Below are 114365 nucleotides of genomic sequence, written 5' to 3'. Positions count from 1 at the left end.
CCTGAGGCACCGGCCGGCCGAAGACCGGCCCCGTCCGCAGGCGCTTTCCCTGATACCAGTTGACAGCTGTCAACTGGGTGAGTCGCCGGGCGCCTCGACCTCCCCGGATCGACATTCAATCGTCGCGACCGTGTCGACGTTGCGCTCAGCGGTCTCCACGCGACGTGCGACCCTCTACCCGGTCCAGTCCTCGACCCGCAGGCCGGGGACGCGGGTGGAGTCGCGGCGGTTGTTGGTGACGAGGGTCAGGCCGCGCGACCGGGCGTGGCCGGCGATCAGCTGGTCGTAGGGGCCGATCGGCGTCCCCGCCCGGGAGAGTTCAGCGCGCAATTGTCCGGTGTGGCCGGCCGCCAGTTCATCGTAAGGCAGCACGTCGAGCCGCGCGGCAAAGCCCTCGACCACCTGCAGATTGGCCGCCGGGCTTACCGATTTCTCGGCCCCGTAGAGCAGTTCCATCAGGCTGACCGCGCTGATGCACAGTTGACCGGAGTGGCGGTTGAACGCATCGCGCACGGCAGGCGGCCGGTTCTTGATGGTATAGATGCAGATATTCGTGTCCAGCATGTAGCGGAGCATCAGAAGGCTTCGCGCGCCTGGCCGGCCGGCTGGTTCCGCTCGTCCATAAAATCCCCGCTCGCCTCCGGTCCGTCGAACCAGCTGTCCCAGACCTCGCCCGCCGGCGCGATGATCCGCGTGCGCCCGACCGCGACGATATCGACGCGCTTGACATCGTCCGGCAGCGCCACCGCCTTCGGCAGGCGGATGGCCTGGCTTCGATTGCTCCGGAAGACGACGCCCTGTTCCATGATCGAAGTCCTCTGATCCCTGCCGCCTTAGACGGCTGGCATATCCCATCTCAGCCTGCAGAACGGGAGATGTCGATGGGATATGCCGGTCTTGAGAGCGTGCGGCGTCTACCCCACCGTCTCCGACAGGAAGGCGAGTGTGCGCTCCAGCGCCTTGGCGGCGCTCGGCGCATCGAAGGACGCGCGCGCGTCGCAATTGAAACCGTGACCGGCATCATAGGTGTAGATCGGCACATCCGGCAGGGCGGCGCGGATCGCGTCCACGTCGCGCAGGGGGATATGATCGTCATGCTCGCCGAAATGCAGGATCAGCGGCACCTTCGGCGTACGGTCGAGCGATTTGGCGATGTTGCCGCCGTAATAGCCGACGGCAGCCGTCACGCCCGCGGCCGAACAGGCCGCGTCATAGGCGAGCGACCCGCCCCAGCAATAGCCGACGACCGCCACCTTGCCGCCCTCCGACGCCGCCGTCACCGCCGCGGCGACATCGAGCGGCTTCTTGGCGTGATCGACCCGCTGGACGAGCGCGACGGCCGACGGGAAGGCCTCGGCATCGTAGCCGAGTTCGACATCGGGCTCGACGCGATCGAACAGAGCAGGGGCGACGACGAGATAGCCGTCGCCCGCAAACCGGTCGGCGACCCGCCGGATATGGGCGTTCACCCCGAAAATCTCCTGCAGCAGGACGATCGCCCCGCGCGGCGCGCCGTCAGGCTCGGCTTTGTAGGCACCGATCGTCACGCCATCGGCGGCCGTCAGCTTGATCATCTGGCCCATGTCAGACCCTTCTTTCATGTTGCGTGGCCGCGCGGCGGAACGCTGCGCGTGTCGAGCATGTGGGGCGGTCGGGCGGAAGCGCAAGGCCTCGATGTCCGGGACCGGGGTTCCCGGCGGCGCGAGATCCGCCGAAAACCCGACGCCCGCGATCATCCGTCCCAATAGGGCGGATCGCCGAAGGTCTTGCGCAGGTGATCGGCCACCGCGCGCAGCTTGGCCGAGGGGTTTCGCCCCTCCGGATGGGCCATATAGATGAATTCCACCTCCGGCTCGTGGTCGATGACGATCTCGCTGAGCAACCCCTCGCGCACCGACGGCCCGACGATGAAGACCGGCAGGAGGGCGATGCCGAGCCCGGCAATGGCCGCGTCGCGCATCATGTCGCCATTGTTCATGCCCACGGCCTGCCGGGCGCGCACCACGGCCGGCCCCTCCGGGGTGGCAAACCGCCAGTCGGCCACGCCCCGGTTGGTATAGAAGATCGCCTTGTGCCGATCGAGATCGGCGAGCGTCTTCGGCACGCCGTTGCGCAGCAGATAATCCGGGGAGGCGACCAGCAATCGGCGGCTGCGGCTGAGCGTCCACACGACGAGACGCGAGTCTGCGATCGGCCCATGGCGGATGATCGCGTCATAGCCGTCCGAGGCGACATCGACGCGCCGGTCGTTCAGGTCGAGCACCAGCTCGATGCCGGGATGCGCCGCCAGAAACGGATAGAGCGCCGGCCCGAGATGCATGCGCCCGAAGGTGACGGGTGCGGCGAGCCGCACGGGGCCTGAGAGCGTGCCGCGCCGCTCGCTCATCTCGGCCGCTGCCTGTTCGATCTCCTCCAGGATGCGGGTGGCGCGACCGAGAAAGGCAAGGCCGTCCTCCGTCAGGGTCAGCTTGCGCGTCGTGCGGTGCAGCAGCATGCCGCCGAGCGACCGTTCGAGCTCGGCCAGCCTTTCGCTGACCACCGATTTCGACAGGCGCAGCCGGCGTGCCGCCTCGCTCACGGAACCGGATTCCACCACCGCCACAAACGCCGTTATGCCTTCGACCCTGATCACGTTCGGCATTTCCGAATTCGAGTTCCGCCGATCGGAGGCTAATCCGAACGCGGCGGAAATGCCATCTTCCGCTTACGCTTTGGACGCCAACTTCGGCCCAACGCCATCCTGGAGATCAAAAATGCCCCGTCTGGAAGAAAAAGTCGCCATCGTCACCGGTGCGAGCGCCGGCATCGGCCGCGCAACGGCCAAGCTCTTTGCCGCCGAGGGTGCGAAGGTCGTCGTCGGCGCCCGCCGCCCGGCCGAACTCGACCGGCTGGTCGCGGAGATCGCCGCCGACGGCGGAACCGCCATCGCGCTTGCCGGCGATGTCCGCTCGGAAGACTATCACCGGGCGCTCGTCGCCACCGCCGTCGAGCATTATGGCCGGCTCGACATCGCCTTCAACAATGCCGGCATCATGGGCGAAGCGGGGCCGAGCACCGGCGTTTCGGAAGCGGGCTTTGCCGAGGCGCTGACGATCAACCTGACCGCCTCCTTCCTTGCGGCCAAGCACCAGATCGCGCAGATGGAGCGCAACGGCGGCGGCTCGGTGATCTTCACATCGACCTTCGTCGGATACAGCTTCGCCTTTCCCGGCGTTGCCGCCTATGCCGCCAGCAAGTCGGGCCTGATCGGCCTCACCCAGGTGCTGGCTGCGGAATTCGGACCGAAGAACGTCCGTGTCAACGCCGTGCTGCCGGGCGCGGTCGATACCGACATGTACCGCGAAATGAACAACACGCCCGAGAAAGTGGCCTTCGTGACCCAGCTTCACGCCCTGAAGCGCGTGGCGACGCCCGAGGAACTGGCCCGATCCGTCCTCTACCTCGCCTCAGACGATTCGAGCTTCGTCAGCGGCACCGCCATGCTGGTCGATGGCGGCGTCTCGATCACGCGGACCTGAGCCGCGCGTTGACGCGAAACCCCGCATCCCCTCACGGGCGCCATTCGCCGACGTGGATGGCGCCCGTCCCGTCCACCTCGGTCGAGACGAAGTGCGACAGGGCGTCGTCGCGGATCACGGCGGCGGTCAGGCGGCCGGTGCGGTAGGCACCGGTGTCGAGCGCGATGCGGTTGGCGTGAATTTCCGGCCGCAGCGAGGCTGTGATCGTGTGGCCGTGCAGCACCACATGGTCGAAGACGTCGGTGTGATCGAGGAAGCCGGCGCGGATCCAGCGCAGGTCGTATTCGGTCTGCAGCAGAAGCGCGACCCCCGGCCGGATGCCGGCATGGACGAAGCAGAAGCGGCCGATCTCCTTGTAGGTCAGCGCCGTTTCCAGAAGCGTGACATGATGCGGATGGGCGGCGCGGATCTCGGCCGCGATATTGTCGAGATCCGGCACCGGCCGGTTCGAATAGGCGCTGAGCGTGGCAACACCGCCCCAATCCAGCCAGTTGACCGCATCCTCCGGTGCCAGCGTGCCGCGCAGAAGCTCGCGCAGATAATAATCGTGATTGCCGAGGATCAGCCGCGAGCCCGGATAGAAATCGAGCGCCGCCGAGACCTGATCGAGCACCCGCGGACTTTCCGGCCCGCGGTCGATGAGATCGCCGAGGAAGACGAGGACGGGGCTCGATCCTTGCCGGGCGGCATCCTGCGCGATGAAGCCGAGCAGCGCGTCGAGCAGATCGGCGCGTCCGTGAATGTCGGCGATCGCATAGATCTCGCGCGGTCGGTTCTCTGTCGTCATCGCTGTCGTTCCCTGCGGACATGTTTCGGGCGCCGCCCCGCGCCGTCCGGATGCCCGCTCTATAAGCCATCCCTCCCCCGCCGCGCCACCGAAACCCGAACGCCGGACCGCGATATTTCGCGAACGCGATGCGGTTGCGGGTCTTCTCGGGCGGAAGCATTCCGGCCGGTCTGGAGGGATATCGCGCAGCGACGCGCCAGAGTCACGTGATCAGGACGATACTGCCAACGGCAATTCGAAACTCCGCTTGATCGTTTCCATCGGAACATCCGTTTTGACGTTCAGGACGCTTGCAATACGCGTCAGGTGATCCGCCTGGAAACGCCAATAGCTGTGGAGGTCGGCGGTCACGATGCGCAGGATAGCGTCGCACTCTCCGGTGGTCAGGTAGCATTCCATGACTTCCGGTAGGCGTCTGATGGCTTCCGCAAATTGAAGCGTAACCTGTGCATCCTGCGTTTTGAACCAGACGCGGGCAAACACCGTCAGGCCGGCGCCCACTTTCGTCGGATCGAGAACCGCGACGTAGCGATCAATGATCCCCGCTTCTTCCAAAAGCCGGACACGGCGCAAGCATGGCGAAGGCGAGAGGCCCACTTCCCTCGCCAGGTCGATATTGGACATGCGGCCGTCCCGCTGGAGTACCTTCAGAATACGGCGGTCGATCTCGTCGAATCGAAATGACACGATATGGCTCCATCAGAAACATTATTAGCATAATATGCCAAATTTCTTCAAATCGGTGAATTCTTTGCGATCTCATTGCGCGGGCTTTGATCTATCGTTTTGCACGTTCAACATGGAGGCGAAGATGATAACGAGAACGATAGGGAAGATCGTGCTGTCCTACTCGGGAGGGCTGGACACCTCCATCATTCTGAAGTGGCTGCAGGAGACGTATCGTTGCGACGTGGTCACGTTCACGGCGGATCTGGGCCAAGGCGAGGAGCTGGAGCCCGTCCGCGAAAAGGCCGAGCGGCTTGGCGTCAAGGACATTCGGATTATCGATGTTCGCGAGGAGTTCGTTCGTGACTTCGTTTTTCCGATGTTTCGCGCCAATACGCTCTACGAGGGTCGCTATCTCCTGGGTTCCTCCATTGCACGGCCGCTGATCGCCAAACATCTTGTCCGCATTGCAAGCGAGGTTGGCGCCGACGCCATCGCTCATGGCGCCACCGGCAAGGGCAATGATCAGGTGCGCTTCGAATTGGCGGCCAATGCGCTCGATCCGTCGATCGAAATCATCGCCCCCTGGCGGCAGTGGACTATTCAATCCCGCACGCAGTTGATCGCGTATGCCGAACAGCACGGAATTGCGATTCCGAAGGACAAGCGCGGAGAAGCGCCCTTCTCGATCGATGCGAACCTCCTGCATACCTCGACGGAAGGAAAAATCCTGGAGGATCCCTCAGCGATTGCACCTGACGATGTCTATCAGCGAACAGTCGATCCCCTGAATGCGCCGGACGAACCAGAGACCGTCGTCATCGGTTTTGAGAAAGGGGATGCCGTTTCGGTGAATGGCATCGCCCTGACGCCGGCTGCACTTCTGACAGAACTCAACAGGTTGGGCGGCAAGCACGGGATCGGCAGGGTCGATCTGGTTGAAAACCGGTTCGTCGGCATGAAATCCCGTGGCGTCTACGAGACACCCGGCGGCACGATCTTGCTCGATGCACATCGCGGGATCGAGTCGATCACGCTCGATCGCGCTGCCGCTCATTTGAAGGACGACATCATGCCGCGTTATGCCGCGCTGATCTATAATGGCTTCTGGTTTTCTCCGGAGCGGGAGATGCTGCAGGCTTTGATCGATCAGAGCCAGATCCATGTCAGCGGCGAGGTCACGCTCAGGCTTTACAAAGGTTCAGCAAATTTGATCGCTCGCAACTCGGCAAACTCGCTTTATTCGATGGATCTCGTTACCTTCGAAGAGGGTTCGGGCACCTACGATCATCATGATGCGGAAGGCTTCATCAAGCTCAACGGGCTACGCCTGAAGAGCTGGGCTGCCCGCAACGGTAAAGCGCGGCCGGCCGGATGCCACGTTCCCTAGGCCATTCCTCCCCCCACCGCGCCGTCGGGCGGGAGAGATCTTCCCCCCACCCCCGTTCTACCGCACGCGCCTCTCCTGAAATTTCCGTTCGCCCAGCGTCCATTCTTCGAAAAAATTACTCTATAAAGTCTGTAGATGAACTTTGATAATTGCCCCGTTGCGGCCGGGTGCGGCGCGGCATTGGAACCTGAAGGGGCATGTCATGGCACGGCAGATCAAACTTGGAGCCTTTCTTCCCGGCGGCGGGCAGCATATCGCGGCCTGGCGGCATCCCGATCAGCCGCTCGACGGCGCGACCAATCTGAAATTCCATATCGAGCTGGCGCAGACGGCCGAGCGCGGCCTGTTCGATGCCTATTTTCTGGCCGACGGTCTGGCGGTCGCCTTCGGCGGCGGGGTCGAGGGCGGAAATGCGCGGGTCGTCGGCTTCGAACCGGTGACGCTGTTTTCGGCGATCGCCCCGTTCACCACGCATATCGGCTTCATCGCCACGGCCTCCACCACCTATGAGGAGCCCTATGCGCTGGCCCGCAAGTTCGCCTCGCTCGACCTGATTTCGGGCGGCCGTGCCGGCTGGAACGTGGTGACCACGGCAACGGAAGCGGCGGCGCGCAACTTCAACCGCGACCGGCAGCTGCCGCACGCGGCGCGCTATCGCCGCGCGGCCGAGCATGTGGCGGTGGTCAAGGCGCTGTGGGAAAGCTTCGAGGACGACGCCTTCGTCCGCGATCGCGACCGCGGCGTCTATTTCGATGTCGACAAGGTTCACCGGATCGATCACCAGGGCGAGCATTTCAAGGTCGAAGGCCCGCTCAACGTGCTGCGCTCGGCGCAGGGCCATCCGGTCATCGTGCAGGCCGGCCAGTCCGAAGACGGGCGCGATCTCGCCGCCTCCACCGCGGAGGTGATCTTCACCGCCCACCAGAAGCTCGAAACCGCGCAGGACTTCTACCGCGATATCAAGACGCGGGCGACAGGCCTCGGCCGCGATCCGGCGCATGTCCTGGTCATGCCGGGCGTCTCGCCCTTCATCGGCCGCACGCGGGCCGAGGCGCAGGAGAAATACGAAAAGCTCACCGGCCTGATCGTCGAGGAGGACGGGCTCGCCCTTATCAAGGCGCTGACCGGCGGCGAACTCGACCTCCGCGGCCTCGATCTCGACGGCCCCCTGCCGCCCGTCGCCCCGACCGAGGGCATGAAGAGCCGGCAGGCGCTGATCCGCCAGATCGCCGACGAGAACGGTTTCTCCATCCGCCAGCTCTATCAGTGGATCGCCTCGGCCCGCGGCCATTTCACTTTGGTCGGCTCGGCCGTCGAGATCGCCGATACGCTGCAGGACTGGTTCGAGAACGAGGGGGCCGACGGCTTCAACATCCTGCCGCCCTGGCTGCCGACCGGGCTGAACGATTTCGTCGATCTCGTCATTCCCGAGCTGCAGCGCCGCGGCCTGTTCCGCACGGCCTATGAAGGCCGCACGCTGCGCGACAATCTCGGCCTGCCCTATCCGCACACGCGCTGGCGCCAACCCTACGCTGCGGCCGCCGAATAGACCCGGTGACGCTGACCTTTAACTTTTGCCTGGACGTTCGTCTGGCTTTTGCCTCGGCCCTTCGATCGCTCGCTCTCCCTCTTTGCAACAGGATGCCCCCATGACGCTCGAGACCCCGCAGCCCGTGATCCTGCCGCGCCATGCCGGCGTCGGCCTGTGGCACCGTCCGCACGCCCGGCAAAGGCCAGCACCCGTATCAGGGCCCATATCAGGATCAGGGCAAGGGGCGTTGCTGCGCGCGCCCGGCGTGGCGGAGGCCGGAAAGACGGAGCCTTCCCAGCCGTCATCAGGGTCGTCGCCGGATCGCGCGGCCATCGCGCGGCTGGCAATCGCCCGGCTGGCAGGGGCCGGCGCGCTGGCCCGGCGGCTCTTTGCACGGTTCGGCCTGCTGGCGGCCTTTGCCGTCCTCTGGCAGGTGGCGCCGGCGCTTGGCTGGTCCAACCCGGCCGTGCTGCCGCCGCTCGACGCGATCGTGCGGGCGCTCTGGACGGGGGTGACGGTCGGCACCTTTGCCAACGACATCGCCATCAGCCTGCAGCGCTCCGGCATCGCCTTCGGGGCGGCCGTCGGGCTCGGCATTCCGCTCGGCCTGTTCATGGGCCAGATCCGCATCGTCGAGCACAGCCTCGGCCCGATCCTCCAGCTCTTCCGCCAGACCTCGGCGCTGGCGCTCTACCCGGTCTTCATCCTCATGCTCGGGCTCGGCGAGACCTCGAAGATCTTCGTCATCTTCTGGGCGACGCTGTTTCCGATCCTTCTCGCCACCATCGGCGGGGTCAAGCAGGTGGATGCGAAGCTGGTGGAAATGGCCCGCGTCTATGGCGCCGGCCGGCTCACCGTGTTTCGCCGCGTCGTACTGCCGGCCTCCCTGCCGCAGATCTTCGTCGGCCTGCGCCTCAGCGCCACGACGGCGCTTCTCCTGCTGATCGCGGCCGAGATGATCGGCGCCAATTCCGGCATCGGTTTCCAGGTGATGAACGCGCAGTACAATTTCCAGATCCCGCTGATGTTCGCCGCCATCCTCTTGCTGGCGCTGCTCGGGCTGCTTGCCAATCTCCTGCTGGAGACGCTGCAGGCCCGGCTCTGCCGCTGGTCGCGCCTCCCGGCGTGATCGCCATCCTCTCGTCGTACCCCCTCCCCTCGTCGCCCCATCTCTCCCCTCCCCCGATCTTCCGGAGCCCCCCATGCAGATGTCCCGCCGCCTCTTCGGCCAGCTTGCCGCCCTCGCCACCGGTCTGGCGCTCTCAGCACCCGCCAGCACCGCGCTTGCCGCCTCCGAGCCGGTCACGATCCGCTATCTCGCGAGCCAGGGCAGCCTGTCCGCCCATGAGCTGGCCGATGCGCTCGGCTATTTCAAGGATACCGGCATCACGTTCCAGAATGTCGGCTATGCCCAGGGCGGCCCGGCCTCGCTGTTCGCGCTCGCCTCGGGCGATGTCGAGCTTGGCAGCGCCGCGACGGCGGCCGTGCTGAACTCGATTGCCGGCGGCAATGATTTCGTCGCCGCCTATGCCTCGAACGGCATCAACAAGGGCACGGAAAGCATCTTCTACACGCTGGAAGGCAGCCCGATCACCTCGATCAAGGATCTCCAGGGCAAGACCATCGCCGTCAACACGCTCGGCGCCCATCTCGACTACACCGTGCGCGAGGCCCTGCACTCCGTCGGCCTGCCGGAAAATGCGGCCAAGCTCGTCGTCGTGCCGGGCCCGCAACTCGAACAGGTGCTGCGCTCGAAACAGGTCGATGTCTCCGCCTTCGGCTACTGGCAGAAGACCTTCGAGGGGGCTGCGCTGAAGAACGGCCCGCTGCAGAAGGTGTTCGGCGATACCGACGTGCTCGGCGAGATCGCCGGCGGCTTCGTCGTGCTGCGCCGCGACTGGATCAAGGCGCATCCCGATGCCGCCCGGATCTTCGTCGAGAAATCCCAGGCCGCGCTCGAATATGCCCGCCTGCATCCGGACGAAACCCGCGCCCTCCTGAAGACGGCGCTGACCGCGCGCAACGAAAACCCCGAGATCGCCCAGTACTTTACCGGCTACGGCGTGCGCGAGGGCGGCAAGGCCATTCCCCGCGACCTGCAGTTCTGGATCGACATCCTCACCCGCGGCGGCTCGCTGCGCGAAGGCCAGCTGAAGGCCGAGGACATTCTCTACGATCCCGCCACCTTTGCCGCCGCCAACTGAGGAACGACATCATGGCCCTCGCAGAACCGGAAACGGCAGACCGACCCTCGACCCAAAGCCACGCAACCGAGCGGCACGGTGGCAAGACGCCCGCGGGTGGCGCGGTGACGATCCGCGACCTGTCCAAGTCCTACACCATCAACGGCCGGCCCTTTCCCGTGCTCGATCGCGTCAGCCACCATGTCGAGGCCGGCGAGGTGCTGTCCATCGTCGGCGCGTCCGGCTCTGGCAAGACCACGCTTCTCCGGGTCATCGCCGGGCTGGAAACGGCGGATCAGGGCGCGGTGCTGATCGACGGCACGCGCGTGGCGGGCGTCGGAACGGATCGGGCCGTGGTCTTCCAGGAGCCGCGCCTCCTGCCCTGGCTGACCGTGCTCGACAATATCGCCTTCCCGCTCGAAAACCGCGGCGCGACGAAAGCCGAAGCCCGGCAGCGCGCCCGCCATTACGTCGATCTCGTCGGCCTGGCCGATTTCGCCGATGCCCTGCCGGCCCAGCTCTCCGGCGGCATGGCCCAGCGCGTCGGCATCGCCCGGGCGCTGGCGGTGAAGCCCGAGATCCTGCTCCTCGACGAGCCCTTCGGCGCGCTTGACGCGATGACCAAGATCACGCTGCAGGAGGAGCTCTCCCGCATCTGGCGCGAGGAAAACGTGACGATGATCCTCGTCACCCACGATCTCGAAGAGGCCGTCTTCCTCGCCGATCGCGTGCTGATCCTGCCGCGCGAGAAGGGCGAGAGCACCCGCGAGATCGTCGTCGATCTGCCCCGCCCCCGCAGCCGCAGCGAACCCCGCTTCGTCAAACTGCGCGAGCAGCTGTTGAACGCCTTCGGCCTGCACTGAGACGCTGTTTTCCGCCCACTCCCCACCGCCGGACGCCGCCGCATCGCCTGCCGCCGCGAAATCCTCAAGGCCCCGTGACAGTGACCCCACGGGGCTTTTCGCTGTCTTCAGCAGCCGACGCCGTTCCTGATCCGCCCGCATTGTCCTCTCGCCTTTTGCAGCCGCCACGGCCGTCACGTGGCTGAGCGATGGTCCTATCGTTATCCGGCTCACCGTTTGCATGTCCCGCTTTGCCCCGCCCGCCGTCATCCGAGCGCTTTCAGCATCGGCCCGATCGAGAACCGGCCGTCTTCGGCGCGTGCGGTGAGGTCGCGCAGATAGCCGCCGGGCGAACGGATCGCGGCGCTTCGCTGCAGAATCCCGGCCATCACGATGGCTGCCCCGATCTCGCCCATGGCTTTTTGTGCGGCAAACCAGGCACTTGGGCTGATGCCGAGCATGGTGCGCACGACCGATGCCGCGCCGATCACATCTGACCAGCCGGAGACGCCGCCCCGAGCGTAATCGACGATATCAGGGCAGAGTTTCAGGAAATCGTTGAGCGCGATGCCGGCCGATTTGCGTTCCGGTGCGATGGCGTTTTCGGTTTCGGCTGCTGTTTCGGCTGCTGTTTCGATTCTGTCCCGGCCTCTATCAAAAGAGTTTTCTGAGTCTGAACTCTGAATGTGGGGCTCAGATTGGGTGTCATTGGCGCTCATTTTCTCGTGCGAAACTGCGGCGAGGTAGCCGGCTTCCACCTCGGCGCGCAAGGCGACGAGGGCGGCGCGGCGAGCGGAGAGATGCGCCTCGGTGCCGTTGCGCAGGACCCGGCCGGACAGCCCGCGCAGGCGCTCGAGACCATCCTGCCAGAGGGTGGCGTCCAGCGTCGCAAAACCCTCCGTGGCGGCGGCATCGATGATCTTGGCGATATCGCGCAGATGCAGGGAGATCTCGGTGCGCAGCCGTGCGATGCGGCGGGCGGTGTCGCGCACCAGAGCGGCGCTTGAGAGGATCTCCTCGGCCCTGAGCGCGAGCGGCGCCAGATCGAAGCCGAAGGCGCTCTCCACCGTGCCGCGGTCGTCGCGGCGGCAGTAGCGCTTGCCGTTGGCGCTGTCACGCCGCAGGATCAGCCCGGCCTCGACCAGGCTGGCGAGATGCCGGCGGAGCGTCGCCGGCGACATGCCGCGGGCCCGCAGCGACAGTTCCGCATTGGAGGGAAAGACGATGATCGGCGCGCGGCCGTCGAGATGACGATCCTGGTGGAAGCTTGCGAGCGCCTCCAGCACCGCGATCGTGCGGTCCGACAGGCCCCAGACCGGCCGGGCTTCGCTGAGCGCCCGGATGATGCGGTATTTCTCCGCCTGCGCTGCTTGAGGGCCGTCGTCACCTGCGGGAAGGCGCGCGCGTCGCCGTTCGAGATCGGCGCGCAGTGCCACATTGCGCGCAGTCAGCCGTGCGCCGCCGAACGGCGTCGTTGCAAAAATCTCCATCTCTCCATCTCCGTTGGGAGGCAAGCCTCCCCCGGCACGGCACACGTCTCCCTTCGCTGAAAGCCTTGTTATCAAGGCGTTCAGGCACAGGTGTCCTCGAGGTCAGAAGGTTTTGCCGCGAAACCGGGTCTATCCGGTCATGGCTCCGCCGATCGGCATTTCTGCCGCTGACTCTTGACTTTGCTGGTCGGAAGTGATTCTCTTGAACTGCTTAGATTGAAGAGGGCTTCCATGACGGTGACGTTTTGGGGGCCTTTTTTCTTGCTCTCTTGGTCGTCCTTTTCTGGTTCAGATCCGCTCAAGCCCGGGTCGATGTACTGGGCCTTGCCGCCGCCCGGTCCTTTTCGAGGACAAGGGCGGCAATGGGTGTCTGCGCGCCGGGCTCAGCTCTCGCCGGTCTCGTCGCGCTGGAATGGCTCGTCGCGCTGGAACGTCTCGTGCGCCTCGACGAGAAGGGCTGTCGCCGCCTCGATGAAGGCTGTGGGCGTGCCGTCCGCAAACTCGATCCGGGTCGCGCCGCCCTCCACCTTGAGCCGGGCAAAGATCCGGCCGCGCGCATCCGTCAGCGTGCGGTCGGCATCCGCCTGGATCTGCCGTGCGCCCCCTGCCCCGTGCTTGACCTTTTCGGGCCGGCTCAGCGAATCCAGGTGGGAAAACAGGATCTGGAAGCGCCGGTCGCTGTCGGCCGCCTTGAATTTCGGGGAATAGACCACGTCCATGCCCTGCACCTGCCGGGCTTCCTTCGACAGGATCTCGCCGAGCTTCATCCAGCGTTCGCGGCCGACCTTCGGCGCCGGGCCGATGAAACGGACGAAATTGTTGGGCACGCTCTCGATCACCTGCATCAGGCGCGACAGCTCGCTCTTCTGCACCGCCAGCGCATCGCCGATCATCCGGCGGTCGAAGCCGCGTTCGGCGAGGTTCCTCGCAAACAGCGCCCGCTCGATGAAGGAGAGGTTGCGGCGCTCGGCATTCTCCTTGCCCTGCGCCAGAACCAGTTCGTCATCGGTGAGCGTGCGAATGATCGCCTTGACCGGACGGCGCAGACGGGTGGCGGCGCGAATGCGGCGGTGGCCGTAGGCGGTCTGGTAGAAACCCGGCTTGTCGGGATGCGGCCGCAGCAGCACCGGCACCTGCTGCCCGGTCTCGCGCATGCTCTGGACCAGCGCTTCGAAATCGGGGTCGATCACGCCTTCGATCATCAGCCGGTCCTCGACGAAGGAGGCCTCGATGCGGGTGGCGTCGACGGTGACGACGCGCTCGCCCTCCGACAGCGCCTGGCGCAGCACGCGCGCCTCCTCCGCCTCGCGGGTGATCGCGTTCAGCGACAGCCCCATGGCCTTGACGGCGCCCGATGCGCTGCGCGTCTGCGGCAGGGCCGGTGCGCCCTCGCCCCGTGCGCTCTCGCTCTGTGTGGCCGGGGGCAGACCGTCGCCGGTCGGATCGGCCGATTTCCGCTCGGGCGCCGCACCTTCGGGAGACGCCTTCTGCGCCTCCGCCGCCCGTGCCGCATCGGACGGGCCGAGCCCGCCGCCAAACAAGGCCTTCAGTTCGCTCTTGCGGTTCGCCGCCATCCGTCCCGTCCTTTCCAAGCCCCGGCCCGCCGTCCCGACCGCAGTGCCGGTCGTCCCTGTGGGCTCGATCGCATTATCCGTTGCCATCAGCGGTTCCACACCGCGTGCACCAGCGTTTCGATCTCGCTGTTGACGGCATTCATCGATTCCACCGCGCGGTCGTAGGTCGCGCGGGTAAAATTCTCGCGCCCCACTTCGTAGAGCGTCTGTTTGGTGAGGCCCGCATCCGAGACGGCGGTGGATTTCACCATCGGCGCCGTCAGCACGCGCTCGCCGAACAAAGAGCGCATGAAGCCGACGATCTGCGCCTGCGGCCCGTCATTCGGCTCGAAGCGGGTGACGAGATAGCGCAGGAAATCGAAATTCAGCGTGCCGCCGGCATCGCGCACCACCGAGAGAAGATCGGCGGTCATGAACAGGAACTGGTTCATCGAGGCGATGTCCAGCATCTGCGGGTGCACGGTGACGATGACGGAGGTGGAGGCGCAGAGCGCGGAAAGCGTGAGATAGCCGAGCTGCGGCGGGCAATCGATGACGACGACGTCGTAATCCGCCTCCACCGTGCCGAGCACCGCCTGGATGCGGGCAAAGAACAGAGGTCCGGTGTCCGTGCCCCCGTCCCGGCCCGACTGCCGGTCGGCCAGCGCCTGCGGCGTCACATGTTCGAATTCCTGAAGCTCGATATTGCCGGGCACGAGATCGAGCCCGGGGAAATAGGACTGGCGGATGACATCGGACAAGGACCGCTGTTCCGCGTCGTAGCGGATCGCGCCATAGAGCGTGTCGTTGCCGGTGAGATCGAGCTCCGGCTGGTAGCCGAACAGCGCCGAGAGCGAGGCCTGCGGATCGAGATCGATGGCGAGCACCCGGTGGCCGGTGAGCGCCAGATATTGCGCGAGATGCACGGCCGAGGTCGTCTTGCCGGAGCCGCCCTTGAAATTGGTGACCGAGATGACCTGCAGCCGCTCGCCGGCCTCGGCATCTCGCCGCGGGAGATAGGCGCGCGCCTTGGCGACATTGCCCTTGGCCATGGCCTGATCGGAGAGATGCACCCGCAGCGCATTGATATCGGCCAGAGAGTAGAAGCGGCGCCCGCCCGCCCCGGTTTCGGGCTGCGGCCCCTCGCCGGCCAGCGACAGCTGGCGCAGATAGCCGTCGGACACGCCGATGAGCTTGGCCGCCTCGCCGGAGGAGAACGATCGCAGCGTCTTCGTCGAGGTCGGGGGGAACAGCCGTTCGCGCATGGCTTTGAGCTGTTCCGACAGCGCGCTCGCATCTGCCGCGATCGTCAGATCCGCCGAGGGCGAGGGCGCCTCGTCTTTCGGGCCGCTGCGGGTCGTGGGGGCCGGTTGGGCCATGTCGTGTCTTTCCTCGCTGTCGGCCGTCTTGCAGGTTGGGCAGGACCGGCGGATGATCGATGATCTGCGTTCGATAAGGATCGAGAATCGCGGCAAAGCGATTCTCGATCCTCACTGTATACGTCGGGCCGCCTTATATACAGAGGAGGAAGCCCGTTACGCCGACGGCCTCGATATCCGCCCTCAGGCGTTAGAAGCTGAGGCCGCGTCCGAGTCGCGTCAAGCGATTTTTGATGGGGAGTCTTTTGATCACCGTCCCTTCCCAATGCGCTGTTGTCCGTCGACCGGGATGTTCGGCACGCTCAGCATGGCGCAGGGTGCGACAGCGGGGAAAAACGGGCATGCCGTTCCTTGAAAAGACACGCGGTTTTCGGTGTTTTTCTCCCCGCTTCGTGCGGGCCTTGGACGGCAAGGGAGATGAAAGTTGACAGCTGTCAACTTTCATCGGGAGGGTCGGCGCGGTCGATCGAAAAGTTGACAGCTGTCAACTTTCTCGCCGGGCAGCGTGCCGGCGCCCTGCCCTAACTCCCCACTGTCCCACAGCATAGCCGCGGGCCCGCTTCTGCCGGAGCAGCGCCAGCATCGCGCGGATCGCGGTCGTCTCGTCCGCATAGACGTCGAGGCGCGAGCGGCCGGACGCGCCGATCCGTCCCCAGCGGCGCACCAGCACGATCTCTCCGAACAGCGACGGTTCGAGCGAGAGCGCATAGAAGCGGGCCATGTTGCGCGCGGGGTCGCAGCGCTCAAGATGCAGGTGGTAACGGGAGGTTTTCATGGGGCCCATGCTCGCGCGCCACAGTGGCCCGGTCCAACGAGACTTTTGAATCGATCCCGCGCGTTCGATTCACGGCGGTGATCGAACAGGCGCAACGCGCGTCGCCTGCCGTCGGGCCTGTGTCGAGCCCGTGCGCCGCACGGGAGCCGAGGTCCGGGCGATCCGCCGTCGCCGCCCCCGTCGGCAAGGCAGGGCTTTACCCGCCGTTAAGGTCGATCGGTTGCGTCATATTAATGCAATACGGGCATCATCGGCCGGCGGGGGTGATGTCGGTCTTCGTGACGGGGGACATGAGGTTCCAAAAAGCGCATTTGGACATGGTATGGCGTTACGCGCACTCTTTTCGATATTCGGGGTTCAGGGCGACGATCCGGACCTGGTAAAGGCGCAATATGCGGCCTTCTCCAAGCAGATCCCGCTCATGTATTTCATCCTGCTCGTCAACAGCTGGGGCCTCGCCGCGACCCATATCGCGATCGCGCCGGCCTTTCTGACGATCTATATCCCGGCCTTCCTCACCCTGGTCTGTGCGGTGCGCATCCTCTACTGGTGGATCGAGGGCCTGCGGCCGACGGCCAACCTCGATGCGCTCCGGGCTTTGCGCAAGGCCAATGCGCTCTCCTGGGTGCTCGCCGCCGCCTTTGCCGCCTGGGGGCTCTGTCTCGCGCCCTATGGCGAGATGTTGCATCGCAGCCATGTCGCCTTCTATATGGGCATCACGGTCATCGGCTGCATCTTCTGCCTGTCGCATCTTCTGTCGGCCGCCCTTGCGGTCACGGTCATCGTCAGCCTCGCTTTCGCCGCCTATTTTGGCATGACCGGAAACCTGGTGTTCATCGCCATGGCGGTCGATCTCGTCCTCGTGTCCGCCGCGATGATCGCCGTTCTCTCGGTCCAGTACCGGGATTTTCTGGCGCTGATCTCCTCCAAGCGCACGCTTCTGGCGCTGAACGAGGAAAACAAGCTGCTGGCGAACCAGGACAGCCTGACATCCATGCCCAACCGGCGCCGTTTCTTTGCCGAGCTGGAATCCGACCATCAGGCGGATCATCAGGCCGGGCACGACCATAACAGCCTCGACCGGCACGCGATCTGCGTCGGCCTGATCGATCTCGACGGGTTCAAGCCGGTCAACGACATTTTCGGGCACGGAACGGGCGACGATCTGCTCATCCAGGTCGCGGACCGCCTGCTGCGGCTGGGCGGCTCGGGACCGCAGGGCGCGGACCGGCCCGCGCATCAGACCTTCTTTGCCCGCCTCGGCGGCGACGAGTTCGGCTATATCACGCGGCAGGGCGGGCTCGCGGCGGCGGTCGATATCGGCGCCGCGGTCTGCGCGGCGCTGGCGGAGCCGTTTCTGATCGCCGACGCGCGCATCGAACTCTCGGCCTCGATCGGCATTGCCGCGCTGTCTCCGACCGACGCCACGGTCGCCAGCGTCTATGAGCGCGCTGATCACGCGCTGTACGAAAGCAAGCGCCAGGGGCGCGGCGAGGTCGTGGTGTTCTCGAAAGAACATGGCGAGGCCTTCGCCCGCCTCCTGACCATCGAGCGCGCCTTCGGCAAGCACAATTACGAGGACGAGGTCTCGCTCGTCTATCAGCCGATCGTGGACATGGCCTCCGGCCGGCTCGTCGCCTTCGAGGCCCTGGCCCGCTGGTACAGCCCGACGCTCGGTCATGTCTCGCCCGCCGAGTTCATTCCGGCGGCCGAACGGTCCGGCTTCATCAATCCGCTGACCCGGCTGCTGCTGCGCCGGGCGCTCGAAGACGCGCTGACCTGGCCGTCCGGGATCCGCCTGTCCTTCAATCTGTCGGCTCGGGACGTCTCCTCCGGCGAGCAGGCACTGAGGCTGCTCAATATCGTGCTGGCCAGCGGCGTCGCGCCGCAGCGCGTCGAATTCGAGATCACCGAGACAGCGATTCTCGCCGATATGGGCCAGGCGCGCACCGTCGCCCTGATGTTCAAGGCGGCCGGCGTCGGCATTGCGCTCGACGATTTCGGCACCGGCTATTCCAGCCTCACCCATCTCCACGAAATGCCGCTCGACAAGCTGAAGATCGACCGCAGCTTCGTCAACGGCATCGACAGCAATTCGACCGGCAAGAAGATCGTCAAGTCGATGCTGCGGATGTGCGCGGATCTCGACATCGGCTGCGTGATCGAAGGCATCGAGACGCGGGCGGAATACGAGACCGTCAAGGCGCTGGGCGGCCCCCTGGCGCAGGGCTATTTCCTGTCGCGGCCGCTGTCCGCCGACAAGGCGCTCGCGCTTGCCGCCGCCGACGCGCCGCTTGCCGCCGCGCCCGAGGTGATGCTCGCCTCCTGAGACGGGGAGGGGAGACCTACAGCTCCAGCAGCCGCTGCGCCGTGAACTTGTCGGTGACGAGGATGTCGATGATGCCGACCTTGAGGGCGCCGGCGATTGCCACCGCTTTCTTGGCGCCGCCGGCCAGCGCGATCACCCGGTCGACCTTGGCGAGATCCTCGAGCGGCAGGCCGATGACCCGATCGTCGAGCGGCGTCTTGACCGCCTTGCCGTCGATGTCGAAAAACCGCAGCGAGATATCGCCGACTGCGCCCGCTTCGGCGAGATCGGCCAGTTCGCGCGCCGAAAAGATGTTGCCGGAGCGCGCCAGAAGCTCGGACGGTTCGACCGCGCCGATGCCGACGATGGCGAGCGTGATGCTGCCGAACAGATCAACCGTCTCGCGCACGAACGGGTCCGCCATCATCAGAAGCTTCGCCTCGCGCGAGGAGGTCACGCCCTGCACCGGCAGAAGCTTGGGTTCGGCGCCGGTCAGGCCCGCAAGCCGCGTCGTCAGCTGCGTCGCATGGGTCTGCACCGATGGATCGCCCATGCCGCCCAGCGTCTGCACGACGAATTTGGCGCGCGCGCTCTTCAGCGGATGGATGTTCTCGACCATACGGAAGATGGTCTGGCTCCAGCTGGAAACGCCGATCGTTTCGCCCGGCGCGAGCGTGATTTCAAGGAGATGGGCGGCGGCCTCGCCGATCCGGGCCATGATGGCGCCGTCGCGATCCTCGGTGCATTCGACCACCACGGCTTCCGGCAGGTCGTAGCGCTCGCGCAGGGCGGCTTCCAGATCGCCATAGGTGCCGACCGGGGGAATGACGCTGGTGCGCACGATGCCCTCGGTCTCCGCCCGCTTCAGCATGCGCGACACGGTCGCCTGCGACAGCCGCAGATGGTCCGCGATCTCCGCCTGCCGGCGCCGCTCGATGTGATACATCTGGGCGACCCGAGAGATCAGACGGAGTTCGTTGAGGCGTCCCATGGGCGTTCCCGTCGTGAATTTTTATTCACTCTTAGCGGCTGCCGGGTCAAGCGTCGAGCGGGCGAGTGCGTCATTCCATGTTTTCAGCCGCTCGGCTGTCTCATCGGCACCCGGCGCGATCGTCGTGGTCTGCCGGGGGAGGGCGGAAATGGCGTCGAGATCGGCGAAGATGCCGAGCGAAAGCCCGGCGAGATAGGCCGCACCCAGTGCCGAGGCCTCCGGCGCTTCGCACTGGATGACCGTATGGCGCAGCGTATCGGCGACGCATTGCATGAGAAACCGGTTCTGGCTCGGGCCGCCATCGACCGAGAGCGCGCCGATCTCGCCGCCGCTCTGCGCCTTCATGGCGGAGACGACGTCATGCACCTGAAAGGCGATGGAATCGGTGACCGCGCGGGCCATCTGCGCCCGGCTGGTGTTGAAGTTGATCTGCGAAAACAGGGCCCGCGCCGTGGAATCCCAATAGGGCGCGCCCAATCCGACAAAAGCCGGCACGAAGCCGGGACCGCCGGGTGCTGCGGTGGCCGCGAGATCGACCAGGGCCGCGACGTCGGGCAGGCCGAGAATCTCGGTCATCCAGGGCAGGCTGGCGGCGGAGACGAGGATATTGCCCTCGAAGGCGAAGGTCGGCCGGCCCGCGATCCGCCAGGCGACCGTGGTGGTGATGCCGTTGCGCGGCGCGATGTAATGGGCGAGCGTCGTCATGATGGACGAACCCGTGCCGAAGGTGACCTTTCCGTCGCCCGGCCGGAAGGCGCGATGGCTGAAGAGAGCGGCGTGGCTGTCGCCGATGGCCGCGCGGATCGGCGTGCCGTCGGCAATGCCGGGGACGCCGGAGGTGATGCCGAAATCGGCGGCACTGTCGCGCACCTCCGGCAGGACGGCGGGATCGACGCCGAAAATGCCGCAGAGTTCGGTGCTCCAGACCTGCGCCTTCAGATCGAACAGCTGGCTGCGGGCCGCGTTCGACGCATCGCAGGCGTGTTCGCGCCCGCCGGTCAGGCAATGGATCAGCCAGCTGTCGATGGTGCCGGCCCGCACGCGGCGGCCTTTGGGCACGCGGTCCAGCAGCCAGCGGAATTTCGCGCCGGGAAACATCGGGTCGAGCGGCAGGCCGGTGATCTCCTGAACGCGGTCGAGATGGCCCTCGCGGGTCAGTCTCTCGCAATCGGGCGCGGTGCGGCGGCACTGCCAGCTGAGAACGGGGCCGAGCGGCTCGCCCGTTGCCGCGTCCCAGACGGTGACCGATTCGCGCTGGTTGGAAATGGCGATGGCCTCGACCGTCGTGTCGGGTGCGGCCTTCAGGCAGGCGGCGATCGCCTCGCAGACCGACGCCCAGAGACGGGCCGGATCCTGCTCGACCCAGCCGGGCGTGGGGTAGCTGATGCCGACGGGGGCGGAACCCCGGGCCAGAACCGCGCCGGTCAGCGACACGAGCACGGCCTTGGAATTGGTGGTGCCCTGGTCGATCGCCAGTATCGCCTGCATGTCGTCTCTCCTTGCCCCCTGTCGAACAGGGGGATATTCCACGAAAAAGCCGGGGGCGGCGATGAAACCGCGCCCGGCCCGAAGGGTTCGTTATCTTACTTGCGCTTGATGACGGCTTCCGCCGCATCGGCAATTGCTTCCGGCGCCATGCCGAACTCGTTCAGCAGGAACTCGGCCGAGCCGGTGGGCGCGAAGATGCCGGGAACGCCGAGCCGCTTCATCGGCACCGGGGCGAGATCGACGACCACTTCGGCCACGGCCGAACCGAGGCCGCCGAAGGTGGAATGCTCCTCGGCCGTGACGATCGCGCCGGTTTCGCGCGCGGCGGCGACGATGGCGTCCTCGTCCATCGGGCGCACGGTCGCAAGGTTGAGAACCCGGGCGCTGATGCCGCGCGCGGCGAGGATCTCGGCGGCCTTCACCATGCGATGCGTCAGCGTGCCATTGGCGATCAGCGTCACGTCGGTGCCGTCGCGCAGCAGATTGGCCTTGCCCACCTCGAAGACATGGCCTTCGGGCAGCAGATCGGGAACGCCGACGCGCGACAGGCGCAGGAAGCAGGGCCCCTGATAGTGCGCGGCCCATTCGACGGCGGCAGCGGTCTCGATATGGTCGCAGGGCGCGATGACGGGCAGATTGGGGAGAACGCGCGTCCAGGCGAAATCCTCGATCGAATGATGCGTCGGCCCGAGATCGCCATAGGCCATGCCGGAGGAGATGCCGACGAGCTTCACATTGGCATTGGAATAGGCGATGTCGGCCTTGATCTGCTCCAGCGCGCGACCGGTGAGGAAGGGGGCGGCGGCGCAGACATAGGGCAGGCGCCCGCCATTGGCGAGACCGGCGGCAACGCCGATCATGTTCTGCTCGGCGATGCCGACATTGATCAGCCGCTCGGGAAACTTCGCCTTGAAGCCGCCGAGCTTGGAGGAGCCGACGGAATCGTTGCAGACGACCACGATCGTCTCGTCTTCCGCCGCGAGGCGCTCCAGCGTCGCCGCAAAGGCGTCGCGGCAGTCATGGAGCTTCTGGGATGGGACGTGCGCGTTCATTAGAGGGCCTCCGACAGTTCTTTTACGGCGATCTCGTACTGTTCCTTGCTCGGAACCTTGTGGTGCCAGTCGACGGTATCCTGCATGAACGAGATGCCGTGGCCCTTGTTGGTGTGGGCGACGATGCAGTGCGGACGCGTGCCGCGATGTTCGAGCGCGGCCACGACCTCGCCCATCGCATTGCCGTTGATCTCGGTGACCTCCCAGCCGAAGGCTTCCACCTTCGGGCGCAGCGGCGCAAGGCCGTTGGTATCGGCGATCGAGGCGCCCTGCTGGAAGCGGTTATGGTCGATGAGCAGCGTCAGATTGTCGAGGCCGAAATGGGCGGCGGCCATGATGGCCTCCCAGTTGGAGCCTTCCTGCATCTCGCCATCGCCGGTGACGACGTAGGTGTGATAGGATGCGCCCGAAAGCTTGGCGGCCTTCGCCATGCCGACCGCGACCGGCAGGCCGTGGCCGAGCGGGCCGGTATTGGTCTCGACGCCCGGCACCTTGTTGCAGTTGGGATGGCCGTTCAGCCGCGAATAGGGCTTGAGGAAGGTCGAAACCTCCTCCTCGGGGATGAAGCCGCGCTTGGCGAGCGTCACATAAAGCGCGCAGGCCGTATGCCCCTTGGACAGGACGAACCGGTCGCGATCCGGATGCTTCGGCTGGTCCGGCCAGATCTTCAGGACACGGAAATACAGCGCGGTCAGCGTGTCGATCACCGACATTTCGCCGCCGATATGGCCGGCACCGGCTTCGAACACGGCCTGCAGGTCCCGCAGCCGGATTTGGCGCGCGACGCGCTCTAGCTCTTCAATCTCCATCATTCCCTCGCGTGAATAAATATGCATGTGGTGATATTCTTGCATAGTTGCCCGAATAGTCAACCCCTGTTGGCACTCTGCCGGCGTGCCTCCTATGTTGCAGCGCAATGACAAATCCGGTTGACACCTTTCCTCTCCCTTGCTAGTGAATTTTCCAGCAGGAGTGAATATTTATTCTAGCTGGCTGCGGACCTCGGTCCGCGCCGCTTGCGAGGAGGATTAATGGTGGCGCTCGACATCAACGGACAGGCCAAGCCGTCCGGCACGTGGCGGAAGAAACTCAGTGGCGCGACGGGACCTCTCGTCGGACTGCTCGCGCTCTGCATCTTCCTCGGCTTCAGCACCGATGCCTTCTTCTCGCTGCGCAACGGCCTCAACATTCTCGACCAGATCACCGTCATCGGCATCATGGCCGTCGGCATGACCTTCGTCATTCTGATCGGCGGCATCGATCTCTCGGTCGGCTCGGTTCTGGCCCTCTCCATGATGGTCATGGGCTGGACCGCCAACATCGCCGGCCTGCCTTTGGGCCTTGCCATCGCGGTCGCGCTTCTCGCCTCCGCCGTCAGCGGCCTCATCGTAGGGCTTCTGGTGACCGTCTTCCGGGTTCCCGCCTTCATCGCCACGCTGGCGATGATGTCGGCCGCCCGCGGCGTCGCCAACATGATCACCGACGGCCAGCAGATCGTCGGCTTTCCCGACTGGTTCATGATGCTCGCGATCGACCGCCATTTCGGCGTTCTCACGGCCACCGTGTTCCTGATGCTCTTCGTGGTGCTGATCGCCTGGCTGTTCCTGCATTACCGCGCCGAAGGCCGCATGCTCTACGCCGTCGGCGGCAATCCGGAGGTCGCGCGTCTCGCCGGCATTAACGTCCAGTTCGTCACCATCGCGGTCTATGTCGTCAGCGCCGTGCTGGCCGGCCTGGCCGGCATCGTGCTCGCCGCGCGCCTCGACTCGGTGCAGCCGTCGAGCGGCTTCGGCTACGAGCTCGACACGATCGCCGCGGTCGTCATCGGCGGCACCTCCCTTTCGGGCGGGGCAGGGGGCATCGGCGGCACGCTGATCGGCGTTCTCATCATCGGCGTGCTGCGCAACGGTCTCAACCTGCTCAACGTCTCGCCCTTCCTGCAGCAGGTCATCATCGGCGTCGTCATCGTGCTGGCGGTGGGTGCCGAGACCATGCGCCGACGTCGCGCCTAGAGGCGCCGCGCGGCACGACACGGATCCAGACCGGCCCATGGGGCTTGGCCCACGGGGCTCTGGATGCCCACAGAATTCCCCTCCGAGAGGTTTGGAGCGGAGCATATGCCCCAGGGGGTGGAGGATATCCCCGGGTTCAATCACAACGGAGGAACGACCATGACTTTTGCACGCACCCTTCTGACATCGGCGGCCATTCTCGGCCTCACGCTCGGCTCCGCCCATGCGGCCGAAGTCAAGAAGATCGGCCTTGCCGTCGCCAACCTGCAGGCGAACTTCTTCAACCAGATCAAGCAGTCCGTCGAAGCCGAAGCCAAGAAGCGCGGCATCGAGGTCGTCACCGTCGACGCCAAGGGCGACGGCCCGACCCAGATCAACCAGATCCAGGACCTGCTGACGCAGAACATCGACGCGCTCATCTACATTCCCGCAGGCGCGGCCGCGGCCACCGTTCCGGTGAAGCTTGCCAAGGCGGCCGGCGTGCCGGTCATCAACGTCGACCGCAATGCCGACGGCGCACCGGGCGACACGTTCCTTGCCACCGACTCCGTCTCCTCGGCCAAGGCCGTCTGCGACCACATCCTGAAGGAAGCCGGCGGCAAGGGCGACATGGTCATCATCCACGGCCAGAAGGGCACGACGCCGGAAGTCGACCGCTCCAAGGGCTGCGCCGAAGCGCTGAAGGCCTATCCGGACGTCAAGATCGTCGCCGAGCAGTTTTCCAACATGTGGGCCCAGGACGAGGGCTTCCAGATCATGCAGAACATGCTGCAGGCCAACCCGAACGTCTCGATCGTCTTTGCCCAGGCCGATGGCCTTGCGCTCGGCGCGGCCCAGGCGATCAAGGTCGCCAACCCGTCGCAGAAGGTCGTGGTCGGCGGCTTCGACGGTGACACGGCGGCTCTCGAAGCGCTCGGCAAGGGCGTCTTCAACGTGACGGCGACGCAGCAGACCCAGAAGATGGGCCGCGAAGCCGTCGAGAACGCGGTGAAGATCGTTGCCGGCGAAAAGGTGCCGCCGGTGCAGCTGCTCGACGCGACGCTGACCACCAAGGACAATGTTGCCGAGTTTATCGCCAACCATCCCTGATCGAACAGCGACGCGAGGAGGACGTTTGCCATGACCCAGCCGGTTCTGACGCTCAGAGGTATCTCGAAACACTACGGACCGCTCCAGGTGCTCAAATCCGTGAGCCTGGACGTGCATCCGGGGGAAGTCGTGGCGCTTCTCGGCGAGAACGGAGCCGGTAAGTCGACGCTGTCGGGCATCATCGCCGGATCGCGGGCACCGTCCGAGGGAACGATGACGTGGCTGGGGCAGCCTTATGCCCCGGCCACGCCACGCGAGGCGATCGACAAGGGCGTCGTCCTCATCCACCAGGAGCTGAAACTCCTGCCGCAGCTGTCCATCGCCGAAAACGTCTTCATCGGACGCTGGCCGACCCGCAACGGCGTGGTCGACCGGGCCGAGATGGAGCGCCGGGCGCAGGAACAGCTGTCGCGCCTCAACCTGCATATCCCGGCCTCCCGCAAGGTGGCCGGGCTTTCAACCGCCAACCAGCAGCTGATCGAGATCGCCAAGGCGCTGGCGCTGGACGCGAAACTTCTGATCCTCGACGAGCCGACGGCGGCACTCGGGGGTGCGGAAACCGAAGCCCTGTTCGAGCAGGTTCGCAAGCTGCGCGCCGAGGGCGTCGGCATCATCTATATTTCCCACCGCATGGAAGAGATCAAGAAGATCACCGACCGCATCGTCGTGCTGCGCGACGGCGAGCGGGTGCAGGAATTCGCCGACAGCGCGACGCCGGTGCGCACCGTGGTCGAAAGCATGGTCGGCCGGTCGCTCGACCGCCTGTTCCCGCCGGTGCCGGTACCGACCGAGCGCCCCGTGCTGCAGGTGTCGAACCTGACCTCGGCCATGAACGCCTTCCGCGATGTCAGCTTCGAGGTGCATGCCGGCGAAATCCTCGGCATTGCCGGCCTCGTCGGCGCCGGCCGGACCGAGCTCGTGCGGGCGATCGCCGGTGCGGACCCGGTCAAGGCCGGCACGATCCGGCTGAATGGCGACGTGCTCAAACTGCGCGACCCCGCCGATGCGATCGCCAAGGGCATCGTGCTGGTGCCGGAGGACCGCAAGGACCAGGGCCTCGTCGTCGCCCACAAGATCAGCGAAAACCTGATTTACGCCAATCTCGACAAGCTCGGCTCCCGCTGGATCACGGCCGGGCTGAAGAAGGCCTTCGCCGAGAAGGCGATCGCGACCTTCAACGTCAAGGGACGGGCCGAGCAGCATGCCTCGGACCTGTCGGGCGGCAACCAGCAGAAGATCGTCATCGCCAAATGGCTGATGCGCGATCCGAAGGTGGTGGTGCTGGACGAGCCGACGCGCGGCATCGACGTCGGCGCGCGCGCCGGCATCTACGATATCATCGTCAACCTGGCCCGGCAGGGCGTCGCGGTCATCGTGGTCAGCTCCGACCTCGAGGAGGTGCTCGGCGTCTCCAACCGCATTCTCGTGCTGGCACAGGGCAACCAGGCCGGCATTCTCAACCGCGAGCAGGCCAATGACGTCTCCGTCATGGAACTCGCAACGATCTGAAGAACCAGAGAAAGGAAGAGCGGTGTCCGACATCACTCTGAACGCCCCCAAGCTGTTCGACCTCACGGGCCACGTCGCCCTCGTCACCGGTGCGGGCAGCGGCATCGGCCAGCGCATCGCCATCGGCCTTGCCCAGTGCGGCGCCGATGTCGCCCTGCTGGACCGGCGCACCGATGACGGCCTGGCCATGACCGCGCATCACATCAAGGCGGCCGGCCGCCGTGCGATCGAGATCGCCGCCGACGTGACCAGCAAGGGCTCGCTCGCCGATGCCGTCGCGCGCACGGAAGCCGACCTCGGCAACCTGTCGCTCGCCGTCAACGCGGCCGGCATCGCCAATGCCAACCCGGCCGAGGAGATGGAGGAGGACCAGTACCAGACCCTGATGGACATCAACCTGAAGGGCGTCTTCCTTTCCTCGCAGGCCGAAGCGCGCGCGATGCTGAAGCATGGCCGCGGCGCGATCGTCAACATCGCCTCGATGTCCGGCGTCATCGTCAATCGCGGCCTGAGCCAGGCGCATTACAACGCCTCCAAGGCCGGCGTGATCCACATGTCGAAGTCGATGGCGATGGAATGGGTCGATCGCGGCATCCGCGTCAACACGATCTCGCCCGGCTATACCGCGACGCCGATGAACACCCGGCCCGAAATGGTGCACCAGACCAAGCTGTTCGAAGAGCAGACGCCGATGCAGCGCATGGCCAAGGTCGATGAAATGGTCGGCCCGGCCGTCTTCCTCCTGTCGGATGCGGCAAGCTTCGTCACCGGCGTCGACCTGCTCGTCGATGGCGGCTTCTGCTGCTGGTAGAGACCGGCCGGTAAAACAGCGGTTTCGGCACCTCCCTGACGAAACCGCGGGCGGATCGTGCGTCAAGCGACGTTGCCGTGCGATCCGCTTCTTCATGCCGGGCTCTGCCCAAGGCAGGCGTGGAGGCGGGGAGGAGACGCGCGCCAGGGCCAATCCGGGCGCGCCTGCAGATGGAGGAGATATCCCATGAAGCGTTTCGACAACAAGACGGTCGTCATCACCGGCGCAAGCCGCGGGATCGGCGCGGCGATAGCCGCCCGTTTTGCCCGCGAGGGCGCCAATCTCGTCGTCTCGGCCAATGAGGACCGGGTGCACGGCGTGGCCGAGAAGATCGTCGCGGACGGCGGCAAGGCGATCGCCTTCGTCGGCGACGTCACCAGCAAGGCGAGCGTCGTCGCGCTCTACGATGCGGCGGAAGCCGCCTTCGGATCGGTCGACGTGTCCATCCAGAATGCCGGCGTCATCACCATCGCCCGTGTCGAGGACCTGTCGGAAGGCGACTGGGACAAGGTGATGGCGGTGAACACCAAAGGCGTGTTTCTCTGCGCGCAGGAAGCCATCGCCCGCATCCGCAAGCATGGCCGCGGCGGGCGCATCATCAACACGGCCTCCGGCCAGGCCCGCGACGGCTTCATCTACACCCCCCATTATGCCGCCTCCAAGATGGGTGTCGTCGGCATCACCCAGAGCCTTGCCAAGGAGGTCGCGACCGACGGCATCACCGTCAACGCCTTCTGCCCCGGCATCATCGAGACCGACATGTGGGCCTATAACGACGAGGCCTGGGGCAAGCTGCTCGGCACCTATGCGCCGGGCGAACTGATGAAGGAATGGGTCGAGGGCATCCCGATGAAACGCGCCGGCTCCGGCGAAGACGTCGCCGGCCTCGTCACCTTCCTCGCCAGCGACGACGCCGCCTATATCACCGGGCAGACGATCAATGTCGACGGCGGCCTGATCATGTCCTGATAGCGGCTCGCGCCTGCATCGTCTGAGGACATTGGAAACCTAGCCGATCGGCTAGGTTTTTTCTTGCGTGCCGTCTGGTCCTCATGATAGTTAGTGATATGGCTAAGCATGAACCCGACCTTTCGCACCTGTTCCATGCGCTGGCGGATCCGACGCGACGGGCGATCCTGACCCGGCTGGCGGAGGGGCCGGCGCGGGTGACGGATCTCGCCGACCCCACCGGACTGCGCCTGCCGACCGTGATGAAGCACCTCGCGGTGCTGGAGGCGGCGGGCCTGATCGCCTCGGCCAAGGACGGCCGGGTCCGCACCTGCGCCCTTCGTCCGGGTGCCCTGGAGCCGGGCCGGCAATGGATCGAGGACCGGCGCGCGGCCTGGGAGGCCCGACTGGATCGGCTGGAAGCGCTTGTGATGCGCGGGATGGAGGAGCGTGAGACATGACGGACACACCGGAAACGACGGCCACAGGCGGCGGCGCCAGCCGCTTTGCGACACTGACGTTCGAGCGGATCATCGGCGCGCCGCGCGCGGTGCTCTGGGAGGCCTGGACCGCTCCCGCCCTGCGCGCCGTCTGGGCTTCGCCGTCGCCCGCGGTCGAGGTGACGTTTCTTCAGGCCGAGACGGGGATCGGCGGGCGCGAAATATCGCTCTGCAAGGTGGAGGGCGAGCCGGATCGGCGTTGCGATTGCCTCTGGCTGGAACTTGAGCCGGGATCGCGCAGCGTCAACACCGACGTCGTCTCGTCCGAGGGCGTGCCGCAGTCCTCGGCTCTGGTCACGGCCGATTTTGCCGATGCGAGCGACGGGCGCAGCAGGCTGGTGGTGACGGTGCAGCTCTCGGCGCGCGACGGGGCGATGGAGGACGGCTACCGGCAGGGCTTTTCCGCCGGGCTGGACAATCTCGTGTCTGCGGCCGAGCGGACCATGCTGCTGCGCCGGGAGATCCGGGCACCGCGGTCGGCGGTCTGGAACGCGTGGATGAACCCCGAGACCCTGCCGCTCTGGTGGGGCCCGGACGGTTTCTCCTGCCGCACAAAGCGAATCGACCTGCGCCCGGGCGGCGCATGGGTCTTCGACATGATCGGCCCGGACGGCACCGTCTACCCGAACCATCACCTCTATGGCGACATCGTTCCGCAGGAACGGCTCGGCTACACGCTTCTCTGGGGCGAGAACGGCCCGAAGCATGCCGACGCCTGGGCCGCCTTCGAGGAAAAGGACGGGGTGACGACCGTGACCCTGGGCATGGTCTTCAGCACGGCGGCGGAGTTTCAGGACGCGAAAGGCTTCGGCGCCGTGGAACTCGGCCAGCAGACGCTCGGCAAGCTCGAGCGCTTCGTGGCGGCCGCGCGCTGAAGCGCCTTTCCGGCGCACGGGCCGAAGGCTCGGGCCTGTCGCGCTGTGCCGCCGTGTTCAAGGCGCGGAGGTCAATTCGACCTTTTCCAGGCACCACAGGGCATCGACCCACGTCCGCTGGGCGGCGAGCGGGCCGGATGCGTTCCGTTTCGCGCTGAAAACCTTTCGGAGCGCCTTTGGCGGACGGCTCGCGATCGCGTTTTCGCCGACCCGGCACCGGTCTGGCCGCTGGAGACGTTCGAAACGCCGCCCGTGTATATGAGGCTGCACGGCGCGCCGAAGATCTATTCTTCGTCCTATGATGACGCAGAGATCGCGCGAATGCGCGACGCGCTCCGCGACGACACTGGCGCGTCTTCGACAATACGGCCTTAGGCGCCGCGATCGGGAACGCCCTGACGATGCGGCATCTGCCGGCATGAGAGCGTGTCCGGCCGACGACGGATCGCTTCGGCGCCCAGGCGCAGAACGATCTTTTCCGATCGCGAACCCGCGTCAGGTTTTCGTTGACGTTCTTCCGCTAGGATGCGCGCTGCATGCAGGTGGAAACGATGACACTCTGGAACAATCTTCTCGGCAACCTGGCCGTCGTGGCGATCTGCACGTCGCTGTTGACGTTCGGAAACCCGTGGTTTGCGCGCCTGCACCGCCGGGCACAGCCGCTGGCGCTCGGCATCATCATGGCGTGCGGCACCGCCTGCGTCATGCTGCTGCCGTTCCAGTTCCTCACCGGGGTCTATCTCGACCTGCGCTACACCTTCATCGGCATCAGCGCCTTTTTCGGCGGTCCGATCGCCGTCGTCCTGCCGCTCGTCACCGCACTGGCGATGCGGATCTCGGCCGGCGGCACCGGGGTCGCGACGGGCGTCGTCCACATTCTGCTGACCGCCGGCTCCTGCCTCATCCTCTGGCGTCTGACGAAAGCCGGAACGGTCACGGCCGGCAGGCTCGTCACCGTTGCCGGCGCGGTCGCCGCCAGCGGCACCGTCGGCTTCGTCTTCACGGTTGCGGTTTCGCGCTGGGGCGTCGTCTTTCCCGCGGTGGTCGCGCCCTTCGCGTCGGTCCTGTTCGTATCCACGACCTTTTCCGGCCTCGCCATTCTCCAGGAGCGGCGGCGCGTTCTCATCACCAACGAAAACAGGATCTACCGGGCGATCATCGAGGCGCTTCCCGATTGTCTGAACGCCAAGGACCTCGACGGACGCTTCATCGCTGCCAATCCCGCGACCGCCGCGCTGATGAAGGCGCCGTCGGTCTCGACGCTTCTCGGCAAGAGCGATGCGGACTTCTACCCGGCCGAGATTGCAGCAGAATTTCACGCCGTCGAGCAGGATCTGATCCGTCAGGGCAAGCCGCTGATGGTGGAGCAGAAATTCACCGGCCTCGACGGACGCGACGTCTGGCTGGCGACGCTGAAGGCGCCCATCCGCGACGAGCGGGGGATGATCACGGGCCTCGTGACGCACAACCGCGAAATCACCGAGCAGAAGCGCACCGAACTGGCGCTCGCCACCGCCCGGACGCGGCTGGCCGATGCGGTCTCCAACATGGCCGACGGGCTGGCCATGTTCGATGGGCGCGGCACGCTGCTGTTTCGCAACGAGCAATATCTCGCGCTGTTCCCGCTGACGGCGGATGTCCGCGATGTGGGCACGTCGCTGAAGGACGTGCTGCGGCTCTCCATCGAACGGGGTGAGGACCAGGCGGCATCCACCTGTCCGGAAGACACGGTGGAGCGCAGCTTTGCGACGTTCATGACGCCGGGAACCCGCCAGTTCCGCCTGGCCGACGGCCGCTGGATCGAGGCGCGCACCCGGCACGCCACGGATGGCGGAGCCATGATCGTCTTCACCGACGTCACCGCCGCCAAGGAGGCGGAGGTGGACCTGAAGGTGCTGAACACGCATCTCGCCGGGCTCGCCACCACGGATGCCCTGACCGGCCTCTCCAACCGCCGCGCCTTCGATCTGGCGCTCGACGAGATGACCCGGAAGGCAAAGGAGGCAGGCGAGGCAAACGAGGGTCTCGGCCTTCTGATGATCGATGTCGATCGCTTCAAGGCCTATAACGACACCTATGGACATCCCGCAGGCGATGCCTGCCTGAAGGCGATTGCCGCCTGTCTGGCCGAGGCGGCGAGCGTTCACCCGGATGCCGTCGTCGCGCGCTATGGCGGCGAGGAGATCGCCGTCATCCTGCCGGGCGTCGGGGAGGAACAGGCCCTGCACATCGCGGAACGGCTCTGCGCGGCCGTGCGTGGCCGGATGATGCCGCATGCCGGCAGCGACAAGGGCATCGTCACCGTCAGCATCGGCGTCGCTTTGTCGAGCCCGCATGGCGGGCAGCGCCGGGACGATCTTCTGACCGAGGCCGACAGCGGCCTCTACAGCGCCAAGGCGCTCGGGCGCGACCAGGTGCAACGCGCCGCACCCCAGGGCGCGCGTCGCAGGGCAAGGCGCTAGGCGGAGGCGTCTTGCGCAGTCGGAGCTTGCCCAAGCCTCCGGCAACCGGCCGTGACAGGCCGATCCTGAAATCGACATGATTTGAGGATGGATGCGCAGGGACGACGCTCGACGGACATCCCGCTCGATCCAGATTGGTTTTTCGACCTGATAACGCTATGTCGGGCAGCGCGGACCGACCATCGATCCCGAAACGCCGTCCACGATGAAAAGTCCTGCCCCATGAAGACGCTGCCATGAACCTTGCAAACCCGATCAGCGCCTATCTGCAGCGACGCGTGTCGTCGCTCAAGCCGCGCGCCTATGTTCTCGGCCTCAGCCCCTGGAAGGCGTTCATCCGGCATTGGCTTGCCGGCGAAACAGTCGTGCAGTGGAACAGGAATATGAGCCGGCTGAAATTCCACACGCTGGTGGCGCCGGCCCTGCGGCTGCGCAAGGGCTCCAAGGTCTATGTCTGGGGATACAAGATACCGGCCTTCGTCGAGGACTTCTGCGAGAAGCACGGGATCACGCTCATTCGCGTGGAGGACGGTTTTCTGCGCTCGATCGCGCTCGGCGCGACGAAGGCGCCACCGATCTCCCTCTGCTTCGATCGGGGCGGCATGTATTTCGATGCGACCCAGCCGTCGGATCTCGAGCAGATTCTTCAGACCTATGATTTTTCAGCCGATCCGGCCCTTCTCGACCGGGCCCGGCGCGGCATCGACAGCCTGGTCGCCTCGCGCCTGTCGAAGTACAATACGTCCAGGGACATCGACATCGCGTCCATCTATGGCCCGAAGACGCGCCGGCGCATTCTCGTCGTCGGGCAGGTCGAGGGCGATGCGTCGATCCTCAAAGGCTGCGATCGCAAGATCGACAACAACGATCTGGTGCGCGTCGCGGCGGCGGAAAATCCCGATGCCCAGATCATCTACAAGCCGCATCCGGAACTGCTGCACGGCACGCGGCCCTACCAGTCCGACCCGCGAGACGTGCGCCACCTCGCCATGATCCTCAAAGAGGACATCACGCTGGCCGACGCCTTCGAGACGGTGGATCACGTCTATACGATCACTTCGCTCTCGGGCTTCGAGGCGCTGATCCGCGGCATTCCCGTCACCTGTCTCGGCATGCCGTTCTATGCCGGCTGGGGCGCGACCGACGACCGGCAGCTGTGCCCGCGCCGGACAGTGAGACGCAGCACGACCGAGATCTTCGCCGCCGCCTACATCCTCTATCCGCGCTATTTCGATCCCTCGCTCCGAACGCAGCTCGATTTCGAAGGCGCGCTCGCTTTGCTCGCCGGCATGAGGCAGCGCCAGGGCGAAGCATCGGCAGAGGCCGGAAAGGTCCAGCGGCGCTGACCGGCCCGCGTGCCTGACGCGCCCGCGCGTGACGCCTCAGGCGGCGGACGCGTTTTCGCGGAGCGCGGGGTCGAGATCGTCGTCGAAGATCCGGAACTGGCTGCGACCGCCGGCCTTGGCGGCGTAGAGGGCGGTGTCGGCTCTGCGGAAGAGGGTCTCCGGGCTGGTGCCGTCGGCAAAGGCGATGCCGACCGATGCCCCGACCGTCACGGCGACACCCGCAGACGAAACGGTCTGGCGCAGGTCCTGCACGATGATCTGGCCGAGGAGGGGGACGAAGCGCGGCTCCTTGCCACCCTCGACGATGACGGCGAATTCATCGCCGCCGACCCGGGCGATCATGGATGCGTCGCCGAAAATGCGCGTCAGGCGGCCGGCGGCCTCCTTCAGGCAGTCGTCGCCGGCCGCATGGCCGAACGTGTCGTTCAGCGTCTTGAAGCCGTCGAGATCGATGAGGAAGAGGCAGGCGCCCGATCCCGACAGCGCGTCGGCCGTCGTCAATCCGGCGAGCTTCTCCTGAAACGCCGCGCGGTTGGACAGGCCCGTCATCACATCATGCGCCGCGAGATAGCGGATCCGGTCCAGCGCCAGTTTTTCCTCGGTGATGTCCTGCTTGGTGCCGAAGATCCTGACCGGCTCTCCCGCCTCGGACTCGACCGTTGCCGTGATCCGGATCCAGCGGTGATCGCCCCTCGCGGTGACGATCTCCGCGTCGAACCCGAACCCGCCGCCGGTCGCGATGGCCTGGCTTCGCAGCGCTTCGAGCCGCGCGAGCGAGGCGGGGGGATAAAGGCCGGTAATCTGCTCGCGCACCAGTTTCGAGCCGCGCGGCAGGTCGAAGATGTCGTAGACCACATCCGACCATTCCAGTTCGTTGCCCGGCAGGGCACAGACCCAGACGCCCGTGCGCGCAAGCGAGAGCGCCCGCGCAAAGGTTCCCCGCTGGTGGTCGAGAACCGAGATACGGTGTGACCGGACGGAGCCCTGGTCCCGCGCGCGGAGTTCGCAGCGCAGGCGTTCGATCTCGGCATGGCATTGCGCGATCGAGCCCGGCAGGTCCGGACCTTCTCCGGCGGATGACGCGAGCGAACTGCGATCAGCACCTCTCGTGTCGTCGTCAACTCCTGGGAACATCGCGCCTACGCCCTTGCATCATGCAGCTCCCGGGATGTTCGGCGATAGACCTTAAGACTTCGTCATGGACGATCCGTCGTGGCCGGATATCCCTAACAAGCCGTGCGAACCGGGCGGCAAGCCCGGTCGGTGCGTCCGGGCCTTAAAACGCGTCGCGATCGTTCCGATCTGCTCGCGGCGCCTCAGGCGAGCGCGAACAGGAGGCCGGCCAGGGCGAAGCCGATGAGGCCGACCAGGGTCTGCATGACGGTCCAGGTCTTGAAGGTCGTCTTGACGTCCATGTTGAAGAAGCGGCCGACGAGCCAGAAGCCGCTGTCGTTGACATGCGACAGCATGACGGAGCCGGAGGCGAGCGCGATGACGATGGCCGAAAGCTGCAGGCCCTGATAGCCCGCAGCCTGCACGGCCGGCTGGATGAGACCCGCCGCCGTGATGAGCGCGACCGTGGCCGAGCCCTGCGCGACGCGCAGCGCGGTCGCGACGAGAAAGCCCGCGACGAAGACCGGCAGGCCGATATCCGCCAGAGCGTCCGACAGGGCCGCACCGATGCCGGAGGCGCGCAGCACGCCGCCGAACATGCCGCCGGCGCCGGTGATGAGGATGATGGAGCAGACGGGACCGAGCGCCGAATCCAGAATGCGTTCGACCTCGATCGGGGTCCGGCCGCGCATCGGGCCGAGCACATAGCTTGCCACGAGAACGGAGATGAGCAGGGCCACCGGCGTCGCGCCGAGCGTCCGCGCAAGCTGGAACCAGGCGGCATCCTTGCTCACCCAGCCCTGCGCGCGGGCGAAATCGAGCCCGGTGTTCATGAAGATCAGCAGCAGCGGCAGGAGGAGCAGGGCAACGACGAGGCCGGGGCTCGGCGGACGCGCGCTATCTGTCGTCGCTCCGGAATCCTTCCCGTCCTTCGCGGAAAAGCTGTCGGGAACGGGCAGGATGATGCGCTTGCCGATCCAGGTGCCGAACATCTGTCCGGCGACGATCCAGGTGGGGATGGCAACCGCGAGACCGGCGAGGATGAGGAGACCGGCATCGGCGCCGAGAAGCTCGGCAGCCGCCACGGGCCCGGGATGCGGCGGCACGAAGACGTGCATAACGGAGAAGGCCGTGGCGACGGGAATGCCGTAGAGCAGCAGGCTGCCGCCGAGCCGGCGCGCGACGGTGAAGACCACCGGCAGCATGACGACGAGGCCGGCATCGAAGAAGATCGGAAAGCCGAAGATGAGCGAGGTGATGCCGAGCGCCATCGGCGCCCGCTTCTCGCCGAAGCGTGCGACGAGATCGTCGGCCAGCGCCTGCGCCCCGCCGGAGATCTCCAGCATGCGCCCGAGCATGGCGCCGAGGCCGACCAGAAGCGCGACCCCGCCCAGCGTGGAGCCGAAACCGTTCGTCATCGTCGTCAGGATATTGGCGGCGGGAATGCCCGCGGCGACGGCGGTGAGAAGGCTGACGAGAATGAGCGCGACGAAGGCATGCACGCGAAACTGGATGATCAGCAGCAACAGCAGCAGGACGGCGCCGACGGCGATCGAGATCAGCGCTCCGGCGCCCAGTGTTTGTTCAAATTCCGGCAATGGTCCACCCCTTGGCGTGCCCGACGACAGAACCGGGACGCATATCCTTGAGGGGTTTTTATAGGGCTCGAAATTGCAGCGGCAAGATGTAAGGCCCCCGGCCTATCCACCGACGGGTCGCTTTCGCCGCAAATATGGGGTCGGTTCAGGCTCTGGGCGAAATGACGCTCTCAGGAGCGAAGTCCGCAATCGGCCCAATGATGACCAAGGCAAGCAAGGCTTGCATCGAGCATGGTTGCCGAGCAAGATTAAGGCATGATCGTTACAGTAGCATTCGATGTTAAGAATCACGTTGAAGTGATGGAAGGCTGGCCCATTAAATTGGGTAACACAACCTTCTACTTGGAACGTGAAGGCAACGTACTGAAGCGCGTTTGTGTCTCATTTTCCGGCATAGACATCGCACAGGCACCGTATGTGCAGCCGGCCGGGTCGGAGGCGGAAATTCCGCATATCACGATACAGGGAGGTGAGCATGCCTCGCGCGCGCGGAAAAGCATCATGAATTGGCAGGCCGTCATAAGTGGCCAACAGATTGTAGACCTGGACTTCGACAATTACGAACTGCGCTTCCGCGCGGAGGACGTGAGTGAGGAAGCCAGCATCCATCTCAAGTCGTTTCGCTCGAACAACGGCAATGTTCTGAATCAGGAGTGCGATTTCGAACAGATCGGAAGGGCCTTTTGTGTGGGTCAAATTTCCGATGACCGAATTGAATCGACCTCGCATTTTCGCGAGGGGCGGCTAGCGTACGCTGCCAAGCGGTACGTCGACGCGTATAATAACATGTATCTGTTTCTGGAAACGCGATTCTGCGATGGAAAGACCGGCAACGAAAAGCAGACGGACCTCCTGTCGAAGCAACTGGAGCTTTGCCAAGCCATCGAGAACACCGCGATGGCGTTTGCCGCGCAAAAGTCGACCGGAGCGCCTGCATTCAATCTCTTCAATCCTGATGATACCACCCGCGAAAAGATTCGTACGTTGGTACTCCTGCGTGGAAAGCTGCGTCATCATTCGCTCAAGAGTCCGCAGCGCTGGGATCCGAACAAGCAAAATGAGTATGAAAGTGCAGCAAGATACCTGGGTGCTGTAGTCGGAGAAATCGTCACCAAGGAATCGCTTGATGACATTTACGTACCTGCTGTACTTCAGTCGTTCCGCGAAATCTCGGTCGCTACAGGTCATGAGACGAAGATCAAGGTGAGAACACATAGGCTCAACAGGGAGCGAATGCTGGAGTTGGACATGAGCTATCCGACGATGGTCTTATCCAGCAAGCTTTGCCTTTCGGCACTCCGAAGTGCTGTGCAAGCATGTGAAGAGGATGGGCAACTCGGCGATACGGTTCGATTACAAGCGTCGAGCAGCCGTTCCGAACTTGAGCTGTTTTCGTTGGATTTCGATGTTTGGGCCTACACCCAGAGTAGAGCTATCGAAGTGAAAGACCCTATCGTCTCAGTCTGGTGCGGGTTCGAGCATTATCAGGCCGGGGTCATCGTCCGGCATGAGTTTTCGATTCCCGTTCCGGGCAGCAAGCTTTCGATCCCAGAAGTGTGGGAGCTGCTGCGAAAATGTTTCGACCATATAGAGGAAAGGAACCCAACGACGCGGGTCATGAGCCTAAAACTGTATTTGCAAAAATGGGACAAAGCTTTTGCCGCATATCGCGTAGGAGTCCAGGTCAACAACTGATCTCGGGGCGTTTCATGAGTTTGGTCGCACGGTAGCTTTCAACGATAATGATTCATAGGAAGACACCTCGCTAGCGATCCCAATACAGACAACACTAGGCTTGGAGCCGATGGCAGCTTCTGGCGCAAAGCGGACGTCCCAACTGGACGAAAGACTGTTTGGGACAGTCTTCAGCCCCTACACATCAAAGCTTTCCGGCACTAAAATTCACGACGGTTCAATTGAGACAACAGCCGGGTGCTTAAAGTGCCATTCCGCCCCGTACCGGAACCGACCCCAATATCGTCTCAGATATCGAACAGGACGTAGCTCTCTTCAATATTCGCGGTGTTGGGGGAGGGGGCGTCCGGCGCGCCTTCGTGGCCGAGCAGCAGCGCCAGTTCCGCCTCGTCTTCGCCGAATTGCTGCACGATGCGTTCGGCTTCCCCGGGGCTGACGGAATAGGTCTCGATGATCGCGTCCACGGCTGCGGGGTGGCTGTTCTGCGTGCTGTCCATGACATTCTCCTTTGCGAGAACAACGGATGGGCGCCCGATGCGTTCCATGTTCGGCGTCCCCTGCCGGCGGCGCATGTCGGTGGACGCGTCGGGGTCGGGTCGTCGGCCGTCGTCCTTGAAAAAATCCGCAGTTTTGCACGGATACCCTCTTGATACGCTTTTGGGGCATGCCCATCTCGCCTTCAACCCGCTGGTCCGGGCCCCTCTGGCGAGAGCTCCGGCGCTCTTGCGATGTCGGACCCTTTTCCCGACACCGCGCCGGCAGAGGTTTCTCCGATGGATCTTGCGTTTCTCTTTTTCGACTGGCTGGGCAAGCCGGTCTGGATGTGGGCCGGCTTTCTCGGCATCGTCATCGCCCTTCTCACCTTCGATCTCGGCGTTTTGCACAAGGAGAACAGGGAGATCGAGGTGAGCGAAAGCCTGCGGCTCTCCGCGCTTTACATCTCGCTCGGCCTCGCCTTCGGCGGCTGGGTCTGGTGGTATCTCGGCGCCGACTCCGGTCTGGCCTATATGACTGGCTTCGTGGTCGAGAAGACGCTGGCCCTCGACAACGTCTTCGTCATCGCTCTGATCTTCTCCTTCTTCGCCGTACCCCGGCTCCATCAGCACCGCGTGCTGTTCTGGGGCATTCTCGGCGTCATCGTGCTGCGCGCCATCATGATCGGCGTCGGCGCGACGCTGGTGGCCGAGTTCTCCTGGCTGCTCTATGTCTTTGCCGCCTTCCTCGTCTTCACCGGCGTGAAGATGCTGGTGATGAAGGACGCCGAGCCGGATATTGCCAGAAACCCGCTCGTGCGCTGGATGCGCCGCCGCTTCAACGTGACCGAGACGCACCAGGGCGAGCGCTTCTTCGTGCGCCAGCCCCATCCGGTGACAGGCAGGACGGTCCTGTTCGTGACGCCGCTGTTCCTGTCGCTGGTGCTGATCGAGGTCGCCGACGTCATCTTCGCGGTCGACTCGGTTCCGGCCATCTTCGCCATCACCACCGATCCGTTCATCGTCTACACCTCCAACATTTTCGCGATCCTCGGCCTGCGCGCGCTCTACTTCGCCTTGGCCGCAATGATCCACCGTTTCAAATATCTGAAGCCGGCGCTGGCCGTGGTGCTGATCTTCATCGGCTCCAAGGTGTTCCTTGCCGATCTCCTGGGTCTTGAAAAATTCCCCGCCGCCCTGTCGCTCGGCATCACCTTCGCCATCATCGCGAGCGGCGTCGTCTGGAGCCTCGCAAAGACGCGCGATGCGAAGGCCCGGTAATCGATGATCGGATAATCGAAGATCGGGTAATCGAAGATCGGCCGGGCCCGCCGGATCGGGCATCCCCACCCGGCGGGCCGTCCACATCTCGGGCGCGCGCTTACTCCCGGGTCTTTTCCGGGGAGGGGCCAAGCGCGAGCGTGCGTTTCAGGCTTTCGTTCTCGGCCTGAAGCGCCGCGATGCGGTCGTTCAGCCGCTGGACCGTTTCGGCCACGTCGGCCGCATCGATCTTCTGGGGGATATGCTGCGGGCAGTTCACGTCCCAGGCCTCGACCTCGAACAGGATGGCCTGTTCCGGCCGGGCGCGATAGCCTTCCGGCATCAACCGGTCGATCAGCGCGGGATCATCGGCGACGACGCGGGCGCGGCCCCAGAGCTTGATCCGGCGGCGATGGGCGTAGTCCATCAGGAACAGGAACGCCTTGTCGTTTTCCGCCAGGTTTCCGGTCGAGACATATTGCCGGTTGCCGGCATAGTCGGCAAAGCCGAGCGTCTTGCCGTCGATCACCCGTATGAACCCTTTCGGGCCGCCGCGGTGCTGGGCATAGGGCTGTCCCGCGGCATTGGCGGTCGCCAGATAGGCCGTGTCGACACCGTCGAGGAAGGTCGCGAGATCCCGCGTGATCGCCGTGCGGAAGCCGCCATCCTCTTCCATCCTGGCATAGGCAGACCGCGAGCCGCGCGCAGCCTGAAGAGCCTTCACCGTCGGCGTGAAGGCGATATCGCTCGAGGCCGTCATCGGTTCATCCTTTCGCATCGAGCCGGAGGCCCCTCGGCGTCCGGTGCACCCTGTCTAGACCATTGCGGAAAGCGGCAGTATCTGCGACGTTGACAAGTCTTCCTTCCGTTTTATGGAATGCTCTCCGATGGACCGCTTCGAAGCCATGCGCACCTTGCTGGCCGCCATCGACGGGGGCAGCCTGTCGGCGGCCTCGCGCAGCCTCGGCGTGCCGCTACCGACCGTCAGCCGCCGCGTCTCCGACCTCGAAGCGCATCTGCGGGCGCAGCTGGTCGTGCGCACCAGCCGCAAACTGCTGCTGACGGAGGCGGGAGAGGCCTATGTCGCCGCCTGCCGGCGCGTGCTCGACGAGCTGGACGCGGCGGAGCGTGCGGCGACCGGCGAATTTCGCACGCCGCGCGGCGACATGCTGATTACGGCGCCGATCCTGTTCGGGCGCATGCATGTCGAGCCGGTCGTGCTCGATTTCCTGAAAGCCTATCCGGAGATCAATGTGCGGCTGGCGCTGTCGGATCATGTGCTCGATCTTGTCGAGACCCATGTCGATCTCGCGGTGCGGATCGGCCCGCTGCCGGACAGCCGCCTCAAGGCGACGCGGCTCGGCGCGGTGCGCTGGGTCACCTGTGCGAGCCCCGCTTATCTCGCCGCGCGCGGCGCACCTCAAAGCCTCGAGGCGCTCGCCGGGCATGACTGCATCGCCTTCGACCGGCTGTCCGCCGGCGCCGTCTGGCTGTTTCGCGGCGATAGGGAGGGGGGCAGGGCCGGGCAGAGCGAGACCATCGCCGTGCCCATCCGGCCGCGCTTTGCGGTCGACACCGCCGATGGCGCCATCGATGCGGCGCTGGCCGGTGCCGGTATCGCCCGCATCCTCTCCTATCAGGCGGCGACCGCGCTTGCCGATGGCCGGCTGGTCGTGGTGCTGGAGGACGCTCAGCCGGAGCCGCTGCCGGTGCATCTCGTGCATCTGGGACAGGCGATCATGCCGCTGAAGATGCGCGCCTTTGCGGACTTCGCGACGCCGCGGCTGCGGGCCTGCCTGGCAAACCCGCCGGGGGCGTGACGCTCGCCTACCAGCGGAGCCAGAAGCGCCCCATCAGCCCGCCGAGCATCGTGCAGAGCACGATGCCGAGCGTGTACCAGAGGGCGACGAAGGGGAGGCCGTTTTCGATGCAGCCCCAGCTGTAGATCCAGGCGCCGAGCGCACCGGCGGCAAGGCCGGCAACGGTGCCGGCAAGGGTGGGGGAGGTGGGTGCGCTTCGGCGCAGGAACCAGAAGGTCGCCGCCAGCAGCGGCGCGCCGGTCGCAAGGATGATCAGCGGGCAATAGAGTGCGGAAATGCCCATCACCAGCCGGTGGCTTTCGTCCGGGGAGGCCGCCTGCCGCATCTGCAGGACGGCGAGCGCGACCAGCAGCGCATAGACGATCGCGACCTTCAGCGCGCCGCCGAGCGGCCGGCCGCCGGGCCGCGCGACGGTGAGCAGGGCACCGAGGCCGATGAGGCCGAGCAGCAGCGGATAGGCGGACTTGACCCAGAAGGCGGGCACGAAGACGGCCGCGCCAAGATCCGGCCGCAGCCCGTGGCCGAACAGAATGAGGCAAGCCGAGAGCGCCAGTCCGGGCACCAAGGCGCGGGCGAGAAGGCCTGCGAGCGCGTGCCTGCGCACCGGCCGGAGATCGCGCACGAGGTCCTCGATCAGTTCATTCGTCTTTGTCATGATCGCCTCTCAATCGTGCCGCCAGTGCCTTGATCCCTCTGTGAATGCCGACCTTGACCATGCTTTCGGACCGTCCCGCATGCAGCGCGGCCTCGGTGATCGACCGGCCGTCGAGCCGCACGTGCCGGATCGCCTCCGCCTGCCAGGCGGGAAGACCGGCAAGCAGCCGCTGAATGTCCATCTGCGCGGACACCGCATCCTCGCGGTAGCCGTCCGGCATCTCGTCCACCGCCTCGAGCCCCACATGGCCGCGACCGCCCGTCCTGCGGTGATGATCCACCAGCTTGTGGCGGGCGATGGTGAAGAACCAGGCCGTGAACGGCCGGTCGCGATCATAGGTGATCCGGCGCTGGTGCAGCGCCAGCAGCGTCTCCTGCACCAGATCGTCCACCTCGCTCCTGTCCGACCGTCCGAGGCGCCTTCCATAGTAGCGCTCCAGCAGGTGTCGCAGCACGTCGAGCAGGCAGCGATAGGCCGCCTCGTCCCCGTCGAGGGACAAGAGCATCAGCACCTTCAACTCGGACTCGGTCACATCTGGCATGTCTCTGAAGGGCTCATACGGGGAAACGTCGAAACGGTTACAGCGCTTTTCGAAAAAAGCGAGCGAATTTCCAGCGTGATCACGTCCGCGTGATGGCTGTAACCGGATCGGGCTTCCGTCCGAATGAGCTTTCCGTGAGCATCGACGCAGTCCGCGTCCTGCACCTCAAGAGGAGATCCATCATGACCCATCGCATCATCGCCGTCACCGCCGCCGCATTTCTCGGCCTCGCTCTCTCGTTCGGCGCGGCGCAGGCCGAAACCGCCACCGACGCCATGAAGAAGCCGGACGCGATGAAGACGGACAGCATGAAGACCGATGCCATGAAGCCCGCCGCCATGAAAAACGATGCCATGAAACCGGATGCCATGAAGGGCACCAAGGCCGACTGCGCCCACAAGGCGGGCATGGAAAAGGACAGCATGAAGAAGGCCGACATGATGAAGGACTGCGACGCCATGTAGGCATCGCCGCCGCAGTGATCCTCGTCGTTCCCCGCTTCGTACACGATATCACGAGCCGGGGAACGACGGTTCCGGCCCGCCTTCACATCCGCAAGGCAGGGCCTGGAGATCGTCCCGATATCGCCGACCTCGGAGGGAACGTCATGTTCGGCTCATCTTCCACCCCATCCGGCCAGCGGACGCTGATCCGCCGTCACAGCCTGACCGTGCGCCTGTCGCACTGGCTGAACGTGCTCGCCATGACGGTGCTGCTCTTCAGCGGATTGCAGATCTTCAATGCGCATCCCTCGCTCTATTGGGGCCAGTACGGTGCCGACGACGATCCGGCCGTGCTCTCCCTGCAGGCCGTCGACAATGACGGCGCGCTGAAGGGCGTGACGCGCATCGGCAGCCTCTCGCTTGACACCACGGGCGTGCTCGGCGTGTCCACTGTCGATGGCGAGCCGACCGTGCGCGGCTTTCCGGCCTGGATCACGCTCCCGAGCTATCAGGATCTCGCCACCGGCCGGCGCTGGCACTTCTTCTTCGCCTGGGCCTTCGTTCTCAACGGTCTGGTCTATCTCGCCTATGGCCTGGTCTCGCGTCATTTCCGGCGCGACCTCCTGCCGACCCGAGCCGAGCTGGCGCCTTCCCATCTCGGGCACGAGATCGCCGACCATGCCCGGCTGCGGTTTCCCACGGGCGAAAAGGCGCGGCATTACAATGCGCTTCAGAAGCTCACCTATCTCGCCGTCATCTTCCTGATGCTTCCCGGCATGATCCTGACCGGCCTGACCATGTCGCCGGGCTTCAACGCCTTTGCGCCCTGGCTGCTGGATCTTTTCGGCGGCCGGCAGTCGGCCCGCACGCTGCATTTCCTCTTCGCCACCTCACTCGTTGCTTTCGTGCTCGTCCATATCGCGATGGTGCTCGCCTCCGGCGTCGTCAACAACATGCGCTCGATGATCACCGGTCGTTACGCGATCCGCACGGAACCATCGCCGGCATCGGCGTCAATAGCATCGGAGATCGCGCCATGACCAGCCTTCTGACCCGCCGCCGGTTTCTGATCGGCTCGACGCTCACCGCCTCGGCCCTCGGCCTGACCGGCTGCGACGGGCTTGCGGAGGATGGCAACGTCCAGTCCGTCATCCGCATGGCCGAGCGCCTGACCATGGGAACGCAGCGCTTTCTCATCGGCGATACGGCACTCGCCCGCGAGTTTCGCGCCGAAGATCTCTCGCCGACCTTCCGCGCCAATGGCAGCACCATGCCGGACGGTGCCGAGTACCAGGCGCTGCTCGCCGGCGGATTTGCACAATGGCAGCTGAAGATCGGCGGGCTGGTCGAGCATCCGGCTAGCCTGTCGCTTGCCGCCCTGAAGGCGATGCCGGCGCGCACGCAGATCACGCGGCACGATTGCGTCGAGGGCTGGAGCGCCATCGGCCAGTGGACCGGCGTGCCGCTCGGCGCGGTGCTGAAGGCCGCGGGCCTGAAGAAGGAGGCCCGCTACATCGTGTTCCATTGTGCCGACGAATACGAAAAGACGCTCGACGGCAGCGGCTGGTATTACGAGAGCATCGACCTCGTCGATGCCTTCCACCCCCAGACCATCCTTGCCTATGCCATGAACGGCCGCGATCTCGAAGTGCCGCACGGCGCGCCGCTGCGGCTGAGGGTCGAGCGGCAACTCGGCTACAAGCAGGCGAAATATCTCATGCGCATCGAGGCCGTCGCCGATCTGAAGACGTTCTATGGCGGCAATGGCGGCTTCTGGGAGGATCGCGGCTACGAATGGTATGCCGGGATCTGACGGACCCTTGATGAATGTGTTTTCGTTCGTTTTTTCGGGAGATGGATTGTCATTTCTCCCAGAGAGACGCCCAGCGGAACCGGTGGATAACCCCCCGCATGCGCCGGACCTGACGACAGTGGATGAATAAGGAATGACACATGACCTACGTCTCGAACATCAGCACCGCAGCGCTCGCCGGTATCGCCCTGGCGGCCCTGCTCGGCACGACCGTCCAGGCGGCCGACCAGATCCGCGTGCGCGGCACCGTGGAAAGCCTTGAGGGCAACACGCTGTCGGTCAAGACCCGCGAGGGGACCGACGCGACGATCCTGCTGAAGGACGGCTGGAAGGTTTCCAGCGTCGCCAAGGCCTCGATCGACGACATCAAGACCGGCGATTTCGTCGGCATCGCCTCGCTGCCGACGGCGGAGGGCGGCGACGGCGCGCTCGAAGTGCTGATCTTCCCCGCGGCCATGAAGGGCACGGGCGAGGGGAGCTATGCCTGGGATCTGAAGCCCAACAGCTCCATGACCAACGCCACCGTCGCCAATGCCGTCAAGGCGGTGGACGGCCAGACGGTGACCGTGACCTACAAGGGCAAGGAAAAGAAGATCTCCATTCCCGCGGGCACGCCGGTCGTCACCTTCGCGCCGGCCGTCGAGGCGGACCTGAAGAGCGGTGCGACCGTGTTCGTCCCGTCCGAGAAAGCCGCCGACGGCACGATCTCCAGCAGTCGCGTCGTGGTCGGCACCAATGGCGTCCAGCCGCCGATGTAAGGCGCAATCGACGTCAAGCGGCCGCCCGGTCTAGTCCCTGATCTCGATCCCCGCCTCGTGCGCGGCGGCGATGAAGGACAGCCGGGCGGCTTCCGCCGACTTTTTGCCCTTCATCGCGGCCTCGAGCGTCAGAAGCGCGGCGTCGAGCGCCGGCCCGTCTTCCAGAGGCCAGTCTTCGATCAGGGCCCAGGAGGCCTGCTGATTGTTGGTGATGGTGGTGAACGTGCCGGGTCCTTCCAGCGCGAGCGACACACCCTTGTTCCAGTCATTGCTCAAGCGATCGTCTCCAGATGCGGGTAAAATCCGCCTTCTAGAGCAAATCCCGCGACAGTGCGACGCGCTTTTGCATCCGGAGCTGCGTGAAAACAAGGGCTCGATCGGCCGGGAGGACGGCTTCTCTCAAGCCGCCGCCATCAGTTCGGTCTCGCTCCGGTTGAACATGCGTTCCAGATTGAGGAAGCAGATCATGCCGGTCGGCTGGACGATGATGCCGTCGGAATAGGCGGTCGCGGCCGAGGTGGTGACATCGGGAACCGGCTGGAGAAGATCGGCCGGGATCATCAGAATGTCCGAGACCTGATCGACCAGCAGCCCCATGGCCATGCCGTGCACCTCGGTGACGACGATGGCGCTGCGCTCGGTCGGCTCGGCCCCCCGCATGCCGAGCTTGAGCGCGAGGTTGATCACCGGAATGACCGTGCCGCGCAGGTTCATGACGCCGAGAACTTCCGGCGGCGCCTGCGGGATGGGGGTTGCCGGTGCCCAGCCGCGAATTTCGCGGATGGTCACCGTGCGGACGCAGAATTCCTGCTCGTGAAGCCGGAATGCGATGATTTCGAGCATGCCGTTGGTGGTCGTGTCACGCATCAGAATTCCTTCCATCCTTCGTTCGCGGCGGCCATGCTGGCCGTGCCGGCCGTTGCGCCCGCGACCTTGCGCGGACGGGATTGTGCGGGAGCCGGGGCGCGCTGCGACGCGTTCGCGGCCTTCATGCTGGCGGCGGTCTGGCGCAGCGCCTGGATCGGCGAACCGCCGTCGCCCAGGGCGAACTGGCCGATGAGCTGGCGCAGCCTGCTGCTCTCGGTGGCGAGCGTCATGCCGGCAGCGCTGGTTTCCTCGACCATGGCGGCGTTCTGCTGGGTCACCTGATCCATCTGGTTGACGGCGATGTTGACCTCGCTGAGACCGACCGACTGTTCGCGCGCCGAGGTGGCGATCGAGTCCATATGGGTGTTGATGGTGACGATGTAGCCCTCGATGGTCTGCAGGGCCTTGCCCGTCTCGCTGACCAGCTGCACGCCGTTCCTGACCTCGACCGAGGAGTTGCGGATGAGTTCCTTGATTTCCTTGGCGGCCTTTGCCGAGCGTTGCGCCAGTTCGCGCACCTCCTGGGCGACCACCGCAAAGCCCTTGCCGGCTTCGCCTGCCCGTGCCGCCTCGACGCCGGCATTCAGCGCGAGAAGGTTGGTCTGGAAGGCGATTTCGTCGATGACGCCGATGATGTTCGACACCTCGTTCGAAGACGCCTCGATCTTGCCCATCGCATCGACCGCCTGGGCGACCACCTGGCCGGACTGGCTGGCGCTGGCATTGGCCTGCACCGCGACGGCCCGGGCTTCCTCGGCACGCTTGGACGAGTTCGAGACGTTGGCCGTAATCTGGTCGAGCGCGGCGGCGGTTTCCTCGAGCGACGCCGCCTGCTGTTCCGTGCGCTTGGAGAGATCGTCCGCACCGCGGCTGATCTCCTGGCTGCCGCCGTCGATCGAACCGGCGGCCTGCGCGACCGAGCGGAGGGTTTCGCCGAGCTGGCTGACGGCATTGTTGAGATCGTGGCGCAGCGCTTCGAAGTCCGGCGAGAAGGGCTCTTCGAGCTGGAACGTCAGGTCGCCGGAGGCGAGCCGCCGCAGGCCGCTGGCAAGACCCGATGTCGCCTCGTTCAGGCGTCGCTGGGCGGCGGCTTCCGCCTCGGCCGTCAGGCGGACGCGGTCGGCCTCGGCCTGCCGGCGGGCGGCTTCCGCATCCCGCTCCAGCTGCGCGTTGACGATCGCCGCCTGGCGGAAGACCTCGACGGCACCGGACATTTCGCCGATTTCGTCGGCGCGTCCGGCACCGGGGATGGCGATGTCGGTGCGTCCCGCGGCCAGTTCGCGCATGGCGTCGTTCATGCCGCGCACGGGGCGAACGAGCGCGACGTTCAGGACGATGAGGGCGAGAAGCGAGACCAGCAGCATGCCGGCGCCGCCGGCGATATTGGTGAGGCGACCGGATGAGGCTGCGGCCTCGGCCGCTGCGGCACGCTCGCCCAGAAGGCTCGATTCGACATCGACCATCTCGGCCACGGTGGCGCGGATACCGTCCATCGAGGCCTTGCCGGCGCCGCTCGCCGCGATCGCACGGGCCTGATCACGCGTCGCCGGGTTCGCCATCAGAGCGAGCTCGGGCGTCGCGATCTTCTCGTGCCAGGTGGCGACGAAGGATTCGAGCGTGTCGAGGCGCTTCTGCTGCGCCGGATTGTCCGAGGTGAGGGTGCGAACGGCTTTCAGATGTTTGGCATAGGCCTCGAGGCCGCCCTTCTGGGGCGCCAGGAAGGCTTCGTTGGCCGAGACCAGGTAGCCACGCAGGCCGGTTTCCTGATCGACCATTCCGGCGGTGATGCCGTTCAGCGCATTGATGACCTTGTAGGTGTGATCCGTCATGGCGGCCGTCTGCTCGAGCTTGGTGAGCGAGGCATAGCTGGAATAGCTGACGCCGATGGCGATCAGGATCAGAAGGGAGAGGGTCGCGGCAATCTTCGTGAGGATACGGAGGTTGTTGAAGGAGGACATGGCAGCTCGCTATTCGTTTATCTTGTGCTGACGACGGGGTCGGGGGCAGACGATAGATCAACCGTAGTGGGCACGACGTCAGAGCCGCGAGGGGACGGACCCGTCTGATCACCGATAACATGCGTGATACCTGAAATACGATAAGAAGATGTAAACGCGGATCGAGAAGAACCCCCACGTGTGTAGCGGGTCCATTTCTGCCCGTGCGCTTGGGTTTCGCCCTAGGGTTTCGCGCTGGGGTTTCGCGCGGGGGGCTGTGGCCCGCGAAAAGCGCACCAACGCAAACGGGCGCCCGTGAGGCGCCCGTTGCTCGTCCTGTCCAGCCGGATGTCGAGGTGGATTATTCCACGGCGACGGTCTTGCCGGCTTCCCATTTGTAGACCGAGAAGCTCTGCGAGGTGAGGTCACCGGTCTCGCCATAGGTCAGGTCGCCGATCGCGGTCTTGATCGGGGTGCCATCCTTCAGCGCCTGCGACACCGCTTCCGCATCGTCGGTGCTGCCGGCCTTGGCGATGCCCGCGGCGATGACCTCGACCGCGGCATAGGCGTTGAGGGTGAAGGCCTCGACCGGGATCTTCCTCGCCGTGAGCGCATCGGCGGCGGCCTTGCTGTCGGCGTTCTTCAGCGCGTCGGCGGCATTGGTGTAGATCGTGCCGTTGGCGTCATCGCCGCCGGTGGCGATGAATTCGCTGTTCGACAGACCGTCGCCGGCGATCAGCTGCACGGAGAGGCCGGCATCCTTCATCTGGCGTACCAGAAGCCCGGCTTCCGGATGGTAGCCGCCGAAATAGAGAACCTCCACGCCGTCCGCCTTCATGCGGGTGACGAGCGCGCTGAAATCCTTGTCGCCGGCGGTCAGCGCGTCGTTGAAGATCTCCGTGACGCCGGCCGCGTTGAGCGAGGCCTTGAACGCGTCGGCAAGGCCCTTTCCGTATTGGCCCTTGTCGTTGAGGATCGCGATCTTCTTGTCCTTGAAGTTGGCGACGACGTATTTTGCCGCCACATCGGCCTGCTGGTCGTCGCGGCCGCAGGTGCGGAAGACGGTGGTCAGGCCGCGCGCGGTCAGCTCCGGCGATGTCGCGGTCGGGGTCACCATCAGCGTGCCGTTCTCCGCAAAGGCGACGGAGGCGGGGATCGAGACGCCCGAGGTGACCGGACCGACGACGAAGCGGATGTTGTCGGCGATCAGCTGGTTGGCGGCGGAAACGCCCTGCTTCGGCTCGCCGGCGTCGTCGGCGATCTTCAGCACGAGCTTTTCGCCATTGACGCCGCCCTTCTTGTTGATCTCCTCGACGGCGGTTTCCGCGCCGTTCTTGATCTGCGCGCCGATGGCCGCGACCGGGCCGGTGAGCGGGGCGACGAGGCCGACGGTGATATCGGCGAAAGCGGCGGGTGCCGCGAGCGGCGAAAAGGCGAGCGTGGCGGCCAGCGCCGCGGTGATTGTCTTGAAACTCATGTCCGTCTCCTTGGAACGCGGGCCTCCCAGTCCGCGGGGTGATGATGCACCGGGCCTTGCCCTCGCTCGAATGCCGCGCATTCGACCCGGAGGGACACGAGGGCGTGGCCCCCGGCCCGCGCTGCGGCCATGTTTGGCTCGCAGCGTTAAGCGTCAGATTTCTAAAAACATTCGCTCTGTCGCGCAAGACGATGACCGGAAGGGCGGGCTGTTCGGGAGCGACATCTCACAGCATCGTGACCGGAAGCCGGATCGCAGGCTTGGACCAGCGATGCCAGAGACGATGCCGCTCTTGGTAAAGAATATGTTTCAGAAATAATTAAGCATGTACTGGTAAAGCATTTGCTACGGCCTCGGCGAGATGATGCGTCTGGTCCGTGCTTCGTGGCGCGTGCTTTGGTTCACCTTTGACCGAACGACGCGACAGGGGTCGCCCCGGCATATGATTTGCTAGCGGTCAGCCTTCAATGGACATTTCGCTCCGGGAGGAAACAGACGTGAAACACATTTCGATTATCGGAAAATTCCTGCTGATCATGGCCGGTTTCGGCCTGTTCTCGTTGGCGACGACACTCTATTCGGCACGCCAGATATCGGCGATCAACACGGATTATTCCGGGCTGATTTCCGGCGAGCAGTCAGCCGCCCTCAGCATTGCCCGCTCCAATCGCAGCCTGCAGGCGATCCGGGCGTCGATCGGCGACTTGCTGATTGCCCGGACCAGGCAGGCCAACGATGCCGCTGCCAAGGAGCTGGAAACCAACAAGGCCGCCTTCGTCACCTTCATCGACGCCGCTGCAACCGCGCTGCCGGAGAAGACGGAGATCGCGACGCTGAAAGCCGCCAGCGTGGCCGTCATCGAGACCACATGCGCGCCGGCGATCGCTGCGGCCCGTGCAGCGACGTCCGACGCGGAGATCAGCGCCTCGCAGGCGAAATACCTCGCCGAGTGCCAGCCGGCCTTCGCCGCCATGACCCCCCGTCTCAGCGCGCTGGCGAGCGAGATTTCCGACGGCGCGGCAAAGGTCAGCGACGCGCTGTCGGCAACGGCCGCAACGACCATTCTGAAGACGGTCGGCATGGTCGTCGGTGGTCTGCTGGTCGTCATGCTGGCGGGGTACCTCGCCATCCGGGCCTGGCTGGTCCGCCCGATCAAGGGTCTCTCGCAGACGATGGAAACGCTGGCTGAGGGCAAGCTCGACGCCGATGTCGCCGGCATCGACCGCCGCGACGAGATCGGCGGCATGGCCAAGGCCGTGCAGGTGTTCAAGGACAACGGCCTGCGTGCCCGCCAGCTGGAACAGGACGCCGCAGCCTCCCGCAGTGCAGGCGAGATCGAGGCGGCGCGGATCGCCGAAAGCGACCGTTTGCGGGCCGAGGCGATGGCGCTGGCGACATCCGGTCTTGCCGACGGGCTGAAAAACCTTTCGAGCGGCGACCTGACCTTCCGCCTGACGCAGCCCTTCGCCGCCGACTTCGAAAGCCTTCGCTCCGACTTCAATGCCGCGGTTTCGCAGTTGTCCGAGAGCTTGCGCTCGGTGGCGGACGCGACCGGCTCGATCGACAGCGGCGCCCGCGAGATCAGCCAGAGCGCCGACGATCTCTCCAAGCGCACCGAACAGCAGGCCGCCTCGCTCGAGGAGACCGCAGCGGCGCTCGACCAGATCACGGTCAACGTCTCGCATTCTTCCAAGCGCACCGAGGAGGCCCGCAACGTCGCCATCGAGGCCAACCGCTCGGCCCGCCATTCCGGCGAGGTCGTTGCCAGCGCCGTGACCGCGATGCAGCGCATCGAGGAATCCTCCAGCCAGATCTCGTCCATCATCGGGGTGATCGACGAGATCGCCTTCCAGACCAACCTTCTGGCGCTGAACGCCGGCGTGGAAGCGGCCCGCGCCGGGGAGGCCGGCAAGGGCTTTGCGGTGGTGGCGCAGGAGGTTCGCGAGCTTGCCCAGCGCTCCGCCCAGGCGGCCAAGGAGATCAAGGACCTCATCCGCAACTCGTCGGCCGAAGTCAGCACGGGCGTGAAGCTGGTGCAGGAAACGGGCGAAGCGCTGAAGGTCATCGAAGCGCAGGTGGTGACGATCAACACCCAACTCGACGCCATCGCCACCTCGGCCCGGGAGCAGTCCGTCGGTCTTGCCGAAGTCAACACGGCGGTCAACCAGATGGACCAGGTGACCCAGCAGAACGCGGCGATGGTGGAGGAATCCACCGCGGCCAGCGCCACGCTCGCCGGCGAGGTCAATCGCCTGCGCGAGATCATCTCGGACTTCCGCCTCGGCAATTCGGGGTCTGGTTCGGGTGCGCGCGCCGCGGCCCCGGTTCGCAAGCCGCAGGCGGCAAGGGCCGAGCACAGCCCGGTCGCCTCGCCGGCTCGCCGGATGATGGCGAAGGTGGCCGGCGCGGTCGGCCTTGGCGGCGGTGCGGCAGCGGAAAGCTGGGAAGAATTCTAGGCCCGGATCTCATTGAATCCGCGAACGCACAATGGAGGGTGGCGAAAGCTGCCCTCCTTCGTCGTTTCTGGAAGACCTAACGCGCGGCTTCCACCGTCACCGTGACCTTGCCGGGACGGTCGAAGATCGAGACGTCGCCGGTGACCTGGCCGAGACGCACGATGCCCGGCGGCGGAACCTCGCCGTCGCGGTAATAGATGACGAAATCGCCGGAGCTCCAGAGGCCGAGCGTGCCGACGGAAAAGGCGCGCTGGCGCGGCGCCGCGGGCAAAGCGCGCGGCAGGGTGCCGGTCTTTTCCTGGCGCAGATGGTCGTCCATCTCGATCGTCAGCGGCAGCATCGCGAGAAGCGCATGTGCGGCGGCATTGTCGGCAAGCTCGGCGGTGACCTTGCCCCAGTCGGAGGTGATCAGGATACGGCTCTCGGCCATGGCGGGTCCTCCCATCGAAAGCGTCAGCAGAATGGCGGCAGAGGCAGGCGCGGCGAACCATGTCATGTCCGGTTTTCCTTGTCTGTCAGATCGTCCGGAGATCGATATGGCGGCGGCGGCGCCGGATCGCCGCCTGCCGCCTTCTGGTTGCGGATCAGGCCAGATGCCGGTCGAAGAAGCCCTTGAGCTTTTCGAACGGGATCAGGTCCACGCGGTCGTAGAGATCGACATGGCCGGCACCCTTGATCCAGACGAGCTCCTTCGGCTCCGAGGCACGATTGTAGGCGTCCTGGCTGAATTCCTTCGAATGCGCCTGGTCGCCCGAGATGAACAGCATCGGGCGTGGCGAGATCGTTTCGATATCGTTGAACGGGTAGAAGTTCATGAACCTGGTGCTGCTGCTGAGGCTCGGCTTGGTCGTCGTCTCCCGGCTGACGCCGGCCGGGGTGAATTCGCCGCGCGGCGTGCGGTAGAAGTCGTAGAATTCGCGCTGGATCGGGTCGGTCTCGGCCGTCAGGGCAAGCGTCGTGCCGCCGATATAGTGCGGGTCCGCGCCATCCGCCTCCGCCCAGCGCTGCTCGGCGGCCGTGGCGATGAAGGCCTTGCGCTGCTCGACCGTCTGGGATTTGTTCAGCGCATCACGGAAGGCGGCGCCCATGTCGTACATGCTGACGGTGGCGACCGCCTTGATGCGCGGATCGATCTTGGCGGCGCTGATGACGAAGCTGCCGCTGCCGCAGACGCCGATCGCGCCGATGTTGCCGCGATCGACGAAGGCCTGCGTGCCGAGGAAATCGACGCCGGCGCTGAAGGCTTCGGCATAGGCTTCCGGAGAGACGAGATTGCGCGGCTGCCCCTCGCTCTCGCCCCAGAAGGGCAGGTCGATCGACATGGCGACGAAGCCCTGCTCGGCCATCTTGGTGGCATAGAGATTGGCGCTCTGTTCCTTGACCGCCCCCATGGGGTGGCCGACGATGATCGTCGGATGTTTCGCCGCCCGGTCCAGGTCTTTCGGCACGAACAGGTTGCCGGCAACCGTCGTCCGGTCCTGGGTCTTGAAGGTGACCTTCTGCAGGGTCACCCGATCGCTGGTGTAGAAATTGGAAGCGCCGTTGGACATGTCCTGAGCCTTTGCGGTGGTGCTGTCGAAAAGCGAGATCGAACCGAGCGCGGCGATGCCGGCCCCCGTCATCTTGAGCAGGTTGCGACGGTCGATGCCCGTCGCCTGCATCTCGGCGCGCGTTTGCGTGTCGTCGGAGAGGATGTCTTTCGTCATGTCGATGGGTCCTTGATGGGTGAGGGTTACCGGCGGGAATGCCAGGCCGCCGCGGCGAGAAGGGAAGAGCCGGACAGGAGCACGGCGGCAAGCAGGAAGGTCGTCCACCATCCCGCGGCATCGAACAGCATGCCGCCGGTGGAGGCGCCGAGCGTGATGGCCAGCTGGATGGTCGCCACCTGCAGGCCGCCGCCGGCCTCGGCATCCTCGGGCATGGTGCGGCTGAGCCAGGTGCCCCAGCCGACAGGCGCCGCCGTGCCGAACAGTCCCCAGCCGACGAGCAGGGCCGCAGTGGCGGTGACGGAGGATCCGAAGGCGATAAGCCCGAGCGCGATGGCGGCCATGACCAGCGGGATGGCGATCAGCACGGGAAACAGGCGGGTGCCGAGCAGGTGGCTGACGAGAGTGGTGCCGACGACCCCGGCAAGGCCCATCAGCAGCAGGAGAATCGAGAGCGTCTCGATCGACACCGCCGTCACCGTCTCCAGAAAGGGGCGGAGATAGGTGAAGAGTGCGAACTGGCCCGTGAACAGCAGGAGGATGGAGGCCATGCCGAGCGCGACCGGACGGCGCAGCAGAAGCCGGAACACGTTCGCCGAGCGCCTGTCGGATGCGGCTGCACCCGTGCCCGTTTCCGCGCGACGCGGCGGCAGTGGCGGCAGGCTGATCCACTGCCAGACCAGCGCCACCAGCGCCAGAGGCACCACGGCGAAGAAGGCGCCGCGCCAGCCGATATAGTTTCCGAGCAGGCTGCCGAGCGGCGCGGAAATCGTCGCGGCGATGGCATTGCCGGCATTCAGCATCGCCAGGCCCTTGGGCACGGACTCTTCCGGCACGAGCCGCATGACGATCGCGGTCGACATCGACCAGAAGCCGCCGATCGCGATGCCGAGCAGCGCGCGGCCGATCATCAGGACGAGATAGTTCGGCGAGAACGTGACGATCGTGCCCGAGATCACCAGCAGCAGCGAGAAGGCGGCGAGCACCAGCCGCCGGTCGATCCTGCGGGTGAGGCTGGCCACGAAGAGGCTGGTCAGCACCGCGAAGATGCCCGAGATCGAGATCGCCTGTCCCGCCCGGCCTTCGCTCACGCCGAGTTCGGTCGCGATCGGCGAGAGCAGGCTGACCGGCATGAACTCGGAGGCGATGAGAACCGCGACGCAGAGCGCCATGGAGATGACGGCGCTCCAGGCGGCAGCCTTGGGCACGGTGGTGTTCGCGCTTGGGGACGCGTCCTTTGGGCCGCGCTCGTGCGGCGCAAGATCGTGTGTGAGGGCATGGTCTGTCATGCGGGACAAGATAAGTCGAATGCAGTTCCGGAATTAGCCGTTGCAATTCGCATGGACTTATCGATGATGGACATCAATTAAGACGGCAGAGCGGCGGGAACGGGCAGCCATGAAGCGCGAAGATCTGAACGACATGCTCTGGTTTCTCGCGGTTGCCGAGGAGCGCAGCTTCACCAAGGCGGCGGCAAAGCTCGGGACGTCGCAATCGACCATCAGCCACACGATCAAGAAGCTGGAGGCCCGGATGGGCCTGCGCCTGCTCACCCGCACGACCCGCAGCGTCGTTCCGACGGACGCCGGCGAGCGGCTGATCCGCTCGCTCGCGCCGCGCATCGAAGAGCTGGAGACCGAGATCGACCAGTTGATGGAGATCCGCGACAAGCCGGTCGGCTCGGTGCGGATCACGCTGTCGGACCATGCGCAGGAGAGCACCGTCTGGCCGAAGCTGCGCCCGCTCCTGCTCCAGTATCCCGATATCAAGGTGGAGCTGAACAGCGACAACGGCTTCCGCAACATCGTCGAGGAGAAGTTCGATGCCGGGGTCCGGCTCGGGGAAAGCGTCGACAAGGACATGATCGCGGTGCGCATCGGCCCGGACTGGCGGCTGGTGGCCGTCGCATCGCCCGCCTATCTCGCCACGCGCGAGGCGCCGAAGACGCCGCAGGAGCTGGTCGGCCATGTCTGCATCAACCACCGGCAGGCCCGGGCCGGCGGTCTCTATGCCTGGGAGTTCGAGAAGGACGGCCGCGAGGTTCGGGTCCGGGTCGACGGACAGCTGACCTTCAGCACCTCCTTCGCCATGATCGATGCGGCGGTCGCCGGTTACGGCATCGCCTATGTGCCGGAAGGCCTTGTCACTGCCGAGATCGCCGCCGGCCGCCTGGTCCAGCTTCTGGACGACTGGTGCCCGCTGTTTCCCGGCTACTATCTCTACTACCCCAGCCGCCGCCAGAACTCACCGGCCTTCAAGATCGTGGTGGATGCGCTGAAGGCTTGAGAGCCGCAGGAAATGCGTTCGTGTACACGCACACGAAAAAAGGGCCCCTCTTGCGAGGAGCCCCTTCGGTAATCGGTACGTCAATTATTACTGGACGATCTGGACGACCTGGCCCGTCTGCGGATCGACGATCAGGCGCTGCTGGTCGACGATGGCGTAGGAATAGGTGGGGTCTTCCGGGATGGGGGTCAGCACGACGGTCTGCGGCACGCGCTTGCCGACCACGATCGGCTCCTCGACGACGACGCGCTGCGTCGGCATGGGCTGCTGGCGGACATAGGTGACGACGCGTTCCGGCGGCGGGTCGATCGCGGCACCGGCGATGGCACCGACGGCGCCACCGACCACCGCGCCGACCGGACCGCCGACGACGGCACCCGTTGCCGCACCGCCGGCCAGGCCGGTGACCGTGCCGTTGCCGTCTGCATAGGCAGCGGTGCTGAAGCCGAGCGACAGGACGGCGAAAGGAATGAGAAGAGCGGTTTTCATGGGGTCTGGTCCTTGTTGTGTTTCGGAATGCGTTGGTCTTGTTCTTGTCGTGTGGTTCGGGACGGAAAGGCTTTGCCCGGCCTGTTGGTTCCGGCTCGGGACTTCAGTCCATGCCGGGGCACCGAGACTTAGGACTTAAGTCTGACGCGCCCTGGAATTCCGCGGTTTCGCAACTGGATCGGTCAGGAAGTTCGAACATAACGCCGGGAAACCGCGCCAGCCGCCGGACCGAAAAATCGCGTTAACCACCATCCGCAACCGCGGCTTTACGAAGACGATGTAAGGATGTCCCAAAGGAATCTTTCATGCGTCTCGTCACCAAATTGAACGTTGCCCTGCTTGGCGTCGTCGCGGTTTCCGCCGTTCTCAACTTCGCCACGCTGCGGCTCGCCGTGCTCCCCAGCTTCTCCGCTCTCGAGGAGCAGGCCGCCGAGCGCAACCAGACCCGCGTGCTGGAAGCCATCCAGCTGCAGAAGGATCAGGTCGCCAACAGTGCCGGCGACTATGCCATCTGGGACGATACCTACGATTTCATGAAGGGTGCCGGGCCCGACTATCAGGACAAGAACGTCACCGCGGAATCGCTGAAGACACTCGGCGTCACCTTCTTCGTCGCGATCGATACCGCGGGGCAGGTGGTGCTCGACAGCGGCTTTGCGCAGGACGACGCGGACGACCCCCGGCCGGTGAAACTCCTGCCGACGACGCGCCTGCCGCAAAACAGCCCGTTCCTGACCGAGCCGCAGGGCGTGGCCATCCGCTCCTCGCTGATGCAGACGCCGGAGGGCCTCGCCGTCATCGGCTATTCGCCCATCCTGCGCTCCGACAGGTCCGGCATCCGCGCCGGAACGCTCGTCCTCGGCCGGCTCCTCGACATGGACGCGATCCGCTCGGCGACGCGCGTCGATTTCGATCTGGTGGCGACCTCGTCCTTCCCGACGCGGCCCATGGCCGAGAGAGGCCGGACGGTCGACAAGATCGATCCGCTGCTCGGGCCCGATGGCCGGGCCCTGGCGATGATCCGGTCGCACACGCCGCGCGACATCACCGCCGTCGGCGAACAGACCATCCTCACGACGCTGCTCCTCCTGCTGGCCGGCGCGACGATCCTGCTGATCGCCCTCGGCGTCATCCTGCGCCTCATCGTCATCCGCCGCATCGAGACGCTGCGCTCGCACCTCCTGTCGGTTGCCGCGAGCGGTCATCTCGATCCGATGCGGGAAGACGGCAAGGGCGACGAGCTGAGCGAAACCGTGGTGTCCTTCAACGCGATGGCCCGGCAGCTCGATGACCTCCGGGCAAAGCTGCGGCGGCAGGATTACGACCATGGCGCCGCCGACGAGGCCGCCGGTCTCCTCCACAATGTGCGCAATGCGCTGAGCCCCATTTCCGTCGTCGCCTGGGGCCTTGCCAAGGCGAATGCCGCGCCATGGAAGCAGAACCTGACCAAGGCATTGGATCAGCTCGGCGAAGACGGGCTCGCGCCCGACCGCGCGGCCAAGCTTCAGCAGTTCGTCGCCCTGTCGTCGGCCCGGCTGATGGACGAGGACCGGGCGCGGCAGGAGGAGGTGGGCTCGCTCGTCTCCATGCTGCGTCATGTCGACGATATCCTCAAGGACCAGGACCGTTCGGCCCAGCGGGAACGCGTGCTGGATACGGTCGATCTCGCAGCCTCGCTGCGCAATGCCCTGCCGCTCATCGAGCGCCGCGATGGCATCGCCGTCGATGTCGGCGATCTCGAGAGCCTTGCAGCCCTCGGCCATCGGGTTCCGCTCGAACAGGTTTTCGGCAACCTGATCGTCAATGCGGCCGAAGCGATCGACGCCTCCGGCAAGGGCGCCGGCACGGTGCGGATTGCCGCACGGTCGATCACCGATGGTGCTGCGACGGGGAGCGTGGAGCTGACCGTCAGCGACGACGGCGTCGGCATCGACGCTGCGAACCGGGACCGGCTGTTCGAAAAGGGCTTTTCGACCAAGAGCGGCGGCAAGCGCGGCGTCGGCCTGCACTGGTGCGCCAATGCCGTGAATGCCATGGGCGGCCGCCTGTCGGTCGAAAGCGACGGGCCGCAGCAGGGCGCCACCTTCAGGATCACCCTGCCGGCCGCTCTATCAAGACGAGACGCAGCATGACCGTATCACCGACACACGGCAAACGCCGGATCCTGATCTGCGACGACGAGGCGGGCATTCTCGATGCCTACCGGCGGATCTTCGCCGACCTCGTCGCATCGGCCGGGGACGAAGAGGCGAGCGACTACGACGCCTTGTCCGCCGACCTCTTCGGCGACGAGCCGGCGGCCGGCGGGATCGGCGTCATCGACGAGATCGTCACCTGCCGCCAGGGCGAAGAAGCCGTCGAGGCCGTGCGCGCGGCCAAGGCCGCCGGTCAGCCCTTCGGCGTCGTGTTTCTCGACGTACGCATGCCGCCCGGCATCGACGGCGTCGAAGCCGCCCGGCAGATCCGGGCGATCGAGCCGGTCATCAACATCGTCATCGTCACGGGCTATTCCGACCATCGTCCGGCCGAGATCGCCGGCGTGGTGGGAACGCTCGACCGGCTGTTCTATCTCGTCAAACCCTTCGATGCGGACGAGGTGCGCCAGATGGCGACCACGCTCGTCAACCGCTGGACCAGCGACAGCCGGATCGCGAGCGAACTTGCGGCCCAGGTCGAGGCGCTGGAGGCGTTGAACCAGGCGCTGCGAGCGAGCGAAGCCTCCGCCCACCGGGCCGCCCGCCGCGATCCCCTGACGAAGCTTTTGAACCGCACCGGGCTGCAGGAACAGTTCGACCTGGCCCGTGACCGCGCGAGGGCGAGCGGCGCGAGGCTTGCGCTTCTCTATCTGGATCTCGACCGCTTCAAGCGGGTCAACGACACCTACGGCCATGGCGTCGGCGATCTCTTGATCTGCGAGGTCGCCCGGCGGCTGTCTGCGGCGGTCCTCGACGAGGGTTTCGTCGCCCGTCTGGGCGGGGACGAGTTCGCCATCGTCTGCGAGACGGCGCGGCTCGAACCGCTGCTGGCCCGCGTGCTTGCCATGGCCGAGGCGCCGTTCGTCACGGGCGCGCATCATCTGCCGGTGCCGTTTTCCATCGGCTATTCCCGCGAGAGCGACGGCGCGGAGACCGATCTGCCCGAGCTCATGCGCCAGGCGGACGTCGCGCTTTACGTCGCCAAGGATGCGGGCCGCGGCGTCGCCCGCGCCTTCGATCCCGATCTCGACCGGATCTTCCTGCACGACCAGATGATGGCGCGCGACCTCAAAGCCGCCATCGAGACGGACGGGCTCTGTCTCTTCTACCAGCCGCTGATGTGCATCGACGGCAAGACGGTGACCGGCGTCGAGGCGCTGCTGCGCTGGCAGCATGACGGTTATGGCCCGATTTCGCCGGACATCTTCGTGCCGATCGCCGAGAAGAACGGCCTGATGGGCGAACTCGGCGACTGGGTTCTGAGAACGGCCTTTGCGGACGCGCGGGCGTGGCCTGACGTTACCACCTCGATCAACCTCTCCGTTCTGCAGTTCGCCAAGCCGGATTTCGCCGCGACCGTACTGACGCTTGCGCGCGACATGGGGGTCATGCCGGACAAGATCGAGTTCGAGATCACCGAGACGGCCATGACGAACGATACTGCCTCGTTCCTTGCCCAGGTCGAGGTGCTGCGGCTCGCCGGATTCCGGTTCGCGCTCGATGATTTCGGCAGCGGTTATGCCAGCATCGGCTATCTCTCGCGCCTCAATTTCCACAAGCTCAAGATCGACCGCTCCTTCGTCAGCGCGCTGACCACCAAGCCGGATGCCGACAGGATGATCCGATCGATCGTCAGCCTCGGACTGGCCATGGGCTTGACCATCACGGCGGAAGGCGTCGAGGATGTGGTGCAGCACGATATCCTGAAGGCGGTCGGTTGCGACCAGCTCCAGGGGTTCCTGTTCCACAGACCCTGTTCGCGCGGCGAGGTGGAAAAGATCCTGAACCTTGCCGGCGCAGGCCGGCAGCATGCGGCCTGATGTGACAGGGTGAGCGCCGGTGCGCCGGAGACGGAAAAGCGTCGGCGGTTACTTACGAACCGCAGCCTTGTCGGTGCCGAGCTGGCTGGAAAAGGCGACGAGCGCGTCGGCGACGCCATAATTCGGCGTGCCTTTCAAGGTTTCGGAGAGCGCGAGCACATTGGCCTTGTAGTGGTCGCCCTTCAGCGTCCCTGTCTGCTCGAAGGTGGCGACCAGCGCCAGAAGTTGCGCCTCGTGCAGGAGATGGAACTTCTCGATCTCCTGAAACGGGTCTTTTTTCTCGTCCTTGGCCATGACAGGTCTGCTTTCTCAAAAGGTTGGTCCGCGCTCGTTTCCCCGCCGCCCGCAGGGGGTTCCCGCCGCCCGCAGGGGTTCAACGGCGGCGGGGAGACGAGGCGATCAGGTGCGTTTATTCGACGACCTGAACCACGGTGTAGGTCTGCGGGTCGACGATGACCCGGCGTTCGTTGACGACGGTATAGGCATAGGTCGGGTCGTCGGCGACCGGGGTCAGCACGACCTCGCGCGGGAGCGGTTTGCCGACGACGATGTCCTGCTGGATGCTGACATGCTGTTCGGGCATGGGCTGGCTTTCGACATACTGCACGACGCGCGCCGGCGGCGGATCGATGGCCGTGCCGGCAATGGCGCCGACGGCACCACCGACGACGGCCCCGACCGGGCCTCCGACGACGGCACCCGTAACCGCGCCGCCGGCGGCACCGGTCACCGTGCCCTCCTGCGCCTGGGCTGTGCCGGCAAAGCCGCCGGCGAGGCCGAAGAGAGCGGTCGTGACGATGAGGAGATTTTTCATGAGATCCATCCTTTCTGGTCGTTGCGATGCCCCTCAACGGGGTTCGCACCACCCCGTTCCGCCACTCAGACCTTTGCCCTCCGGCCTCCGACTTTGGTCCCACGGGCGCTGCTGCGAACAGATATCGCGTGGGAGATGCTTGCGCTTGCCTTGGGACGACCGCATTCCATGTAATCGTCCACTGACATGACGGCCGCCGCCGGCGGATGTTGAGGACCCATGCGCCGATACACGCACAGCACCATCCGGGACCAGATCCGGAAAATGACCGATCGCTGGAATGCGCAGTCGCTCGCGCGGCAGTTCTTCATCGCCGGCGGGGCGGTGGCCCTTGTTGCGATCGCGCTCGTGGGGGCCTTCGTCACCAACCTGATCGAAGCGACCGTGACCCGCAATTCCGCCGCGGCAACCGCGCTCTATGTCGACAGCATCATCGCGCCGATCCTTCCCGATCTGAAGACCACCGTCGCGCTGGACGAAACCGTGGAGCGGGCGCTGGACGAGACCCTGAGCCAGGGCGCGCTCGGACAGCGGCTGATCTCGTTCCGGCTGTGGCGCAAGGACGGCACCGTGCTGTACTCCAACGACAAGGCGCTGATGGGCCGCACATTCGCGCCGAGCGCCGATCTGCAGCGCGCCTTTTCCGGCGCCATCGTCGCGCATTTCGACCATGCGGACGACCCGGAGAGCCTGGCGGAGAAGGCGACGGGCAAGCGGCTCCTGGAGATCTACAATCCGGTGCTGCAGCCCTGGTCCGGCGAAATCGTCGCCGTTCTCGAATTCTACGAAGTGTCCAACGAGTTCGAAAACGATATCCGGACGGCCCGGTTTTCCACATGGGCCGCGGTCATTCTGGTGACCCTGCTGTTCTTCAGCGTCCTCTCGCTCATCGTGTTTCGCGGCAACCGGACGATCGAGCGCCAGCGCGTGGCGCTTGCCGACCGGATTTCGGAACTCTCCACGCTTCTCGCCCAGAACAAGGCGCTGAGCGCCCGCGTGCAACGCGCCTCGCAGCGCACCGCCGCGCTCAACGAGAATTTTCTCCGCCGCGTCGGGGCCGACTTGCATGACGGGCCGGCGCAACTGGTGGCCTTTGCCGGGCTGCGCATCGACAGCGAGGTGCTGCTCGATCCCTCGGTATCGCGCGGTCGACGAGAGCAGGAGATCACCGCGATCAAGGACAGTCTCGACGAGGCCATGCGCGAGATCCGCAGCATCTGCACCGGCCTCGTCCTTCCCGATATCGAGGCGCTCGGGGTTCACGAGGTCGTCGAGCGCGCCGTCCGCGCCTATCGCCAGCGCACGGGCGCGCGGGTGGCGCTGGTGCAGGAGACGCCGGCCGAGCTGCCAGCGCTCTCCACGGCCATGCGGATCTGCGTCTACCGGTTCGTGCAGGAAACGCTCAACAACGGCTATCGGCATGCGCATGCCAAGGGGCAGAGCGTGCGGCTCGATGTAACCGGGAGGACGGTAACGGTTGAGACGGCCGACCAGGGGGCGGGGTTCGACCCGTCCGCGGTCCAGCCGAGAAGTCTCGGGCTTGCGGGCCTGCGCGAACGGATTGAAAGCCTTGGCGGTCAGTTCAATATACAGGCCACGCCGCAAGGCACCATTGTCACGATGCGCCTCGCGCTGGAGGAGGGGGAACAGATATGACGCAGACGATCAGCATTGCCGTGGTGGACGATCATCCGCTGTTTCGCGAGGGGGTCAGCCGCAGCCTCAATGAAATCGGCGGCTTTCGGATCGTCGGCGAGGGGAGCAGCAGCGCCGACGCCGTCCGGCTGTCACGCGAATGCGCCCCCGACGTCATGCTTCTCGACATTTCGCTGCCCGGCGGCGGGCTGGAGGCGATCGAGCCGATCCTGGAAGACTGTCCGACGCGCATTCTGATCATGCTGACCGTGTCGGAAAGCGCTGACGATCTGAAGACCGCCATCCAGCGCGGCGCCAAGGGCTACGTGCTGAAGGGCGTGGGCTCGCGCACGCTGGCCGAGATCATCCGCACCGTCCATTCCGGCGAAAGCTACATTGCGCCGGCGCTCTCCTTCAAGCTGGTCGCCGACATGACCGAAGCGCATGCCAAGCCCGCCGATCAGGACGCGCTGGCCAGCCTGACGGCGCGGGAGCAGGACGTGCTGAAGCTCGTCGCCTCCGGTCTCAGCAACAAGATGGTCGCGCGCGACCTGAACCTGCACGAAAAGACCATCAAGCATCATATGACGCGGATCTTCGTGAAACTGAACGTGAAGAACCGCACCGAGGCAGCGCTTGCCATGCGGGATGCGCATCTTTCCCGCTGATGACGGTGGGGCGGATCGACCGTCGCCGCAACCGTCGCCTCTGACATCACCGGGCCGCCAGCCGCCTCAACCGGTCGCGATCCGCGCGCGTCGCGCGGCGATCGACGACGATGCGACCCTGCGCGTCGCGCATCACGTAGCGCCCACGGGCGAGCTGTTCCCGAAATCCGTTGCGGTGGCGAACGCTTAAGGCCAGACCATCGGTCCCGTCATCCTCCGGCCTCGTGAAGGCCGGGAGGCTGGTGGCCGGCGCCCGGGTGGAAGGACCGGCTTCCGCATTGCTGTTTCCTCCGGTCCTGCTGCCCGCCGCGCCGCTATTGCCCCGACCACCGCCGTTCCCGCCGCCATTCCCGTTCCCGTTCCCGTTCCCGCCATTGCCTCCGCCGTTCCCGCCCCCGTTGCCGCCACCATTCCCGCCGCCATTGTTACCGTCCTTGGCAAAGGTCGCGGCAGCGTCGAACGAGACCGCGCTGTCCAGCGCGAAACGAACAGGGGCCACGGCCAGAAGACAACCCAGCATGCCGACAAGATACAGATTTCGGTTCATCATCTCTCTCCGGATCCCGGCGCATCCTGATCTTTGCCATCCTACGTCCCGCAGCCGTGCTTGGACTACACCGGGAACGCCGTCTCATCCTGCCATGCCCCATTATAGGGGTTCCGGTTGAAGCCTCTGCGATGCCCAAGGTTCCATTTGCGGGCCGGCATCCAACCAAAGACCGTCCCCGCCCGACCAAGGTCTGATGCCGGACGGGACGGAAGTCCCGGCCCGGAACCGTCGCGGACCGCACGCGCAACCGGTCGAACAGTGCGCGGCCTGTAAGGAAAGACGTGCGGCGATCCCGATCGGTTTCGCCCGCGTAAGACATGCCCGTTTAAGACAGGGCGGAGGACGCAAGCCCGCCGCCGCCGATCGGGTGTAAACCCTCGATGTCCCCCCGGATTCAGTCCCGGTTCATCTTCCAAGCGTCATATCGGGCTTGGAGAAACGCTATGACCGACACGTTCAATGATCAGAAACCGCCTGCCAAACGCCGCCTGCCAGGGCTGCGGCTCAAGCGGGCTGCCGGCGGCCTGACGGTCCTGATCGGCATGAGCTACGCCATCGGCAGCTTTGCGGCGCACGCGCCGAGCGATGTCGGGATCGGCGCCAGTTCCTGCGCGGCCACCATCGAAATGCTCGGCGACGCCCATTTCGATCGCATCGTCACGGCCTGGAGCTCCGGCTTCATCAGCGGTTCGAATGCGGACCCCGTCGGCGATCCGTCACGGCAGCGCGACATCGCCACCGTCTCGGAAGCCTCCATCCTGCGCCATGTCCGAACCTACTGCGCCGCCAACCCCACGGAAACCCTGGCCTCCGCCGTGGAAAGACTGTTCGCCAGCCTGCCGGACTATCATTAGCGGCCGGCCAGGGCCGTCGATGGTGCCTCATCGACGGTCCCCGCCCGCGATCCTCGTCTCAGCGGCTATAGACCGCCGTCATGCGTGCGCTGCCGATCGTGTTCGCGCCGATCATAAAGCCCGCCAGCGCATTGCTGGCGTTGTCGGGCAGATCCAGACGCTCCGTCGACAGGGCGTGCACCGTGAACACGTAGCGGTGGACGGCGCCGGGAGGCGGGCAGGCGCCGCCGAAGCCGGCCACGCCGTAATCATTGGTGATCTCAACCGCCCCTGCCGGCATTGTCTTGCCCCCGCTCGCGCCCAGGGCGAGGGAGGTCACGGAGGCCGGGATGTTCACGACGTTCCAGTGCCACCACCCCGAGCCGGTCGGCGCGTCCGGATCATAGGCGGTGATCGCAAAGCTCTTCGTGCCCTGCGGCGCGCCGGACCAGGACAGTTGCGGCGAGCGGTTGCCGCCGTCGCATCCAAAGCCTTTGAAGACGAAGTCGGAGGCAAGTTGCGCGCCTTCGGCAATGGACGTGCTGGACAGTTTGAAGTCCTGCGCGCTGGCCGTGGCGCCCATCAGGGTTGCCAGCAGCACGCCGGCGAGAGAAGCGGTCTTCAGCATGATGATATGTCCTTTCGAGACGATTGATCACGCTGTCTTCGATAGATCGCCGCCCGTCGTCGCGCTTCCGGCCAGCGCTCAAAGACTATCGAAAAACGATCATTCCTCCGCAAATCGGATCATGCGCGGCGTAATGCCGAACCTTTTTCGAAAGGAGTCGGAAAAATGCGACGGGGTTTTGAAGCCGCAGTCCAGCGCGATCTGCGAGATCGGAAGATCCGTCGACTGCAGCAGGGTCAGGCCCTTCTCGAGGCGGGTGTTGAACAGGATCCGGGCGAAACCGGGCCCCGATCGCGCCAGCCATCGGCGAAAGCTCGCCTCGCTCATGGCAAAGTGTCCGGCGACCTCTGCCACCCGCCAGGGATGGCCGAGGTCCGTCTCGATCAGCCGCCGCACCTTGCCCCAGGGCTGCTCCTCACCCCGCTTCGGCAGGTGTACCCCCTTCTGGCGGAGCCAGATCAGGGGTTCCAGAAACCGATGCTGCCGGATGGCCGGCGGCAGGTCGTCCCTGCCGAGCGTGTCCTTGATGAGATCGAGAATCTCCGACGGCCGATGCGCCGCGGCGCGCAGCACCTGAATGCCCGGCGAAGTGGCGCGCTGCGGCTGGTCGGCAAAAACCCTATCGACCAGATCATGGGGAAAACACACGCCATCGGCCCGGTAGCGCGCCTTGAGGATCGGCCGATTTTCGAGGGTCACCACGGAGCCGGGCGGGAAAATCAACACGTCCCCCGCCTCGCCGATCACCTCCCCGTTCGTCGGGCATTTCACCCGCTTCGATCCGGTTTCGATGAAAAAGAGGAAGGTCTGTGTAAAATACAGGTCCGTAAACGTCGCGGACGTCGCCTGGGTGACCGAGAGAATGGACACGCCGGACCCTGCCATGTCCATGCCGACGCCCTGATCCTGTTTTTCGTGCTTCACGGGCGACCCTTGTGACGGAAACCTCTGCGCTCCCCCCGTTGTGAACCCTCCTGCGCCCTCGATCAACGGCATCGACACGCCGACAGGGGTTGAAACGGCGGTATCCCGAGACCTCCGTGGTTCAACACGTTGGCCTGGGAAACAGCGATCAACTGATTTGTGAATGCTGAATGTCGATCCGTCCTGGCACGACTTTGGCAGAAGTTTGATTTTTGAGATTGAACGAAGCCGTGGCCTGCTGCCGTCGTCATCCCGCGGTCGCTTTATCTGCATCGAACGGGATATAATCCGTATCATAGCCGAAGTAGCGGGGGCCGACGAGCGCGATGCCGGCGGCCGTCTTCCATTGCGGGTTGCAGGGGAAGGCAAGGGCGACGAGGCGAAGGCCGTAGCGTAGGGAGTCCGCCGTGACCGGATTGCCACTTTCGGCTTCCAGAAGCGTGATGAGATCCGGCGTGGTGCAGACGATCTCGCCATTGCGCTCGGCCATCAGAAACTCGTTCTGGAAGTCGAGCCGGAACGTCTGGCCTCTCCAGTCCTCCACGCCGTCGAACCGTGCCGTTCCCCGGGCAAAGCCTCCGATCGTGCGGCGATCGATATCCGTCAGGCGGCCGTGGAAGAGGACAGAGGCGCTAAGCTTCGCTGCGATGGCCGCGACCGGATTTGCGTTCGACAGCCGGCTTTCCCGCAGCTCCAGCCCCAGATTGGCGCAAAGAGACAGCGTGCCGCGAACGACGCAGGCCTTGGCCTGCCTGCCGCTCATCGGGTAAAAGGCGAGAAGCGCCGATCCGCCCATCTCGACGGTTGCGGCGCGGGCCAGCCGCTCCGTCCAGGCATTGCTGACAGTTTCGAGCACCAGCGCGTTGCCCTTGTCGTCGCAGAGAACCATGGGTGTGGCGGAGATGCCGTGGAGAGTGAAGGTTACCATCTGCAATTCGGGATAGGCTCGCCCCATGCCGTCGCCATCGACCAGCGGCAGGCCTGCGGCGGCGGCCACCACGAAGGGCGTCGTGGAGTTGACGCCACCGGCTTCGCCGCAGAGCACCGCGTCGATCTTGCGGCCGAGGAGGTGTTCCAGCTTGCGGAATGCGTTAAGAAGCTCGTCGCCCTGCGGCAGCTTCTCCGTCATCACCGTTGGCGCCCCCATCATGCAGACGGGAACGACGAGGGCGTCGTCGGCCAGCTCGCCGACGTCGATCAGCTGCACGGCGCCGTGCCTGCGGATGGCCTCCTTGGCCATGAGCTTGCCGACATAGGGATCGCCCCCGCCGCCGGTGCCGAGAATGGCGCCGCCAATGGCGATATCATCGAGATCCTCGGCATGGATCGTTCTGAGAATCTTCATGCACGGCGCTCCCAGCTTTGCGCATTGTTGTAGGTCATCGGCTCGAAGGTGAGCTCCGGATAGCCAAAGGCCTTGGGTCCGACGATCTCGAGCGCACGCGGCGTCTTCATCAGGTCGTGGACCGGCAGGCCGATCACCGCGATGCGCTGTCCATAGCGCAGGATCTCGGTGGTCAGGGGCTCGCCGGTGTCCAGTTCCAAGTTGATGATGAGGTCCGGCACCATGGCGACGGCCACGCCATCGACCCAGAGAACGAGGTTCTCGTTCTGGATCGCGATCCGTGCTTGCGAGCCCGCCCACTGGCCGACGCCCGATAGCAGCGCTTCGCCTCTGGCAAAGCCGCCGGTCAGTTCCCGGCGGATGTCGGTAATCTTGCCGGTGAAGAACAGGGTCGCCCCCGTCGTCTCGACCACCCGTTCCACGACGTTCCGGCGCTTCAGGCGGGCATCGAGAATGGTTCGCCCGATCTCCAGCGCCTGCGTCACAGTGCCCGGCACGGAGGTTTTCTTGACGAAATCCCCACGCATCGGGGCGACCGCGAACCCCGCGCCTGCTCCCATGGCGACGGAGGCGTCGCGGGCGAAGCGCTCCAGCCAGAACATATCAACCATCTGTTTGAAGACCACGACATTGCCCTTGTCGTCGGCAATGGCGGCGGGCGCCGGTGCGGCGCCATAGATCATGTAGGTGGTCATCTGCACTTCGGGGAAAGCCCGGCCCATGCCATCGCCATCGACGACCGGAAGTCCGGCCATGGCGGCCGCAATGATCGGCTCGATGGCATTCGCACCGCCGATTTCGGCCGAGATCATCGCGGAGACGGTCACGCCTACCGCTTCTTCGACGGCGCGCACCGCGCGGTAGCATTCGCCGCCTTCCTCGATTTTCTCAACGCCGACGACCGGTGCGCCGATGCCGCCGCACTCTGCCACCCAGGCATCGTCGGCCAGCGCTTCGAGCGGCAGCACGCGCACCTCGGCGCCCTTGCGCATCAGTTCGCGGGCACGCAGCATGCCGATATAGGGATTGCCTCCGCCACCGGTTCCGAGCAGAGCGGCCCCCATGGACAGCGGCAGGAGATCGTCTTCCGTGAGGAGATAGCCTTCAACCGGCATGCAGCTCTCCCACGGCCTTCACGCGGATCCGCGTGGCGTTGCCCGGCAGATAGGCGAGCGGAACGTCCTCGACATCGACGATCTCGATGCTGTCAGGTGCTGCGCCGGCGGCAATCGCCGCATCGACCGCGCGCTGCTTAGCGTCGTCGAGCGCCTTGTCACGACCCAGTTCTGCCAGCGCATAGACGCGATCGATCTCGCCGGAGACCTGCGCGATAGCGGCACCCACGGCATTCGCGACGCCGAAATGCGCAGGCTTGATAACATCGAGCCCGCTCAACGGGCCATCGACCAGGATGGAGCCGCCGCCGACCACGATGACCGGTAGCGGATCGGGAGACAGGCGGGATTTTTCGACGCAGTCTTCCAGCATCGCGTGGATCTTCGCTTGTACGCGATCGATGAGATCGGGGGAAAGATGGGCGACCTTCTGCGCTTCGCCGAGCGACGCACGGCCGGCGGCGACCGCTACATCGGTTGTGGTCAGCGTTTCCCCGCCGAAGATCAGCGCCTCGGTTTTGATACGGTAGCCGACGGAAACCGGGCCAACCTTGATGCCACTGTCCGTTTCCACGACATGCGACCCGCCGCCGAGGCCGATGGAGAAGACATCCGGCATGCGGAAATTGGTGCGAACGCCGCCGACTTCCACGGCGATGGTCGCCTGGCGGGGAAAGCCCTTGTGCAGCGAACCGACATCCGAAGTCGTGCCGCCGATATCGACCACGATGGCATCGCTGACGCCGGAGAGGAACGCTGCGCCGCGCATGGAGTTCGTCGGCCCCGAAGCGAAGGTCAGGACCGGGAATTTCTCGGCGAAGCTTGCATCCATCAGCGTGCCGTCATTCTGCGTCAGGAAGAACTTTCCGGTGATGCCGGCCTCGCGGATCGCGTTGCGGAAGGCCTCGATGACGTGAGCGGAGAGGTCGCGCAGGCAGGCATTCATGATAGCCGCGTTTTCGCGCTCCAGAAGCCCGATGCGGCCGATGTCGCTCGACAGCGTGATGTGCACGCCGGGAATTTCCGCTTCGAAGAGGGCACCGGCGCGGCGCTCGAAATCCGTGGAAACAGGAGAAAAGACCGAGGTGATCGCGATGGTGCGGATGCCCTTGGCGACGATGTCGCGAGCGATGCTCCTCAGCTCCACCTCGTCGAGCGGCGAGATGACGCGACCGTCAAACTCGTTGCCGCCATGTGCGAGATAGGCGTGGTTGCCGATCGACTGCTTCAGGTCTTCCGGCCAATCGACCATCGGCGGCAGCGAGGCCGTCGCGGGCAGGCCGAGGCGGACAGCCGCGGTCTGCGCGAGATCGCGACGCTGGACGACGGCGTTGGTGAAATGGGTCGTGCCGATCATGACGAAATCGACGGCGGAGGCTTCCATTCCGGAGGCCGCCAGCACGTCGCGCAACGCATTGACGACGCCACTCATCACATCGGCGGTGGTTGCGGATTTGACGCCGGCGATCACCTCCGTCCCGTTCATGACCACGGCGTCCGTATTGGTGCCGCCGACATCGATGCCTATCCTAATCATGGGTTTTGAACCTTCTTGCGTGTCATCTCTGGGCTTGTCATGCTTGGCGATCCGCTGCGTGCCGCAGCGCGATCAGTTGTTCGGGCGTCGGAAGTTCGCCGTCGATCAGCGGGATGACGGGGCGGAGTGCTGCTTCCTCCGCCGAGATGACGGGTACGGAGGCGATCAGCAGGCGCGTATAGTCGTGGGACGGACGTTCGAAGACGGTGTCCGACTTTCCGTGCTCCACGATGGCGCCGCGATAGAGCACGCTGACCTCGCGCGCAAAATTGCGCATCAGGCTAAGATCATGGGAAATGAACAGATAGGTAAGGCCCATCTGCCGGCCGAGGTCGGCGAGCAGGTCCATGACCTTGGCCTGCACGGACACATCGAGCGCTGACGTCGGCTCGTCCAGCACCAGAAGCTTCGGCTCGACCGCGAGCGCGCGAGCGATCGCGACGCGCTGCTTCTGTCCGCCGGAAAGCTCGTGCGGATACCGCTCGGCGAAGGCCGCAGGCAGCTGCACCATGTCGAGCAGGGTTGCAATGCGCGCGGGACGGCCGATGCGGGGAAACCCAAGCGCCTCCAGCGGCACCGCGATCGACTGGCCGACGGTGCGGCGCGGGTTGAGCGAGGAGCCGGGGTTCTGGAACACCATCTGCACGCGCCGACCATGCGCCACGCCGTCGGATCGATCGTGAATGCGACGCCCGTTGATAAGGATGTCGCCGCTGTCGGGCGTTTCCAGCCCCATGATCATGCGGGCGATCGTGGATTTGCCCGATCCGCTCTCGCCGGCAAGGCCATAGACGTCGCCCGCCGCAATCGCCATCGAGACGTTGTCGACCGCCTGCAGCGCGCCGGTCCTGCGGCCGAAGGCGTTGCGGATCGGGAATGCCTTGCAGAGGTTCTTCAGCTCCAGCATCGGTCCGTTCATGTCGGAACCTCCGCGGTTCCGAAGCGCCGCCCGCCGGTCAGGCGCGGCACGGCGTCGATGAGGCTGCGAGTGTAGTCATGCGCCGGGGCTTCGAAGATCGCGGCGGTTTCGCCCGCCTCGACGATGACACCCTTCTGCATGACATAGACGCTGTTGCAGGTCTCCCGCACGACGCCCAGATTGTGGGTGATCATCAGAAGGGCAAGGCCGCGCGCCTCGACCAGATCCTTGAGGAGCTTGAGGATCTGCGCCTGCGTGGTCACGTCGAGCGCAGTTCCCGGCTCGTCGGCGATCAAAAGGTCGGTCTCGCTCAGGAGCGCCATGGCAATCAGCACGCGCTGCCGCATGCCGCCGGAAAGCTCGATCGGGTAGGCGCGCGCCACCCGCTCGGGGTCGCGCATGCGCACCTGCGCCAGCGTGTCGTGAACCCGCTGCATGCGATCTCTCGAGGAGCGGGTTCGGCCGAGGCGTTTGTCGGCATATTTCAGGATCGTCGCCATCTGGTCGGCAATCGTGAAGACCGGATTGAGCGAACTCATCGGGTCCTGGAACACCATCGACATCGCCGTGCCGCGCAGTTTCAGGCGCTCCTTCTCCGGCATGGTCAGGAGGTCCGCGCCGTCATAATAGATCGCGCCGGAGGTGATGCGGGCGGGCGGCTGGCGCAAAAGGCCCATGATGGCCTTCATCGTCACGGTCTTGCCGGATCCGCTCTCGCCGACGAGCGCTACCTGCGAGCGGGCGGGCACATCGAGGCTGACGCCGTGCAGGACGGGGACGGTCTGGCCATAAGTGGTGAAGGAGACGGAAAGGTTCTCGACACGAAGGAGGGGGAAGCTCATCGGACCTCCTGGACGTCGAAAAGGTCGCGCAAGCCATCGCCGAGCAGGTTGAAGCCGAGCGCGACGAACAGGATCGCGAGACCGGGAAGCACCGATTCCCACCAGAAATCCGGCAGGAAGCCCGCGCCCTGCGCGACCATGGTGCCGAGATCGGGCGTCGGCGGCTGGATGCCGAGGCCGAGGAAGGAGAGCGAGGCACCGACGAGAATGACGAAGCCGCAATCGAGCGAGGTCTTGACGGCGATGGCGGACACGCAGTTCGGCAGGATCTCCCGGAAAAGGATGTGGATCTTGCTCGCGCCGAGCGTCTCTGCCGCCTCGATGAATTCCTGCGTCCGAATCTGTTTGGTGATCGCGTAGATCAGCCGTGTGTGCCAGGTCCACCAGAGCGCGGCGATGGCGAGGAGGGAATTGACGAGATCGGGCGAAAGGACTGCGGCCACGGCCAGTGCCATGACGAGCGGAGGGAGGGCAAGCGCGATATCCGTCACGCGCATGATGACGGTTTCCACCCATCCGCCGAAGTAACCGGCGAGAAGACCGAGGATCGTGCCGATGGGGACGGCGGTGCCGAGCACGACGAAAGCCAGAAGAAGCGAGATGCGCATGCCGTAGATCGTGCGGGTGAAGATGTCGCGCCCGACATTGTCGGTGCCGAACCAGAAGGTCAGCGACGGCGGCTGATGGCGAGCCCGGAAATTGACGACCGCGCCGACATGCTCCGGATAGGGCGTGATGAAGGGCGCGAAAAGGGCGGCGAAGATGCAGAGGAAGACGATCGCGGCGCCGATGACCGCCGTCGGATTTCGCGAGAAGCGATACCAGTTCCGATAGGCATTCGAGAGGCGGCGCGTTTCTGGAACGAGGGAGGTCTGCGTCATCAGCGGCGCCCCCTTATACGGATGCGCGGATCGACGATGCCGGTGAGAACGTCGATGACGAGATTGGCGAGCACGAAGAACACGCCAGAGACGATGACCACGCCCATGATGGCGTTGAGATCCTTCTGCAGGATGGTACGCACCCCGTAGGCCGCCATGCCGGGCCAGGAAAAGACCAATTCCACGACGAAGGCATTGCCGATCAGGGACGCAAATTCCAGGCCCAGAATGGTCAGCGGCGGCACGAAGCTCGGGCGCAGCATGTATTTGAAGACGCGCACCCGCTCGGGAATGCCGAAGGCGCGGCCGGCTTCCGCATAATCCTGGCTGGAGACGTCGATCATCGAGGAGCGGGTGATGCGGGCGATCTGCCCCATCGTCGCGGCCGCCAGCGCGATCGACGGCAGAAGCAGGTAGCGCAACGCTTCGAGAAAGACGTCGAAACGACCGGCAAACAGCGCGTCGATTGTGATCAGGCCGGTGTTATCGGCCGAAAAGGCCAGTCCCGGCGGCAGGCGACCGGTTGTCGGCAGGACATGGAGAACGTAGCCGGCGAGGATCTGAAGGAGGATGGCGAGGAAGAAGCTTGGCGTCACGGCGGAAAAGATGGCGATGATGCGCACCACGTTGTCAGGCCATCGGTCCTTGTATCGGGCGGCGGCGACGCCGAGAGGGACGCCGAGCGCGAAGGCGATCGTGATGGTCGACAGGACGAGCTCGAAGGTTGCCGAAAAGGTCTGGCGGATATCGTCCGCGACCGGCTGTTCCGTCAGTAGAGACCGACCGAGATCGCCCCGCGCGAGGCCCGCGACATACATGCCATATTGCTGGACAAGCGGCTGGTTGAACCCCAGCGTCTCACGCAATTGCTCGACCTGTTCGACACTGGCCCGTGGCCCGAGCGCCAGCCGCACGGGATCGCCCGGCATGGCGCGGGCGATGATGAAGATCACGACCGAGAGCCCGAAGAGCACCAGTAGCGACCATGCGACACGCCTGAGAAGGAAGAGCAGGAATTCCAAGAACCCGGCCTTTCGAAAGAAACGGAACATCATGGAGGAAGGCGCGTGTTCCGGTCCGCCTTGGGAGGACAGCGGACAGGGACGAGACAACGGCGGTCTGAAACCGCGATCAGGACAAGCGCGGCTTTCCCGAAGGGGCGATCAGTCGCAGGTCCAGCTGTAGCGGGTGAAATCGTAGTCGAAGGACTGCATGGGCACGGCCTTGAAACCGGTCAGGCATTTGTCCATCGCGTGCTGGACGGTCTGGGTCATCAGGTAGACGTCCGGCTGGATCTCGACCAGTTTCCGCTGCAGGTCTTTGTAGATCACGGCCTGCTTTGCAACGTCGGCCGTCGATCGGGCCTCGTCGATCAGGGCGTCGATGGCCGGATCCTGCAGCCATTCGGCGGAGGCCCAGGTGCCAGCGGATTTCGAGTGATACTGGGTAAAGAACATCGAGTCTGGGGAGGGATAGGTCGGGCTGAAGAAGATCTGGTTGACGGCGGGCGTCGTCTCGACCTTGGTCGTGATCTCCGTCACGCGGTTCCACGGATCGGCCTGCTGCGTCACCTTGAAGCCGAGTGGTTCGAGGTTCGACTGCATCAGCAGGCTGATCTCTTCCTCGAACTTCGTGCCAGCGACGTAGCCGAGCGTGATCGGGATGTCGGAGCCGGCATATTTCGACTTGGCGATCTCTGCCTTCGCCGCTTCCAGATCATACGTCGGCGCGGGCACGTCGCTGGCATGGAACTCGGCAAAGCCAGCCGGAAGCGGCGTCGTCAGTTCGCCACCGGGAAGGATGACATCGCGGATCGTCTGGTAGTCGGTCGCCAGCGCCAGCGCACGGCGGATATGCACGTCGTCGGTCGGCGGCACCTTGGTGTTGAGCTTCAGGTAGAACGCCGTGGTCGTGGGTTCGCTGAAGATCGTGAAGCGGCCCATGTCGGCAAGCGCCTTGTAGGTCTCGGGCGACTGGTACTGGCTGCTCATGGTCAATTCGCCAGAAGCCGCCAGCGATCGCACCGTGGCCTCGTCATTCGTGATGATCCAACGCACCTCGTCGATCGGCCCCTTGCCGAAGCCCTTGTAATAGTTCGGGTCGCGCTCGATCGTCATGCGCGCGCCGCGGTCCCATTCGACCAGCTTGTAGGCACCGGCTCCGGCAACGGTGCTGCCGAGATAGGCCTGTGCGTCGTCGCTGCCCTTGTTGGCCTCCACCACGTCCGCATTAACGATGAAGACGGCGGGGACCGTGGTCAGGAAGGGCGCAAAGGTCTTCGACAGCGTGAACTTGACCGTCTTGTCGTCGACGGCGACGATCGAGCCGGGCTTCAGGATGTCGGTGAAGAGGTTGGCCGGACCCTGGTTGATGCGAAAGAGCCGCTCGAACGCGTAGACCACGTCCTTCGCCTCGACCGGCGAGCCATCCGAGAACTTGGCGTCGGCGCGGATCTTGTAGGTGACCTCCTTGGCGTCATCCGAAACGGTCCAGCTTTCCGCCAGCTCGGGGATGATCTTGCCGGCCGGATCGACTGTGGTCAGGCTGTCATAGAGGTTAACAGCGGACATGTAGTCCGTATAGTCGGAGATCTTGGCTGGATCGATCGTGCCGAAGATCTGAACGGTGTTCATGGTCACGACGGTTTTCGCAGCGGCCGATCCGGCGGAGCCGGCAACCAGTGCGATGACGGCGGTGGAGGCGAGGGTGCAAAGCGTGCGCATTGTGTCTCCCGTGGTTTCAAAAGTTCCCGGCGCGGCCGTCTGTTGGCCGTCATCTCTTATGCACACAAGCTTGCATGGCGGAACGATGGTCTCAAGCATCGCCACGGCTAGGTTTTCGCTTAAATAGTCTAGGTTTTATGCCGGGCATCGGCTTGGAGCTTAGCCGAGAAGGCCGAGCGCGCGCGCCGAACCGATGGCTTCCTGGCGGCTACGGCAGCCGAGCTTCCGGTAGACATTGCCCAGATGGAACTTGACCGTCGCCTCGCTCAGACCGAGCGTATTGGCAACATCCTTGTTTGCCGCACCCTCGGAGATCATCAGCAGGATCTTGCTTTCCCGCCGCGACAGCGTGTTGCCGATCTTGACGGACTGGTTGTCGAGCCGGCCGGAATCCCTCAGCTTGCGCAGGATCTGGCGATTGGCCGCGATGGTCGAAAGAAACCCGCCGATGCGCTGGTTGTCGATGAGTTCCTGCAGGAAGATGCGTTCCTCAGCGAGCGGCGCGATGGTGCCGAGCCTGACGCAGTCGCCGAGGGTTTTCTGAAGCACGGCGCGTGCCTGCGTCGCATTTCGCTGCCGCTTGCTGACATAGGCAAGCCAGATCTCGGCGCTCATCCGCTGGCGATCCGTTAAATTCATGTTGCCGATCACGGTGGTAACGAGCCGATCGAGGCCGGGCCGCTGCGGCGCCTCGTAGATGAGCTGGCGAAGCCAGCTCAGCGCGAGCGCCAGCGCGTCGCGCTCCTGCACACGGCCGAGAGGCTCGCCGCCGGCAAGGACGAAGGCCCGATCGACCCGGCCCGGAATCGCCGTCAGAGCATTGGCCGCTTCCTGCCAGCGGTTCGCGTTCTGAAGAACGGCCGCCTCGCGGATCGAGATCATCGCCTGGAACTGTCCGTTCGACGTCTGGTAGACCCGCCATCGATCGAGAAAGCTTCGGGCCGCCATGGTAGAAAAATGCTCGCCTAATGCCTGGCTGCCATAGTGGAGCGCGAATTCGAGAAGGCTCGGCCAGATTTCGCCGTGGGCGAAGCCATCGATCTCAAGGTTGAGAAAGCGCGCCAGCGGCTCGGCCCGTCCCGCCTCATACTCGACGCAGGCCTCCATCAGCACCTGAAGCCGTGCATCATTGGCGCTTTCGAAAGGGAGTTCCGCAAGGAAGGCCGCCGATTGCGTCGCATGGCGGCGCGCCGTCAGCGCATCTCCCATCATCAGCCGGATCAGCGTCTGGTGGAGGCTGATGTAGAAGGCGAGCAGCGGCGCCTGCGCGGCACGATAATGCACCATGGCACGCTGCGCCACCTCCTCGGCAGCGGCAAACTGCCGGTTGCGGATGTAGAATTCGAGCACGGAATTGTAAAAGCTGCCGCGCGACAGATGGTCGTCCACCGGAAATTCCGTGATCAGCGCATAAGCGCGCTCCAGCAGTTCCTCTGAGAAGAAGTAGTCCTCATACAGGAGCATCACGAGCCGGAACGCCCGGAACTGGCGCGAAAAGATCGAGCGGCTGGAAAACACTTGGGTGTAATCATTGGCGACCTCGCCGAAGCGGTCGATGAGCAAGCGGCGCGCGCGGGCGATGTCGCCGAGTTTCAGCGATTGCAGCGCTTTGGCGAGGACGAGGACTTCCGTCCGGATGGAAAGGGTCAGCGGAAACCCGGCAAGGACGGTATCGAAGGCCTCAGGCCCGAAATAATAGAGAAAGAACGAGCCGCCCGCGTCTTGGAAGATCCGAAGCGCATTGTCGAACAGACCGGCCCTCTGGAAAGCGCAGATCGCCTCGACGACGAAACCGTTCGCGAGATAGGCTTCGGCAATCGCCCTCGCGCTCCCGGCGTTGCGCAGCCGCCGCTCCAGCACAGGGTCGATCGCTTCTCGCAGGACGTCGCGAATGCCGGGGACGGCAAGCCTCGGACGGCCGTCAGCGTCGGGGCGCATCAGAAACGGCGCCATTTGTGGCAGGGGCGGCGCGGTGGCGTACCGCGCTGCGGAGAATGACGGATGCCGCGTCGCGCCGTGCTTCCGGCCGGCCGTCTCGTCCAGAGCCAGGCGGGTGGCAACCAGTTCCTCGTCGGGCATCGCCGCCAGCAACTCGGTATCGAGAAAGGCCTGCAGCACGGCCGGCGGACCTTCGAAGAGGCCCGCATTGAAGACGGCGAGCGGCCATCCACCGCTTTTCTCAGCCACGTCTTCGCAGGCGTCCCCGAACAGCCTTTCGAGCTCGTGCTGCGACAGCATCAGGCCGTCGCTGCCGATGAACGTCGCCTGTCCATAGGCCAGCGCCCGCGCCTGTCCTGGCAGCACGGTGTCGGGACGCTTCGCGATAATCACGCGATGCGTGCCGGAGATATAGGCTTCCGGAATCGCAAGAGGCGTCGTGTAGGGTGGGATGTCCCAAAGGATGGGCGCCTTCATTGTTGAGCCCACGGTCGCGACCAAGCCTGGATCGATCGGGACGGGATATACAGGAGGCTCGGCCGAGCAAACGATAGCGGCACCCGTACGCTTTGCGATCAGCGACAGGATGGACGATTTGCCCATGCCGGCAGGGGCTTCGAGGATGACGATAGGGGGCCGGGTATCAAGGATGCCGGCGATAACCTCGGGCCGATCGATCAGGGCACCCACCTCATTTCTCCGGAAAGCGTCACGTGTTTACTCTGAGCAGTCGATGGACGGGATTGAGGATGCCGCCATCCTGCTCCAAAGTCGATCGTTTGCCGGTGTCGATCTCGGTCATCGTCAACAACAGGTCGGACCTTAGGATTTCTCGGCATGGCTAAGGCTTCGGCGGGCGATGAGCCTTGGGGGCGTCGTGCGCGCCACCGGTTCCTGGCGGCCCTTGATCCGGGACATGAGGGTTTCCGTGGCGATCACGCCCAGGGCCCGGCCGGATTGGTCGATACTGGAGAGATTGATCAGGCTCAGTCCCGCCACAGGGGAATTGTCGTAGCCAATAACAGCCAGGTCCTCCGGCACGCGGATGTTCATTTCGGCCGCCAGGTTGAGCAGGGTGACTGCGTCGAGGTCGCTCCAGCAGAACACCGCTTCGGGACGGTGAGGGCGGGAGATGAAGGCGCGGATGCTGTCCTCCCTGTCGGGCGACAGGACGGGGACGCTGTGAATCTCGATGTCGGACGCAAGCCCGGCCGCCTCCATGGTCCGGCGATAGCCGATCTCGCGCTGCCGCACGACGGATACCCGATGTCCGTCTCGCGCCCCGAAGGTCAGCATCGAGATTCTCCGATAGCCGCGTTCCAGAAAAGCCTCCACCGCAAGCGCGGCGCCCCGTTGATCGTCGCAATTGACGGTGTCGAAAAGTTCGGCTGTCGGGTCGTGGTACCCCACCGCGACGATCGGGATCTGTTGGGCGAACCGCGCGATGACATCCGAGGGGAGGCGTGGTGCCACGAGGATGAGCCCGTCCATCTTGTAGTCGATCATCGATTCGATCAGCGATGTCTCGAGCTGCGTCCTGGCTTCGCCGACACCGATCATCGCCCGATAATGGGAGGGTGCAAGCACGCCGTTCACGCCGTCGATCACTTCCGGCAGGAAGGGGTTGCGGATATCCACGAGCAGGAGGCCGATTGTGAAGGTGCTGCCGCGCAGGCCGCGCGCCGTACGGGACGGGCGGTAGTTGAGCGTGTCGATCGAGGCCTCGACGCGCCCGCGCAGCGCCTCGCTCACGCCATAGGCGTTGCGCAGAACTTTCGAGACGGCAGCGACGGAAACGCCCGCATGAGCAGCGACCGTCCGGATGGTGATGCGCTCTCTGGTCGCCGTGCTCTCGTCGCTGTTCACTATTTTCCCCCGAAGTCTCAACCGCTTCGCCACCATGGCAGAAGGTGCCGAAGAATTCTATTGCATCCCGCGATAAAATGTAGAACGTTATACATAGACCGTTCTACATTGTCTGGGAGGACATCATGAACATGCATGCGATCGCGGCACGCGCGGGCTTGCGGCAGCGCGACTGGGCGGCGGAGATGATCGCGCCCTTGGCGGATCAGGGTGTCGGCCGGCCGGCCAGCTTCGTTTCCACGAGGTTTGCGCTTGGCGCGGTCCCGGCTGTCGTCGATCTCTTCATCTCCGCGCAGGGGCTCTATCGCTGCTTCATCAACGGCACGCGCGTGGGCGAGGATCTGTTGACCCCGGGCTGGACCAATTACGACCACCGCATTGCCTATCAGCGTTACGATGTCGCGCCGCTGCTCGTCGCTGGCGAAAACCGCATCGAGATCTGGCTGGCCGATGGCTGGTATCGTTCGCCGATGATGTGGGGTGCCAACGCCATTCCCAACTGCTGGGGCGACCGTATTGCCGCCATCGCCGAATTGGTGGACGGAAGCCGCATGCTGCTGTCGACCGATGCGCGCTGGAAGAGCGGCACGCTGCCGATCGTGACGTCGGGCATTTATTTGGGCGAGGTCTACGATGCGCGGATCGCGCTGTCCGAAACCCACGGCACCGAGGCCGTACCCTTCGACAAGGCGCTGCTTGTCGCCCATGAGACGACGCCGGTGCGCGAGCTTTCCCCCCTTGCCGCGGTCGATCAGTGGCGGGATGCCGAGGGACGGATGGTGTATGATTTCGGCCAGAATGTCGGCGGTTATGTGCGCTATACCGTGCGCGGGCAGAGAGGCGCGATGGTGCGCGTCGAGCATTCGGAAGTGCTGGGCCCCGATCGCCATTTCGACAACCGCAACTACCGGACGGCCGTTGCCGAGACGCATTACACGCTGGCCGGCGGGGCGCAGGAAACGTACGCGCCGTCCTTCACTTTCCAAGGCTATCGCTATGCGCGTGTGACGATCGATGGCGAGGCGGAGATCGTTGCGATCGCCTCCGTTCCGATCACCTCGGTCGCCGACATCAAAGGGGGCTTCACGAGCGGTTCCCCGCTCGTCAACCGGCTCGTGCTGAACACGGTCTGGTCGCAGCGCGCCAATTTTATCGAAGTGCCGACCGACTGCCCACAGCGCGACGAGCGTCTGGGCTGGACGGGCGACGCTCAGGTGTTTGCGCCGACGGCCTGCTGGCTGGCCGACAGCGAGGCCTTTCTGCGCAAATATCTGCGCGACGTCATGGCCGATCAACGCCCGGACGGCGCGATCCCGCACGTGTCTCCGGACCCCACACGACGGCATCCCGAGCACTTTCCAGGCTATGCCGGATCGACTGGCTGGGGCGATGCGATCGTGATCATTCCCTGGGTTCTCTATACCCATTACGGCGATCGGCGCGCGCTTGAGGAATGCCTTGAGGCCATGGTGCGGTGGGTGGATTTCCTCTGGTCGATCTCGGACGGTCCGATCGTTCGCCCGCCGCCGCATTGGGGCGATCGCGGCTTCACCTTCGGCGACTGGCTGCAGCCGGTGGGCGACAATCGCAAGCCGCGGCCGACCATCGCCGACGACTGCGCCGCAACCCTCTATCACTTCATGTCCACGGCGCTTCTGGCGCGCATCGCGGGTGTGCTGGGGCGAGACGATCTGCGCGGGACGATGGACCGTCGGGCAGGGGACATTCGACAGGCCTTTGCCGCCGAATTCCTCTCGCCGTCTGGCCGCCTCGCCCATAACGACCAGACATCCTATGCGCTGGCGTTCCTGAACGATCTGATCCCGGCCGAGCACGTCGCGGCGGCCAAGGCGCATTTTCGGCGCGTCGTCGAGGATGCCGACTACAAAATCGGAACCGGCTTCATCGGCACGCCCGCTCTGCTGCCATCGCTAACCAAGCTCGGCCTGGACGATCTGGCCGAAAACGTCTTCCTGCAGGAAGAGGTTCCGGGCTGGCTCTATCAGGTGAAACAGGGCGCGACGACGATCTGGGAGCGCTGGGATTCCATGGCGCCCGACGGGACCATCTACGACCCGGACATGAACAGCTACAACCACTATTCCTATGGTGCCGTCTGCCAGTGGCTGTTTGAAAGCGTGGCCGGACTTTCACCCGATCCCGATCATCCGGGCTTTGCCCGTGTTATCGTCTCGCCGGTGGTGCTTGAAAAGCTCAACCCCGTTTCGGCCTGGCACGACATCGCGAAAGGGCGGATCGAGGCGGCCTGGACGATCGCCGACGGCAGGGTCGCGTACAGCGTCAGCCTTCCCCAAGGCTGCGAGGGCGTCTTCGTGCCAACGGCGCGGCATGTCAATCCGGTGCTGAATGGGAACCCCGTGACCGGCAATACCGTGATGGCGGCTGGGCGTCATCACATCACGTTCGAGGTTCCAGACCATCATTAGTGCATTCCATCGTGTCGTCTTACTGTTCGGAGGAGGAACATAATGACATTGCGTATGAAGACGAAAAGGACGGCATTGACGGCCCTGACGGCGCTTCTTCTGTCGGGTCCGGCCTTTGCCGACACCACGCTGACCTTTCTGGTCGATAACAATGCAGACTCGGTGGCCGCCGCCGAGGCGCTCGCCAAGGCCTATGCCGAAAAGAACCCCGACGTGACCGTCGAGGTCGAGCAACGCCCGGGCGGCGGCGACGGCGACAACATCGTCAAGACCCGGCTTGCGACCGGCGAGATGACCGACGTGTTTCTCTATAATTCCGGCTCGCTGCTACAGGCTCTGAAGCCCGAGACCGCGCTGCTCGATCTCAGCGATCTGCCGTCCCAGGCCAAGATCGCCGATGGCTTCAAGGCGGTCGTTTCGGCGGGCGGCAAGGTTTATGGCGTGCCCGCCGGCACCACCATGGCCGGCGGCATTTTCTACAACAGAAAGATCTATGCCGAGCTTGGCCTGACGCCACCCACGACCTGGGCCGAATTCATGGCCAATAACGAGAAGATCAAGGCGGCCGGCAAGGTCGCCGTTGCCCAGACCTATCGCGATACCTGGACGTCGCAGCTCTTCGTGCTCGCCGACTACTATAATCTGCAGGCGCAGGTGCCCAACTTCGCCACCGACTACACCGCCAACAAAGCGAAATACGCAACGACGCCGGCAGCGCTGAAAGGCTTCGAGCGTTTGCAGGACGTGCACGACAAGGACCTGTTGAACGAAGATTTCGGCGCGGGCACCTATGACGACGGCCTGCGCATGGTGGCGACCGGGGAGGCTGCGCATTATCCGATGCTGTCCTTTGCCATCGGTGCGCTGAAGCAGAACTATCCGGACGAGATCGCGGATGTCGGCTTTTTCGCCCAGCCCGGCGACGATGCGGCCAAGAACGGCCTGACGGTCTGGATGCCGCCGGCCGTCTATATTCCAAAGACCACCACCCAGGCGGAGGAAGCCCGGAAATTTGCCGATTTCGTCGGCAGTGTCGAAGGCTGCAAGGCGATGATGGCCGTCAATACCGTGCAGGGACCGTCGCTGGTCGAGGGCTGCGACCTGCCGGCGGACGTGCCCCCGGCCATCACCGATATGCTGCCCTACTTCGAGAGCGGCAAGACGGCGCCGGCCCTGGAGTTTCTCTCGCCGATCAAGGGTCCGGCGCTGGAACAGATCACCGTCGAGGTGGGCTCCGGCATGCGCCCGGCCGCCGAGGCTGCGGCCCTCTACGACGAGGATGTGCGCAAGCAGGCAAAGCAGCTCGGCATTCCGAACTGGTAAGCCGGGCAATCGCGCGAGCAAGCCGCCCGTGAAAGCGGGCGGACCCCCATGCCGTGGAAGGAGGAGCCATGGTCGAGGCCATCAGACCGAAACGCAAATCGCCGTATCCGCTCTGGTTCTTTCTGCCGGCGGCGGTGATCTATGGCGTGTTCTTCCTGCTGCCGACCGCCACGTCCTTCTGGTACAGCCTGACGCGCTGGGACCTGACGACGGCCGAATTCATCGGTCTTGAGAATTTCCGGCAGTTCTTTTCCGAGCCGTTTCTGGTCCAGGGGCTGATCAACACGCTGATCTATGCCGCCATGACCTCCGGCCTGAAGACCGTCTTCGGTCTCCTGCTCGCGGTGCTGCTCACCAGCAACATCATGGCGCGCAGCTTCCTGCGCACCGTGGTCTTCTTTCCCGTTCTGGTCTCGACGATCGGGGTCGGCATCACATTCACCGTCATGATGCATCCGACCCGGGGCATCATCAATGTGGCGCTGGACGCGATCGGCATCGATGGTCCGGGCTGGCTGACCGATCCGGCGCTCGCCCTTGTCTCCGTCGCGCTGGTCGATCTCTGGAAGGGGGTCGGGCTGGCAACGCTGATCTTCATTGCCGGTCTTGCAGCCATCAACCCGGACTATTACGAGGCCTCGCGCATCGACGGGGCAACCCGCCTGCAGCAGTTCCGCCGCATCACGCTGCCCTTGGTGCAGCCGGCGACGATCACCGTCGTGACGCTGTCGCTGATCGGCGGTCTGCGCTCCTTCGATCTGATCTGGGCGATGACGCGCGGTGGCCCGGGCTTTTCCTCCGATGTCCTCGCCTCGGTGATCTACAAGCAGTATCAGGCCGGATTCTACGGGCTTTCGACGGCCGGCAACGTCATTCTGTTTGCCCTGATCGCCGCGATCCTGGTGCCGCTGACACGGATGTTCCATCGTCGGGAGATCGACCAATGAGGCGTGTGCGACCCATCATTGTCGGCTGCCTTTCGCTCGCCGTTGCCGCGGTCGTCTTCGTCATTCCCTTTCTGTTCATCGCGTTGCAGGCGGTGAAGTCGCGCTCGGAAGCGTCGCGCCTGAATTTTCAGTTGCCTCAGGACTGGCTGCTCTGGGACAATCTCGTCGCCGTCGTCGAGGCCCGCAATTATCAGCTGCTGCTCGCCTATTTCAATTCCACCATCATCACGCTGTTTTCCGTGACGATCCTCGTCGTGCTCTCGGCCATGGTCGGATATGTGATGCAGCGGCGGCGGTCGCGCTGGAACAGCATCGCGCAGGGGGCCGTTCTCATCGGGCTTATGATGCCGCCGGCCGTGGTGCCGACGATCGGCCTGCTGCAATCGATCGGCCTCTTCAAGACGATGACGGGGATGGTGCTCATCCAGGTCGCCTACAACCTGTCCTTTTCCACGCTGCTCTATCGCTCGTTCATCGGCACCATTCCGCGCGACCTCGACGAAGCCGCGTTGATCGATGGCGCAAAGCCGTGGCAGATCTTCTTCCGTGTGGTAATGCCGCTGCTGAAGCCCGTTACGGTGACCAATATCGTCGTTCAGTCGATTGCGATCTTCAACGACTTCACCAACCCGCTCTACTACCTGCCGGGACGGGAAAACGTCACGGTGCAGCTGACGCTCTTCAACTTCCAGAGCATGTATTCGAGCCAGTACAATCTGCTCTTCATGAACATTCTCCTCGTGACGATCCCGCCGCTCATCGTGTTCATCTTTTTCAATCGACAGATCGTTGCCGGCATGACGGCCGGCGGTGTGAAAGGCTAGGGGCATGTCAGGCGTTCAACTCAAGAACATCCGCAAGAGCTTTGGCGCGTTGGAGGTCATCAAGGGCATCGACCTCGATATCCGCCCCGGCGAATTCGTCGTCTTCGTCGGCCCTTCCGGCTGCGGAAAATCGACGCTGCTGCGCATGATCGCGGGGCTGGAGGACGTCACGTCCGGCCTTCTGACGATCGGCGGCAAGGACGTGACCTGGGCCGATCCATCGAAACGGGGCATTGCGATGGTGTTCCAGTCCTATGCGCTTTATCCGCATATGACCGTGGCGGAGAACATCGGTTTCGGCCTGTCGCTGGCAGGGCGACCCAAGGCGGAGATCGAGAGCAAGGTCAGGGAGGCGGCGGAGTCGCTGCAACTGACCCCGCTGCTCGATCGCAAACCGAAAGCGCTTTCCGGCGGCCAGCGGCAGCGCGTGGCGATCGGCCGCGCGATCGTGCGCAATCCCGCCGTCTTCCTGTTCGACGAGCCTCTGTCCAACCTCGATGCCTCGCTCCGCGCGCAGATGCGGCTCGAGATCACCGACCTGCACAAGAAGCTCGGGACGACGATGATCTATGTGACCCACGATCAGGTCGAGGCGATGACCATGGCCGACAAGATCGTGGTTCTGAAGGGCGGAGAGGTCGAGCAGGTCGGCACACCCATGGACCTCTACACCAAACCGGCGACGCCGTTCGTCGCCGGTTTCATCGGCAGCCCGAGGATGAACCTCTATACGGGTGCGGCCGCCGAGGGGCTGGGCTGCAAGACCTACGGCATCCGGCCGGAAGACGTGACGCTCTCCTCCCAGAGCGGCCGGTGGAGCGGCAGGATCCGCCATGTCGAGCGGCTCGGTGCCGATGCCCTGGTCTACTTCAAGGTCGAAGGGTTCGGCGACATGGTGGCGCGCACGCATAGCAGCGCCGATTTTCAGCCGGAAGCGACCGTCTGGGCAACGCCGACACTTGGGGCTGAATACTTTTTCGATCGCTGATCACCCCGTTATCGGGACGACAAGTGCCGGAGTGTGGCTCTGGTTCGAATTGCATCAAGACAGTTGGTGATTAATAAGGCAGTTAGCCACATGGGAGAGTGGCTGCCGCATTTTACAACGGCTTCGCGCGAGGCACTTACCGCACAGCCATTTGCGCTGTTTGACGTAAGCGTCCGTCAGGACATTTATGACGGATCTTGCAGGTTCCACGGCTGGAGGTCGCTGATCCGGTTTATGGAATGATCGGCGATGTGGGAGAGGACCTTTCGCCGGATTCCGGATCGAGGCCGTTGAGCTTTGCGGTCTCGAGCAACGACAGGATTGCAGCGGCGCGTACGCCGCCCTTGTCTGATTCCGCAAACGCCTAGCTGATAAGTGTGTCGCCACTCGGCCGGGTCACCGTCCAGCATCGGCGGGGACATATCTCATCCGCCATCGGCGGGGGCTCGTCTTCTCCCAGCTTCGGAACGAACGGTAGAAAGAACTTGCATCGTCGTAGCCGAGCAAAAACGCCACTTCCTCGACGGTGATCGACAGGTCGCGAAGGAGCGATACCCCAACGTCCCGTCGAGCTTCGTCAAGAAGCGCCCGGAAGGTGGTTCCCGCGTCTGCTATGCGGCGTTGCAACGTCCTTTCACTTAATCCCAGTTCGCGCGCAACGCGGCCAATGTCCGGTCGACCGCTGGCAAATTGCCGCTTTAGGACAAATGTGACATGTTCTGACAGGCTTCCTCGCATCTCCACGTCTGCCAGAGCCGCCGTGAGTGCCGGGGTCATGATCGAGAGCATTTCAGGATTGTGCCCGACGAAGGGAAGCTCCAGATCCTCCGATTTCAGGACAAGCTTGTCGCGGTCCGCGTCGAATCGAACGGGACAACCGAAGTAGTTCTCGTATGTCTCCGTGGCCTGACTGTGACGTGCGTATTCCACTGCCACCGGGAGGATTCGCTTCCCCGTGCCGCGCCGACCCAGTTCCACGATCATGGCAAAGCTAGCGTCGACTGACAAGGCTGGCTCCGCTCCCACGCCAGGCGGCCAGTCCGTCATGACGGTAACAGTACCGCCGTCTTCCGCCACTCGCATCTTGTCCGGACTGCATACCCGCTTGAAGCGTACCATTCGGTCCAGTCCATCGCGGTAGGTGGCCGCGAAAGATGCTGCGAGAAACGCAAGTTTGTGGTTGGACGTGCTCGTGCTTTCCACCATCCGAAGACCGAAGCTCGGGTCGTCCGACAATGTCTCGATGGCTTTCCACACCGCAAAGAGCTGTTCCGTCGTGATCACCGCAGTCTCGTCAATGTGTAGCATGGATGGCAGTTTCGCGTGGCCGAGGACTGCGGACGGCCGCAAGCCCAGACACTCAAGTCCTACCCAGAACGGACGAGGCAGTCTGCACCGATCGGGAACGGAGACCACTCTGGCGGTCATACGGGTTTCTTTCGTTTGAGATCAAAGCCGATGGATGCGAAAGCGGTCAAGCAGCCGAAGCGGCGCCGGTCTGAGACGGCAGCATCAACGAAGTTGGCGTCGTTTGCAAGTTTTCTGGCGTCTTATGCCTTAGTGCGATCGGAGACACACACCTATGACATAGGCGCCAACGACAAGGAGCCACATGTTGAAAATCAAGTTCTATACCAACCCGAATTCACGAGGACGTATGGTCCGGTGGATGCTCGAAGAAGTGGGAGCGACTTACCAAACCGTGGTGCTTGATTACCAAAAAGTCAGCGCGGATGACCCATGGGGCGGAGCCGCCCTCGAAAAACCCGCCGCCATCGATACCGAAAGCGAGCAGGCGCGCTTCTTCAGGGAGTTGAACCCCATTGGCAAGATACCTGCTATCGTAGACGACGGCCGTGTCGTGACGGAAAGTGGAGCGATCATTGCCTATCTTGCGGACATCTTTCCCTCTGCGGGCCTTGCGCCCAGAGACAGTGAAAGAGCTGATTACTATCGCTGGATGTTTTTCGCCGCTGGCCCGGTAGAACAGGCTGTCACCAACAACCGCGCCGGGTTCATACCTTTGCCCGAACAAGAATTCTTTCTGGGACACGGCAGTTACGAGCGCACCTTGGACCAACTCGAATACGCGGTGACAAGGCACCCCTACATCACGGGCGAAAGGTTCACGGCGGCGGACGTCTATATCGGTTCGCATATCGGCTGGGGTCTGGGATTGGGAACTATTCCCCCGCGCGAGGCCTTCGTAAAATATGCGGGTAAGCTCGTCGAGAGAGAGGCTTACATGCGAAGTGTCAGGCTAGACAACGCGTTGCTCTCGAGACGCCAGTGAGCGTACTCCAGTTGACTGACGGGATTGTCAGCGCGGTCGGAGACCGGACCGCACTGCCCGCCTGACCAGGGCAGACGATTGACAACGGCTCCAAATTCCCGGAGTCACGCGTATGCCCTTGCGCCAGACCAACACGGTTTCAGATGAGCATGCCGCCTTCCTCGCACGGGCAGCGACCGGATCGTTCGTGAAGGCGGCCTGCCTGCTCGGTCGTCACGCTACCGTCGTGACGAAGCGGGTACAGGCTCTGGAGCAGCGCCTTGGCGTTCGGCTCGTAGAACGCACGACGCGCAGGCTTCGTCTAACTGAGGCGGGTCAGACACTGGCGGACCGGCTGCGGGTCGCGGCGGAAGTCGTTTCCGATGCGGAGCGCGAACCTTCCGCCAGCGTAGACGCGGTGCGCGGCGAGCTCCGAGTTACCTTGCCCGCTATTATGGGTCGGCTCTGGCTCGCGCGAAAAATTCCCAATTTTATAGCGGAACATCCCGAGCTGCATCTGGAAGTGCACTAAACCGACGCCTTCGTGGATCTCGTGGCGGAAGGGTTCCATGCGGCCGTTCCTATCGGGGAACTCAGGGACAGCCGTATCATCGCGAGGAAACTCGCTGACCACAGACGCATCCTCTGCGCGTCGCCCGACTACCTCTCACGTCATGGCGATTTCAAACAACCGGAGGACCTTGTCCACCAAAACTGCCTGGAGTTCACAGGACTGTCGTCGTTTCCCGTCTGGATCTTTTCAACGGAAACCGAATGGCACGCGTCGTGGTCAGGGGCAACCTGAGAAGCAACGATCCCGCTGCGCTGCGCGAAGCCGTGTGTTTCGGCGCGGTCTTTGACCCCCACTACAGGCGTCGAACGGTGACCCTAGGCATTTTGCCGAAAGGTCAATTCGGTTAGTAGGTTAGCGTACGCTCGCTGGGGTTATTCTTCGGCGCCGAAATGGGGTCAAAGTTCCGCGCTTAATCACACTCGTTGACGAGATGGCGGAGTGTCTCGACATCCTGATCGGTCAGAAGCTTGGCAAGTTCATCGCGTCGCTCGAGCGGAAGCACGGCGGCGATCGTATCGAGCTCTTTCACACGCCGATCCACTGCAGTTCGGTCCGGCCGCTTAGTCTCCATTGGCAAGAGGTCCAAGCACTTTTACGCTTTCCCTTCGAGCTGCCGTTGCCAGCTTTCGATCGAGTGTGGCAAGCTCCAGCTGTTCAAGGGTAGCTAAGGCGAGGTACGCAGCGTCGTAAGCGCTCAGTTGGTATTCTCGTGACAAACGGACAACCTCGAAGTCGTCACCAGGACCCGACAATTGCAGTGGCAAGGCTCGCAACCTTGCCATGCCTGAAAATATCAAATCGCTGGAGATGCGGCCGCGGCGTTCGGCACTCAGGAGAATGCTTCGGATTTCATGGATGAGAAGGTCAGGTGCAAAGGCGTCATCGTCTGCAATGCGCGTCAACAACGAAAGGCATCAGCGACGCCCTTCGTGTTTCCAAGCCTGGATCTCGTCATGGGTTACCGGACTGCTCTTGGCGCGGAATGCGCGCATGGCCTCAATTGCTGACAGGCGCTGGCGTCGCTCATTCATCGCCACCAGGCGCGCTATGGGATCATTGCCGCGGGCAATAATGAAGTCCTCGCCAGCTTCGACACGCACGAGCAGCTCGGACAGATGGGTCTTGGCTTCGGCAACCTTCACGATTTGCGTCACGGCGCGGCTTCTCGGTTCGATATGCTTCTGGAGATGGATAAGAGATTGACGCAATTGACTGAGGTGGTCAACCAGTAGACCATATAACATCGGACAAGAGAAAGGATGGGCCGTCATTCGCGATTCCGATCCGGCCTGGATCAACCGGCCTGGACCGGGCGGCACCGAGCCGCATCGCTCTATAGAGCAGAAAGAGGTGCCGATCCTGCTTGCCGGGAGCAGCGGGACGCCCGGCAATAATCAAGCGCAGAACAAACAGATCAATTCTCTTGTAAAGCAATTCGGCCTTACTAAGGATCAGCGGCAGCAGCTTCATGGACTGATCTCCGGTCAGAGTTATTGGTTATCAGGAAATCAAGCAGATCATCATCGACGAGTTTGAGAAATGACGTTCAAAGACGATCTGCAAAACCTGATGGGGACGCCGGTTTCCCAGTCGAAATACATCTACGGTTCGATTTTTCATCTGATGTTCAATGTCACAGCTGGCGATGCCGAACTCGTCTGCAATGGGTGCCAATGGGTGCTGCTCGACGCTGCTGACAGCGTCCGACTGCATGACGAAGCGGCCTTGTCGAGTGACGTGATATCAGGCCTTCTTACAGGAAAACGCCTTCGCTCAGTGGAGTCTTCGCCAGGTAGCCTGTCATTGCACTTCGATGACGTCGTTTTGTGCGGCTTCGCGACGGAAGACTATCACCTGATGCTGCATGACGGTGTATCGCTTAAATCGCCGGAATGGCTGGCGGAGACCGATGCGGCACGCGACAGTTTTATGCTTTTCCGGCCCGACGGTCCGGCGGCCGGATACGAATTTTCCGGATATTTCGATCTGAACTCCGTGCCTTGGGGCGCGCATTATCTTTCTGCACAGGAGGGTATCATTGGCTAAAGAAGGCGAAGCTGTTCACGAGCGTGGAGGCGGACAGCCCAATGTCGCGCAGACGCCGGCAAATGCCGATGGCCGGGTGGTCGTGGGTGCCGGCGCACCAGAGGAGCCGGTAGACGAATCGACGGTATTCAACCAGGAAGTCGCCGATCTCGAACGGGAAATGGGCGAACTGGCCAACAACCCGGATCGGTCAGCCTATTGGGATGCAGCCACCCGCCGTGAAATGGTTCGTTTCCTCCAATGGGCGAGCCAGACGGATTCTACGGTCTTCTTTCTCGGCAATACGGCCAGCCCGTTCACTGATCGCCTATCGGAATCGCTGGACAGCGACACGCCTGTCGCCACCAATGCCGCACAGTATAACGAGATCCGCGAAGGGTTAGAGCGGATCAGGAACACGTCCGACAACAGTCTTGCCGACAACCTGCTGAATGCGCCAATTCCGGGATGGAATCAACTTGGAAAGCTTGCTCGGAGATTGGCGATCAAGCGCGCGATCCTGGCGCGTCTGCGGCGCAAGGCCCAGGAGCGTGTTCTGCGAAGACGCAGGCGTAGACGCGACAGGCGCGACTGCCGGCTCGCCGGCAATCCAGCTTTCATGCCGAGCGGCATTCCGGTCCATTACGACCCGGATGTCTCCATTCCCACTCTTTTGAAGATCGCAGTCACCAGCACATATTACGGAAACGTCGATACCGTTGGTCCGCTCGGTCGCGGCTGGCTCAGCGACCTGGACGCCACGATCAGACGCAACGAAGAGGGTGGGTTCACCTTTCTCGACGAGGATGGATTTTCCACCGTTTTTACTGCGCCGACGCCCATCCCGGACGGATGGGAAGAAGGCGATACGATCCGCAATAGCAGTCTCATGCAAGGTGATCGCCGCGCGCTGATCTTCCGCGAAGACGCGATGACCACCCATTTCGACAAGTGCAAGGACGGTCTCTGGCGCATTACGAGAATTGAAGACCGGCGCGGCAATACGCTGCGCTTCGGTCGGGACACGACCGGCAACCTCTTGTCCGTGGAAACACCGGACGGACTGAAGCTTCATTTTTCCTATTCCGCCAACCTGCGAACACAGGTGATTTCGAAGGGGTCGATGGAAGCCGCAAGACCGTCATGCGCTATCGATAGGACGGCAGCCAGCAAATGGTGCTCGCCGAATGCCCCTTCGGGGAACGCCATGAATTTGCTTATGACCAGCAAGGACGTCTGTCGCAGGTCATCCGCAACGGCAGGTTTCACGCGAAATTCGAGCATGATGGCAAGAGACGGCGAACAAGGACCGGGAGCAATCAGGGCCAACCCGCGATGTTCGAATATGACGAGGAAAATAAAGTCACGACATATCAACCGGGTTCCGACCCCGGGCGCGCCATCAAGTTCCGTTACGACGATCATGGAAACATCACGCGGGAAGTGAACGCGCTCGGTCACGACAAGCGGTATGTCGAGGATGACGAGGGGCGCGTCGCCACCGAGATCGACGGCGAGGGCAACGAGACCCGTTATGGCTACGACGGTGCAGGCCATGTCAAAAGCATTCGCGATCCGACCGGACGCTCGACCTATTACGGTTGGACTTCGGAAGGCGACCTGGAACTGGTGATCGACAACGCCGGCAAGTCGTGGGAACTTTACTATGACGATTTTGGTTCACTCACCATGGTCAAGAACCCGCTTGGCGAGATTTCCGAGATACGATGCAATTCAACCGGCCAGGCGATCGGCATCATTCGCCATGACGGTTTGATCGAGCAGAATTCGTATGACGAGCATCATTGGCTGGTCGAGACGCTGGATTTCGCAATGCTCGGACGCTCTTCAAAAGGGACGCGTTCGGGCGGATCATCCAACTGACCGAAGCCAATGGCGCGGTGACGAAATATCAATACGAAGATCAGGCGGGTCATAATTTCTTCAAGCCGACCAGCATCACCCGCCCGGACGGCGCCATATTCCGCAGCCGCGTTTCAAACCAGGGGCGGTTGGTTGAGACGGCGAAGGGCGCACTAGCCGTTATGAATATGACGGTCTCAACAATCTCATCGCCGTCGGCGATCCCAGGGACGGGGGATCGAATTCCACTACGACGACGAACTCAATCTCGAGAAGGTCGTCAACGAAATCGGCCGGGAATGGATTTTCGAGCGGGATGGCGCCGGTCGGATCGTGCGGGAGACCGATTTCGGTGATCGTACGACCGAATACGTTCTCGACAGGGCAAACAGGGTCGTGGAGGCAATGCAGCCGGATGGCCGCATTGTTGCCTACCAATGGGATCGCGCCGGTCGCGTCGTCAGCCGGAGTGCGGTTCTGCCGGGGCGGACTGAAGCCTCCCAGCTTGAAACATTCGACTATGACGATGTGGGGCGGCCGTCGCTGGCCAAGAACGCTGAAACCGGTCTGCACCACAACCGTTTCAGGATCTACGACCCGTCGATTGGACAATATTTCAGCCTTAATCCGATCGGCTTGCTAGGCGGCCTGCGCCCGCATGGCTATGGGGAGATACCGACTTGGTGGGCCGACCCGGTTGGCTTGTACGGCGTCTATGTGTTCCAGGTGCAGAGAAACGGCCGTTGTTTTGTCGGCAAGGGGGAGCAGGCGCGCATGCTGGCTTCCATGCGATATCGCTCCGGCGCCCTGAATGCGAACGATGCCCGGACCCGGTGCCCACGCGGGCTCTATACTAACACGGACGCCGGGCTGCAGCAGCGGGCATGAATGCGAGGGATTACGGCGCACTGGTTGAGAACAGGCTCAACGTGAAATTCGACGGGCAATCTTTATATAACCGTTCTAGTGCTGCGGAGAGGGTAGCGGCAACCGCGACTGCGGCTCGCATAAGGGGCGCATTTGGTCGCTGCTAACGATCACAAGGCAAAAGGCATCGGGCTTACCGATAGACAGATGGGAGAAGTGCGTGGCGGAAATGGTGATTGAAATTGATGAAAGAACAATGGAAAATCTAATGGAGGGGCCACATGTCTTCATAGAAAAGACATCGTCACGTCCTGCTGCAAAAATTGCTTATTTCAATAAAGCTGCCTTTCAAGCCTATTCCAACCTTATCGACGAACACGGATGCGACGGCTTCTCGATCGAGGTCCAGGACATCGCCGAGAACAAGCTGCAGGAATATTTTGCACCTGATTTCAGCAAGATCCAAAACAAAGATGCCATACGCGAAATCGGTGTCGTCGGGTCGGGCGCTTTTCAAGAAGGATATGACCTTGACGGCTTCAAGGCGTTTGGCAACGTCAAGGGCCTCACCACGCATAACGTGTCGTTTAGGTCGAAGTTACCTGAACTGTTTCCGAAACTCGAAGCGTGGCTCAACCTCGACTGGAAAGCCAATGAGGTCGAGCCATTAAATGGCAGTTGGCCAAACCTCGCTAGCCTTTCGTTGCAGGGGTTTAGTGGGTCCCTGTCAACCTTCGACGGGGCGCCGATCAAAAAGCTTTTCTTGATCTCCTCGACTATCAGGGACATCGGCGACATCCTGCGCTTCAAAGACCTCGAAACACTGCAAATCGTCTCCTGCAAGATCGGTGGTGACGTCTCGGTGCTATCCGGCCTTAAGCAACTCAGGTCGTTGCGTTTCGAAGGCAAAAACAAACTAGAAGGGTGGGAACAGCTCAAGAGTTCGAGCGTCGAAAACCTCGAGGCCTCGCATTACCCTTGCAAACGACCTCAGGACGGTTTTCCAAAACTCAAGAACTATAGCATCAATGCTTATCGCCCGCGCGATCCGTTCTACGAGGAGCGTGGTGATTTTGGGGTGCTCGGCGACGAGTTCAGTAGCATTTTCAACTGATCTTTGAGTGACGCCCCTTTCAAGGGTGACGCTTCCCTTTGAACCTTTTTCTGCAACAGCGCCGCCCTCCCGGCCTGACGCTCTCAGGAAGCCTAAGGGCGCTGGCGGACCGATCCACTTGTGCCCGCATAAGATTTCGCGCCACTACGAGCGTTTCCTCCTACCAGGTGCCAATTCTGAGGGACAAGTACAAGATTACCGGATCTCTAGCCGACGTATACGTTTTGAGGTCATAACCATCGATACGGGATACTTATCGATGGTTATATACCCAACTGATCATCATGCCATGTGAGGAACTGTAATATTCATATAGAGTTCCTATAAAAAATCATTTAGCATTATTTCAATGGCTTACGATCTCCCAAAAATCAGCATGACAGCCCTGATGCGGCCGGCTTTCGACGCCGGCATCGCACTCACACGCCTCGACGAGCGCATCGCCCGTTCGCCGGTGGGCGCGGGGTTCCTTGAACGCTCCCAGTTCACCGACGCCTGCGCCTCGCTATGGATCGACGGCGAACTCGTCCACCTGGAGGACCTCGTCCTCCACGACGCCACGCGCGATATCCGCACCCCCACCCACGCGCTGACAATCGCCCGTGACGTTCTGCGAACACGTCGGCGCATCGGCGGCCAATCCCCGGATTGGGCGTTCTCTGCCGACGGCATCCGCTTTCTGCGGAAAACCGCGGAAATCAGATTGGCCGACACAGACGAGGCGGTCACCGCCGATGCCATCCGGCGCGCGGTCACCAGCGATCCGGAAGGGGAGGGCGACGTCGCCGACGACGTGGAAAATCCAGCCGGCATTGACTACGCCGCCATCGATGCCGTGCTCGCCCGATCGGATGCGGCGATTGCAATCGCAACAAACCCCGGCTGCGGGGCTGCAAAGGATCCGATGATCTATGATCTCGATTGGGACGAGGATGCAAGGCTCGACGAATGGCGCGCTGCGTTGCGGCAAGCCGAAAACTTGCCGGCGGTGCTGCAGGCGATCGTCGCCCTCGATGCCTGGAACGAGCTTTCGGTGCTGCAGCACGCGCCCTGGCTCGGCAGGCTATTGGCCGCCTCCATCCTGCGCCAGTCTGGCGTCACCACCGACACCCATCTCGGCGCCATCAATCTGGGCCTGAAAACCATCCCCGTCGATCGCCGCCGCCATCGCAACCGCGAAACCCGGCTGCTCGCCATCGCCCACGGCTTGATCGCGGCCGCCGAGATTGGTCTGAAGGAACACGACCGGCTGGCGCTGGCGCGCACCCTGATGGAAAGAAAGCTGGAGGGGCGGCGGACGTCCTCGAAGCTGCCGGAGCTGGTCGAACTGGTGATGGCAAAGCCATTGGTGTCCGCAGGCATGGTCGCCAAGACGCTCGACGTAACGCCTCAAGGAGCGCGGCGGATGGTTTTGGAGCTCGGCCTTCGCGAGATGACGGGGAGGGGGAGGTTTCGCGCATGGGGGATGATGTAGGGTCTCCAGCGGTTACCCGCGCCGCGGGAATCCAAACATTATGCGCTTCCTGCCAGCAAATTTTGATCGCTTAACCGCCGATGTGCTGGCGATATGTGCCTTGTCGGATTCCTCGTGACCATTGGACTGCGTGGACTGCAAGGTTCTAGTGGCGAATCAGCCTTTTGTGATAATTGAGGCCTCCGATATTTGCTGCCGTGAGTTGTCCCGTGGTCGATGTAACCGATAGCCTGACGAAAGCCCTCCACAGCTGTGGATCTGCACCATTTCTGTTCATCGGATCCGGCTTTTCAAGGAGATATATCGGTCTCGAGACTTGGTCCGACCTGCTGGCCCGTTTCTGCGCAAACATCAGCGAGTATGGGCTGTATCTATCAAACGCAAACGGAAATCTTCCCAGGACCGCTTCGCTGATTGCAGACGACTTCAATCCGATGTGGTGGAAACATCCTGACTTCGAAGCGAGCAAACAGGAGTACGGCAAGGAGGTCACCGAGAAGTCAGCCTCTTTAAAGTATGAGATCGCGAAATATCTTCGCGGCCTCTCGCTGGAATATAAGGACAAAGGGCCGGAAGACGAGATAAAAGCCCTGTCTCAGATGAACGTCGACGGCATTATAACGACAAACTGGGATCTGCTTCTTGAAGATATATTCCCGGACTACAAGGTCTTCATCGGACAGGAAGAGCTCATCTTTTCCAACCCGCAGTCTATCGCTGAAATTTATAAAATTCATGGCTGCTCATCTCGTCCTTCGTCGCTCGTTTTGACTGAAGACGACTACAATGATTTTCAGAACAAGAACCCATATCTGGCGGCGAAGCTGATCACCATTTTTGTCGAGCACCCCGTCATATTTTTGGGGTACTCCATCAATGACCCCCACATTCAAACCATTATTGGATCTATCGCCGAGTGCGTGGGTGGAGAGAAACTCAAGCAGTTCGAAGAGAACCTCATTTTCGTCGAGCGCCCAGATAAGGGGCAACAGGACGCTTTTGAGGGCGCAACGATCACCATCGGCACAAGCAAGGTTCGCGTCACCCTGATACGCACGAACGATTTCACGAAAATCTACTCTGCCGTAGAAGCTACCAAACGGAAGATCCCTGCGCGTGTGTTAAGGTACTGCAAGGAGCAGATGTATGAGTTGGTGAAGTCGACAAATCCTGAAGTCAAGCTGGCAGTCCGAGACCTAGACGACATTGGGGAAAAAGACGATATCGAATTCGTAGTCGGCGTTGGGGTGGCGAAAGAATACAATGAGCGAGAGGAAAAAGTCACTGAACGACAAAAGGAGGTCATGACCCTACGAGGGTACGCAGGTGTGACCGTCGACGACGTATTTCAGGATGTCATCAGAGAGAAGTCGGAGTACGACGCTAACCAACTGCTCGAGTCCACCTATCCGCTATTCAGAAAGCTATCGAATAGCTACATCCCATCATTCAGATATTTACAGGCCGCAGGTGTCGTCGACAAAGACAGTTTCGCGAAATCCGAGTTCATCGAAGCAAGGCGCGTGGCGCAGCGAACCGTCGGCCGCGGGTTCCGAACCAGCCAGTTCAAGGTTGCATACGAGCGCGACTTCAAGGGGCTAACCACCGAGGAGATCATCGAGCGCACAACGCCCGAGAAAGCAGTCGGTATCATCCCCTTCCAGCCAAGAGATCAGGTTGATCTCCCTGCGCTAGCGAAATTTTTAACCGACAATGCCGAGAAGCTGAAGGAAGGCTCGTCTCGATCATTCTTCCGCAAGCTCGCATGCCTTTACGACTATCTCGCTTTCGGTTTCGAGGCATAGTGGATTTCCTATGATCACCGCAGGTTACTACATCGGACAGCTTCTCGACGATCTCGCTTCTATCGGTGGTCAGGTCGCAAATCGCAACAAGGTCGGCATGACCGATCTGACGAAGCTACTCGAGAACTTTTATCGGGATATCATCAACGATATCTATGACCACAGCTTCAGGAATGCGAACGAGGAGCGCAGCAACGCACCTGGCCTTGATCTTCTCGATGATGTTCGCGGAATCGGAATTCAGGTTACGTCGCAGGGCGGTTCAGCAAAAATCAACGAAACGCTCGACGTGCTCTCCGGTGAACAGCTGAAGACCTATACCCGCATCATCATCATGGTCGCTGGAACGAAGCAAAAAAGCTACACGGGCCTGAAACAGGAATTCATCGATAAAGCGAACTTCAAGATCGACGATATCTGGGACTACACCGACCTATGCAGGGCTTTGGTAAACCTGCCTTTGGATAAGCTTCAAGGTCTCCACCAGATGGTCTCGCAGCAGGTTGCTCGGGTTAAGATTGAGCTAGAAATTCCCAACGAAGACGGAACCTACGCCAGTGGCATTGAGCAATACGCCGAGTCTATTCCGAAGGAGCGGATCTCGGATCTCAAAAAATTCACCGCTCTGGTGCATGATCAGACGGGAGCCTCCGACGAGGAGGTCTTGGAATTCATCCAGACGTTCGTCTCGGATCTGAAGCAATTGCCGCGCATCACCCGTGAGATCTACGAATACATGTGGATCCGCCGCGACACGAAGCTTCACAACAGCATTTCGTCTGAACGGTATAAAATTTCGCATCCGAAACTTGAGCGACTGCTCGAACGATATCGGAACCTCGAAGGGGATCTTCGGCTTCTAAGCACAGCTAGGCTTATCACAACCTATTATCCAAGTGAGACCGCGGATGGTGATTGTTTTCACGTGCTACAAGAGGGGAAAGCCTCGGGGATGCTTGATGGTTACGGGCTCCAATTCCTGGAGAAATTCATGACCGCGAATGCGATCGCGTCAAAAAAGGTTTTCGTTTCACTGGATTTCGGTGATTTCTAACGTTGACGGACATTATGGTCGATCAGGCTGCCATCGCAACTCACCAGCCATGGACGCTCTCAGGTAACGATTTAAGATCTCCGCTTTGACATTGCCCGGCCAGTTGCAGGTGAACGTCACGTCCAGGACTTCTGGTCGTGAGAACCTCCAATGTACTCTCCATGCAGAAACTACTTCTGCCCGTTCGTGGAAAGGCGATCACACATCAGCACAACGAGAACATTATGGGAGCTAGACAGCGGGATGGTGAGAAACTGTAAAATTTTCATCAGATGCTCTTGATCGCTTGAGCGATATCCGAGCGCCACGGCTCTGGAAGGGTGGATATATTCTCCGCCACCGTCTCAATAACCGCTGAGCCGCCCAGTTTGTCGATCCGCCGAAGTATCCTTACAGCGTCGCCAGCGCGAGATGCGGCCAACGCAATATCCGTTCCGCGCCAATCGGAAACTAGGAACTGATCGACTAGGTCGTGACGCGCAACTTTACATTTATCCCAATCGACAAACAGAAAGAATCGTAAGAAGTCCGGTGCTTCGTCTGCCTTCTTCAGCTCGTGATATACTGGCGGGAAGGCTGCGGCGATGAGCGGGCCAGCAGATTCTCTTACCGACTTCAACACGAAGGGGAGCAGCGAGCTGCTGGCCTTTACAAAACCAGCGGGGTTAACTCTCGATGCATCCCACAGAAGTGCCGCGGCGGCTTCCGATCCCTGGTAGCCATAATCAATCGTGCCTCGAGCAGTCAGAGCTCTACCTAAATCTTCAACATTCTTTAGAAATCGAACTCTCGTATCTTCTGGCGCGTTATTAAAGATATTGATATTCGCGGCGGCGATAATTCCGGGAACAGCCTTCGAAAGCCCTACACGGATGATGTTCGAGATATCAATCTTGTGGCCAATCCGGGCGAGCAATGTCTCAATGATGGCCTGACGGTCCGGCCATTCTTGTGCCAGCAAAGCTTCAATTGCCCTTCTAGAAAGCCTCGTCTGACTTTCGCCAGTCGCATGCGGAAGGGTGTTAAGAAGAGTGCGTACGACGGCTTCGCTGTTTTGTTTCACCTCGCGGAGGAACGCATCTATCAACTCAACGTTTGAAGCAGGATCTACGGCAAGGAGCGTCAACAAATCTGGTGCGATATCATAGGCGGCAATCGATCGAATACGGTTCGGCTTTACCTCGGACAAAATGCGCGAAACCAGAAGCGATTTCCTTTCATCCGATAGATCATGCTTACTGATGAGCCAGGCTAGCCCATCCTCAGACGGACCAACGAGGCTTGATAATAGGAAGTCGGCACCCGGTCCCGACCTAGCATCGGACACGATATCCCTCAAAACAGTAACCTGTCCGAGCTGGGCAGCACGATCAATAAGCACTCGAGCGATCTTTTGGGAGGCGTAACCATTAATTTTTGCGAGCCATTTAGCTTCATTCACGAGATCTTGCTCATCCAGCAAAGGAAAAAGCACCTTGGCGAGTGGCGCATCTTCATCTCGGACGATGTGGCGCAAAAGACTTCGGCGCGCTTTATCTTGCACAGCAACAGATGAGTATTCAATCTCAGACGCAAGTCGCTCCGCAAATTCCGGCATGGTTTGCAAAGTCGCTTCGGCGAAGGCGCCGTTATTAATAAGCAGAAGCAGCAGTTCGCTCGGTGGCAACTTCGCGATAGTTCCCGCCAATCCTGGCAGGCCTAAATGAGATAAGCCTTCACCTATTGCTCCCAGGAGAAGCTGCTGACCTTTTCCCGAAGAAACTATAGGTACGTTCGCCAATGCCTCTTCAGGGTTTCTCTCCGCCAATTTTATTGCAGCTGCCCTAATGACCTTCGCGGCGGACAAGTTGAGGCGGATCTCGCGGAGCTTTTCGGTCAGGGCATAGAGAAAGCGCCAGGCGTCGCCGGGAGAGAGTTGAACGACGGCTCTTTTAGCGGCATCTGCCAATGCTGGTTCGAGTGTACGGATTGCATCGAGATTACGCTTCGCGCGGCTATTTGCGATGTCGAGCAAGCCAAGTGCTGCGTTGGGAGAGTGCTGCAGCTTAGCATGAAGTTCATTCCATAATAGCGAGATCCTCAAGTCAGCCTCGGCTCCACCAGAGCTAAGCTCGCCCAACGCATCCACCTTCAACAAGGATGGCCACTCAGCTCCAAATACACGTTCGGCAATTTGAATTGACCAACGGTGCCGCGGATTTGCTTCCTTCCTTACATCGATCTTACGGCCTTCCCAATCGGAGAAGCGCGATCGGGCGTCTCTCGAAGAGAAAATGAGATCGAAGTTGCGGCCGCCAACGGATCTTGGAGATAGCGCAAACGTCGTCGCTGCGAATTGACGTCTGAACGAAGGCCAAAAAGCGATAAAGAGTCTGACGGTGATCGCTTCGGGCGACAGAGCATCGAAAACGACTACAGGCTTACGCTCTTCTAGAAAGATTGCTTCTATTAGTTCGATAGTTTGCGACGGCTCTACGGTAGGCAGCGTAGACCTTTCATTTTTAAGGTTAAAGGTCGTGGCTGGGGAACGCGGACCTTCGGCTGAAAGCTTTGACGCGAGTTCCATCACGTCTACCCCTTTTACCCATTCCTCCATAGGAAGGATGGCGCTACGCGTTCTCACGCAGCCGGCGCGAGGCGCATCAAAGTCCTGCCACGTTCTCGCAACGACATAGTGTTCCCCTGAAGGGAGAGGGTAGAGGGTGAGATACGATTCAAATTTCTGCCCAGGCCGGAGAGGTCCCGCAACGTCCGAGAGGCGGTCAATCGAGTTCTGATCATTTTTGCTCAGCTTGATGGAGGTCGAGATCAGTTCGTGCCCCTGCCGATATCCATGTAGCTGTTGCTCAAGACGCGTGGTTCCCATTAACTGATGGCCCAGGAGATCGGTAGGGTAACATCGCGGTTGACCTCCACGCCCGTACTGCTCTCTAATGTGATCGAACCTGCATCTGCCAGATTAGATGCCAGAATCTTGTCCTTGAAAGCCTGATCTCTCTCAGGGTCGCCATCGACAATGCTAACGCCGTAAACCCCGACATCAGCTCTCACAACATCCCCTAACGCTCCCCAGAACAGTGGAAACTGACGCTTCAAGAACTGCATAGGCCCAGCACCTTTCGCAGCAGGATCGAGTAGGTCCCAAGCCGTAACTAGCACAGCGATTCTTGGTCGCACTTCGGGATTTTGAGATCCCAGTCGATCTTCTAGAAGTCTCAGCAACTCGCACAAGACAACCTGTGTCGGAAGCTTGTGATCGTCATCGTCATCGTTATTTCCCGTCACCCGCAGTACTTCACGCGCAGTAACCCAGTCTAACGGTTGGACATTCTGCGGCGAGAGGACGCGTACGAACAGAAGAGCGCTGTCAGCGTTCACGATTTCATCAAGCCAATCCTGCGAGAGTTCTGAGTTTACGACTGCATTTAGCCACAACTCGCCTGTGAAATCTGGAACGACAAGTTCTGTTATGTCGCCGTCACCAAGTTGCACCGGAACGCAGAAATCTTTTCGCTCCATGTTTCGATCGGTACGGCCGGCGAATTCGCCTTTGAGGATGTGCGCGCAAACAGCCTCGATATATTCTATGTCGCTGGGCATACCTGCGCGTTTCAGCGAACTCTTGTGTTCTTTCAAAGATAGCCACACGCGGCCGACGTAATTGGTTTTTCCGGAGTCAGGCCCACCGACCAGGATGATCGATTTTTTCCTCATACTTGCCTCCGAAAATTCAAGTAAAGGCGCTCCGAGGGGTTCGGGACGCTTTCGGGGTCAGGCCACGGGTTTTCACGTTCCGAACGAGCGGTCAAAGACGCGGCTATTAATTCCGAAATTCCAATACCCGGCTTAATCGCGTCATTCTCGGAGAAAGACGCAATGGAAGCGAGCTCCACATCAAAACCTAACGGCTTTGTGTAAGCCTTAATTCGATCGAATGCGTCTATTGGGAAATCAGAAATATCGCGCCAAGTGGATACCAGTATAAGCTGCGGGCGAGAGCTCTTTAAAAGGGCCGAGAGGCGTTCTATCAAATTGGTCGTATCATGTATGGCGGCTTGCCGCGTCGCGCTTTGATAAAAGTCACGCCCGTTGACCATGACCCAAAGGACTTCGGCCGATCCCAGAAAACCAAATCGATCGGAATCCGCGTGCGTGATCAGCCGTGTTGACCACTCACCGGGTAGATCAGGGACAACGATATCTATTTTCTTTGAGTCGGCTTCACGCAATAATCTGAGGTGCAAAAAGCCGGCTTGACGGTCGTCGGCAAGCTCGGTGTGAAGGGTCATCTGTTCCGGATAACCATTATTCCATCGCCTCGCCCCTCGCGAAATCTCGTCAAGGGCGATTAGCGTTTTACTGTGAGCGTAGGTGAAGCCATCCAGCATTCCATGCGCTAGAAGTAGATAGAGGCTAGCGATACAGGCCGTTTTTCCTGCGTCCGGCAATCCGACAATTCCTATCAAATTGACATAACGGTCACGCATCAGAACATCTAGATCCCGCGAGCCCAGTGTGCCACTTCTTGGCAGACTTGGGTCGTCCACGGGTGCAGAGAGTACCGGCTCACCTATCGTCGTGACTTCGCTGTCGCCAGGGACCCTTTGTACTATATCTCCCATCGACGATCCGACGTCAGCCATTTCATCCAGCTGATTATTGGTGCCCTTCTTGTACGGACACTCTTCCGGATCGCTGTAACTTCGGGCGCATACCCCCGTAAGGCTAAGCGAGCACTCGGTATCTGCGCAAACGGTTTCCGTCATGGCATTTTCACTGAAGCGAACTGCAGTTGATAGATCGCACTCTCAAGAAGCGATTTGGCTGCCCACTCTCTCGCACCAAATTTATGGCCCGCAATTAGTTCAGTGGTATGTCCAGTTTGGATTGAGGCGAGCAAAGGGAATACGGAAGTAAGGTTCTCTAGCGGCGATTGAACAGCGGATGCGATTTTTGCTTGATCCGACCCTAACGCCTTCAAAATGTCAGCAAGCGACATCTCCTCATCGTCGTCGATATTACGCTGGACCATGTGGCGGTGCGCATCGGCCGGGAGTTTTTTCAGGCGGAGGGCAGCATCAAAGCCTGTAATGATGGCTCTGGCTCCGTTCTCAAACTGCTTGAACGGCTTGTCTAAGGTATCGCTGCGGTCGGACAAAAGCCACCAAGCGAAGTCAAGCTCTTCTCGATCTAACGTTGCGTTCTCCATCAAGGCTTCGAGCAACGGCTGCACCGCCTTTGCAAAGGCCGTATTAACTTTCTGTCCGGAAGGTGAGTCCTGCGCAATATTGACTGGTCCAACTTGTGGGATGGGTCGTCGCAAGCGTGATGAATTGGCTACTGCAAGAACATGGTCTCGACTCGCTTTAAGCAAGTCCGTCCGCAGTTTTTCCATTTTCGCTTGGGTTAGTGGTTTTTGAAACCATAGGGCTGACCATAGGCCAGCTGCGAGCGCTTGCTGACCAGTCCATCCTCGATCGGGGTTTTCTTCTCCAACGAGGTCCACCGCGGCGGACAGCATGACAACAAGAATCTCGAGATCACCATTTTCGCCGTCCCGCAGGAACGATGGGGCATACTCTTGGATAGTTGCCTCACCTTTCGCAGCGAACTGATTTGGTAGAGAGATCCCCAAGATTGCCGACGACATTGCAGAAGCGACTGTGAGGGCATCCAACGTAGTCAAGTCTCGATACCATTCAGTGATTCTGGCGGACGCTTGCTTCCGTTTGACGACCCAATCGTCGTCTACTCCGGTGCTCAAGATCCGGGCATACTCTGCCATACTGCTCATGGTTTTTTCCCCGTGGTTCCCATCTGCCCCCGCAAAGCGTCGTTGACTGTAAATTTAAGATCATCAAATCGACCGGACTTGACGATATTCCGCAAAAGGCGGCTCTCGGTTTCATGGTTGAAATTCGCGTTCAAGCCGGCCGGAATTGCACCCAAGTCTACGAGAATGCGAAGGCGATCTCCCTCCGCCAAATCGCGGAAGAAGCGGAGATAAAGATTTTGGTATTCGCCTTCGTCGATCTTGATGTCGGCGGCCAAAACGACCTCCTCCTGCGATGCGATGATCTCTACTTCGGGTGATTGCGGTGGCGAGTGGAGAGTATCCGCACGTTTCTCCGGTGTTTCACCTTGACGGAAATACGGCGACCCTAGCACAAAACGGGCGTCACGTCCGGCGAGGCGTCCTTCATCGGCCTCAAATCTTTTCATTCCATCGTTCCAGCGTCGCGGGTGAATTGTGACGGCTAGAGAGTCTGTTCGTTCGTCCCAATCGAACTCAATGATGTTGTAGGCGTAGGTGTATACATCATCAATTATGTCCGGGGTTGTTGCGCCTGAGGCGACCATCAAAATGTCGCAGCCTGGCTCAACCTCTTTAACGTCTACAGCGGCGAGATGCTCATGCCCGGACATGCATACGCGAGCCCTGCCATGCAGAAATTTCCGCATGTCGTCGCTATCGGATATCCAGTTGAGTGGGTGATGAACTAGAACGATGAGTTCCTCACCCGGGCTTTCCTCCAAAATTCTTTGCCGTTGGCCCAATAGGAGCCTGCCTTGTTCGTCTCGTCCTTTCGTACATATGAGGGCCGAGTTTAATCGTACGAATCTAATCGCGCGGCCTTCAGCCAGCTCAACGCGCCGATCGGCGCTATTGTGTCCTTCGCAGTCCAAGGGACACCGGTAGGCTTTCGCAAAAGGCAAGTAACCCTCGAAACGAGAATAGAGCACGTTGCGATCCATTTTATTCCCAAGAAAAGTCTCAAGCTTTTCCTCGCCTTCGTCATGGATTGTGTTCAGCATCCACTCGGCTGCGCCCGTAATCTTGTCACGGTCGACGTCATGGTTTCCAGGAATTACCTGAACGGTGGAGGGCTCACATCCGACGCTTTCGGCGAGCTGATCCAGCCATTTTCCGGCTTCGTCGTACTCATGTGCCTTCCCAGCGTATGCGATATCCCCGGTGACAATGATTCCGGTTGCTTTTCGGCTGGGAAGCCCTGCCACAACGCTTGCAGCATCACCTACAAGCTTTCGACGCGCATCGTCGTTGGCAGCTCTGGCGCCGCCCTTCTTTTCCTGACCAAAGTGAATGTCTGAAAGATGGACAAATACAGCTGGCAACTGAATTTCCTTAGAAAGAAAACCTGGTCACTAGGTATAACGAGATCGTATGCGGCTGCAACTTACTGGCGCGTTCTGCGAAGTCATTTCTTTTTTATCCACTGGAACGTAGTCGGCAATCTGCTCTGATGCGCGGACAGACCCTTTGCTAACAAAGGTTGTGCTTTATGAAGGTTCACACAACGGAAGCCATTGCTCGCGATTTCAACAGCGAGGTCGTAGTGCCATTGCTATGGCATCCACCGAGATTCGAACGGGCCGATTGAATGTGGATCAGAAACGTAGCTCAGTCTGGTCCCGACCAAGATGGACGTGTTGCCGATATCAAGATCGGATCCGGTCCAAGTGCACGTCGTCTCACTTGCATGCATCGGATCCAGCCTCACAGAAATTTTACGGTCTTTTATCGCCGACTTGCTGAAAGCTCAGTTCTCGTACTCGGGGTAGGTAGACATAATGTCAGTAATAAACAATATTCTGTCCAATGGGCTGACGGTTGTAAAAATAGAATATTGTTGTCGAGTACGCAAAAGACCGGGGATCATTACCTCGTCAATCTTATCGGCGGGTGTTTTGATTTTCCGGACACGTGATCCGCTGATCAACGCCGACTTCCTCTGCAACTCCATATAGAGACCTGGGTCAGACCTCGCGGGTTACGCATGGTTGCATCGCCTGCAACCTGTAGAGCATTTTTTTACCGGGATAACTGTAGGAGTTGCGAGTTTTTCAGAAAGGATATTCCATGCCTGCCGACGACCCCAAGGACTATAACCCCTACGTAAACCCGGCGAAGGTTGATTGCTTCGTGAAATGGGCATCGATTGTGTGGCTCTATGTTTCGGTTATGGCTGCCATCATGCGCGGGGGTAAGATGACCAGCTGGGACATGGCAGGGTTTATTGTCGGTATCTCGACAGCTTTTGGCTACTGGTTCAAGTTTTCGTGGCACAGGACTGTTGCCGAAGCTCTCCCGGCTATCTTGTTTCTGCTCTTCCTCGCCATGGTGACGGTGCTTCTCGCTGGGCCGCTGGCCTTTTTAGGGCTTACATGAGTCTTTTCGGGAAGTTAGGCGCATTAAGACGTCCTCCCGCGAGTGGCGGCTGGTATTTAGGCAGCCCGAGGTGATGCGTTGTGCCAATTGCTTACCTGGACTGCAGAGTAAGCTCTACCTGCGCCGAGGCAATGGGCGCGTTTGATGGGCGCTAAGTTACACGGCCGGCCTTGTCCTCGTGCGGCAAAACCGGGATCGGCCAAAGGCGTAATGTTCATCACCATCGAACAGGAGACCGGGCCGGCCAATCTCGTGGTCTGGCCGACGCTGTTTGAAAAGCGCCGGCGGATTGTGCTCGGATCGTCGATGCTGGCGATCCATAGCCGGATACAGCGGAAGGGCGAGGTTGTCCATTTGGTAGCGCAGGAGCTCTTTAATCTGACTGCGGATCCGTCAGGGCTGGCTGATCGGGATGTGGAGTTCAGGCTACCGGCTGGCAGGGGCGACGAGCTCGCCCATGTTGGTGGGCCCGATCCGCCGCGGCCAGTTCTGCGCCCCAAGGTGATGTACGATCCAGATCTTCATATCCAAACGCTGAAGGTCAAGGCGCTGAATTTTCAATAAAACCTGATCCAGATAGCGGGTCGAGGGTTCCATATGGTTCAAGGCGAAGGCGCGGGCAACGCATTTTGCTCGAAGCCATGCCCCCACTTGAAGTGACAGCATTGCGCCTCAGCGCGGCCGTTTGGACATATGTTGCATCTACGAAAGCAGTCCGAACGCCGTCCGTGGCCACACCGGCCGCACGTCGTTTTGGCTACTGCTGTTCAGATCATCTTCGATGTTTCGGGCGCACCGGCGTTAAGAATGGCAACGAAGTTCCTGAGCATCTGAACTCGGCGCGGACGGTAACTCTCCTCCGTCATCTGGACGTCGGCGATGCGGTCGACGCGGAACTTGCGGAAATCCTGGCGCAGGCAACACCAAGCCAGCAACACCTGCGTTCTCTCCAGATAGACGATCGCGAGCGGCAGCACTTGCCGGTTGGTTCGTTGCTGCTCCGCGTCGACATAGCTTATCACGACGGTTCGCTCCTCCCAGCAAGCCTCGCGCAGAAGGCCGACATCGACGACCGGCGGATCGCGGCGCTCGAACCGATAGACCTGGGAGGCGGCATGCAACGCCTGGCGTTGTAGCCGGTCGGGCAGCGTTGCCATGACCTTCGAAAGCACGGCACCTGCGGCCGCCGCGAGAGCTGGTTCACCCATATGTCGCACTTCGGAAAGGCCGAGCACCAGGGCTTCGATTTCAAGCCGTGTGAACGTCTGCGGCGGCAAGGCGATGTCCTCCGTCAGCTTGTATCCGAAGCCGCGCTCGCCATCGATGACGGCGCCCGCGGCGCGCAGGCTCTCGATGTCCCTGTAGAGCGAACGCAACGACACGCCGGTCTCCTCGGCAAGGCGCGCGGCCGTCACCGGGGAGGGGAGAGTGCGAAGCGCCTGGAGCAGGCGGAACAGACGATCACTACGAGCCATGACCCTGGAGGATAGATGAAGCCTACTGACGGAAACTGGCAGTTGGCGGACTGTACAAGATCCGCATTGCCAAACGCAACCGAGGATCCAGACTATGCTGACGCTCTTTCACGCCCCCCGTTCGCGCTCGACGCGTATCGTTACCCTGCTTCGCGAACTGGACGCCATCGACAAAGTCGCGATCGAGATCGTTGACATCACCCGCGGCGATGGCAGCGGTCGCAAAGATCCAAACAACCCGCATCCTGAAGGTAAGGTGCCGCTGCTCGACCACGACGGCGTCGTCATCTGGGAGAGCATCGCGATCATTCAATACCTGACGGATCTCTTTCCGGAAAATAAGATGGCGCCTGTTGCCGGCGATCCGCAGCGCGGTCGGTATCTCAGCTGGCTCGCCTGGTATGCCGGCGTGGTCGAACCTGTACTGATCTTGCAGGCAGCCGGGATTTCCCATCCTTTTGTGGATTTTACCTTCCGCAGTCCGGCGGAACTTGCGACACGCCTCGAAGCCGCGCTTAAGGAGAGCCCTTATCTGATGGGAGAGCGATACACAGCGGTCGATCTTTTGCTGCATTCGCCCTTTGCCTGGTACCCCGCAGCAACCCCGGACAGCGACGTGGTCAAGGCCTGGGTTGAGCATTGTGGTGAGCGGCCATCGCTGCAATGGACCGCCGACCATGACGCCCGCACCGTGGCGGCATAATCGCTGGCTGGCCGCTCCAACCAGGCCACTTTTGGCTTGAGATTGATTGACCTCTTCACCCCCTTTGGCAGCGTCTACGGGAGCATCGCGAGCACCATAATTCTGGGCGGTATATCAAGCGCCTAGTCTATCCGGACAACGTCAAGGGCGGATAAGTTAATGATTCCTCAGCGCAGGCGCCATACTTGTGAGTCACCGGATAGATAGCTCGCTACTGTGTGGATAGCTTTTGGGGGCGACACCAGGCGAGCCCGTTCGGCCAACTAGATACTGGATAAGCTGCGGTTGACTCCGATGGATGTCATGCGCTCCGCATTCGGCAGGACGTATTTTTTGTTCACGCAGCTAAAACGGCAAGCATGCGATCTAATCGCGACGACGATCTACGCGACCTGCATCATAATCCGATCCTTTCACGGATCTCATGGACGAGTGTCAACGTATTGAGCCGCCTTAGAACTTGGTCCGAACGGTCGGATCCCAAAAGACCCGGGGCAATCTTTGGCCAAGTTTCCAAAGCTTGTCGGACGGCATGCTCGACTTCGCGCGTGATGAGTTTTGGATCCAGCTTTATAAAGCTCGCAACCCGTTCGAAGCGATGCAGGTTGACTGCATCGAAATTATGCGTTCTGACGAAGCGCAACGCCATCTCGTCCTGGGGGAGATACAGGACGGTTGGCACAATATCGTAGGCGGGCGATAATCTAATCTGGCCGGACTGCGGGAAATAGAAGGACCAGTTCTTCAGGTGATTGTCGCCATTTCCTAGAAGCACGTCGGCGACGACACGCCTGACCGCTTCCAGAACGTCGTCACGGTGATCGGTACTGAAACGGCGAACCATGTTTATGACCGTCTCGGTCGTACCCATAGTATATTTACGGTCACCTACAGCGCCGAGAACCTGGCCGGCATCCTCGATATGGATGCGGCCACTGGCAGACCTGTCGAACCTATCTACGACAAGCACGTTTTCGCTGTGCTGCAGCAGTTCGGCTGGTACGTCCCGGATCGCGTCGCGAGAAATGAGCCGGCACGGCGCGGTTCTGACGCCTATGGAGCTTGCCATCTGCATTGCGGCAAACTCTGCTTCGGGAAGCCTCGGAAATCGTTCGCTGCCCAACTTGATGATGCTACGACCAGTGCCTCCCCGGGCTGGAGCGGTAAGACGGTCGCCATCCGGGTTGCCGGTAAATTTCAGCTGGACGCCTGCCAGCGAGAATTTCACCGCCCCTTCGGGAAGCGGCGCCTTGAAACCGTGGACCATTCTGAGATCCAGCGGTCCTGCCGACGCCGGAATGTCGGTCTCCGGGACAATGAACACCGCGCCGGGCAAGTCCGCTCCGAGGCGGGTCAGCACGTCGAATTCGTCGTGATCGCCCGGACCCATTTCCGTCATCACCAGGTCGCGCAGGGCTCCTTCCGGCAAAAGTCCGGAAAACCAAGGCGGCAACCTTCCGTGCAGGCCGATTTTGTCTCCCCGCGATGCGAGCCTCTCGCGTGTCCCTTGGTCGGAATCGCGATCATACCAGCCGAGACTGAGGATTGGCCTTGTCGCGTCCCGCAGGAAGCTTTCCGCAACGACGAAGGACACCGCACCATCTGCGTCGCGCGTAAGGGTCCCGGCCCGGACGGCCCCTCCTTTTTCGTCGAGCATGAAGACGCCAAGAACTGCCGCTGCTTTCGCCATTACCGTTCCTTTGTCTCTTCGTCGTCGAGGTCGATGAAGAGCTCGTCGAAAGCTCTCGGGACTTCGGTCGAATGTCTTGGAGCAGGTATGTCATCGATCAGAAGCCGCACGCTTTCCATGCGCGATTTCGGGATTAGCACAGGGACAAGATCAAGCGTATCGCATAGTTCAGCAAAAAGCGTCAGACGGTCCCTGCCCAAGCGGTTGTTGGCAAGGTCACGTTCTAGTTCCGATATACGAGCACGATCTCGGCCAAGTCTCTCGGCTAGTGCCGGTTGGCTGAGATGACGCTTTTTTCGGGCTGCTAGAAGCTGTTCACCCAATGATTGAAAAACGGTATTTTTCATGCGGAATTCCGCTCTTGTTGGTAGAATAATGCGGAAATCCGCATAAATCATTTTTACACATACGAGCGGAATTGCGCAACTTATTTAGCTATTGTACGGAATTCCGCTTGCGTACAGATCTGATGAGTTGCGAGCTTTAGTATGTCATCTAACGCGATCCATCTGGGCAATGATGACCAAGAACGAAGATTACATGGCTGCAGCGTAGTAGGTGCTGAGCTGAAGTCAGGACGGATCGTCGGCGTGTGAGGAGGTCTGGGTCATCTCGATCCGTGGTTCAAGGTAACATGAGCAGTCGTCAGGAGCCGCCTTGCCGCAGTTGCTATGCTTAAACCTCAACTGCGAGCTTCCATTCCGCAGCCCATCATGCGTGAAGCAGTCGATGATCACCCGGCCGCCACATCAAATCGTGCGTGTAGAGGTCGCGCTGTGGATAAGAAGCAGTTCACCACCTTTCCCTCGTTACGGAAAATGGCATCCGGCTGATCCGGATGAAGGTCAGTGATGATGTCGCTGCATTTCTTGAACGCTGCTCGGAACGCTTCCGTATCCGTGTCGGCGCCGATCTTGCCAAGCAGGGCTTAACGAGCGATCCCGCACGCATTCAGGAGTTGATCGCGTTTCTCCGTCTTAATGGGTTCGAGAAACATCTCCCACACGAGCTGTCGGGGGGTATGAGGCAGCGCGTCGCCCTCGGCCGCCTCATGGCCTACGAGCCGCAAATCTACCTGCTCGACGAGCCATTCGGCGCGCTAGATTCGTAAACCAAATCGGCCATGGGCCGCGAGTTGCTACGCGTCTGGTCCCGCCACAGCGCGTCCGTGCTCTTCGTGACCCACGACATCGAGGAGGCGGTAACGCTTTCGGATAGCGTCATCGTGTTCTCCTCAAGACCCGGACGAGTTAAACTCGACGTTAACATCGAGCTCGAACGGCCGCGTGATCCCGTTGCTCTGCGCAGAAGCTCTCGCTTCCGAGAGCTGACAGAACAAGTTTGGGCTGCGCTGGACCAGTTCGAACTTTAATGTGAGGCCGAGCCGGTAAAAACTCCCTATCTAATCTCGACCGTCTGTAGCGTCGTTAGCGTAGTCTCGCGTTGAGGCGGAAATCATTTCTGCTTTGCGCCCTCATCTCATTCATCAATCATATGACCGCCCAAACCTTAAAGGCTGCCTCATAAAGAGGTGGGTGATTTCAACAGGTTATGATTCCTTCGGATTTGCGAGATTCGATGGAGTTCACGATGGCCTGGACCAAAATCACNGTTCCAGGCTTTGACCAGAGGCTTCACTGAAAGGCTGCCTCATAAAGAGGTGGGTGATTTCAACAGGTTATGATTCCTTCGGATTTGCGAGATTCGATGGAGTTCACGATGGCCTGGACCAAAATCACCCGTCGGCACTATGCCCGGCGGACGGCACGCTATGCAAGCGACATGACAGATCGGGAATGGGCACTGGTTGAGCCTTTTCTGCCCATGCCCCGCCGCTTGGGCCGTCCCCGTACCACGGATTTGCGCGAGGTCGTCAACGCTCTGCTTTACATCGCCACGACTGGTTGCCAGTGGCGCATGCTGCCGAAGGATTTCCCGCCCTGCTCGACCGTCCAGCGCTATTTCTATGAATGGCGGGCGCTGGGGCTTTGGGCGCGCATCAACCATCATCTGGTGATAGAGGCCCGTGAGCTGGAGGGTAGAGAGGCGAGTCCGACGGCTGGCGTGATCGATAGCCAGAGCGTGAAAACCACGGAAAGCGGCGGCATACGAGGCTATGATGCGGGCAAGAAAACCAAAGGGCGCAAGCGTCACATCATCGTGGATACGCTTGGGCTGATGGTCGGTCTCATGGTACACAGCGCCGATATCCAGGATCGCGACGGTGCTCCCGATCTCCTGAAATCCATCCGCCACAGGTGGCCCTGGTTGCTGCATGTCTTCGCCGATGGTGGTTACGCGGGCGACAAGCTGAAGCGGCGGCTGAAGAAGATCGGGCGCTGGACGGTCGAGATCATCAAGCGCTCGGACAACGCTAAAGGCTTTCAAGTTCTGCCACGCCGCTGGGTCGTCGAGCGGACCTTCGCGTGGCTCGGTAGATGCCGAAGATTGGCAAAGGACGTCGAGCGTTCCATCGCATCAGCCGAGGCGTGGATCATGATCGCCCACATTCGTCTCATCACCAGACGCCTCGCAAGGTATCGATATCCATGAGGGCTTTTCGAGTCCGACTCTTAAAGCAGACAAAGGCTACGGCAAACGCTC

The 114365-nt window shown here is 62.7% G+C and carries 107 protein-coding genes and 3 pseudogenes (1 of these 110 running past the window's edge); 53 read left to right on the top strand and 57 right to left on the bottom strand.

The window, feature by feature from the left end:
• Window positions 1–5: the end of a 2-dehydropantoate 2-reductase N-terminal domain-containing protein gene (locus tag ASG39_RS22405; protein WP_062597180.1), read on the top strand. Its footprint begins 1033 nt before the window's first position; 5 of the gene's 1038 nt are visible here — the last part of the coding sequence; its start codon lies off the left edge, out of view; the stop codon is at window positions 3–5.
• Window positions 6–174: 169 nt separating this feature from the next.
• Here ASG39_RS22405 and vapC read toward each other — a convergent pair whose 3' ends face one another.
• The 4 genes from vapC to ASG39_RS22385 all read right to left on the bottom strand — a co-directional run bounded on the left by vapC (window position 175) and on the right by ASG39_RS22385 (window position 2632).
• On the bottom strand, window positions 175–576 hold the full coding sequence (gene vapC, locus ASG39_RS22400) for a tRNA(fMet)-specific endonuclease VapC (protein WP_062597179.1): 402 nt from the start codon (window positions 574–576) through the stop codon (window positions 175–177).
• Window positions 576–806, bottom strand: a complete 231-nt coding sequence (gene vapB / locus ASG39_RS22395; RefSeq protein WP_062597178.1) for a type II toxin-antitoxin system VapB family antitoxin — start codon at window positions 804–806, stop codon at window positions 576–578. Before vapB ends, vapC begins: the two co-directional genes overlap by 1 nt.
• A gap of 108 nt (window positions 807–914) precedes the next feature.
• On the bottom strand, window positions 915–1601 hold the full coding sequence (locus ASG39_RS22390) for a dienelactone hydrolase family protein (RefSeq protein ID WP_347360170.1): 687 nt from the start codon (window positions 1599–1601) through the stop codon (window positions 915–917).
• Between the two features lie 131 nt (window positions 1602–1732).
• The gene (locus tag ASG39_RS22385; RefSeq protein ID WP_062597288.1) at window positions 1733–2632 is read right to left on the bottom strand and encodes a LysR family transcriptional regulator; all 900 of its coding nucleotides are present in this window, start codon (window positions 2630–2632) and stop codon (window positions 1733–1735) included.
• 121 nt (window positions 2633–2753) lie between these two features.
• Between ASG39_RS22385 and ASG39_RS22380 the strand changes: the two genes are divergently transcribed.
• A complete protein-coding gene (locus tag ASG39_RS22380; RefSeq protein ID WP_062597176.1) occupies window positions 2754–3518 on the top strand; it encodes an SDR family oxidoreductase in 765 nt (254 codons plus the stop codon).
• A gap of 31 nt (window positions 3519–3549) precedes the next feature.
• Here ASG39_RS22380 and ASG39_RS22375 read toward each other — a convergent pair whose 3' ends face one another.
• A complete protein-coding gene (locus ASG39_RS22375) occupies window positions 3550–4305 on the bottom strand; it encodes a metallophosphoesterase (RefSeq protein WP_062597175.1) in 756 nt (251 codons plus the stop codon).
• Window positions 4306–4515: 210 nt separating this feature from the next.
• Window positions 4516–4992: an Lrp/AsnC family transcriptional regulator gene (locus ASG39_RS22370; RefSeq protein WP_062597174.1), complete on the bottom strand. Its 477-nt coding sequence runs from the start codon at window positions 4990–4992 to the stop codon at window positions 4516–4518.
• A 124-nt stretch (window positions 4993–5116) separates the two neighbouring features.
• Here ASG39_RS22370 and ASG39_RS22365 point away from each other — a divergent pair, with 124 nt between their 5' ends.
• The 5 genes from ASG39_RS22365 (at window position 5117) to ASG39_RS22345 (ending at window position 10938) form a co-directional block, all read left to right on the top strand.
• Complete coding sequence (locus ASG39_RS22365; protein WP_062597287.1) at window positions 5117–6361, top strand: argininosuccinate synthase; 1245 nt, start codon at window positions 5117–5119, stop codon at window positions 6359–6361.
• A gap of 202 nt (window positions 6362–6563) precedes the next feature.
• Complete coding sequence (locus ASG39_RS22360) at window positions 6564–7910, top strand: LLM class flavin-dependent oxidoreductase (protein ID WP_062597173.1); 1347 nt, start codon at window positions 6564–6566, stop codon at window positions 7908–7910.
• A 100-nt stretch (window positions 7911–8010) separates the two neighbouring features.
• Entirely contained in the window at window positions 8011–9021 is a 1011-nt protein-coding gene (locus ASG39_RS22355; RefSeq protein WP_244481313.1) for an ABC transporter permease, read from the top strand.
• Between the two features lie 73 nt (window positions 9022–9094).
• Window positions 9095–10096 (top strand): ABC transporter substrate-binding protein, encoded by a 1002-nt coding sequence (locus tag ASG39_RS22350; RefSeq protein WP_062597172.1) that lies wholly within the window; start codon window positions 9095–9097, stop codon window positions 10094–10096.
• 104 nt (window positions 10097–10200) lie between these two features.
• On the top strand, window positions 10201–10938 hold the full coding sequence (locus ASG39_RS22345; RefSeq protein WP_062597285.1) for an ABC transporter ATP-binding protein: 738 nt from the start codon (window positions 10201–10203) through the stop codon (window positions 10936–10938).
• Between the two features lie 245 nt (window positions 10939–11183).
• On the opposite strand, the gene repC is transcribed toward ASG39_RS22345, so the two are convergent.
• The 3 genes from repC to repA form a co-directional block, all read right to left on the bottom strand.
• Entirely contained in the window at window positions 11184–12407 is a 1224-nt protein-coding gene (gene repC, locus ASG39_RS22340; RefSeq protein WP_062597171.1) for a plasmid replication protein RepC, read from the bottom strand.
• 383 nt (window positions 12408–12790) lie between these two features.
• Complete coding sequence (gene repB, locus ASG39_RS22335; protein WP_062597170.1) at window positions 12791–13981, bottom strand: plasmid partitioning protein RepB; 1191 nt, start codon at window positions 13979–13981, stop codon at window positions 12791–12793.
• Window positions 13982–14067: 86 nt separating this feature from the next.
• The gene (repA, locus tag ASG39_RS22330) at window positions 14068–15339 is read right to left on the bottom strand and encodes a plasmid partitioning protein RepA (protein ID WP_062597169.1); all 1272 of its coding nucleotides are present in this window, start codon (window positions 15337–15339) and stop codon (window positions 14068–14070) included.
• 52 nt (window positions 15340–15391) lie between these two features.
• On the opposite strand from repA, the gene ASG39_RS22325 reads away from it, so the two are divergent.
• A complete protein-coding gene (locus tag ASG39_RS22325) occupies window positions 15392–15694 on the top strand; it encodes a hypothetical protein (RefSeq protein ID WP_062597168.1) in 303 nt (100 codons plus the stop codon).
• A gap of 129 nt (window positions 15695–15823) precedes the next feature.
• Here ASG39_RS22325 and ASG39_RS22320 read toward each other — a convergent pair whose 3' ends face one another.
• Window positions 15824–16114 (bottom strand): WGR domain-containing protein, encoded by a 291-nt coding sequence (locus tag ASG39_RS22320; RefSeq protein WP_062597167.1) that lies wholly within the window; start codon window positions 16112–16114, stop codon window positions 15824–15826.
• 322 nt (window positions 16115–16436) lie between these two features.
• Between ASG39_RS22320 and ASG39_RS22315 the strand changes: the two genes are divergently transcribed.
• Window positions 16437–18443 carry an EAL domain-containing protein gene (locus ASG39_RS22315; RefSeq protein WP_082477436.1) on the top strand — a complete coding sequence of 669 codons (2007 nt, stop codon included), beginning with the start codon at window positions 16437–16439 and terminating at the stop codon, window positions 18441–18443.
• A gap of 16 nt (window positions 18444–18459) precedes the next feature.
• On the opposite strand, the gene ASG39_RS22310 is transcribed toward ASG39_RS22315, so the two are convergent.
• The 4 genes from ASG39_RS22310 to ASG39_RS22295 form a co-directional block, all read right to left on the bottom strand.
• Window positions 18460–19413, bottom strand: coding sequence for a sugar-binding transcriptional regulator (locus ASG39_RS22310; RefSeq protein ID WP_062597166.1), 954 nt, complete (start codon window positions 19411–19413; stop codon window positions 18460–18462).
• A gap of 21 nt (window positions 19414–19434) precedes the next feature.
• Entirely contained in the window at window positions 19435–20901 is a 1467-nt protein-coding gene (locus tag ASG39_RS22305) for an FGGY-family carbohydrate kinase (RefSeq protein ID WP_062597165.1), read from the bottom strand.
• Between the two features lie 95 nt (window positions 20902–20996).
• Window positions 20997–21953: a transketolase family protein gene (locus tag ASG39_RS22300; RefSeq protein WP_062597164.1), complete on the bottom strand. Its 957-nt coding sequence runs from the start codon at window positions 21951–21953 to the stop codon at window positions 20997–20999.
• The gene (locus ASG39_RS22295; protein ID WP_062597163.1) at window positions 21953–22762 is read right to left on the bottom strand and encodes a transketolase; all 810 of its coding nucleotides are present in this window, start codon (window positions 22760–22762) and stop codon (window positions 21953–21955) included. The genes ASG39_RS22300 and ASG39_RS22295 overlap by 1 nt, the downstream gene beginning before the upstream one ends.
• A 222-nt stretch (window positions 22763–22984) precedes the next feature.
• On the opposite strand from ASG39_RS22295, the gene ASG39_RS22290 reads away from it, so the two are divergent.
• The 10 genes from ASG39_RS22290 to ASG39_RS22250 all read left to right on the top strand — a co-directional run bounded on the left by ASG39_RS22290 (window position 22985) and on the right by ASG39_RS22250 (window position 33505).
• Window positions 22985–23965, top strand: coding sequence for an ABC transporter permease (locus tag ASG39_RS22290; protein ID WP_062597162.1), 981 nt, complete (start codon window positions 22985–22987; stop codon window positions 23963–23965).
• Between the two features lie 159 nt (window positions 23966–24124).
• Window positions 24125–25054 carry a sugar ABC transporter substrate-binding protein gene (locus tag ASG39_RS22285; protein ID WP_062597161.1) on the top strand — a complete coding sequence of 310 codons (930 nt, stop codon included), beginning with the start codon at window positions 24125–24127 and terminating at the stop codon, window positions 25052–25054.
• Between the two features lie 30 nt (window positions 25055–25084).
• Window positions 25085–26563: a sugar ABC transporter ATP-binding protein gene (locus ASG39_RS22280; RefSeq protein WP_062597160.1), complete on the top strand. Its 1479-nt coding sequence runs from the start codon at window positions 25085–25087 to the stop codon at window positions 26561–26563.
• 22 nt (window positions 26564–26585) lie between these two features.
• Window positions 26586–27374: an SDR family oxidoreductase gene (locus ASG39_RS22275; protein WP_062597159.1), complete on the top strand. Its 789-nt coding sequence runs from the start codon at window positions 26586–26588 to the stop codon at window positions 27372–27374.
• 186 nt (window positions 27375–27560) lie between these two features.
• Window positions 27561–28343, top strand: a complete 783-nt coding sequence (locus ASG39_RS22270; RefSeq protein ID WP_062597158.1) for an SDR family oxidoreductase — start codon at window positions 27561–27563, stop codon at window positions 28341–28343.
• A 98-nt stretch (window positions 28344–28441) separates the two neighbouring features.
• A complete protein-coding gene (locus ASG39_RS22265; protein ID WP_062597157.1) occupies window positions 28442–28783 on the top strand; it encodes a metalloregulator ArsR/SmtB family transcription factor in 342 nt (113 codons plus the stop codon).
• The gene (locus tag ASG39_RS22260) at window positions 28780–29697 is read left to right on the top strand and encodes an SRPBCC family protein (RefSeq protein WP_062597156.1); all 918 of its coding nucleotides are present in this window, start codon (window positions 28780–28782) and stop codon (window positions 29695–29697) included. Before ASG39_RS22265 ends, ASG39_RS22260 begins: the two co-directional genes overlap by 4 nt.
• Window positions 29698–29740: 43 nt before the next feature.
• Window positions 29741–29959, top strand: a complete 219-nt coding sequence (locus ASG39_RS24620; RefSeq protein WP_244481320.1) for a DUF72 domain-containing protein — start codon at window positions 29741–29743, stop codon at window positions 29957–29959.
• 289 nt (window positions 29960–30248) lie between these two features.
• Window positions 30249–32159, top strand: a complete 1911-nt coding sequence (locus ASG39_RS22255; protein WP_162242472.1) for a diguanylate cyclase — start codon at window positions 30249–30251, stop codon at window positions 32157–32159.
• A gap of 236 nt (window positions 32160–32395) precedes the next feature.
• Window positions 32396–33505, top strand: a complete 1110-nt coding sequence (locus ASG39_RS22250) for a beta-3-deoxy-D-manno-oct-2-ulosonic acid transferase (protein WP_082477434.1) — start codon at window positions 32396–32398, stop codon at window positions 33503–33505.
• A gap of 36 nt (window positions 33506–33541) precedes the next feature.
• Here ASG39_RS22250 and ASG39_RS22245 read toward each other — a convergent pair whose 3' ends face one another.
• Entirely contained in the window at window positions 33542–34639 is a 1098-nt protein-coding gene (locus tag ASG39_RS22245; protein ID WP_062597154.1) for a diguanylate cyclase, read from the bottom strand.
• Between the two features lie 182 nt (window positions 34640–34821).
• Window positions 34822–36216, bottom strand: a complete 1395-nt coding sequence (locus ASG39_RS22240) for a gluconate:H+ symporter (protein ID WP_062597153.1) — start codon at window positions 36214–36216, stop codon at window positions 34822–34824.
• 255 nt (window positions 36217–36471) lie between these two features.
• Here ASG39_RS22240 and ASG39_RS22235 point away from each other — a divergent pair, with 255 nt between their 5' ends.
• Window positions 36472–37911 carry a hypothetical protein gene (locus ASG39_RS22235; protein WP_062597152.1) on the top strand — a complete coding sequence of 480 codons (1440 nt, stop codon included), beginning with the start codon at window positions 36472–36474 and terminating at the stop codon, window positions 37909–37911.
• Between the two features lie 287 nt (window positions 37912–38198).
• Here the strand turns inward: ASG39_RS22235 and ASG39_RS22230 are convergent, their stop codons facing one another.
• Window positions 38199–38408: a hypothetical protein gene (locus tag ASG39_RS22230; protein WP_156468243.1), complete on the bottom strand. Its 210-nt coding sequence runs from the start codon at window positions 38406–38408 to the stop codon at window positions 38199–38201.
• Between the two features lie 276 nt (window positions 38409–38684).
• On the opposite strand from ASG39_RS22230, the gene ASG39_RS22225 reads away from it, so the two are divergent.
• On the top strand, window positions 38685–39665 hold the full coding sequence (locus ASG39_RS22225) for a TerC family protein (RefSeq protein ID WP_062597283.1): 981 nt from the start codon (window positions 38685–38687) through the stop codon (window positions 39663–39665).
• Window positions 39666–39765: 100 nt separating this feature from the next.
• On the opposite strand, the gene ASG39_RS22220 is transcribed toward ASG39_RS22225, so the two are convergent.
• Window positions 39766–40404, bottom strand: a complete 639-nt coding sequence (locus tag ASG39_RS22220; RefSeq protein ID WP_244481312.1) for a pyridoxamine 5'-phosphate oxidase family protein — start codon at window positions 40402–40404, stop codon at window positions 39766–39768.
• A gap of 127 nt (window positions 40405–40531) precedes the next feature.
• Here ASG39_RS22220 and ASG39_RS22215 point away from each other — a divergent pair, with 127 nt between their 5' ends.
• The gene (locus ASG39_RS22215; protein ID WP_062597149.1) at window positions 40532–41464 is read left to right on the top strand and encodes a LysR family transcriptional regulator; all 933 of its coding nucleotides are present in this window, start codon (window positions 40532–40534) and stop codon (window positions 41462–41464) included.
• Window positions 41465–41471: 7 nt separating this feature from the next.
• Here ASG39_RS22215 and ASG39_RS22210 read toward each other — a convergent pair whose 3' ends face one another.
• Window positions 41472–42119 (bottom strand): DUF1109 domain-containing protein, encoded by a 648-nt coding sequence (locus ASG39_RS22210; protein WP_082477433.1) that lies wholly within the window; start codon window positions 42117–42119, stop codon window positions 41472–41474.
• Window positions 42103–42660: a sigma-70 family RNA polymerase sigma factor gene (locus ASG39_RS22205; RefSeq protein WP_062597148.1), complete on the bottom strand. Its 558-nt coding sequence runs from the start codon at window positions 42658–42660 to the stop codon at window positions 42103–42105. Before ASG39_RS22205 ends, ASG39_RS22210 begins: the two co-directional genes overlap by 17 nt.
• A gap of 182 nt (window positions 42661–42842) precedes the next feature.
• Between ASG39_RS22205 and ASG39_RS22200 the strand changes: the two genes are divergently transcribed.
• The 4 genes from ASG39_RS22200 (at window position 42843) to ASG39_RS22185 (ending at window position 45674) form a co-directional block, all read left to right on the top strand.
• Window positions 42843–43124 carry a pentapeptide MXKDX repeat protein gene (locus tag ASG39_RS22200; protein WP_062597147.1) on the top strand — a complete coding sequence of 94 codons (282 nt, stop codon included), beginning with the start codon at window positions 42843–42845 and terminating at the stop codon, window positions 43122–43124.
• A 143-nt stretch (window positions 43125–43267) separates the two neighbouring features.
• Window positions 43268–44143, top strand: a complete 876-nt coding sequence (locus tag ASG39_RS22195; RefSeq protein WP_062597281.1) for a cytochrome b/b6 domain-containing protein — start codon at window positions 43268–43270, stop codon at window positions 44141–44143.
• Window positions 44140–44916, top strand: coding sequence for a molybdopterin-binding protein (locus ASG39_RS22190; RefSeq protein ID WP_062597146.1), 777 nt, complete (start codon window positions 44140–44142; stop codon window positions 44914–44916). The genes ASG39_RS22195 and ASG39_RS22190 overlap by 4 nt, the downstream gene beginning before the upstream one ends.
• Before the next feature lie 140 nt (window positions 44917–45056).
• Window positions 45057–45674 (top strand): hypothetical protein, encoded by a 618-nt coding sequence (locus ASG39_RS22185; RefSeq protein ID WP_062597145.1) that lies wholly within the window; start codon window positions 45057–45059, stop codon window positions 45672–45674.
• A 30-nt stretch (window positions 45675–45704) separates the two neighbouring features.
• Here the strand turns inward: ASG39_RS22185 and ASG39_RS22180 are convergent, their stop codons facing one another.
• From ASG39_RS22180 to ASG39_RS22165, 4 genes are all read right to left on the bottom strand, one after another.
• Entirely contained in the window at window positions 45705–45950 is a 246-nt protein-coding gene (locus ASG39_RS22180) for a DUF982 domain-containing protein (RefSeq protein ID WP_062597144.1), read from the bottom strand.
• Window positions 45951–46073: 123 nt separating this feature from the next.
• Complete coding sequence (locus ASG39_RS22175; RefSeq protein ID WP_162242471.1) at window positions 46074–46541, bottom strand: chemotaxis protein CheW; 468 nt, start codon at window positions 46539–46541, stop codon at window positions 46074–46076.
• Window positions 46541–48499 carry a methyl-accepting chemotaxis protein gene (locus tag ASG39_RS22170; RefSeq protein ID WP_062597142.1) on the bottom strand — a complete coding sequence of 653 codons (1959 nt, stop codon included), beginning with the start codon at window positions 48497–48499 and terminating at the stop codon, window positions 46541–46543. The genes ASG39_RS22175 and ASG39_RS22170 overlap by 1 nt, the downstream gene beginning before the upstream one ends.
• A 340-nt stretch (window positions 48500–48839) precedes the next feature.
• Complete coding sequence (locus ASG39_RS22165; protein WP_062597141.1) at window positions 48840–49955, bottom strand: branched-chain amino acid ABC transporter substrate-binding protein; 1116 nt, start codon at window positions 49953–49955, stop codon at window positions 48840–48842.
• A gap of 497 nt (window positions 49956–50452) precedes the next feature.
• Between ASG39_RS22165 and ASG39_RS22160 the strand changes: the two genes are divergently transcribed.
• Complete coding sequence (locus ASG39_RS22160) at window positions 50453–52411, top strand: methyl-accepting chemotaxis protein (RefSeq protein ID WP_062597140.1); 1959 nt, start codon at window positions 50453–50455, stop codon at window positions 52409–52411.
• Between the two features lie 76 nt (window positions 52412–52487).
• Here ASG39_RS22160 and ASG39_RS22155 read toward each other — a convergent pair whose 3' ends face one another.
• The 3 genes from ASG39_RS22155 to ASG39_RS22145 form a co-directional block, all read right to left on the bottom strand.
• Window positions 52488–52907 carry a cyclophilin-like fold protein gene (locus ASG39_RS22155; RefSeq protein ID WP_244481311.1) on the bottom strand — a complete coding sequence of 140 codons (420 nt, stop codon included), beginning with the start codon at window positions 52905–52907 and terminating at the stop codon, window positions 52488–52490.
• Window positions 52908–52995: 88 nt separating this feature from the next.
• Window positions 52996–54117: an alpha/beta hydrolase gene (locus tag ASG39_RS22150; RefSeq protein WP_200943911.1), complete on the bottom strand. Its 1122-nt coding sequence runs from the start codon at window positions 54115–54117 to the stop codon at window positions 52996–52998.
• 26 nt (window positions 54118–54143) lie between these two features.
• Window positions 54144–55289 (bottom strand): MFS transporter, encoded by a 1146-nt coding sequence (locus tag ASG39_RS22145; RefSeq protein WP_082477457.1) that lies wholly within the window; start codon window positions 55287–55289, stop codon window positions 54144–54146.
• Between the two features lie 226 nt (window positions 55290–55515).
• Between ASG39_RS22145 and ASG39_RS22140 the strand changes: the two genes are divergently transcribed.
• A complete protein-coding gene (locus ASG39_RS22140; RefSeq protein ID WP_062597139.1) occupies window positions 55516–56403 on the top strand; it encodes a LysR family transcriptional regulator in 888 nt (295 codons plus the stop codon).
• Between the two features lie 87 nt (window positions 56404–56490).
• Here ASG39_RS22140 and ASG39_RS22135 read toward each other — a convergent pair whose 3' ends face one another.
• A complete protein-coding gene (locus tag ASG39_RS22135) occupies window positions 56491–56892 on the bottom strand; it encodes a DUF1236 domain-containing protein (RefSeq protein WP_062597138.1) in 402 nt (133 codons plus the stop codon).
• A 305-nt stretch (window positions 56893–57197) separates the two neighbouring features.
• Here ASG39_RS22135 and ASG39_RS22130 point away from each other — a divergent pair, with 305 nt between their 5' ends.
• Window positions 57198–59024 carry a CHASE4 domain-containing protein gene (locus tag ASG39_RS22130; RefSeq protein WP_062597137.1) on the top strand — a complete coding sequence of 609 codons (1827 nt, stop codon included), beginning with the start codon at window positions 57198–57200 and terminating at the stop codon, window positions 59022–59024.
• Window positions 59021–60907: an EAL domain-containing protein gene (locus ASG39_RS22125; RefSeq protein WP_062597136.1), complete on the top strand. Its 1887-nt coding sequence runs from the start codon at window positions 59021–59023 to the stop codon at window positions 60905–60907. The genes ASG39_RS22130 and ASG39_RS22125 overlap by 4 nt, the downstream gene beginning before the upstream one ends.
• A gap of 48 nt (window positions 60908–60955) precedes the next feature.
• Here the strand turns inward: ASG39_RS22125 and ASG39_RS22120 are convergent, their stop codons facing one another.
• Both ASG39_RS22120 and ASG39_RS22115 read right to left on the bottom strand, forming a co-directional pair.
• Window positions 60956–61201 carry a hypothetical protein gene (locus ASG39_RS22120; RefSeq protein ID WP_062597135.1) on the bottom strand — a complete coding sequence of 82 codons (246 nt, stop codon included), beginning with the start codon at window positions 61199–61201 and terminating at the stop codon, window positions 60956–60958.
• Between the two features lie 115 nt (window positions 61202–61316).
• Window positions 61317–61721 carry a DUF1236 domain-containing protein gene (locus ASG39_RS22115; protein ID WP_062597277.1) on the bottom strand — a complete coding sequence of 135 codons (405 nt, stop codon included), beginning with the start codon at window positions 61719–61721 and terminating at the stop codon, window positions 61317–61319.
• 264 nt (window positions 61722–61985) lie between these two features.
• On the opposite strand from ASG39_RS22115, the gene ASG39_RS22110 reads away from it, so the two are divergent.
• Together ASG39_RS22110 and ASG39_RS22105 are read left to right on the top strand one after the other, a co-directional pair.
• On the top strand, window positions 61986–63377 hold the full coding sequence (locus tag ASG39_RS22110) for a sensor histidine kinase (RefSeq protein WP_156468242.1): 1392 nt from the start codon (window positions 61986–61988) through the stop codon (window positions 63375–63377).
• Window positions 63374–64024 carry a response regulator transcription factor gene (locus ASG39_RS22105; RefSeq protein ID WP_062597133.1) on the top strand — a complete coding sequence of 217 codons (651 nt, stop codon included), beginning with the start codon at window positions 63374–63376 and terminating at the stop codon, window positions 64022–64024. The genes ASG39_RS22110 and ASG39_RS22105 overlap by 4 nt, the downstream gene beginning before the upstream one ends.
• Window positions 64025–64070: 46 nt before the next feature.
• Here the strand turns inward: ASG39_RS22105 and ASG39_RS24035 are convergent, their stop codons facing one another.
• Entirely contained in the window at window positions 64071–64574 is a 504-nt protein-coding gene (locus tag ASG39_RS24035) for a hypothetical protein (protein ID WP_062597132.1), read from the bottom strand.
• Window positions 64575–65017: 443 nt separating this feature from the next.
• Here ASG39_RS24035 and ASG39_RS22095 point away from each other — a divergent pair, with 443 nt between their 5' ends.
• Window positions 65018–65428: a hypothetical protein gene (locus ASG39_RS22095; RefSeq protein ID WP_062597131.1), complete on the top strand. Its 411-nt coding sequence runs from the start codon at window positions 65018–65020 to the stop codon at window positions 65426–65428.
• Between the two features lie 58 nt (window positions 65429–65486).
• Here ASG39_RS22095 and ASG39_RS22090 read toward each other — a convergent pair whose 3' ends face one another.
• The 12 genes from ASG39_RS22090 to ASG39_RS22035 all read right to left on the bottom strand — a co-directional run bounded on the left by ASG39_RS22090 (window position 65487) and on the right by ASG39_RS22035 (window position 80125).
• Entirely contained in the window at window positions 65487–66035 is a 549-nt protein-coding gene (locus ASG39_RS22090; protein WP_062597130.1) for a YbhB/YbcL family Raf kinase inhibitor-like protein, read from the bottom strand.
• A 99-nt stretch (window positions 66036–66134) separates the two neighbouring features.
• Window positions 66135–67232 carry an AraC family transcriptional regulator gene (locus tag ASG39_RS22085; protein ID WP_244481310.1) on the bottom strand — a complete coding sequence of 366 codons (1098 nt, stop codon included), beginning with the start codon at window positions 67230–67232 and terminating at the stop codon, window positions 66135–66137.
• Window positions 67207–68304 (bottom strand): DUF917 domain-containing protein, encoded by a 1098-nt coding sequence (locus tag ASG39_RS22080; protein ID WP_062597129.1) that lies wholly within the window; start codon window positions 68302–68304, stop codon window positions 67207–67209. The genes ASG39_RS22085 and ASG39_RS22080 overlap by 26 nt, the downstream gene beginning before the upstream one ends.
• Window positions 68301–69419, bottom strand: coding sequence for a DUF917 domain-containing protein (locus tag ASG39_RS22075; RefSeq protein ID WP_062597128.1), 1119 nt, complete (start codon window positions 69417–69419; stop codon window positions 68301–68303). The genes ASG39_RS22080 and ASG39_RS22075 overlap by 4 nt, the downstream gene beginning before the upstream one ends.
• Window positions 69409–70956 carry a hydantoinase/oxoprolinase family protein gene (locus ASG39_RS22070; RefSeq protein WP_062597127.1) on the bottom strand — a complete coding sequence of 516 codons (1548 nt, stop codon included), beginning with the start codon at window positions 70954–70956 and terminating at the stop codon, window positions 69409–69411. Before ASG39_RS22070 ends, ASG39_RS22075 begins: the two co-directional genes overlap by 11 nt.
• Window positions 70957–70993: 37 nt before the next feature.
• Window positions 70994–71875, bottom strand: a complete 882-nt coding sequence (locus ASG39_RS22065) for an ATP-binding cassette domain-containing protein (RefSeq protein WP_062597126.1) — start codon at window positions 71873–71875, stop codon at window positions 70994–70996.
• Window positions 71872–72717 (bottom strand): ABC transporter ATP-binding protein, encoded by an 846-nt coding sequence (locus ASG39_RS22060; protein WP_062597125.1) that lies wholly within the window; start codon window positions 72715–72717, stop codon window positions 71872–71874. The genes ASG39_RS22065 and ASG39_RS22060 overlap by 4 nt, the downstream gene beginning before the upstream one ends.
• Window positions 72714–73598: an ABC transporter permease gene (locus ASG39_RS22055; RefSeq protein WP_062597124.1), complete on the bottom strand. Its 885-nt coding sequence runs from the start codon at window positions 73596–73598 to the stop codon at window positions 72714–72716. The genes ASG39_RS22060 and ASG39_RS22055 overlap by 4 nt, the downstream gene beginning before the upstream one ends.
• Window positions 73598–74620 (bottom strand): ABC transporter permease, encoded by a 1023-nt coding sequence (locus ASG39_RS22050; protein WP_062597275.1) that lies wholly within the window; start codon window positions 74618–74620, stop codon window positions 73598–73600. The genes ASG39_RS22055 and ASG39_RS22050 overlap by 1 nt, the downstream gene beginning before the upstream one ends.
• A 141-nt stretch (window positions 74621–74761) precedes the next feature.
• A complete protein-coding gene (locus ASG39_RS22045) occupies window positions 74762–76321 on the bottom strand; it encodes an ABC transporter substrate-binding protein (RefSeq protein WP_062597123.1) in 1560 nt (519 codons plus the stop codon).
• Between the two features lie 159 nt (window positions 76322–76480).
• Window positions 76481–78736 carry a LuxR family transcriptional regulator gene (locus tag ASG39_RS22040; protein ID WP_244481309.1) on the bottom strand — a complete coding sequence of 752 codons (2256 nt, stop codon included), beginning with the start codon at window positions 78734–78736 and terminating at the stop codon, window positions 76481–76483.
• A gap of 345 nt (window positions 78737–79081) precedes the next feature.
• Window positions 79082–80125: a LacI family DNA-binding transcriptional regulator gene (locus ASG39_RS22035; protein ID WP_244481308.1), complete on the bottom strand. Its 1044-nt coding sequence runs from the start codon at window positions 80123–80125 to the stop codon at window positions 79082–79084.
• 125 nt (window positions 80126–80250) lie between these two features.
• On the opposite strand from ASG39_RS22035, the gene ASG39_RS22030 reads away from it, so the two are divergent.
• The 5 genes from ASG39_RS22030 to ugpC all read left to right on the top strand — a co-directional run bounded on the left by ASG39_RS22030 (window position 80251) and on the right by ugpC (window position 86654).
• Window positions 80251–82572, top strand: coding sequence for an alpha-L-rhamnosidase (locus ASG39_RS22030; protein WP_062597121.1), 2322 nt, complete (start codon window positions 80251–80253; stop codon window positions 82570–82572).
• 42 nt (window positions 82573–82614) lie between these two features.
• A complete protein-coding gene (locus ASG39_RS22025; RefSeq protein WP_062597120.1) occupies window positions 82615–83895 on the top strand; it encodes an extracellular solute-binding protein in 1281 nt (426 codons plus the stop codon).
• A 68-nt stretch (window positions 83896–83963) separates the two neighbouring features.
• On the top strand, window positions 83964–84842 hold the full coding sequence (locus ASG39_RS22020) for a sugar ABC transporter permease (RefSeq protein WP_062597119.1): 879 nt from the start codon (window positions 83964–83966) through the stop codon (window positions 84840–84842).
• A complete protein-coding gene (locus ASG39_RS22015) occupies window positions 84839–85666 on the top strand; it encodes a carbohydrate ABC transporter permease (RefSeq protein ID WP_062597118.1) in 828 nt (275 codons plus the stop codon). Before ASG39_RS22020 ends, ASG39_RS22015 begins: the two co-directional genes overlap by 4 nt.
• Window positions 85667–85670: 4 nt before the next feature.
• The gene (gene ugpC, locus ASG39_RS22010) at window positions 85671–86654 is read left to right on the top strand and encodes a sn-glycerol-3-phosphate ABC transporter ATP-binding protein UgpC (RefSeq protein WP_062597117.1); all 984 of its coding nucleotides are present in this window, start codon (window positions 85671–85673) and stop codon (window positions 86652–86654) included.
• A gap of 185 nt (window positions 86655–86839) precedes the next feature.
• On the opposite strand, the pseudogene ASG39_RS24615 reads toward ugpC, so the two are convergent.
• Together ASG39_RS24615 and ASG39_RS22005 are read right to left on the bottom strand one after the other, a co-directional pair.
• Window positions 86840–87015, bottom strand: a pseudogene (locus tag ASG39_RS24615) (transposase domain-containing protein); the annotation flags it as partial.
• A 35-nt stretch (window positions 87016–87050) separates the two neighbouring features.
• Window positions 87051–88082, bottom strand: coding sequence for an AraC family transcriptional regulator (locus tag ASG39_RS22005; RefSeq protein ID WP_062597116.1), 1032 nt, complete (start codon window positions 88080–88082; stop codon window positions 87051–87053).
• Between the two features lie 184 nt (window positions 88083–88266).
• Here ASG39_RS22005 and ASG39_RS22000 point away from each other — a divergent pair, with 184 nt between their 5' ends.
• Entirely contained in the window at window positions 88267–88947 is a 681-nt protein-coding gene (locus tag ASG39_RS22000) for a glutathione S-transferase family protein (RefSeq protein ID WP_062597115.1), read from the top strand.
• A 112-nt stretch (window positions 88948–89059) separates the two neighbouring features.
• Window positions 89060–89458, top strand: a complete 399-nt coding sequence (locus ASG39_RS23535) for a LysR family transcriptional regulator (RefSeq protein ID WP_082477429.1) — start codon at window positions 89060–89062, stop codon at window positions 89456–89458.
• Between the two features lie 460 nt (window positions 89459–89918).
• Here the strand turns inward: ASG39_RS23535 and ASG39_RS24030 are convergent.
• From ASG39_RS24030 to ASG39_RS21980, 4 genes and pseudogenes are all read right to left on the bottom strand, one after another.
• Window positions 89919–90071 (bottom strand): annotated as a pseudogene (locus ASG39_RS24030) (integrase); the annotation flags it as partial.
• Window positions 90061–90405 carry a type II toxin-antitoxin system VapC family toxin gene (locus ASG39_RS24025; RefSeq protein ID WP_062597113.1) on the bottom strand — a complete coding sequence of 115 codons (345 nt, stop codon included), beginning with the start codon at window positions 90403–90405 and terminating at the stop codon, window positions 90061–90063. The gene ASG39_RS24025 and the pseudogene ASG39_RS24030, both read right to left, overlap by 11 nt.
• 9 nt (window positions 90406–90414) lie before the next feature.
• Window positions 90415–90654 (bottom strand): type II toxin-antitoxin system prevent-host-death family antitoxin, encoded by a 240-nt coding sequence (locus tag ASG39_RS21985; protein ID WP_062597112.1) that lies wholly within the window; start codon window positions 90652–90654, stop codon window positions 90415–90417.
• A gap of 67 nt (window positions 90655–90721) precedes the next feature.
• Window positions 90722–90970 carry a hypothetical protein gene (locus ASG39_RS21980; protein ID WP_062597111.1) on the bottom strand — a complete coding sequence of 83 codons (249 nt, stop codon included), beginning with the start codon at window positions 90968–90970 and terminating at the stop codon, window positions 90722–90724.
• Window positions 90971–91039: 69 nt separating this feature from the next.
• On the opposite strand from ASG39_RS21980, the gene ASG39_RS21975 reads away from it, so the two are divergent.
• From ASG39_RS21975 to ASG39_RS21940, 8 genes are all read left to right on the top strand, one after another.
• Window positions 91040–91546, top strand: a complete 507-nt coding sequence (locus tag ASG39_RS21975; RefSeq protein ID WP_062597110.1) for a hypothetical protein — start codon at window positions 91040–91042, stop codon at window positions 91544–91546.
• Entirely contained in the window at window positions 91539–92972 is a 1434-nt protein-coding gene (locus tag ASG39_RS23525) for a DUF6531 domain-containing protein (protein WP_082477427.1), read from the top strand. Before ASG39_RS21975 ends, ASG39_RS23525 begins: the two co-directional genes overlap by 8 nt.
• Window positions 92969–93409, top strand: coding sequence for an RHS repeat domain-containing protein (locus ASG39_RS21965; protein ID WP_244481306.1), 441 nt, complete (start codon window positions 92969–92971; stop codon window positions 93407–93409). Before ASG39_RS23525 ends, ASG39_RS21965 begins: the two co-directional genes overlap by 4 nt.
• 216 nt (window positions 93410–93625) lie before the next feature.
• Window positions 93626–94276, top strand: coding sequence for an RHS repeat-associated core domain-containing protein (locus ASG39_RS21960; protein WP_277995985.1), 651 nt, complete (start codon window positions 93626–93628; stop codon window positions 94274–94276).
• Between the two features lie 199 nt (window positions 94277–94475).
• On the top strand, window positions 94476–95369 hold the full coding sequence (locus ASG39_RS21955; RefSeq protein ID WP_156468240.1) for a hypothetical protein: 894 nt from the start codon (window positions 94476–94478) through the stop codon (window positions 95367–95369).
• A 340-nt stretch (window positions 95370–95709) separates the two neighbouring features.
• The gene (locus ASG39_RS21950; protein WP_062597105.1) at window positions 95710–96843 is read left to right on the top strand and encodes an RHE_PE00001 family protein; all 1134 of its coding nucleotides are present in this window, start codon (window positions 95710–95712) and stop codon (window positions 96841–96843) included.
• A 209-nt stretch (window positions 96844–97052) separates the two neighbouring features.
• Window positions 97053–98648: an SIR2 family protein gene (locus tag ASG39_RS21945; protein ID WP_082477426.1), complete on the top strand. Its 1596-nt coding sequence runs from the start codon at window positions 97053–97055 to the stop codon at window positions 98646–98648.
• A 10-nt stretch (window positions 98649–98658) separates the two neighbouring features.
• Window positions 98659–99702, top strand: a complete 1044-nt coding sequence (locus tag ASG39_RS21940) for an SMEK domain-containing protein (protein ID WP_062597103.1) — start codon at window positions 98659–98661, stop codon at window positions 99700–99702.
• Window positions 99703–99970: 268 nt separating this feature from the next.
• Here ASG39_RS21940 and ASG39_RS21935 read toward each other — a convergent pair whose 3' ends face one another.
• The 5 genes from ASG39_RS21935 to ASG39_RS21915 are packed head-to-tail and all read right to left on the bottom strand — an operon-like array spanning window position 99971 to window position 106839.
• On the bottom strand, window positions 99971–102568 hold the full coding sequence (locus ASG39_RS21935; protein ID WP_277995984.1) for a hypothetical protein: 2598 nt from the start codon (window positions 102566–102568) through the stop codon (window positions 99971–99973).
• Window positions 102568–103416 (bottom strand): hypothetical protein, encoded by an 849-nt coding sequence (locus ASG39_RS21930; RefSeq protein WP_062597101.1) that lies wholly within the window; start codon window positions 103414–103416, stop codon window positions 102568–102570. Before ASG39_RS21930 ends, ASG39_RS21935 begins: the two co-directional genes overlap by 1 nt.
• Window positions 103413–104468, bottom strand: a complete 1056-nt coding sequence (locus tag ASG39_RS21925; protein WP_062597100.1) for a hypothetical protein — start codon at window positions 104466–104468, stop codon at window positions 103413–103415. Before ASG39_RS21925 ends, ASG39_RS21930 begins: the two co-directional genes overlap by 4 nt.
• Window positions 104465–105496, bottom strand: coding sequence for a GTPase-associated system all-helical protein GASH (locus ASG39_RS21920; RefSeq protein WP_062597099.1), 1032 nt, complete (start codon window positions 105494–105496; stop codon window positions 104465–104467). The genes ASG39_RS21925 and ASG39_RS21920 overlap by 4 nt, the downstream gene beginning before the upstream one ends.
• Entirely contained in the window at window positions 105493–106839 is a 1347-nt protein-coding gene (locus ASG39_RS21915) for a metallophosphoesterase (RefSeq protein ID WP_062597098.1), read from the bottom strand. Before ASG39_RS21915 ends, ASG39_RS21920 begins: the two co-directional genes overlap by 4 nt.
• 745 nt (window positions 106840–107584) lie before the next feature.
• Here ASG39_RS21915 and ASG39_RS21910 point away from each other — a divergent pair.
• Window positions 107585–107893, top strand: coding sequence for a hypothetical protein (locus ASG39_RS21910; RefSeq protein WP_062597097.1), 309 nt, complete (start codon window positions 107585–107587; stop codon window positions 107891–107893).
• A gap of 116 nt (window positions 107894–108009) precedes the next feature.
• A pseudogene (dnaE2, locus tag ASG39_RS21905) lies at window positions 108010–108457 on the top strand (error-prone DNA polymerase); the annotation flags it as partial.
• 203 nt (window positions 108458–108660) lie between these two features.
• Here the strand turns inward: dnaE2 and ASG39_RS21900 are convergent.
• Window positions 108661–109368 (bottom strand): YafY family protein, encoded by a 708-nt coding sequence (locus ASG39_RS21900; protein WP_062597095.1) that lies wholly within the window; start codon window positions 109366–109368, stop codon window positions 108661–108663.
• Window positions 109369–109462: 94 nt separating this feature from the next.
• Here ASG39_RS21900 and ASG39_RS21895 point away from each other — a divergent pair, with 94 nt between their 5' ends.
• Entirely contained in the window at window positions 109463–110071 is a 609-nt protein-coding gene (locus ASG39_RS21895) for a glutathione S-transferase family protein (protein ID WP_062597094.1), read from the top strand.
• Between the two features lie 397 nt (window positions 110072–110468).
• Here the strand turns inward: ASG39_RS21895 and ASG39_RS21890 are convergent, their stop codons facing one another.
• Both ASG39_RS21890 and ASG39_RS23520 read right to left on the bottom strand, forming a co-directional pair.
• Window positions 110469–111761, bottom strand: a complete 1293-nt coding sequence (locus ASG39_RS21890; protein WP_062597093.1) for a type II toxin-antitoxin system HipA family toxin — start codon at window positions 111759–111761, stop codon at window positions 110469–110471.
• Window positions 111761–112108 carry a helix-turn-helix transcriptional regulator gene (locus ASG39_RS23520; protein WP_082477424.1) on the bottom strand — a complete coding sequence of 116 codons (348 nt, stop codon included), beginning with the start codon at window positions 112106–112108 and terminating at the stop codon, window positions 111761–111763. Before ASG39_RS23520 ends, ASG39_RS21890 begins: the two co-directional genes overlap by 1 nt.
• 491 nt (window positions 112109–112599) lie before the next feature.
• Here ASG39_RS23520 and ASG39_RS21885 point away from each other — a divergent pair, with 491 nt between their 5' ends.
• Window positions 112600–112872 (top strand): ATP-binding cassette domain-containing protein, encoded by a 273-nt coding sequence (locus ASG39_RS21885; protein ID WP_062597092.1) that lies wholly within the window; start codon window positions 112600–112602, stop codon window positions 112870–112872.
• A 608-nt stretch (window positions 112873–113480) separates the two neighbouring features.
• Window positions 113481–114314, top strand: a complete 834-nt coding sequence (locus tag ASG39_RS21875) for an IS5 family transposase (protein WP_062597273.1) — start codon at window positions 113481–113483, stop codon at window positions 114312–114314.
• Window positions 114315–114365 lie beyond the last annotated feature (51 nt).

It is taken from the genome of Rhizobium sp. Leaf371 (assembly GCF_001424045.1).
Lineage (GTDB): Bacteria > Pseudomonadota > Alphaproteobacteria > Rhizobiales > Rhizobiaceae > Ferranicluibacter.
Note: the sequence above shows the minus strand (reverse complement) of the source record. Positions and strands in the feature narration are given on the sequence as shown.

Coding starts and splice junctions, on each gene's coding strand:
- ASG39_RS22325 (WP_062597168.1), top strand. CDS start 15,392: ATGATCGATGATCTGCGTTCGATAAGGATCGAGAATCGCGGCAAAGCG.
- ASG39_RS22090 (WP_062597130.1), bottom strand. CDS start 66,035: ATGCTGAAGACCGCTTCTCTCGCCGGCGTGCTGCTGGCAACCCTGATG.
- ASG39_RS22365 (WP_062597287.1), top strand. CDS start 5,117: ATGATAACGAGAACGATAGGGAAGATCGTGCTGTCCTACTCGGGAGGG.
- ASG39_RS22305 (WP_062597165.1), bottom strand. CDS start 20,901: ATGCAGGCGATACTGGCGATCGACCAGGGCACCACCAATTCCAAGGCC.
- ASG39_RS22175 (WP_162242471.1), bottom strand. CDS start 46,541: ATGCGTGACACGACCACCAACGGCATGCTCGAAATCATCGCATTCCGG.
- ASG39_RS23535 (WP_082477429.1), top strand. CDS start 89,060: ATGCCCTTGCGCCAGACCAACACGGTTTCAGATGAGCATGCCGCCTTC.
- ASG39_RS21930 (WP_062597101.1), bottom strand. CDS start 103,416: ATGAGGAAAAAATCGATCATCCTGGTCGGTGGGCCTGACTCCGGAAAA.
- ASG39_RS22200 (WP_062597147.1), top strand. CDS start 42,843: ATGACCCATCGCATCATCGCCGTCACCGCCGCCGCATTTCTCGGCCTC.
- ASG39_RS22380 (WP_062597176.1), top strand. CDS start 2,754: ATGCCCCGTCTGGAAGAAAAAGTCGCCATCGTCACCGGTGCGAGCGCC.
- ASG39_RS22310 (WP_062597166.1), bottom strand. CDS start 19,413: ATGGGACGCCTCAACGAACTCCGTCTGATCTCTCGGGTCGCCCAGATG.
- ASG39_RS22220 (WP_244481312.1), bottom strand. CDS start 40,404: ATGACGGCCTCGAGCGATATCGCCTTCACGCCGACGGTGAAGGCTCTT.
- ASG39_RS22355 (WP_244481313.1), top strand. CDS start 8,011: ATGACGCTCGAGACCCCGCAGCCCGTGATCCTGCCGCGCCATGCCGGC.
- ASG39_RS22000 (WP_062597115.1), top strand. CDS start 88,267: ATGTTGAAAATCAAGTTCTATACCAACCCGAATTCACGAGGACGTATG.
- ASG39_RS22285 (WP_062597161.1), top strand. CDS start 24,125: ATGACTTTTGCACGCACCCTTCTGACATCGGCGGCCATTCTCGGCCTC.
- ASG39_RS22260 (WP_062597156.1), top strand. CDS start 28,780: ATGACGGACACACCGGAAACGACGGCCACAGGCGGCGGCGCCAGCCGC.
- repC (WP_062597171.1), bottom strand. CDS start 12,407: ATGGAGATTTTTGCAACGACGCCGTTCGGCGGCGCACGGCTGACTGCG.
- ASG39_RS24035 (WP_062597132.1), bottom strand. CDS start 64,574: ATGATGAACCGAAATCTGTATCTTGTCGGCATGCTGGGTTGTCTTCTG.
- ASG39_RS22225 (WP_062597283.1), top strand. CDS start 38,685: ATGGATCTTGCGTTTCTCTTTTTCGACTGGCTGGGCAAGCCGGTCTGG.
- ASG39_RS22085 (WP_244481310.1), bottom strand. CDS start 67,232: ATGCAGATAAAGCGACCGCGGGATGACGACGGCAGCAGGCCACGGCTT.
- ASG39_RS22075 (WP_062597128.1), bottom strand. CDS start 69,419: ATGCCGGTTGAAGGCTATCTCCTCACGGAAGACGATCTCCTGCCGCTG.
- vapC (WP_062597179.1), bottom strand. CDS start 576: ATGCTCCGCTACATGCTGGACACGAATATCTGCATCTATACCATCAAG.
- ASG39_RS21895 (WP_062597094.1), top strand. CDS start 109,463: ATGCTGACGCTCTTTCACGCCCCCCGTTCGCGCTCGACGCGTATCGTT.
- ASG39_RS22015 (WP_062597118.1), top strand. CDS start 84,839: ATGAGGCGTGTGCGACCCATCATTGTCGGCTGCCTTTCGCTCGCCGTT.
- ASG39_RS22055 (WP_062597124.1), bottom strand. CDS start 73,598: ATGACGCAGACCTCCCTCGTTCCAGAAACGCGCCGCCTCTCGAATGCC.
- ASG39_RS22155 (WP_244481311.1), bottom strand. CDS start 52,907: ATGACATGGTTCGCCGCGCCTGCCTCTGCCGCCATTCTGCTGACGCTT.
- ASG39_RS22140 (WP_062597139.1), top strand. CDS start 55,516: ATGAAGCGCGAAGATCTGAACGACATGCTCTGGTTTCTCGCGGTTGCC.
- ASG39_RS21925 (WP_062597100.1), bottom strand. CDS start 104,468: ATGACGGAAACCGTTTGCGCAGATACCGAGTGCTCGCTTAGCCTTACG.
- ASG39_RS22115 (WP_062597277.1), bottom strand. CDS start 61,721: ATGAAAAATCTCCTCATCGTCACGACCGCTCTCTTCGGCCTCGCCGGC.
- ASG39_RS22135 (WP_062597138.1), bottom strand. CDS start 56,892: ATGAAAACCGCTCTTCTCATTCCTTTCGCCGTCCTGTCGCTCGGCTTC.
- ASG39_RS22205 (WP_062597148.1), bottom strand. CDS start 42,660: ATGCCAGATGTGACCGAGTCCGAGTTGAAGGTGCTGATGCTCTTGTCC.
- ASG39_RS22040 (WP_244481309.1), bottom strand. CDS start 78,736: ATGAAGGCGCCCATCCTTTGGGACATCCCACCCTACACGACGCCTCTT.
- ASG39_RS22300 (WP_062597164.1), bottom strand. CDS start 21,953: ATGAACGCGCACGTCCCATCCCAGAAGCTCCATGACTGCCGCGACGCC.
- ASG39_RS22360 (WP_062597173.1), top strand. CDS start 6,564: ATGGCACGGCAGATCAAACTTGGAGCCTTTCTTCCCGGCGGCGGGCAG.
- ASG39_RS22245 (WP_062597154.1), bottom strand. CDS start 34,639: ATGTTCCCAGGAGTTGACGACGACACGAGAGGTGCTGATCGCAGTTCG.
- ASG39_RS22080 (WP_062597129.1), bottom strand. CDS start 68,304: ATGAAGATTCTCAGAACGATCCATGCCGAGGATCTCGATGATATCGCC.
- ASG39_RS22230 (WP_156468243.1), bottom strand. CDS start 38,408: ATGGACAGCACGCAGAACAGCCACCCCGCAGCCGTGGACGCGATCATC.
- ASG39_RS22170 (WP_062597142.1), bottom strand. CDS start 48,499: ATGTCCTCCTTCAACAACCTCCGTATCCTCACGAAGATTGCCGCGACC.
- ASG39_RS22215 (WP_062597149.1), top strand. CDS start 40,532: ATGGACCGCTTCGAAGCCATGCGCACCTTGCTGGCCGCCATCGACGGG.
- ASG39_RS22210 (WP_082477433.1), bottom strand. CDS start 42,119: ATGACAAAGACGAATGAACTGATCGAGGACCTCGTGCGCGATCTCCGG.
- ASG39_RS21940 (WP_062597103.1), top strand. CDS start 98,659: ATGATCACCGCAGGTTACTACATCGGACAGCTTCTCGACGATCTCGCT.
- ASG39_RS22265 (WP_062597157.1), top strand. CDS start 28,442: ATGGCTAAGCATGAACCCGACCTTTCGCACCTGTTCCATGCGCTGGCG.
- ASG39_RS21935 (WP_277995984.1), bottom strand. CDS start 102,568: ATGGGAACCACGCGTCTTGAGCAACAGCTACATGGATATCGGCAGGGG.
- ASG39_RS21875 (WP_062597273.1), top strand. CDS start 113,481: ATGGCCTGGACCAAAATCACCCGTCGGCACTATGCCCGGCGGACGGCA.
- ASG39_RS22350 (WP_062597172.1), top strand. CDS start 9,095: ATGCAGATGTCCCGCCGCCTCTTCGGCCAGCTTGCCGCCCTCGCCACC.
- ASG39_RS22025 (WP_062597120.1), top strand. CDS start 82,615: ATGACATTGCGTATGAAGACGAAAAGGACGGCATTGACGGCCCTGACG.
- repB (WP_062597170.1), bottom strand. CDS start 13,981: ATGGCGGCGAACCGCAAGAGCGAACTGAAGGCCTTGTTTGGCGGCGGG.
- ASG39_RS22315 (WP_082477436.1), top strand. CDS start 16,437: ATGGCGTTACGCGCACTCTTTTCGATATTCGGGGTTCAGGGCGACGAT.
- ASG39_RS22190 (WP_062597146.1), top strand. CDS start 44,140: ATGACCAGCCTTCTGACCCGCCGCCGGTTTCTGATCGGCTCGACGCTC.
- ASG39_RS22045 (WP_062597123.1), bottom strand. CDS start 76,321: ATGCGCACGCTTTGCACCCTCGCCTCCACCGCCGTCATCGCACTGGTT.
- ASG39_RS22005 (WP_062597116.1), bottom strand. CDS start 88,082: ATGACCGCCAGAGTGGTCTCCGTTCCCGATCGGTGCAGACTGCCTCGT.
- ASG39_RS22130 (WP_062597137.1), top strand. CDS start 57,198: ATGCGTCTCGTCACCAAATTGAACGTTGCCCTGCTTGGCGTCGTCGCG.
- ASG39_RS21975 (WP_062597110.1), top strand. CDS start 91,040: ATGACGTTCAAAGACGATCTGCAAAACCTGATGGGGACGCCGGTTTCC.
- ASG39_RS22290 (WP_062597162.1), top strand. CDS start 22,985: ATGGTGGCGCTCGACATCAACGGACAGGCCAAGCCGTCCGGCACGTGG.
- ASG39_RS22095 (WP_062597131.1), top strand. CDS start 65,018: ATGACCGACACGTTCAATGATCAGAAACCGCCTGCCAAACGCCGCCTG.
- ASG39_RS21900 (WP_062597095.1), bottom strand. CDS start 109,368: ATGGCTCGTAGTGATCGTCTGTTCCGCCTGCTCCAGGCGCTTCGCACT.
- repA (WP_062597169.1), bottom strand. CDS start 15,339: ATGGCCCAACCGGCCCCCACGACCCGCAGCGGCCCGAAAGACGAGGCG.
- ASG39_RS22280 (WP_062597160.1), top strand. CDS start 25,085: ATGACCCAGCCGGTTCTGACGCTCAGAGGTATCTCGAAACACTACGGA.
- ASG39_RS22235 (WP_062597152.1), top strand. CDS start 36,472: ATGATCGTTACAGTAGCATTCGATGTTAAGAATCACGTTGAAGTGATG.
- ASG39_RS22270 (WP_062597158.1), top strand. CDS start 27,561: ATGAAGCGTTTCGACAACAAGACGGTCGTCATCACCGGCGCAAGCCGC.
- ASG39_RS22195 (WP_062597281.1), top strand. CDS start 43,268: ATGTTCGGCTCATCTTCCACCCCATCCGGCCAGCGGACGCTGATCCGC.
- ASG39_RS22295 (WP_062597163.1), bottom strand. CDS start 22,762: ATGGAGATTGAAGAGCTAGAGCGCGTCGCGCGCCAAATCCGGCTGCGG.
- ASG39_RS23520 (WP_082477424.1), bottom strand. CDS start 112,108: ATGAAAAATACCGTTTTTCAATCATTGGGTGAACAGCTTCTAGCAGCC.
- ASG39_RS22070 (WP_062597127.1), bottom strand. CDS start 70,956: ATGATTAGGATAGGCATCGATGTCGGCGGCACCAATACGGACGCCGTG.
- ASG39_RS22390 (WP_347360170.1), bottom strand. CDS start 1,601: ATGAAAGAAGGGTCTGACATGGGCCAGATGATCAAGCTGACGGCCGCC.
- ASG39_RS22250 (WP_082477434.1), top strand. CDS start 32,396: ATGAACCTTGCAAACCCGATCAGCGCCTATCTGCAGCGACGCGTGTCG.
- ASG39_RS21910 (WP_062597097.1), top strand. CDS start 107,585: ATGCCTGCCGACGACCCCAAGGACTATAACCCCTACGTAAACCCGGCG.
- ASG39_RS22185 (WP_062597145.1), top strand. CDS start 45,057: ATGACCTACGTCTCGAACATCAGCACCGCAGCGCTCGCCGGTATCGCC.
- ASG39_RS22030 (WP_062597121.1), top strand. CDS start 80,251: ATGAACATGCATGCGATCGCGGCACGCGCGGGCTTGCGGCAGCGCGAC.
- ASG39_RS22125 (WP_062597136.1), top strand. CDS start 59,021: ATGACCGTATCACCGACACACGGCAAACGCCGGATCCTGATCTGCGAC.
- ASG39_RS22320 (WP_062597167.1), bottom strand. CDS start 16,114: ATGAAAACCTCCCGTTACCACCTGCATCTTGAGCGCTGCGACCCCGCG.
- vapB (WP_062597178.1), bottom strand. CDS start 806: ATGGAACAGGGCGTCGTCTTCCGGAGCAATCGAAGCCAGGCCATCCGC.
- ASG39_RS22110 (WP_156468242.1), top strand. CDS start 61,986: ATGACCGATCGCTGGAATGCGCAGTCGCTCGCGCGGCAGTTCTTCATC.
- ASG39_RS22120 (WP_062597135.1), bottom strand. CDS start 61,201: ATGGCCAAGGACGAGAAAAAAGACCCGTTTCAGGAGATCGAGAAGTTC.
- ASG39_RS22105 (WP_062597133.1), top strand. CDS start 63,374: ATGACGCAGACGATCAGCATTGCCGTGGTGGACGATCATCCGCTGTTT.
- ASG39_RS22255 (WP_162242472.1), top strand. CDS start 30,249: ATGACACTCTGGAACAATCTTCTCGGCAACCTGGCCGTCGTGGCGATC.
- ASG39_RS21980 (WP_062597111.1), bottom strand. CDS start 90,970: ATGAAGCTGCTGCCGCTGATCCTTAGTAAGGCCGAATTGCTTTACAAG.
- ASG39_RS22375 (WP_062597175.1), bottom strand. CDS start 4,305: ATGACGACAGAGAACCGACCGCGCGAGATCTATGCGATCGCCGACATT.
- ASG39_RS22060 (WP_062597125.1), bottom strand. CDS start 72,717: ATGAGCTTCCCCCTCCTTCGTGTCGAGAACCTTTCCGTCTCCTTCACC.
- ASG39_RS22145 (WP_082477457.1), bottom strand. CDS start 55,289: ATGGCGCTCTGCGTCGCGGTTCTCATCGCCTCCGAGTTCATGCCGGTC.
- ASG39_RS21890 (WP_062597093.1), bottom strand. CDS start 111,761: ATGGCGAAAGCAGCGGCAGTTCTTGGCGTCTTCATGCTCGACGAAAAA.
- ASG39_RS22165 (WP_062597141.1), bottom strand. CDS start 49,955: ATGAGTTTCAAGACAATCACCGCGGCGCTGGCCGCCACGCTCGCCTTT.
- ASG39_RS21885 (WP_062597092.1), top strand. CDS start 112,600: ATGAAGGTCAGTGATGATGTCGCTGCATTTCTTGAACGCTGCTCGGAA.
- ASG39_RS22150 (WP_200943911.1), bottom strand. CDS start 54,117: ATGACGAAAGACATCCTCTCCGACGACACGCAAACGCGCGCCGAGATG.
- ASG39_RS22065 (WP_062597126.1), bottom strand. CDS start 71,875: ATGAACGGACCGATGCTGGAGCTGAAGAACCTCTGCAAGGCATTCCCG.
- ASG39_RS21920 (WP_062597099.1), bottom strand. CDS start 105,496: ATGAGCAGTATGGCAGAGTATGCCCGGATCTTGAGCACCGGAGTAGAC.
- ASG39_RS22020 (WP_062597119.1), top strand. CDS start 83,964: ATGGTCGAGGCCATCAGACCGAAACGCAAATCGCCGTATCCGCTCTGG.
- ugpC (WP_062597117.1), top strand. CDS start 85,671: ATGTCAGGCGTTCAACTCAAGAACATCCGCAAGAGCTTTGGCGCGTTG.